This is a genomic window from Streptomyces sp. M41(2017) (genome assembly GCF_002078175.1).
Lineage (GTDB): Bacteria > Actinomycetota > Actinomycetes > Streptomycetales > Streptomycetaceae > Streptomyces.
Map to the genome: position 1 here is coordinate 400,996 of NZ_MWFK01000001.1, position 110,078 is coordinate 511,073.

At 71.8% G+C, this 110,078-nt stretch carries 130 protein-coding genes, 1 pseudogene and 1 riboswitch (2 of these 132 only partly in view); of the genes and pseudogenes, 103 read left to right on the forward strand and 28 right to left on the reverse strand.

Annotated features, from left to right (window positions below; all coding sequences use genetic code 11):
- The 4 genes from B0675_RS01770 to B0675_RS01785 form a co-directional block, all read left to right on the forward strand.
- Positions 1-621: the 3' portion of a class I SAM-dependent methyltransferase gene (locus B0675_RS01770; protein ID WP_081216962.1), read on the forward strand. Its footprint begins 30 nt before the window's first position; 621 of the gene's 651 nt are visible here — the last part of the coding sequence; its start codon lies off the left edge, out of view; it ends in the stop codon at positions 619-621.
- 106 nt (positions 622-727) lie between these two features.
- Entirely contained in the window at positions 728-1,711 is a 984-nt protein-coding gene (locus B0675_RS01775) for an N-acetylmuramoyl-L-alanine amidase (RefSeq protein ID WP_081216963.1), read from the forward strand.
- 173 nt (positions 1,712-1,884) lie between these two features.
- Complete coding sequence (locus tag B0675_RS01780) at positions 1,885-2,742, forward strand: DUF5336 domain-containing protein (protein ID WP_081216964.1); 858 nt, start codon at positions 1,885-1,887, stop codon at positions 2,740-2,742.
- Between the two features lie 114 nt (positions 2,743-2,856).
- Complete coding sequence (locus B0675_RS01785; RefSeq protein WP_081216965.1) at positions 2,857-3,867, forward strand: LLM class F420-dependent oxidoreductase; 1,011 nt, start codon at positions 2,857-2,859, stop codon at positions 3,865-3,867.
- A gap of 30 nt (positions 3,868-3,897) precedes the next feature.
- Here the strand turns inward: B0675_RS01785 and B0675_RS01790 are convergent, their stop codons facing one another.
- Positions 3,898-4,470: a hypothetical protein gene (locus tag B0675_RS01790; protein WP_081221532.1), complete on the reverse strand. Its 573-nt coding sequence runs from the start codon at positions 4,468-4,470 to the stop codon at positions 3,898-3,900.
- 161 nt (positions 4,471-4,631) lie between these two features.
- Here B0675_RS01790 and B0675_RS01795 point away from each other — a divergent pair, with 161 nt between their 5' ends.
- Entirely contained in the window at positions 4,632-4,925 is a 294-nt protein-coding gene (locus tag B0675_RS01795; RefSeq protein ID WP_081216966.1) for a hypothetical protein, read from the forward strand.
- Positions 4,926-4,983: 58 nt separating this feature from the next.
- Here B0675_RS01795 and B0675_RS01800 read toward each other — a convergent pair whose 3' ends face one another.
- From B0675_RS01800 to B0675_RS01810, 3 genes are read right to left on the reverse strand one after another with little or no spacing between them, the layout of a single operon-like run.
- A complete protein-coding gene (locus tag B0675_RS01800) occupies positions 4,984-6,060 on the reverse strand; it encodes a prenyltransferase (RefSeq protein ID WP_081216967.1) in 1,077 nt (358 codons plus the stop codon).
- Positions 6,057-6,830, reverse strand: a complete 774-nt coding sequence (locus B0675_RS01805) for a class I SAM-dependent methyltransferase (protein WP_081216968.1) — start codon at positions 6,828-6,830, stop codon at positions 6,057-6,059. Before B0675_RS01805 ends, B0675_RS01800 begins: the two co-directional genes overlap by 4 nt.
- Entirely contained in the window at positions 6,824-8,305 is a 1,482-nt protein-coding gene (locus tag B0675_RS01810; protein WP_081216969.1) for a glycosyltransferase family 4 protein, read from the reverse strand. The genes B0675_RS01805 and B0675_RS01810 overlap by 7 nt, the downstream gene beginning before the upstream one ends.
- A 238-nt stretch (positions 8,306-8,543) precedes the next feature.
- On the opposite strand from B0675_RS01810, the gene B0675_RS01815 reads away from it, so the two are divergent.
- Positions 8,544-9,257 (forward strand): TetR family transcriptional regulator, encoded by a 714-nt coding sequence (locus B0675_RS01815; protein WP_203659883.1) that lies wholly within the window; start codon positions 8,544-8,546, stop codon positions 9,255-9,257.
- 32 nt (positions 9,258-9,289) lie between these two features.
- Here the strand turns inward: B0675_RS01815 and B0675_RS01820 are convergent, their stop codons facing one another.
- The 3 genes from B0675_RS01820 to B0675_RS01830 form a co-directional block, all read right to left on the reverse strand.
- Positions 9,290-10,183 (reverse strand): tetratricopeptide repeat protein, encoded by an 894-nt coding sequence (locus B0675_RS01820; protein WP_081216970.1) that lies wholly within the window; start codon positions 10,181-10,183, stop codon positions 9,290-9,292.
- Between the two features lie 80 nt (positions 10,184-10,263).
- Positions 10,264-10,497 carry a ferredoxin gene (locus B0675_RS01825; protein WP_081216971.1) on the reverse strand — a complete coding sequence of 78 codons (234 nt, stop codon included), beginning with the start codon at positions 10,495-10,497 and terminating at the stop codon, positions 10,264-10,266.
- 2 nt (positions 10,498-10,499) lie between these two features.
- A complete protein-coding gene (locus B0675_RS01830) occupies positions 10,500-11,957 on the reverse strand; it encodes an aldehyde dehydrogenase (RefSeq protein WP_081216972.1) in 1,458 nt (485 codons plus the stop codon).
- A gap of 198 nt (positions 11,958-12,155) precedes the next feature.
- Between B0675_RS01830 and B0675_RS01835 the strand changes: the two genes are divergently transcribed.
- Complete coding sequence (locus B0675_RS01835) at positions 12,156-13,235, forward strand: MBL fold metallo-hydrolase (protein ID WP_081216973.1); 1,080 nt, start codon at positions 12,156-12,158, stop codon at positions 13,233-13,235.
- A gap of 158 nt (positions 13,236-13,393) precedes the next feature.
- On the opposite strand, the gene B0675_RS01840 is transcribed toward B0675_RS01835, so the two are convergent.
- Positions 13,394-15,466, reverse strand: a complete 2,073-nt coding sequence (locus B0675_RS01840) for an NB-ARC domain-containing protein (RefSeq protein WP_241539673.1) — start codon at positions 15,464-15,466, stop codon at positions 13,394-13,396.
- A gap of 297 nt (positions 15,467-15,763) precedes the next feature.
- Here B0675_RS01840 and B0675_RS01845 point away from each other — a divergent pair, with 297 nt between their 5' ends.
- Positions 15,764-16,906, forward strand: coding sequence for a serine hydrolase domain-containing protein (locus tag B0675_RS01845; RefSeq protein WP_081216974.1), 1,143 nt, complete (start codon positions 15,764-15,766; stop codon positions 16,904-16,906).
- Between the two features lie 141 nt (positions 16,907-17,047).
- Here the strand turns inward: B0675_RS01845 and B0675_RS01850 are convergent, their stop codons facing one another.
- Positions 17,048-17,716 (reverse strand): phosphotransferase, encoded by a 669-nt coding sequence (locus B0675_RS01850; protein ID WP_081216975.1) that lies wholly within the window; start codon positions 17,714-17,716, stop codon positions 17,048-17,050.
- Between the two features lie 99 nt (positions 17,717-17,815).
- A riboswitch (cobalamin riboswitch) is annotated at positions 17,816-17,879 on the forward strand.
- A 134-nt stretch (positions 17,880-18,013) separates the two neighbouring features.
- Here B0675_RS01850 and B0675_RS01855 point away from each other — a divergent pair.
- The 6 genes from B0675_RS01855 to B0675_RS01880 all read left to right on the forward strand — a co-directional run bounded on the left by B0675_RS01855 (position 18,014) and on the right by B0675_RS01880 (position 24,548).
- Positions 18,014-19,249 carry a prenyltransferase/squalene oxidase repeat-containing protein gene (locus tag B0675_RS01855; RefSeq protein ID WP_081216976.1) on the forward strand — a complete coding sequence of 412 codons (1,236 nt, stop codon included), beginning with the start codon at positions 18,014-18,016 and terminating at the stop codon, positions 19,247-19,249.
- Positions 19,246-19,902, forward strand: coding sequence for an SCO2322 family protein (locus B0675_RS01860; RefSeq protein ID WP_081216977.1), 657 nt, complete (start codon positions 19,246-19,248; stop codon positions 19,900-19,902). Before B0675_RS01855 ends, B0675_RS01860 begins: the two co-directional genes overlap by 4 nt.
- An 8-nt stretch (positions 19,903-19,910) precedes the next feature.
- Positions 19,911-21,164, forward strand: coding sequence for an energy-coupling factor transporter transmembrane component T (locus B0675_RS01865; RefSeq protein ID WP_081216978.1), 1,254 nt, complete (start codon positions 19,911-19,913; stop codon positions 21,162-21,164).
- Entirely contained in the window at positions 21,161-22,909 is a 1,749-nt protein-coding gene (locus B0675_RS01870; RefSeq protein ID WP_081216979.1) for an ABC transporter ATP-binding protein, read from the forward strand. The genes B0675_RS01865 and B0675_RS01870 overlap by 4 nt, the downstream gene beginning before the upstream one ends.
- Positions 22,906-23,757: an ECF transporter S component gene (locus B0675_RS01875; RefSeq protein ID WP_081216980.1), complete on the forward strand. Its 852-nt coding sequence runs from the start codon at positions 22,906-22,908 to the stop codon at positions 23,755-23,757. The genes B0675_RS01870 and B0675_RS01875 overlap by 4 nt, the downstream gene beginning before the upstream one ends.
- Positions 23,758-24,128: 371 nt before the next feature.
- Positions 24,129-24,548, forward strand: coding sequence for a transglycosylase SLT domain-containing protein (locus tag B0675_RS01880; RefSeq protein ID WP_081216981.1), 420 nt, complete (start codon positions 24,129-24,131; stop codon positions 24,546-24,548).
- 388 nt (positions 24,549-24,936) lie between these two features.
- On the opposite strand, the gene B0675_RS01885 is transcribed toward B0675_RS01880, so the two are convergent.
- A complete protein-coding gene (locus B0675_RS01885; RefSeq protein WP_081216982.1) occupies positions 24,937-26,106 on the reverse strand; it encodes a steroid 3-ketoacyl-CoA thiolase in 1,170 nt (389 codons plus the stop codon).
- A gap of 398 nt (positions 26,107-26,504) precedes the next feature.
- Here B0675_RS01885 and B0675_RS01895 point away from each other — a divergent pair, with 398 nt between their 5' ends.
- A complete protein-coding gene (locus B0675_RS01895) occupies positions 26,505-27,749 on the forward strand; it encodes a cytochrome P450 (RefSeq protein ID WP_081216983.1) in 1,245 nt (414 codons plus the stop codon).
- Positions 27,750-27,809: 60 nt separating this feature from the next.
- Here B0675_RS01895 and B0675_RS01900 read toward each other — a convergent pair whose 3' ends face one another.
- Entirely contained in the window at positions 27,810-29,858 is a 2,049-nt protein-coding gene (locus B0675_RS01900; protein WP_081216984.1) for a bifunctional glycosyltransferase 87/phosphatase PAP2 family protein, read from the reverse strand.
- Between the two features lie 403 nt (positions 29,859-30,261).
- On the opposite strand from B0675_RS01900, the gene proP reads away from it, so the two are divergent.
- Positions 30,262-31,653: a glycine betaine/L-proline transporter ProP gene (gene proP, locus B0675_RS01905; protein WP_081216985.1), complete on the forward strand. Its 1,392-nt coding sequence runs from the start codon at positions 30,262-30,264 to the stop codon at positions 31,651-31,653.
- A gap of 214 nt (positions 31,654-31,867) precedes the next feature.
- Positions 31,868-32,539, forward strand: a complete 672-nt coding sequence (locus tag B0675_RS01910) for an O-methyltransferase (protein WP_081216986.1) — start codon at positions 31,868-31,870, stop codon at positions 32,537-32,539.
- Between the two features lie 60 nt (positions 32,540-32,599).
- On the opposite strand, the gene B0675_RS01915 is transcribed toward B0675_RS01910, so the two are convergent.
- Positions 32,600-32,995 carry a hypothetical protein gene (locus B0675_RS01915; RefSeq protein WP_081216987.1) on the reverse strand — a complete coding sequence of 132 codons (396 nt, stop codon included), beginning with the start codon at positions 32,993-32,995 and terminating at the stop codon, positions 32,600-32,602.
- A 119-nt stretch (positions 32,996-33,114) separates the two neighbouring features.
- Between B0675_RS01915 and B0675_RS01920 the strand changes: the two genes are divergently transcribed.
- Complete coding sequence (locus tag B0675_RS01920; RefSeq protein WP_081216988.1) at positions 33,115-33,528, forward strand: DUF1992 domain-containing protein; 414 nt, start codon at positions 33,115-33,117, stop codon at positions 33,526-33,528.
- A gap of 169 nt (positions 33,529-33,697) precedes the next feature.
- Here the strand turns inward: B0675_RS01920 and B0675_RS40345 are convergent, their stop codons facing one another.
- From B0675_RS40345 to B0675_RS01935, 3 genes are all read right to left on the reverse strand, one after another.
- The gene (locus B0675_RS40345) at positions 33,698-34,705 is read right to left on the reverse strand and encodes a hypothetical protein (RefSeq protein ID WP_107482539.1); all 1,008 of its coding nucleotides are present in this window, start codon (positions 34,703-34,705) and stop codon (positions 33,698-33,700) included.
- 171 nt (positions 34,706-34,876) lie between these two features.
- On the reverse strand, positions 34,877-35,563 hold the full coding sequence (locus tag B0675_RS01930; protein WP_081216989.1) for a hypothetical protein: 687 nt from the start codon (positions 35,561-35,563) through the stop codon (positions 34,877-34,879).
- Positions 35,564-35,738: 175 nt separating this feature from the next.
- On the reverse strand, positions 35,739-37,700 hold the full coding sequence (locus B0675_RS01935; protein ID WP_241539885.1) for an MFS transporter: 1,962 nt from the start codon (positions 37,698-37,700) through the stop codon (positions 35,739-35,741).
- 456 nt (positions 37,701-38,156) lie between these two features.
- Here B0675_RS01935 and B0675_RS01940 point away from each other — a divergent pair, with 456 nt between their 5' ends.
- Positions 38,157-39,368 carry a peptidoglycan-binding domain-containing protein gene (locus tag B0675_RS01940; protein WP_081216990.1) on the forward strand — a complete coding sequence of 404 codons (1,212 nt, stop codon included), beginning with the start codon at positions 38,157-38,159 and terminating at the stop codon, positions 39,366-39,368.
- Positions 39,369-39,728: 360 nt separating this feature from the next.
- Here B0675_RS01940 and B0675_RS01945 read toward each other — a convergent pair whose 3' ends face one another.
- Together B0675_RS01945 and B0675_RS01950 are read right to left on the reverse strand one after the other, a co-directional pair.
- Positions 39,729-40,394 carry an HAD-IA family hydrolase gene (locus B0675_RS01945; protein ID WP_081216991.1) on the reverse strand — a complete coding sequence of 222 codons (666 nt, stop codon included), beginning with the start codon at positions 40,392-40,394 and terminating at the stop codon, positions 39,729-39,731.
- 622 nt (positions 40,395-41,016) lie between these two features.
- A complete protein-coding gene (locus B0675_RS01950) occupies positions 41,017-41,598 on the reverse strand; it encodes a TMEM165/GDT1 family protein (RefSeq protein ID WP_081216992.1) in 582 nt (193 codons plus the stop codon).
- Positions 41,599-42,151: 553 nt separating this feature from the next.
- Here B0675_RS01950 and B0675_RS01955 point away from each other — a divergent pair.
- From B0675_RS01955 to B0675_RS01975, 5 genes are all read left to right on the forward strand, one after another.
- Positions 42,152-42,796 carry an HNH endonuclease family protein gene (locus tag B0675_RS01955; RefSeq protein WP_081216993.1) on the forward strand — a complete coding sequence of 215 codons (645 nt, stop codon included), beginning with the start codon at positions 42,152-42,154 and terminating at the stop codon, positions 42,794-42,796.
- 148 nt (positions 42,797-42,944) lie between these two features.
- Positions 42,945-44,606, forward strand: a complete 1,662-nt coding sequence (locus tag B0675_RS01960) for an alkaline phosphatase D family protein (RefSeq protein WP_081216994.1) — start codon at positions 42,945-42,947, stop codon at positions 44,604-44,606.
- Positions 44,607-44,717: 111 nt separating this feature from the next.
- On the forward strand, positions 44,718-46,736 hold the full coding sequence (locus B0675_RS01965) for an FAD/NAD(P)-binding protein (RefSeq protein ID WP_081221537.1): 2,019 nt from the start codon (positions 44,718-44,720) through the stop codon (positions 46,734-46,736).
- A gap of 85 nt (positions 46,737-46,821) precedes the next feature.
- On the forward strand, positions 46,822-47,277 hold the full coding sequence (locus B0675_RS01970) for a DoxX family protein (RefSeq protein WP_081216995.1): 456 nt from the start codon (positions 46,822-46,824) through the stop codon (positions 47,275-47,277).
- 251 nt (positions 47,278-47,528) lie between these two features.
- Positions 47,529-48,161 carry a VTT domain-containing protein gene (locus B0675_RS01975; RefSeq protein ID WP_081216996.1) on the forward strand — a complete coding sequence of 211 codons (633 nt, stop codon included), beginning with the start codon at positions 47,529-47,531 and terminating at the stop codon, positions 48,159-48,161.
- A gap of 12 nt (positions 48,162-48,173) precedes the next feature.
- Here B0675_RS01975 and B0675_RS01980 read toward each other — a convergent pair whose 3' ends face one another.
- Entirely contained in the window at positions 48,174-48,404 is a 231-nt protein-coding gene (locus B0675_RS01980) for a DUF2277 domain-containing protein (RefSeq protein ID WP_081216997.1), read from the reverse strand.
- 167 nt (positions 48,405-48,571) lie between these two features.
- Between B0675_RS01980 and B0675_RS01985 the strand changes: the two genes are divergently transcribed.
- The gene (locus B0675_RS01985) at positions 48,572-49,477 is read left to right on the forward strand and encodes a 2-dehydropantoate 2-reductase (RefSeq protein ID WP_081216998.1); all 906 of its coding nucleotides are present in this window, start codon (positions 48,572-48,574) and stop codon (positions 49,475-49,477) included.
- 85 nt (positions 49,478-49,562) lie between these two features.
- Here the strand turns inward: B0675_RS01985 and B0675_RS01990 are convergent, their stop codons facing one another.
- The 3 genes from B0675_RS01990 to B0675_RS41820 form a co-directional block, all read right to left on the reverse strand.
- Positions 49,563-50,150, reverse strand: a complete 588-nt coding sequence (locus B0675_RS01990; protein WP_081216999.1) for a hydrolase — start codon at positions 50,148-50,150, stop codon at positions 49,563-49,565.
- 2 nt (positions 50,151-50,152) lie between these two features.
- Positions 50,153-51,532, reverse strand: a complete 1,380-nt coding sequence (locus B0675_RS01995) for an MFS transporter (RefSeq protein ID WP_241539886.1) — start codon at positions 51,530-51,532, stop codon at positions 50,153-50,155.
- 80 nt (positions 51,533-51,612) lie between these two features.
- A complete protein-coding gene (locus tag B0675_RS41820; protein WP_081217000.1) occupies positions 51,613-52,077 on the reverse strand; it encodes a MarR family transcriptional regulator in 465 nt (154 codons plus the stop codon).
- A gap of 171 nt (positions 52,078-52,248) precedes the next feature.
- On the opposite strand from B0675_RS41820, the gene B0675_RS02005 reads away from it, so the two are divergent.
- The 3 genes from B0675_RS02005 (at position 52,249) to B0675_RS02015 (ending at position 54,114) form a co-directional block, all read left to right on the forward strand.
- Complete coding sequence (locus B0675_RS02005; RefSeq protein WP_081217001.1) at positions 52,249-52,587, forward strand: hypothetical protein; 339 nt, start codon at positions 52,249-52,251, stop codon at positions 52,585-52,587.
- Positions 52,588-52,940: 353 nt separating this feature from the next.
- Entirely contained in the window at positions 52,941-53,345 is a 405-nt protein-coding gene (locus B0675_RS02010) for a hypothetical protein (RefSeq protein WP_081217002.1), read from the forward strand.
- Between the two features lie 328 nt (positions 53,346-53,673).
- Entirely contained in the window at positions 53,674-54,114 is a 441-nt protein-coding gene (locus B0675_RS02015; RefSeq protein WP_081217003.1) for a VOC family protein, read from the forward strand.
- A gap of 138 nt (positions 54,115-54,252) precedes the next feature.
- Here B0675_RS02015 and B0675_RS41825 read toward each other — a convergent pair whose 3' ends face one another.
- On the reverse strand, positions 54,253-54,492 hold the full coding sequence (locus B0675_RS41825) for a hypothetical protein (RefSeq protein ID WP_241539674.1): 240 nt from the start codon (positions 54,490-54,492) through the stop codon (positions 54,253-54,255).
- Between the two features lie 538 nt (positions 54,493-55,030).
- On the opposite strand from B0675_RS41825, the gene B0675_RS02025 reads away from it, so the two are divergent.
- Positions 55,031-55,558 carry a hypothetical protein gene (locus B0675_RS02025; protein ID WP_143661045.1) on the forward strand — a complete coding sequence of 176 codons (528 nt, stop codon included), beginning with the start codon at positions 55,031-55,033 and terminating at the stop codon, positions 55,556-55,558.
- Between the two features lie 401 nt (positions 55,559-55,959).
- Here B0675_RS02025 and B0675_RS02030 read toward each other — a convergent pair whose 3' ends face one another.
- Together B0675_RS02030 and B0675_RS02040 are read right to left on the reverse strand one after the other, a co-directional pair.
- On the reverse strand, positions 55,960-57,252 hold the full coding sequence (locus B0675_RS02030; RefSeq protein WP_241539675.1) for a tyrosine-type recombinase/integrase: 1,293 nt from the start codon (positions 57,250-57,252) through the stop codon (positions 55,960-55,962).
- Positions 57,253-57,725: 473 nt separating this feature from the next.
- The gene (locus B0675_RS02040; RefSeq protein WP_081217006.1) at positions 57,726-58,091 is read right to left on the reverse strand and encodes a transcriptional regulator; all 366 of its coding nucleotides are present in this window, start codon (positions 58,089-58,091) and stop codon (positions 57,726-57,728) included.
- A 578-nt stretch (positions 58,092-58,669) separates the two neighbouring features.
- Here B0675_RS02040 and B0675_RS02050 point away from each other — a divergent pair.
- From B0675_RS02050 to B0675_RS02175, 28 genes and pseudogenes are all read left to right on the forward strand, one after another.
- The gene (locus tag B0675_RS02050; RefSeq protein ID WP_081217008.1) at positions 58,670-58,918 is read left to right on the forward strand and encodes a hypothetical protein; all 249 of its coding nucleotides are present in this window, start codon (positions 58,670-58,672) and stop codon (positions 58,916-58,918) included.
- 125 nt (positions 58,919-59,043) lie between these two features.
- Positions 59,044-59,574 (forward strand): hypothetical protein, encoded by a 531-nt coding sequence (locus tag B0675_RS02055; RefSeq protein WP_143661046.1) that lies wholly within the window; start codon positions 59,044-59,046, stop codon positions 59,572-59,574.
- Positions 59,571-60,137 carry a hypothetical protein gene (locus B0675_RS02060; protein ID WP_081217010.1) on the forward strand — a complete coding sequence of 189 codons (567 nt, stop codon included), beginning with the start codon at positions 59,571-59,573 and terminating at the stop codon, positions 60,135-60,137. Before B0675_RS02055 ends, B0675_RS02060 begins: the two co-directional genes overlap by 4 nt.
- A gap of 5 nt (positions 60,138-60,142) precedes the next feature.
- On the forward strand, positions 60,143-60,451 hold the full coding sequence (locus tag B0675_RS02065) for a hypothetical protein (protein ID WP_081217011.1): 309 nt from the start codon (positions 60,143-60,145) through the stop codon (positions 60,449-60,451).
- Positions 60,442-61,053, forward strand: a complete 612-nt coding sequence (locus B0675_RS02070) for a hypothetical protein (protein ID WP_081217012.1) — start codon at positions 60,442-60,444, stop codon at positions 61,051-61,053. The genes B0675_RS02065 and B0675_RS02070 overlap by 10 nt, the downstream gene beginning before the upstream one ends.
- Positions 61,053-61,367, forward strand: a complete 315-nt coding sequence (locus B0675_RS02075; protein WP_081217013.1) for a hypothetical protein — start codon at positions 61,053-61,055, stop codon at positions 61,365-61,367. The genes B0675_RS02070 and B0675_RS02075 overlap by 1 nt, the downstream gene beginning before the upstream one ends.
- Positions 61,364-61,894, forward strand: coding sequence for a hypothetical protein (locus B0675_RS02080; RefSeq protein WP_081217014.1), 531 nt, complete (start codon positions 61,364-61,366; stop codon positions 61,892-61,894). Before B0675_RS02075 ends, B0675_RS02080 begins: the two co-directional genes overlap by 4 nt.
- Positions 61,891-62,337, forward strand: coding sequence for a hypothetical protein (locus tag B0675_RS02085; RefSeq protein ID WP_081217015.1), 447 nt, complete (start codon positions 61,891-61,893; stop codon positions 62,335-62,337). Before B0675_RS02080 ends, B0675_RS02085 begins: the two co-directional genes overlap by 4 nt.
- Positions 62,322-62,651 (forward strand): hypothetical protein, encoded by a 330-nt coding sequence (locus B0675_RS02090; protein ID WP_143661047.1) that lies wholly within the window; start codon positions 62,322-62,324, stop codon positions 62,649-62,651. The genes B0675_RS02085 and B0675_RS02090 overlap by 16 nt, the downstream gene beginning before the upstream one ends.
- Entirely contained in the window at positions 62,648-63,106 is a 459-nt protein-coding gene (locus tag B0675_RS02095; RefSeq protein WP_081217017.1) for a hypothetical protein, read from the forward strand. The genes B0675_RS02090 and B0675_RS02095 overlap by 4 nt, the downstream gene beginning before the upstream one ends.
- A gap of 74 nt (positions 63,107-63,180) precedes the next feature.
- Positions 63,181-63,579 (forward strand): hypothetical protein, encoded by a 399-nt coding sequence (locus tag B0675_RS02100; protein ID WP_081217018.1) that lies wholly within the window; start codon positions 63,181-63,183, stop codon positions 63,577-63,579.
- A gap of 21 nt (positions 63,580-63,600) precedes the next feature.
- Complete coding sequence (locus B0675_RS02105; protein ID WP_081217019.1) at positions 63,601-65,310, forward strand: hypothetical protein; 1,710 nt, start codon at positions 63,601-63,603, stop codon at positions 65,308-65,310.
- 11 nt (positions 65,311-65,321) lie between these two features.
- Positions 65,322-65,636: a hypothetical protein gene (locus B0675_RS02110; RefSeq protein ID WP_081217020.1), complete on the forward strand. Its 315-nt coding sequence runs from the start codon at positions 65,322-65,324 to the stop codon at positions 65,634-65,636.
- On the forward strand, positions 65,633-65,899 hold the full coding sequence (locus B0675_RS02115; protein ID WP_081217021.1) for a hypothetical protein: 267 nt from the start codon (positions 65,633-65,635) through the stop codon (positions 65,897-65,899). The genes B0675_RS02110 and B0675_RS02115 overlap by 4 nt, the downstream gene beginning before the upstream one ends.
- Complete coding sequence (locus B0675_RS02120) at positions 65,889-66,752, forward strand: helix-turn-helix domain-containing protein (RefSeq protein WP_241539676.1); 864 nt, start codon at positions 65,889-65,891, stop codon at positions 66,750-66,752. The genes B0675_RS02115 and B0675_RS02120 overlap by 11 nt, the downstream gene beginning before the upstream one ends.
- Positions 66,749-66,961: pseudogene (locus B0675_RS41830) on the forward strand (WhiB family transcriptional regulator); the annotation flags it as partial. The gene B0675_RS02120 and the pseudogene B0675_RS41830, both read left to right, overlap by 4 nt.
- 114 nt (positions 66,962-67,075) lie before the next feature.
- Positions 67,076-67,489, forward strand: a complete 414-nt coding sequence (locus tag B0675_RS41835) for a histone-like nucleoid-structuring protein Lsr2 (RefSeq protein ID WP_241539887.1) — start codon at positions 67,076-67,078, stop codon at positions 67,487-67,489.
- The gene (locus tag B0675_RS41840; RefSeq protein ID WP_241539677.1) at positions 67,486-68,130 is read left to right on the forward strand and encodes a DUF4326 domain-containing protein; all 645 of its coding nucleotides are present in this window, start codon (positions 67,486-67,488) and stop codon (positions 68,128-68,130) included. The genes B0675_RS41835 and B0675_RS41840 overlap by 4 nt, the downstream gene beginning before the upstream one ends.
- Positions 68,123-68,266: a hypothetical protein gene (locus B0675_RS41235; protein ID WP_179165220.1), complete on the forward strand. Its 144-nt coding sequence runs from the start codon at positions 68,123-68,125 to the stop codon at positions 68,264-68,266. The genes B0675_RS41840 and B0675_RS41235 overlap by 8 nt, the downstream gene beginning before the upstream one ends.
- Positions 68,263-69,033 (forward strand): hypothetical protein, encoded by a 771-nt coding sequence (locus tag B0675_RS02135; RefSeq protein ID WP_081217023.1) that lies wholly within the window; start codon positions 68,263-68,265, stop codon positions 69,031-69,033. Before B0675_RS41235 ends, B0675_RS02135 begins: the two co-directional genes overlap by 4 nt.
- Positions 69,034-69,035: 2 nt before the next feature.
- A complete protein-coding gene (locus B0675_RS02140; RefSeq protein ID WP_081217024.1) occupies positions 69,036-69,545 on the forward strand; it encodes a hypothetical protein in 510 nt (169 codons plus the stop codon).
- 11 nt (positions 69,546-69,556) lie between these two features.
- Positions 69,557-69,937, forward strand: coding sequence for a hypothetical protein (locus tag B0675_RS02145; RefSeq protein ID WP_081217025.1), 381 nt, complete (start codon positions 69,557-69,559; stop codon positions 69,935-69,937).
- Entirely contained in the window at positions 69,934-70,374 is a 441-nt protein-coding gene (locus B0675_RS02150) for a hypothetical protein (RefSeq protein ID WP_081217026.1), read from the forward strand. The genes B0675_RS02145 and B0675_RS02150 overlap by 4 nt, the downstream gene beginning before the upstream one ends.
- Positions 70,374-70,781 (forward strand): hypothetical protein, encoded by a 408-nt coding sequence (locus tag B0675_RS02155; RefSeq protein WP_081217027.1) that lies wholly within the window; start codon positions 70,374-70,376, stop codon positions 70,779-70,781. The genes B0675_RS02150 and B0675_RS02155 overlap by 1 nt, the downstream gene beginning before the upstream one ends.
- The gene (locus B0675_RS02160; protein WP_081217028.1) at positions 70,778-71,203 is read left to right on the forward strand and encodes a hypothetical protein; all 426 of its coding nucleotides are present in this window, start codon (positions 70,778-70,780) and stop codon (positions 71,201-71,203) included. Before B0675_RS02155 ends, B0675_RS02160 begins: the two co-directional genes overlap by 4 nt.
- Positions 71,200-71,601: a hypothetical protein gene (locus tag B0675_RS02165; RefSeq protein ID WP_081217029.1), complete on the forward strand. Its 402-nt coding sequence runs from the start codon at positions 71,200-71,202 to the stop codon at positions 71,599-71,601. The genes B0675_RS02160 and B0675_RS02165 overlap by 4 nt, the downstream gene beginning before the upstream one ends.
- A 17-nt stretch (positions 71,602-71,618) precedes the next feature.
- Positions 71,619-72,302: a hypothetical protein gene (locus B0675_RS02170; RefSeq protein ID WP_081217030.1), complete on the forward strand. Its 684-nt coding sequence runs from the start codon at positions 71,619-71,621 to the stop codon at positions 72,300-72,302.
- On the forward strand, positions 72,299-72,487 hold the full coding sequence (locus B0675_RS02175) for a hypothetical protein (RefSeq protein ID WP_081217031.1): 189 nt from the start codon (positions 72,299-72,301) through the stop codon (positions 72,485-72,487). The genes B0675_RS02170 and B0675_RS02175 overlap by 4 nt, the downstream gene beginning before the upstream one ends.
- A 70-nt stretch (positions 72,488-72,557) precedes the next feature.
- On the opposite strand, the gene B0675_RS02180 is transcribed toward B0675_RS02175, so the two are convergent.
- Entirely contained in the window at positions 72,558-72,779 is a 222-nt protein-coding gene (locus tag B0675_RS02180) for a hypothetical protein (protein WP_143661048.1), read from the reverse strand.
- A 247-nt stretch (positions 72,780-73,026) separates the two neighbouring features.
- On the opposite strand from B0675_RS02180, the gene B0675_RS02185 reads away from it, so the two are divergent.
- The 20 genes from B0675_RS02185 (at position 73,027) to B0675_RS02265 (ending at position 85,922) form a co-directional block, all read left to right on the forward strand.
- Entirely contained in the window at positions 73,027-73,335 is a 309-nt protein-coding gene (locus B0675_RS02185) for a hypothetical protein (protein ID WP_081217033.1), read from the forward strand.
- Positions 73,332-73,592, forward strand: a complete 261-nt coding sequence (locus B0675_RS02190; RefSeq protein WP_081217034.1) for a hypothetical protein — start codon at positions 73,332-73,334, stop codon at positions 73,590-73,592. The genes B0675_RS02185 and B0675_RS02190 overlap by 4 nt, the downstream gene beginning before the upstream one ends.
- On the forward strand, positions 73,589-73,759 hold the full coding sequence (locus B0675_RS41240; protein WP_179165221.1) for a hypothetical protein: 171 nt from the start codon (positions 73,589-73,591) through the stop codon (positions 73,757-73,759). Before B0675_RS02190 ends, B0675_RS41240 begins: the two co-directional genes overlap by 4 nt.
- A 66-nt stretch (positions 73,760-73,825) precedes the next feature.
- Positions 73,826-75,442, forward strand: coding sequence for a hypothetical protein (locus tag B0675_RS02195; RefSeq protein WP_081217035.1), 1,617 nt, complete (start codon positions 73,826-73,828; stop codon positions 75,440-75,442).
- On the forward strand, positions 75,439-76,155 hold the full coding sequence (locus B0675_RS02200) for a nuclease-related domain-containing protein (protein WP_081217036.1): 717 nt from the start codon (positions 75,439-75,441) through the stop codon (positions 76,153-76,155). Before B0675_RS02195 ends, B0675_RS02200 begins: the two co-directional genes overlap by 4 nt.
- Positions 76,152-77,036: a hypothetical protein gene (locus B0675_RS02205; protein WP_081217037.1), complete on the forward strand. Its 885-nt coding sequence runs from the start codon at positions 76,152-76,154 to the stop codon at positions 77,034-77,036. Before B0675_RS02200 ends, B0675_RS02205 begins: the two co-directional genes overlap by 4 nt.
- Positions 77,033-77,434, forward strand: coding sequence for a hypothetical protein (locus tag B0675_RS02210; protein ID WP_081217038.1), 402 nt, complete (start codon positions 77,033-77,035; stop codon positions 77,432-77,434). The genes B0675_RS02205 and B0675_RS02210 overlap by 4 nt, the downstream gene beginning before the upstream one ends.
- Positions 77,431-78,153, forward strand: coding sequence for a hypothetical protein (locus B0675_RS02215; RefSeq protein ID WP_081217039.1), 723 nt, complete (start codon positions 77,431-77,433; stop codon positions 78,151-78,153). Before B0675_RS02210 ends, B0675_RS02215 begins: the two co-directional genes overlap by 4 nt.
- A gap of 97 nt (positions 78,154-78,250) precedes the next feature.
- Positions 78,251-78,499 carry a hypothetical protein gene (locus tag B0675_RS41245; RefSeq protein WP_081217040.1) on the forward strand — a complete coding sequence of 83 codons (249 nt, stop codon included), beginning with the start codon at positions 78,251-78,253 and terminating at the stop codon, positions 78,497-78,499.
- Between the two features lie 20 nt (positions 78,500-78,519).
- Complete coding sequence (locus B0675_RS41250; protein WP_179165222.1) at positions 78,520-78,675, forward strand: hypothetical protein; 156 nt, start codon at positions 78,520-78,522, stop codon at positions 78,673-78,675.
- Positions 78,676-78,770: 95 nt separating this feature from the next.
- Positions 78,771-78,944 carry a hypothetical protein gene (locus tag B0675_RS41255; protein WP_179165223.1) on the forward strand — a complete coding sequence of 58 codons (174 nt, stop codon included), beginning with the start codon at positions 78,771-78,773 and terminating at the stop codon, positions 78,942-78,944.
- A gap of 87 nt (positions 78,945-79,031) precedes the next feature.
- Positions 79,032-79,238, forward strand: coding sequence for a helix-turn-helix domain-containing protein (locus B0675_RS02225; RefSeq protein ID WP_081217041.1), 207 nt, complete (start codon positions 79,032-79,034; stop codon positions 79,236-79,238).
- A gap of 84 nt (positions 79,239-79,322) precedes the next feature.
- Complete coding sequence (locus B0675_RS02230; protein ID WP_081217042.1) at positions 79,323-79,715, forward strand: hypothetical protein; 393 nt, start codon at positions 79,323-79,325, stop codon at positions 79,713-79,715.
- A 306-nt stretch (positions 79,716-80,021) separates the two neighbouring features.
- Entirely contained in the window at positions 80,022-80,468 is a 447-nt protein-coding gene (locus B0675_RS02235) for a hypothetical protein (RefSeq protein ID WP_081217043.1), read from the forward strand.
- Positions 80,469-80,493: 25 nt separating this feature from the next.
- Positions 80,494-82,554: a hypothetical protein gene (locus tag B0675_RS41260; RefSeq protein WP_179165224.1), complete on the forward strand. Its 2,061-nt coding sequence runs from the start codon at positions 80,494-80,496 to the stop codon at positions 82,552-82,554.
- A gap of 20 nt (positions 82,555-82,574) precedes the next feature.
- On the forward strand, positions 82,575-82,847 hold the full coding sequence (locus tag B0675_RS02245; RefSeq protein WP_143661049.1) for a hypothetical protein: 273 nt from the start codon (positions 82,575-82,577) through the stop codon (positions 82,845-82,847).
- A 57-nt stretch (positions 82,848-82,904) separates the two neighbouring features.
- Positions 82,905-83,309 (forward strand): HNH endonuclease, encoded by a 405-nt coding sequence (locus B0675_RS02250; protein ID WP_081217045.1) that lies wholly within the window; start codon positions 82,905-82,907, stop codon positions 83,307-83,309.
- Entirely contained in the window at positions 83,306-83,572 is a 267-nt protein-coding gene (locus B0675_RS02255) for a hypothetical protein (RefSeq protein ID WP_081217046.1), read from the forward strand. The genes B0675_RS02250 and B0675_RS02255 overlap by 4 nt, the downstream gene beginning before the upstream one ends.
- A gap of 108 nt (positions 83,573-83,680) precedes the next feature.
- A complete protein-coding gene (locus tag B0675_RS02260) occupies positions 83,681-84,160 on the forward strand; it encodes a phage terminase small subunit P27 family (protein ID WP_081217047.1) in 480 nt (159 codons plus the stop codon).
- Positions 84,132-85,922: a terminase TerL endonuclease subunit gene (locus B0675_RS02265; protein ID WP_081217048.1), complete on the forward strand. Its 1,791-nt coding sequence runs from the start codon at positions 84,132-84,134 to the stop codon at positions 85,920-85,922. Before B0675_RS02260 ends, B0675_RS02265 begins: the two co-directional genes overlap by 29 nt.
- On the opposite strand, the gene B0675_RS02270 is transcribed toward B0675_RS02265, so the two are convergent.
- On the reverse strand, positions 85,919-86,161 hold the full coding sequence (locus tag B0675_RS02270; RefSeq protein ID WP_143661050.1) for a hypothetical protein: 243 nt from the start codon (positions 86,159-86,161) through the stop codon (positions 85,919-85,921). The genes B0675_RS02265 and B0675_RS02270 overlap by 4 nt on opposite strands.
- A gap of 37 nt (positions 86,162-86,198) precedes the next feature.
- Between B0675_RS02270 and B0675_RS02275 the strand changes: the two genes are divergently transcribed.
- From B0675_RS02275 to B0675_RS02395, 26 genes are all read left to right on the forward strand, one after another.
- Positions 86,199-86,420, forward strand: coding sequence for a hypothetical protein (locus B0675_RS02275; protein WP_081217050.1), 222 nt, complete (start codon positions 86,199-86,201; stop codon positions 86,418-86,420).
- On the forward strand, positions 86,420-88,357 hold the full coding sequence (locus tag B0675_RS02280; RefSeq protein WP_081217051.1) for a phage portal protein: 1,938 nt from the start codon (positions 86,420-86,422) through the stop codon (positions 88,355-88,357). The genes B0675_RS02275 and B0675_RS02280 overlap by 1 nt, the downstream gene beginning before the upstream one ends.
- A 13-nt stretch (positions 88,358-88,370) precedes the next feature.
- Positions 88,371-89,267, forward strand: a complete 897-nt coding sequence (locus B0675_RS02285) for an HK97 family phage prohead protease (RefSeq protein ID WP_179165373.1) — start codon at positions 88,371-88,373, stop codon at positions 89,265-89,267.
- Positions 89,268-89,273: 6 nt separating this feature from the next.
- A complete protein-coding gene (locus tag B0675_RS02290; protein ID WP_081217053.1) occupies positions 89,274-90,605 on the forward strand; it encodes a phage major capsid protein in 1,332 nt (443 codons plus the stop codon).
- A gap of 15 nt (positions 90,606-90,620) precedes the next feature.
- Positions 90,621-90,836 (forward strand): hypothetical protein, encoded by a 216-nt coding sequence (locus B0675_RS02295; RefSeq protein ID WP_081217054.1) that lies wholly within the window; start codon positions 90,621-90,623, stop codon positions 90,834-90,836.
- Between the two features lie 86 nt (positions 90,837-90,922).
- Positions 90,923-91,444, forward strand: a complete 522-nt coding sequence (locus B0675_RS40355) for a hypothetical protein (protein ID WP_107482542.1) — start codon at positions 90,923-90,925, stop codon at positions 91,442-91,444.
- On the forward strand, positions 91,434-91,994 hold the full coding sequence (locus B0675_RS02300; RefSeq protein WP_107482543.1) for a mobile element protein: 561 nt from the start codon (positions 91,434-91,436) through the stop codon (positions 91,992-91,994). The genes B0675_RS40355 and B0675_RS02300 overlap by 11 nt, the downstream gene beginning before the upstream one ends.
- Positions 91,994-92,341 (forward strand): hypothetical protein, encoded by a 348-nt coding sequence (locus B0675_RS02305; RefSeq protein ID WP_143661051.1) that lies wholly within the window; start codon positions 91,994-91,996, stop codon positions 92,339-92,341. The genes B0675_RS02300 and B0675_RS02305 overlap by 1 nt, the downstream gene beginning before the upstream one ends.
- A gap of 10 nt (positions 92,342-92,351) precedes the next feature.
- Positions 92,352-92,633, forward strand: a complete 282-nt coding sequence (locus B0675_RS02310) for a hypothetical protein (protein ID WP_081217056.1) — start codon at positions 92,352-92,354, stop codon at positions 92,631-92,633.
- Positions 92,621-93,052 carry a hypothetical protein gene (locus B0675_RS02315; protein WP_241539678.1) on the forward strand — a complete coding sequence of 144 codons (432 nt, stop codon included), beginning with the start codon at positions 92,621-92,623 and terminating at the stop codon, positions 93,050-93,052. Before B0675_RS02310 ends, B0675_RS02315 begins: the two co-directional genes overlap by 13 nt.
- A gap of 52 nt (positions 93,053-93,104) precedes the next feature.
- Positions 93,105-93,872: an Ig-like domain-containing protein gene (locus tag B0675_RS02320; protein ID WP_081217057.1), complete on the forward strand. Its 768-nt coding sequence runs from the start codon at positions 93,105-93,107 to the stop codon at positions 93,870-93,872.
- A gap of 91 nt (positions 93,873-93,963) precedes the next feature.
- Positions 93,964-94,320, forward strand: coding sequence for a hypothetical protein (locus tag B0675_RS02325; RefSeq protein WP_081217058.1), 357 nt, complete (start codon positions 93,964-93,966; stop codon positions 94,318-94,320).
- A 4-nt stretch (positions 94,321-94,324) separates the two neighbouring features.
- On the forward strand, positions 94,325-94,687 hold the full coding sequence (locus B0675_RS02330) for a hypothetical protein (RefSeq protein ID WP_081217059.1): 363 nt from the start codon (positions 94,325-94,327) through the stop codon (positions 94,685-94,687).
- 179 nt (positions 94,688-94,866) lie between these two features.
- Entirely contained in the window at positions 94,867-95,109 is a 243-nt protein-coding gene (locus B0675_RS02335; RefSeq protein WP_241539679.1) for a hypothetical protein, read from the forward strand.
- A gap of 26 nt (positions 95,110-95,135) precedes the next feature.
- The gene (locus B0675_RS02340; protein WP_081217060.1) at positions 95,136-99,635 is read left to right on the forward strand and encodes a phage tail tape measure protein; all 4,500 of its coding nucleotides are present in this window, start codon (positions 95,136-95,138) and stop codon (positions 99,633-99,635) included.
- Positions 99,636-99,652: 17 nt separating this feature from the next.
- Entirely contained in the window at positions 99,653-100,531 is an 879-nt protein-coding gene (locus B0675_RS02345) for a hypothetical protein (protein WP_081217061.1), read from the forward strand.
- Positions 100,531-101,688 carry a phage tail protein gene (locus B0675_RS02350; protein WP_081217062.1) on the forward strand — a complete coding sequence of 386 codons (1,158 nt, stop codon included), beginning with the start codon at positions 100,531-100,533 and terminating at the stop codon, positions 101,686-101,688. The genes B0675_RS02345 and B0675_RS02350 overlap by 1 nt, the downstream gene beginning before the upstream one ends.
- Positions 101,688-102,614 (forward strand): hypothetical protein, encoded by a 927-nt coding sequence (locus B0675_RS02355; RefSeq protein ID WP_081217063.1) that lies wholly within the window; start codon positions 101,688-101,690, stop codon positions 102,612-102,614. The genes B0675_RS02350 and B0675_RS02355 overlap by 1 nt, the downstream gene beginning before the upstream one ends.
- 11 nt (positions 102,615-102,625) lie before the next feature.
- Positions 102,626-103,243: a hypothetical protein gene (locus B0675_RS02360; RefSeq protein WP_081217064.1), complete on the forward strand. Its 618-nt coding sequence runs from the start codon at positions 102,626-102,628 to the stop codon at positions 103,241-103,243.
- Between the two features lie 12 nt (positions 103,244-103,255).
- Entirely contained in the window at positions 103,256-105,730 is a 2,475-nt protein-coding gene (locus B0675_RS02365) for a right-handed parallel beta-helix repeat-containing protein (RefSeq protein ID WP_081217065.1), read from the forward strand.
- Positions 105,731-105,796: 66 nt separating this feature from the next.
- Entirely contained in the window at positions 105,797-106,693 is an 897-nt protein-coding gene (locus tag B0675_RS02370) for a hypothetical protein (protein ID WP_179165225.1), read from the forward strand.
- A 106-nt stretch (positions 106,694-106,799) separates the two neighbouring features.
- Positions 106,800-107,114, forward strand: coding sequence for a hypothetical protein (locus B0675_RS02375; RefSeq protein WP_179165226.1), 315 nt, complete (start codon positions 106,800-106,802; stop codon positions 107,112-107,114).
- Positions 107,115-107,141: 27 nt separating this feature from the next.
- On the forward strand, positions 107,142-107,489 hold the full coding sequence (locus tag B0675_RS02380) for a hypothetical protein (RefSeq protein ID WP_081217066.1): 348 nt from the start codon (positions 107,142-107,144) through the stop codon (positions 107,487-107,489).
- 195 nt (positions 107,490-107,684) lie between these two features.
- Positions 107,685-107,996 carry a hypothetical protein gene (locus B0675_RS02385; RefSeq protein ID WP_081217067.1) on the forward strand — a complete coding sequence of 104 codons (312 nt, stop codon included), beginning with the start codon at positions 107,685-107,687 and terminating at the stop codon, positions 107,994-107,996.
- A 230-nt stretch (positions 107,997-108,226) separates the two neighbouring features.
- Complete coding sequence (locus tag B0675_RS02390) at positions 108,227-108,841, forward strand: DUF433 domain-containing protein (RefSeq protein WP_107482544.1); 615 nt, start codon at positions 108,227-108,229, stop codon at positions 108,839-108,841.
- Positions 108,838-109,257, forward strand: coding sequence for a hypothetical protein (locus B0675_RS02395; RefSeq protein ID WP_081217068.1), 420 nt, complete (start codon positions 108,838-108,840; stop codon positions 109,255-109,257). The genes B0675_RS02390 and B0675_RS02395 overlap by 4 nt, the downstream gene beginning before the upstream one ends.
- 6 nt (positions 109,258-109,263) lie before the next feature.
- On the opposite strand, the gene B0675_RS02400 is transcribed toward B0675_RS02395, so the two are convergent.
- Positions 109,264-109,446, reverse strand: a complete 183-nt coding sequence (locus B0675_RS02400) for a hypothetical protein (RefSeq protein WP_081217069.1) — start codon at positions 109,444-109,446, stop codon at positions 109,264-109,266.
- Positions 109,447-109,489: 43 nt separating this feature from the next.
- Positions 109,490-110,078: the 3' portion of a helix-turn-helix transcriptional regulator gene (locus B0675_RS02405; protein ID WP_081217070.1), read on the reverse strand. 266 nt of this gene lie beyond the right edge of the window; only the last 589 of its 855 coding nucleotides appear in the window; its start codon lies off the right edge, out of view; its stop codon occupies positions 109,490-109,492.

Consider the following 110,078-nt stretch of genomic DNA (forward strand, 5'->3'; position numbering starts at 1 on the left):
GCCGCCTTCGAAGCGGCCAAGGGGTTCATGCCGACGGCCGAGGGGCTGGCGCTGTACGAGGCCGCCGTCGAGGCCGGGCGGCTGGGGCTGCCGCTCCTGGAGGTCGGCACCTACTGCGGCCGCTCGACGATCCTGCTGGCCGACGCCGCACGCGAGGCGGGCGTGACCGCCGTCACGGTGGACCACCACCGGGGCAGCGAGGAGCAGCAGCCGGGCTGGGACTACCACGACCCGTCGACGGTCGACCCGGAGATCGGGCGCATGGACACGCTGCCCACGTTCCGCCGGACCCTGCACCGGGCGGGCCTGGAGGACCACGTCGTCGCGCTGGTCGGCCGCTCGCCGCAGATCGCCGCGTTCTGGCGCACGCCCCTCGGCCTCGTCTTCGTCGACGGCGGCCACACCGACGAGCACGCGAGCGGGGACTACGAGGGCTGGGCGCCCCATGTCGCCGAGGGTGGCCTCCTCGTCATCCACGACGTCTTCCCGGACCCCGTCGACGAGTTCACCGGCCAGGCCCCGTACCGCGTCTACCTCCGGGCCCTGGAATCGGGCGCGTTCACCGAGATCGGGGTCACGGACTCCCTGCGGGTGCTGCGCCGGACCGGGGCGGGGATCTGAGCGGCATCGGCGGGGAAAGGGCCCGCGCCCGGCGGGCCTCCCTCGAACCGTCCCGGCATCGGTGCGGACCCCGTGGACACGGTGGACGCCCGCTAGGGTGGCTGACGTGTCGTACGTAGGCCCTGACTTCGATCCGCCCCAGCCGCGCCGTTTCCGGCGCGGGCCCCTCACCGTCGCGGTCGCCGCGCTCGTCCCGGGCGCACTGGCCGGCTGGCTGGTGTGGCTGGCCGTCGGGAACGACTCGGGAGGCGGGTCCGACCGGGCCGCCCCCGCCACGTCGTCCTCGGCGCCCGGCTCCGGCGCCCCCTCCGCGGCGGGTTCCGCCTCCGCGACCGCGCGGGACGACGGCAAGCCGGGGAAGTCTCCGAAGGCTTCCCCGTCGGGCTCCGCGACCGGTGCGAAGCCGGCCGGTTCCGGCCCCCTCAAGGGCAAGGTCGTGGTGATCGACCCGGGGCACAACCCCGGCAACTTCCAGCACACGTCCGAGATCAACCGCAAGGTGGACATCGGCACGAACCGCAAGGAGTGCGACACGACGGGGACGTCGACCAACGCGGGGTACGCGGAGGCCATCTTCACCCTCGACGTGGCGAACCGGATGCGGACGATCCTCGAACACGAGGGCGCCACCGTGAAGTTGACCCACGACGGCGACCGTTCCTGGGGCCCCTGCGTCGACGAGCGGGCCCGGATCGGCAACAAGGCGCACGCGGACGCGGTCGTCTCCGTCCACGCCGACGGCTCCGCGTCCGGCAACCGCGGGTTCCACGTGATCCTGCCGGGGTCCGTGCACGCGGGCGGCGCCGACACCCGCCCGATCGTCGCGTCCTCGCGGGAACTGGGCGAGCGCGTCGCCGGCCTCTTCGTCCGCGAGACGGGCAGCGCCCCCTCCAACTACATCGGCGACGGCACCGGTCTTGACGTGCGGACGGACCTCGGCGGTCTCAATCTGTCAACGGTTCCGAAGGTGTTCATCGAGTGCGGCAACATGCGCGACAGCAAGGACGCCGCGCTGCTCACCAGCGGCGCCTGGCGGCAGAAGGCGGCACGGGGGATCTCTGAGGGAATCGTGAGCTTCCTGCACGGGTAGTGATCGACGCGTCCAACCCGGCGGACACCCTCCTAGGACGGGCGATAGTGTCGTCCGTACGATGAGGGGCCGCCCCCGCGCTGCACACCGGAACCCGACGGCGACACCATGACGGCGACACGGCGGACAGCGATGCCTCCACCGATGACGAGACGACTGACGAAGGACCTGAAGTGAATATCCGCTCCCTCACTCGAGGCGACGGCGTGGTGATCGGAGCAGCGGTATTGCTGTTCATCGCGTCGTTCCTCGACATCTACTCCGTCGACGGTGTCTCGGGCGCCGATTTCCCGAACGCCTGGGGCAACGCGCAACTCCTGATGGGTGTGTTCCTCGCCGGCATCATCGGCGCGGCGCTCATCGTCGTGACGCGCGGCATGCCGCAGCCCCTGAAGGTCGCCGGCCTCGACATGGGCCAGTTCGGCGTCGCCTTCACGGTGTTCGCCGCCTGGAGCGCCCTCGGCAACATCTTCGACCCGGCCGCCGGCTTCGACAACGGCGGATCGGGCGCGGGCAGCAACATCGACTCCGGCATCGGAGCCATCCTCGGCCTCATCGCCGCCCTCGTCCTCGCGGCCGCAGCGGTGGCCACCCCGCTCGTCCCCGCTCTCCAGGCCGCCCTCCTCGGCGCCCCCAAGCCCCCGACCCCCCAGCCCTACGGCGGCCAGCCGCAGGGTGGTTACGGGTACCCGGGTGCCGGGCAGCCGGGGCAGCCCGGACAGCCCGGACAGCCCTACGGTGCTCAGCCCGCGCAGCAGGGACAGCCGTTCGGCGGGCAGCCGAACCAGCCGCAGCCGCAGTCGTCGACCCCGCCGCCGCAGCAGCCCTCGCAGGACTTCTCGCCGTTCTGGTTCGCGGTGCCGGTCGCGCGGCCGCTGTTCTCGGAGGACGGCGCGCAGTCGCCGATCGCCGAACTGGCGCCGGGCACCTGGTACCTGGCCGTCGAGCAGCGCGGTGCGGCCCTGGTGGCGCAGACGCAGGACGGCCGTCGTGGTGTCCTCCAGGACACGTCGGGGATCCAGCGCGGCTGACCCCCGCTTCACCCTCGCACCGGCCCCTCGCCCTTTCCGGCGGGGGGCCGTTGTCGTACAGTCGCAGCATCCCGTGACCTGACGGACCGTCAGAATACTGGCTCTGGAGGCGACATGCGGCTCGGTCTCGCGCTCGGCTACTGGGGGCGCGGCCCCTCGGCGGACCAGGTGCCGCTCGCTCAGGAGGCGGAGCGGCTCGGCTACCACTCGGTGTGGACCGCGGAGTCGTGGGGCTCGGACGCGTTCACGCCGCTCACCTGGATCGCGGCGCGGACCTCACGCATCCGGCTGGGCACCGCCGTCGCGCAGATGGCCGCCCGCTCCCCCACGACCACCGCGATGCACGCGCTCACCCTGGACCATCTGTCCGGCGGGCGCATGACGCTCGGGCTCGGACTGTCGGGTCCGCAGGTCGTCGAGGGCTGGTACGGGCGACCGTTCCCGAAGTCGCCGCTGACCGCGACCAGGGAGTACGTCGACGTCGTACGCCAAGTCCTGCGGCGGGAGGGCCCGGTGGAGCTGGACGGGCGCTTCCACTCGCATCCGTACCGGGGGGCGGACGGTACGGGGCTCGGCAGGGCGCTGAAGCCGATCACGCATCCGCTCCGGGCCGACCTGCCCGTCCTGCTCGGCGCGGAGGGCCCGAAGAACGTGGCGCAGACCACCCGGATCGCGGACGGGTGGCTGCCGCTGTACTGGGCGCCGAACCGGCCGCAGGCGTACGGGGCGGCGCTCGACGACCTGCCCGGGGGCTTCCTGGTGGCGCCGATGGCCCGCGCGCAGGTCTGCGACGACGTGGCCGAGGGGCTGCTGCCGGTCAAGGCGATGCTCGGCTTCTACATCGGCGGGATGGGGCACGCCGCCCGCAACTTCCACGCCGACCTGATGGGCCGCATGGGGTTCGAGGAGGAGGCCCGCAGGATCCAGCGGTTGTTCCTCGAGGGGCGACGCGCGGAGGCCGTGGCGGCCGTGCCGGACGCCTTCGCCGACGAGATCTCGCTCGTCGGACCGCGTGAACGCATCGCCGAGCGGCTGGAGTCGTGGCGCAAGGGCCCGGTGACCGACCTGCTGGTCCTGTCCCCGGACCCCCGCACCCTGCGCGTGCTCGCGGAGCTCAACTCCTAGAGCGGCGGCGGGAGATCGGGCCCGCGACGGTCAGCCGCCGCTGAGCTGCGAGGCAGACGGCACCTTGTCCTTGACCTCGGCGCCCGCGCTCTTGCCCGCTTCCTTCACCTTGTTGATGACGTCGTCGAAGGAGTTCGCGACGGAATCGGTGGAGTCGCCCTTGCGGAGTTTGGCCGGCAGGTCCTTGAGGGCGTCGATGCCCGCGGTGAGCGGGGCGACGGCCTTGGCGAGCGTCGGGTCGCCCTTGGCGTTGTTCGAGGCGGCCTTGAGGCGGTTGTAGGCGAAGGCGCCCGCGAGTCCGGCCTTGACCAGGGCGAGCTTGCGCCCCTTGGCGCCCTTCTTGAACTTGCCCGCCTTGTAGGGCTTGACGATCCACTGGTAGGTCGCGCCGGCAGCGAGCCCCGCGTTCGCCACGAAGCGGGTCTTGGCGAACTTCTGCTTCTCGGCGGAGGTCGTCGGCGTGGGGGTGCCCTTCGCGGGGACGACGGCGGCGGTGTCCTGCTGCGAGGAACTGGAACTGTCGCTGCCGCAGGCGGTGGCGCCGCCGATCAGGGCACAGCAGAGGGTCAGCGCCACGAACAGGCGCCGTACGGGTACGGGCACGGGATCCTCCGGATGGGGGAACGGTTCTCCCTGGTCCGCCGGTCCTCCCCGGTCCCGGGGCGACACGGCTCTCCCCGGCAGCCTCACCCGGTTCGCACACGTGCGCCACTTGACCGAACCCGTTCGGGTTTCATTCGGCAAGGTCGGGCAACACGCTGGTCATGTCCCCTCGATATCGCAACGGCTCGAATTCTGCGGGGACGGTCATCGCGATCGTCGCGGATGTTATGGCCGTCATCCTCGGTCTCTGGATTCTGATGTATCTGCTCGATGCCAATCGCGGCAACGACCTCGTGCAGTTCATCCACGACGCGGCAAGCTGGCTGGCCGGCTGGTCGCGTGACCTGTTCACCTTCGACGAGCAGTGGGCGCGTGTCGTCGCCGGCTACGGTCTCGCCGCCGTCGTCTACCTGTTCGTGGGCCACGCGGTCGCGAACCGCATGCACCGGCACTGACGACCGGGAACATCCGGAGGGTCCGGATGTCCAGTGGGTCCCGGGCCTGATCCGCCGGTCAGGTCCGGGCGCAGCAGTCGGGGTCCAGCCCCGTCGGCAGGCGCTCACCGCTGAAGACGGCGCAGGTGGCCTCGTCGCCGCCGAGTGCGGCGACGGCGAGCAGCACGGAGCCCGCCGTCCAGGTGGTGAGTTCCTCGGGCCAGACGGCCCGGTCCTCGTACACGTACCCCGTCCAGTAGAGGCCGGTCTCCGGATCGCGCAGGTGCTGGATGGACTGAAGGATCTCCAAGGCACGGTCGGACTCGCCCACCGCCCACAGGGCGAGGGCGAGTTCGGCCGATTCGCCGCCGGTCACCCACGGGTTGGGGACCACGCAGCGCACCCCGAAGCCGGGCACCACGAAGCGGTCCCAGCCCTCCTCGATGCGTGACGTGGCCTCGGCGCCGGTCATCGCGCCGCCGAGCACCGGGTAGTACCAGTCCATGGAGTAGCGGTCCTTGTCGAGGAACCGCTCCGGGTGGCACCGGATCGCGTGGCGCAGTGCGCCGGCCGCCAACTCCCAGTCGGGTTGCGGCTCTTCGCGCTGTTCCGCGATGGCCAGGGCGCAGCGCAGCGCGTGGTGGATCGACGAACTCCCGGTCAGCAGCGCGTCGTCGACGGCCGTCCCGTCGTCCTCGCGCTTCCAGCCGATCTGTCCGCCGGGCTGCTGGAGGCGCAGCACGAACTCGACGGCCGCGTAGACGGCGGGCCACATGCGGTCCAGGAACGCGTCGTCGCCGGTGGCGAGGTAGTGGTGCCAGACGCCGACCGCGATGTACGCGCAGAAGTTGGTCTCCCGGCCGCGGTCGGTGACCTCGTCGAACTGCCCGTCGGCGTAGGCCGCGTACCAGGATCCGTCGGCGTTCTGGTGCCGGGCCAGCCACGCGTAGGCGCGTTCGGCGGCCTCGTGCTCCCCGGCCGCGTCGAGCGCCATGGCCGCCTCGGTGTGGTCCCACGGGTCGAGGTGGTGGCCGCGGAACCACGGGAGGGCTCCGTCGGGGCGCTGCACCGCGAGGATGCCGCGCACGGTGACGGCGGCCTCCTCCGCGGTGAGGACCCCGGGCAGGACGAGGTGTTCTGTCCGGGGAGTGGTCACGTGGCGTCCGCCTCGGGGGTGCTCGCGCCGGAGTCCGTCGCGCCGGCGAGGCGCGGCAGGTGGGGCTTGGTCGCGTACGCCACGAAGCTCTTGCCGATCAGCGGGTTCAGCGCCTGCTCGGCGACCCGGGTGGCCAGCGGTTTCTTCATGATGTCCCAGACCAGGAGCTTGTGGTACGCCCGCACGGGCAGCGCCTTGTCGTTGTCGACGCCGAACGCGCACTTGAGCCACCAGTAGGGCGAGTGCAGGGCGTGCGCGTGGTGGGAGCCGTAGGGGCGCAGTCCGGCCTCGCGGATCTTGGCGAGCAGTTCGTCCGCCTTGTAGATGCGGATGTGGCCGCCCTCGACCTCGTGGTAGGCGTCGGACAGGGACCAGCAGACCTTCTCCGGGCCGTAGCGCGGGACGGTGATCGCGATCCGGCCGCCCGGCCTGAGCACGCGGACCATCTCGGCGAGGACGCCCTTGTCGTCGGGGATGTGCTCCATGACCTCGGAGATGATGACGACGTCGAAGGACTCGTCGGGGAAGGGCAGATGGAGCGCGTCGCCCTCCATCGCGGTGGCGGTCGCCCCGGCGGGCGCCTCACCGGCCTCCTTCATCGCGGCGAACCACTTCGCGACCTCGCGGATCTCCTCGCCGTTCTGGTCCAGCGCCACGACCTGGGCGCCGCGCCGGTAGCACTCGAACGCGTGCCGGCCGGCCCCGCATCCGAGGTCCAGGACACGGTCGCCCGGGGCGAGCGGGAACCGGGAGAAGTCGACGGTCAGCACGTGGCCCTGCTTTCGCGGTTGGCTGCAACGGGTTCGGTGGCGGGAGTCTGTGCCGCGGCGTCGGCGGGTCCGGCGTCCGCTGCGGCCGGCTGTTCGGTGTCCGGGGCGACGGGCGGGACAAGGGCCGCGGCCGGCGTCACCGCGGGGGTCGCCCGGCGAGCCGGCGGCCGGGGTGCGGAGAGGGCGATGGCCGCGCGGTAGTGGGCCACCGTGCCCTCGGCCGCCCGTGCCCAGGTGAAGCGCTCCAGGACCCGCGCGCGGCCGGCGGCGCCGAGCCGCGTGCGCAGCGGCGCGTCGCCGAGGAGCCGGGTCAGGGCGGTGGCCAGGGCGCCCGAGTCGCCGGGCGGGACCGCGAGGCACGTCTCGCCGTCGGCGCCCGCCACCTCCGGGATGGCGCCGCCGGTGGTGGCCACCAGGGGCGTGCCGGTGGCCATCGCCTCGGCGGCGGGCAGCGAGAAGCCCTCGTACAGGGAGGGCACGCAGGCGACTTCGGCCGAGCGGACGAGGTCGACGAGTTCGGCGTCGGAGATGCCCTTGACGAACTCGACGGCGCCGTCGAGGCCGTAGCGCTCGATGGCCTGGGCGACCGGTCCGTCCTCGGCCCGGCGGCCGACGACGACGAGGTGGGCGCCGGGGTGTTCGGCGCGTACCTTCGCGAGCGCCTCGACGAGGAAGACCAGGCCCTTGAGCGGCACATCGGCGCTGGAGGTGGTGACGATGCGTCCGGGCACCTGGGGCACGGACGGATCCGGCGAGAAAAGGTCGGTGTCCGCGCCGATGTGGACGACGTGGATACGGTCCCGCTCGACGCGCAGATGCTCCACGATCTCCTGGCGGGAGGTTCCTGAGACGGTGAGCACCGACGGGAGGCGGCGCGCGACGCGCTTCTGCATCCGGGTGAAGGCGTACCAGCGGCGGACGGACGCGCGGCGCTTCCAGCCCTCGGCGGCGTCCAGTTCCAGCTGCCGGTCGACGGTGATGGGGTGGTGGATCGTCGTCACCAGCGGGGCACCGACATCGCCCAACAGGCCGTAGCCGAGCGTCTGGTTGTCGTGGACGACGTCGAACTCGCCCTGCCGGGAGCGCAGATGACGGCGGGCGCGCAGCGAGAAGGTCAGCGGCTCGGGGAAGCCGCCGGTCCACATGGTGCCGACCTCCAGGGCGTCGACCCAGTCCCGGTACTCGTCGCGCGCCGGGGTGCGGAAGGGGTCGGGCTGGCGGTACAGGTCGAGGCTGGGGAGCTCGGTGAGGCTCAGGCCGGGCAGGCCCTCGTCGAGGACGGGGTAGGGCTGCGAGCCGATGACCTCGACCCGGTGCCCGAGGCGGGCGAGTTCGCGCGAGAGGTGCCGTACGTACACACCCTGGCCGCCGCAGAACGGGTTTCCCTTGTACGTGAGGAGCGCGATCCTCAGGGGTGGTTCCCCGTCGGCTGCCGCACCCTCCCCGGGGCCCGCCTCCATGGCCTCAGCGGTCACTTCCGGCCCCCTTCTCCCTGCACTTTCCCGCGAGATTACGCCGGGACGCTAATCTAGAACAAGTTTCAGACTTGATCGTTCAAGGAGCATTGAATCTACCGGCAGGTAGCGCCAGTGTGAGCGGTGGATCAGGTGATTCACGCCACGACCGCGCGGCGTGGTCGGCTGGTCCGCGGCGCGGCGGACGGCCCTGCCGCGCGGACTCCTCGCTCGCTCGCCGACGTCACGGAACGGAACCATGTCTGCGGAAGCCAAGGCGGACTCGAAGAACGCGCGACCGGCGCCGGGGGCGGGCAGGCCTGCCGCGTCCTCCGGCGCGGGGCACGCGTCGGCGCACTCCACCCCGCACATCACCTCCCGCCCCGCGTCCCCGCCGCTCACCGAGCGGCAGGAGGCGCGTCGCCGCCGCATCCTGCACGCGAGCGCGCAACTGGCCAGCAGGGGCGGCTTCGACGCCGTGCAGATGCGCGAGGTCGCGGAGTCCTCGCAGGTCGCGCTCGGCACGCTGTACCGGTACTTCCCCTCGAAGGTGCATCTGCTGGTCGCCACGATGCAGGACCAGCTGGAGCACATGCACGGAACGCTGCGCAAGCGGCCGCCGGCCGGGGAGAGCGCCGCGGAGCGGGTGGCGGAGACCCTGATGCGGGCGTTCCGCGCCCTCCAGCGCGAGCCGCACCTCGCGGACGCGATGGTCCGCGCGCTCACCTTCGCCGACCGCAGCGTCAGCCCCGAGGTCGACCAGGTGTCCCGGCAGACGACGGTGATCATCCTGGACGCGATGGGCCTCGACGACCCGACCCCGGCGCAGCTCTCCGCGGTCCGCGTCATCGAGCACACCTGGCACTCGGCCCTGATCACCTGGCTCTCGGGCCGCGCCTCGATCGCCCAGGTGAAGATAGACATCGAGACGGTCTGCCGCCTGATCGACCTGACGGCCCCGGGGGAACCGTAGGAACGGGCCGTCCGCACACGGGACCGTGCGGCTCACGGGCCGCCCGGCGAGCCCGGACGGGCCAGGCCCGGCCGCGCCAGCCCGCTCCAACTGCGACCGATCGCCTTCTCTCCGGCCCAGCGGTCCAGGAGGCGGCGCGCCTCCTGCTCGGGAGCCGCCAGGGACACCGCCTGGGCTCCGGCCCGCACCTCGCGGTCCACTTGATGGGTGCCCTCGCTGCAACACGCGCAGAGCATCCGCACCGCGCTCGCGGGTTCGGCGCCGAGACCGTGCTCGGCGAACAGGGCCAGCAGGGCCTCCAGGTCCGCCGCGTCGCCCGCGCCGACCGTCACCTCCCACGTCGGCAGCTCGGACGGCTCGAAGAGCTCGAGCTCGTCGAAGACGGGACAGGTCGTGCCGCGGAAGACGCGCTCGCCCGTGGGCTCGCCGTCGTGCACGACGATCTCGCCGTACCGCCGGCCGCCCGTCACGGGCACGTTCACCACGCGCCCCCGGGTCGGGCACAACCGCTCGATCCACACGACCTCCCGTTGTCCGTCCGTGTCCAGCCGTACACAGGCGACCCCGAAACGGCCGTCGATCTCGCCCTCGCCCTCGGGGAGTTCGATGCCGAAGCCGGCCCAGGCCGCGCGGGCCGTGGTCCAGTCGCGCCGGATCGTGGCGGCGATGCCGAGGTTCCAGTAGGCGGGATCGCCCTCCCCGCGCGGGGCGCGGGCAGCCGCCTCCCGGCCGAGGTCGAGGGCCTTGTCCCAGTTCCGGAGGAACTTGTGGGCGAGCGCGGCGTCGTACCACCACACCGCGCTCGGCCGCTCGTCGGGGAAGTGCTCCAGGACCCGCTCGTAGAGGTCGGCGGACCGCAGCCACTCCTCGGCCTCCCACGCCGCCCTCGCCTGCTTCAGCAGCTCCTTGGCCTCGGTCTTGCGCACGCTTGCCCACCCCGGTCGATCGGTCGAAACCGGTGGAGCGTAACCGAGGGCCGTGCAGCCCCCACCCGGCGCCCCGCCCCCTATTCCTCGGGCGGGAACACCGGCTCCCCGCTGCCCAGGAGGGTGATCATGACGGCTTCCACCGGGCAGCCCTCGGCGGCTTCCAGGATCTGTTCGGTGGCGTCCGTCTCCGGAGTGGTGGGGTGGGACTGGCGTGCGGTGTCGAGATGGAAGGCGTCCGGGGCGTGGTGGACGCACTGGGCGGAGCCGATGCAGACGGAGCGGTCGACCTCGACCTGCCAGCGGTCGCCCATCCTCACGCCTCCCAGCCGGCCGGCAGGTGGATCATCTTGTGCTCCAGGAACTCGCCGAACCCCTCGGGTCCGAACTCCCGCCCCAGGCCCGAGTTCTTGTAGCCGCCGAACGGGCCGAGCATGTCGAGGCTGAAGGTGTTGACGGAGTAGGTGCCGGTGCGGACCAGGCGGGCGATCTCGATGCCGTGGGCGACGTCCGCGGTCCAGACGCTGCCGCTGAGCCCGTAGTCGGAGTCGTTCGCGATCTTCACGGCCTCGGCCTCGTCGCCGTACGGGAGCAGGCAGATGACGGGGCCGAAGATCTCCTCGCGGGCGATGCGCATCGAGTTGTCGACGTCGCCGAAGAGGGTCGGCTCGACGTACCAGCCGCGGTCGAGGCCCGCCGGGCGCCCGCCGCCCGCCAGGATCTTGGCGCCCTCCTCCTGGCCGATGCGGATGTAGTCGAGATTGCGGCGTCGCTGGCGTTCGGCGACGAGCGGGCCGACCTGGGTGGCCGGGTCCAGCGGGTCGCCCACGACCAGGGCGTTCGCCGCGTCGGCGAAGGCGTCCGCGAACTCGTCGTAGCGGGAGCGCGGGACGAGGATGCGGGTCTGGGCCACGCAGGCCTGGCCGTTGTTCATCCAGGCCGCCGACACGATCCCCGGCACCGCCGTGCCGAGATCCGCGTCCGGCAGCACCACGGCCGCCGATTTGCCGCCCAGCTCCAGTGTCACGCGGGTGAGATGACGGGAGGCGACCTCCATCACGCGCCGCCCGGCCGCGACCGATCCGGTGAAGGAGACCTTGTCGACGCCGGGGTGTCCGACCAGATACTCGCTGACCTCGCGGTCCGCCGGAAGGATCGACAGCACCCCGTCGGGCAGTCCGGCCTCCCGCGCGATCTCCCCGAGCAGATAGGCGTCCAGGGGCGATTCGGGCGACGGCTTGAGGACGACGGCGCAGCCGGTCAGCAGCGCGGGAGCGAGCTTGGCCGCCGCCACGAACTGCGGGACGTTCCACGGCACGACCGCCGCCACCACCCCCACCGGCTCGCGCCGCACGAGCAGCTTGCCGAGGACGCCGTCGCGCGCCTCCTCGTAGGTATAGCCGCGCGCGACCGTGATCGCCGCGTCCCAGACCATCATCGCGCCGAGTGCCTGCGCGAGGACGCTCCACGAGTAGGGGGAGCCGTTCTCGGAGGAGATGACACGGGCGATCTCCTCGTGCCGTACAGCGATCGCGTCCTTGATGCGGGTGACGACCGCGATCCGCTCGTCGAGGCTCATGCGTGGCCAGGGCCCCTCGTCGAACGCCTGGCGCGCCGCGGCGACGGCCCGGTCGACGTCCGCCGTCGACGCGTGCGGCACCCGCCCGATGACCTCCTCGGTGTGCGGCGAGATCACCTCGATGACGTCCTCGCCCAGGGGGTCGGTCAACGCCCCGCCGATGAACAGCTGTCCGTGTTCCACGAGCTCGGTCATGGCCGACTGCCTCCCAGGGACGCTCACTGCCAGCACTTCTGACGCTTCATCAGATACGAGAACTGATACCAGTTCCGGTCACATGAGTCCACGGCGCGGACCCGACCGGTGAACACCGCCGACCGGACAGTCGACTTGGGCTCCCATTGGAACCCGTTCTAGTTATAGTGTCCGCAACTCGGCGAGGGGTGGGAGCGCATGGCGCAGGTGAGCGATCACGGCGGGGGCGTACGGTCGATCCGCGTCCCCATCCCCGACAACCCCCTCGGTCACACCCTGGTCTATCTGCTCGACTCCGACGCGGGGCCGGTGCTCGTCGACACGGGCTGGGACGACCCCGCCTCGTGGGACACCCTCGCCGAGGGGCTCACGGACTGCGGCACCTCCGTCGAGGAGATCCACGGCGTCGTCATCACACACCACCACCCCGACCACCACGGCCTGTCCGGCCGCGTCCGCGAGGCGTCCGGCGCCTGGATCGCGATGCACGCGGCCGACACCGCCATCGTGCGGCGCACCCGGGAGAACCGCCCCGAGCGCTGGTTCGCCTACATGGTGGCCAAACTGGAGGCGTCCGGCGCCCCGGAGGACCACATCGCCCCGCTGCGCGGCGCGGGCACCTCCCCGCGCCGCCCCAGCACCCTGCCGGGCTTCTCCCCCGCACTGCCGGACCGCGACATCGTCCCCGGCGAGTTCCTCCCGCTGCCCGGCCGCCGGCTGCGCGCGGTCTGGACCCCCGGCCACACCCCGGGCCACGTCTGCCTCCACCTGGAGGAGGAGCACCCCGCCCGGCTGGCGGGCAACGGACGCCTGTTCTCCGGCGACCACCTGCTCCCGAGGATCACCCCGCACATCGGCCTGTACGAGGACCCGGACACCCACGGCCGCCCTCCGTACGCGGACGGGGACGAGGGCCTGGCCGAGATCGCCGACCCGCTCGGCGACTACCTCGACTCCCTGGAGCGCGTCGGCCGGATCGCCCCCGCCGAGGTCCTCCCGGCCCATCAGCACGTGTTCACCGACGCGCCCGCCCGCGTCACCGAACTGCTCGCCCACCACGAGGACCGCCTCACCGGCCTGCTCACCCTCCTCGCCACCCCGCTCACCCCCTGGCAGATCGCCGAGCGCATGGAGTGGAACCGCCCCTGGGCCGACATCCCGTACGGGTCACGGAACATCGCCGTGTCGGAGGCCGAGGCGCACGTACGGCGCCTGGTGAAACTGGGCCGGGCCGAGGCGGTGGCGGGCACCGACCCGGTGACGTACGTGGCGGTCTGACGCTCCGGCGTCCGGCCCCCGTACGGCCCCGTCCACGTGCCGGCCATCTGTCGTCCGGCCTCGACTCCCCACACCCCGGCCGTACGCGGCCCCTGTCGACGTCCCGGGCCACGCAGGTCGGCCGTCCTCGGCCGAGCGGTCCTCGGTGGGCGCGGTCCTCAGCCCCTCTGTGCCGCGAAGTCCAGGCCCTCCTCGTACGGCATGGCCCGCCCTCGCGCGTACGCCTGCTCGTAGGCCCGGTCGCCGATCTCGCCGCGGACACGGAGTTCGTGCGAGCGGCGGGTGGCGATCAGGTCCGGCGAGTCCATCTGGGCGCGTCCGGTCAGTTCCCACACGCGTTCGCCGATGCCGAGGAGGCGGGCCGCGCGCGTTCCGTCGCCCGCCGCGACGGTCCCGGCGGCGAGCACGTCCAGGGCCATGGCGGCGCCCACCGTGTTGTGCAGCAGGGCGTGCCCGGCCAGCGCGGTGCGGGCGTTGGCGACGGCGGCGACGACATCGCCGCGGACGAGGTCGGCCTGGGCCACGATGCCGTCGGCGAAGGCTCCCGCCCACGACTCCCCGCAGGCCCGGCTCGCCGCCCGTACCTCCTCGGCGACCGTCCGTGCCCGCTCGTCGTCGCCACGCAGCAGATGTGCGAAGGCGAGCGCGACGCGCACCTGGAGCTGCGCGGCGCCGAGCGCGTCCCGGCGCACCGGCAGCCGGGGCGCCGCGTCCAGGACCTCGATCGCCTCGGACAACCGCCCGCTCAGCGCGAGTTGGCCTCCCCTGAGGTACACGGCGGCCACCACCGCCACCGGGTCGCCCTGCGCCTTCGCCGCGTCGGCGCAGCGCACCGCCCAGTTGGCGGCGGCCTCCAGGTCGCCCTGGAGCAGCGCGACCGCTCCCCGCGTCCACGCGGCTCGGGTCCGGTCGGGTCCAGGAGGCGCGTCGGTGCCCAGCACGAGGTCGAGGCAGTGCCGGGCCTCGCGGAGCGCGCCGCAGTGCCGCCACAGGAAGGCGACGTCGGCCACCGTCTGCAGGGCGAGGGGCCCGTCGGGCTCGGTCAGCGCGCAGTCCACGGCCGCGCGGAGGTTGGCGTGTTCGGTGAGGGTCCGCTCGCACCAGGCAGCCTGGCGACCGGTGTTCCACTCGGCGCAGCCCGCGCGGGCCAGCCGCCGGTAGTGGTCACGGTGCCGCAGTCGTACGGTGTGCTCCTCGCCCAGCGCGCGCAGCCAGTCGGCGCCGAACTCCCGCACGGTGTCGAGGAGTCGGTAGCGGGAGGGGTCGTCGCGCCGGCGGCGCACGACGGACTGCTCGACGAGCCGGGCGAGCAGTCCGGGGATCCGTCCCGCGGGCAGCGGGCCGCCCGCGCAGACGTCCTGCGCGGCCCGCTCGCAGAAGCCGCCGGCGAACACCGACAGCCGGGCCCAGAGCAGCCGTTCCAGCGGTGCGCACAGTTCGTGGCTCCAGCCGATGGCCGTGCGCAGCGTCTGGTGGCGGGGCGGTCCGTCGCCGTCCCGGGCGGCGAGCAGGTCGAGCCGGGACGGCAGCCGCTCGCCGAGCAGCGCGGACAACTGGTCCAGGGTGAGGTCCGCGAGCCGGGCGGCGGCGAGTTCGAGGGCGAGCGGGATGCCGTCGAGGCGCCGGCAGACGGCCTCCGCGACGGGGCGGTCGGCTGGGTCCAGGGTGAAGCCGGCCTCGGCCGCGCGGTCGGCGAAGAGGGTCACCGCGTCGTCGGCGACCGGCAAGGGGTCGAGCGGCAGCACTCGTTCGCCGGGCAGGCCGAGCGGCTCCCGGCTGGTGACGAGGACGCGCAGGCCCGGCAGCGCGGGCAGCGTCGCCTCGACGAAGGCGACGCAGTCCGCGAGGACGTGCTCGCAGGAGTCCAGGACGAGCAACAGCCTTTTGCCCGCGGCCCATTCGGCGACGACCTCGGTGACCGGCCGGGTGGACCGGTCGGAGAGACCCAGCGCCTCCACGACCGCGAGGCCGACCAGACCCGCGGTGTGCAGCGGCGACAGCTCCACCAGCCAGACACCGTCCGGATAGTGGGGCTCGGCCCGGGCCGCCGCCCGCAGCGCGAGCCCGGTCTTGCCGACCCCGCCGGCACCGACCACGCCGACCAGCCGGGCGATCCCGGTCCCCGGGTCCAACTCCTGCCCCAGCCGGTCGAGTTCCTCGCCCCGGCCGATGAAGCTCCGCGTCTGCGGGGTCAGGTTGCCGGGCCGCCCGCCGGTCGTCTTCTCGCACACGCGCACCAGTGTGACCACAGCACGCCCACCCGGTGTCGCGCTCGGCGTACTCGGACAGAAAGGCCGCACGCCGACGCCACTTCCGGGCACCTTCGGGCGCGATGTGGTCGGCTCCCCGCCGCAGTGACGCCGTCACCGGAACGGGACCCCGAGGCGCGCCGCGGACCGTCCCCGACCGATCCCGGCTCTCCGTCCTCCTCCCCGGCGCCGCGTGCCGGACCGATGATTCCGCCGCACTGCGGGAGTCTCAGTACCGACAGAGGACGGAACCGGGGTCCGGTACGGAAGGTGCGACCGATGAACAGCCTGCGCGACCTGCTCCAGGGATACGTCGACGACGGCACGGTGCCGGGGGCGGTGGCCCTGGTGGCCCGCGGCGACCGGGTCGTCGTCGAGGCCGTCGGATCGCTGGACGTCGAGGGCGGCGCCCCGATGGCCCGGGACTCGATCTTCCGTATCGCCTCCATCGGCAAGCCGGTGGTCGCCGCCGCCGTGATGATGCTGGTCGACGACGGCGCGATCGGCCTCGACGACCCGGTCGACCGGTGGCTGCCCGAGCTGGCGAAACCGACCGTCGTCCGGACGCCCGCCTCCCCGGTGGACGACGTGGTCCCGGCGCGGCGGCCGATCACCGTCGCCGACCTGCTCTCCTCCCGGGCCGGCTGGGGCTTCCCCTCCGACTTCACGCTGCCGCAGGTGCAGGCACTGTTCACGGTCCAGCCGGACGGCCGCAGGCCCGACGCCCTCCCCTCCCCGGACACGTGGCTGGCCGACCTCGCACGCGTTCCGCTGCTCTACCAGCCGGGCGAGGCCTGGCTGTACAACACCTGCTCCGACCTGCAGGGCGTGCTGATCTCCCGGGTCGCGGACCGTCCGCTGCCGGAGTTCCTCGCGGAGCGCGTCCTGGAGCCGCTCGGCATGAAGGACACCGCGTTCACGGTGCCGGCGTCCGAGCGCGGCCGCTTCGCCCGCTACTACCGGCCCGACGACGAGGGCGGTCTGACCCTGGCGGACGGCCCCGACGGGGAGTGGAGCGCCATGCCGGCCTTCCCGTCCGGCGCCGGCGGGCTGGCCTCCACCGCCGACGACTGGCTGGCCTTCGCCCGGATGCTGCTCGCCGACGGCACGGTGGCCGGCCGCTCCCTGCTGTCCGCCGACTCCGTACGCCGGATGACCACCAACCACCTCACCCCGGCCCAGCGCGACATCGGCGCGCTGTTCCTGGAAGGCCAGGGCTGGGGTTACGGCGCCCAGGTCGACATCGCCCCGACCGACCCGTGGAACGTCCCCGGCCGCTACGGCTGGACCGGCGGCACCGGCACGACCGGCCACCTCGTGCCGTCCACCGGAACGGTCGCCCTGCTGCTCACCCAGACCGGCATGACGGGTCCGACGCCCACCCCCCTGATGCGCGACTTCTGGCGCGCGACAGCGGGATGAGTCCGGACTCGACGCCCCCTCCGGCGGTCGAGGAGCGGGGTCCCGGGCGGAGCCCCCGCCTCGGGTGAACGGGCGTCGGGCAGGACGGAGGGGTCCAGGGAAGCTGTCGGGCGGCCACGGCCCGGTGGGACGGGCACCGTCTCACCGCCGGCCGAGCACCACCCGGATCAGGTCCTCCGCGTCCCCGAGCAGCTCGACCTCGCGGCCGCTCATCGTCGGGTTGGCCGCCCGGCGTCGCAGCGCCTCGGCCAGCGCGCTCTCCGTCACCTGGTCCTCGTTCGCGTCGAGCAGCGCCTCCAGCGTCTCGCCCGCCACGTCGCCGATCGGTCCGCCGCCCACGGCGACCTGGGCGAGGATCACCGCGGACGTGGCCCAGTCGAGGCCGGGCGGCCCCTCCTCGGCGTTGGCCCAGTCGATGACCTTCGGTCCGTGCGGGGTGAGCATCACGTTGTCGGGGTGCAGGTCCAGGTGCAGGACGCGGACCGCGGGATCGGCGGACAACCGCGCGGGCACGGCGTGCAGCCGGCGCAGCAGCCGGGCCAGGACGAGGCCCGCCTCCGGCGGGGACAGCAGTCCCTGCCCGAACGCCTCCAGCATGGTCGGCCCCGACAGCCGCTCCATGACCAGGTCGGCGCGGGTCGCGGCCCGCACGCCCGGCACCGGATAGCCGTGCTCGTGGACGTGCCGCATGACGACGGCCTCGGCCGTCGCGTCACCCCAGCCGCCACGGTCCCGCCGCAGCACCCACGCCTCGTCGATCTCGTAGACGTCCGCCGAACGCCCCGAACCGAGCAGTCTCCCCGTCCGCATGGCCCGAACCTAACCCCGTCCCCGGCGGGCGCACAGGCGGCACGAAAGTTCTTTCGTACGGCCGGTAGAGTGAGCCCGTCGTCATCACACCCGTACGAGGAGAAGCCGGTGCAAATCCGGCGCTGACCCGCAACCGTGAGCCGCTTCGGCGGTGAGCCGGATCGCCTCGCCCGGGATGTGACCGGCTCGCGCCCTCGGCAGTCCGCCGACGGCCGGCACCGTCGAGGGATACGGAGCCGGAGCCGCCCGGGATGCCTCGTCGTACCCGGTGCTGCCCGGCTCCCCACTGGGAGAGTCATGTTCGTTCGCCGCACCGCCGCGGTACTGGCCGCCACCACCGTGATCGGAGCGGTGCTCGCACCGGCCGCCCTCGCGGCGGACTCCTCCCCCTCGCCGTCGACGGCGATCCCCTCCGGCCTCTACGGCTCCACCGACCCGACGTACGACGGTGTGTGGCGGCAGTCCCTCGCCCTGCTCGCCCAGGACACCGCCGGGGTGCGTCCCGCCGCGAAGGCCGTGGACTGGCTGACCGGGCAGCAGTGCGCGAACGGCGCGTTCGCCGCGTTCCGCGCCGACGCCTCCGCCGCGTGCGACGCCAAGACGCAGGTCGACACCAACAGCACCGCTGCCGCCGTGCAGGCGCTGGCCGCGCTCGGCGGGCACGACGACGCCACCGGCCGGGCCGTGACCTGGCTGAAGTCCGCGCAGAACAAGGACGGCGGCTGGGGCTACATGTCCGGCGGGCCCAGCGACACCAACTCGACGTCCGTCGTGGTCGGCGCGCTGCACGCGGTCGGCAAGAAGCCCCAGAGCGTCTCCAAGGACGGCAAGTCCCCCTACGACGCACTGCTGACGCTGTCGATGCCCTGCAAGGGAGACGGTGGCGGCGCCTTCGCCTACCAGCCCGACAAGAAGGGCAGGCTCGCGGCGAACGCGGACGCGACCGCCGCGGGCGTGACGGCCGGCATGGGCCAGGGCTTCGTCGCGCAGCGGGGAAACACGAACGCCCTCACGGGATGCGTCGCCCCCGAGACCCCCAACCGGGCGGACGCGGCGGGCAACGGCGCCAACTACCTCGCCGGGGCGCTGGCGAAGACCTCGTACCTGAAGTCCTCGCTCCCCGGTGCCGATGACCAGCCCGACTACGGCAACACGGCGGACGCGGTGGTGGCCCTGTCGTCCATCGGTGCGACGGAGGAGGCGAAGAAGCCGCTCGCCTGGCTGGAGAAGAACTCCGCCGCCTGGGCCGCCAAGTCCGGCCCCGCCGCGTACGCGCAGCTGATCTTCGCCGCGCACAGCACCGGCACCGACCCGCGTGACTTCGGCGGCCAGGACCTGGTCGCGAAGCTGAACGCGACGGGCCCGGCGCCGAGCACCGCGGGCGCCTCGGCCACGCCGGGCGAGAAGAAGGACGACGAGAAGAAGGACGACGGCGGCGGGCTCGGCGTGTGGTGGATCGTCGGTGTCGGCCTCGTCGCCGGTGTCGGCATCGGCTTCCTGATCAGCGGCCGCAACAAGAACCGACAGCTGTGACCGTCCGGCGGACGACCGCGCCGGCCCTGGCGCTCGCCCTCGCCCTCCTGCTCCTCGTCCTCGGCGGCGCGGGGCAGGCCCGGGCGGTCGGCTACCGCTACTGGTCCTTCTGGGACCTGGCCGGCGGGAAGTGGACGTACGCGACCCAGGGCCCGTCGACCGCGCGGCCGTCCGACGGTGACGTCGAGGGCTTCCGCTTCGCCGTGAGCGAGGACTCCCGGCACGCCGTACAGCCGCGCGGGAAGCGGGACTTCGCCGCGATCTGTGCCGGCACGGCCGCCGAGCGGGGCATGAAGCGCGTGGCGCTGGTCATCGACTCCGGCACGGCCGCGGACGCGCCGTCCGGCGAGCGACCTCCCGCCCCGCGCACCGCCTGTGCCCGCGTCGCCCCGGACGCGAGCACCGCGGAGGCGCTGGCGGCGGTCGCCAAACCGCTGCGCTACGACACCAACGCCCTGCTGTGCGCGATCTCCGGCTACCCGCGCACGGGCTGCGGCGACCAGGTCGCGGCGTCCGAGCCCACCGCGTCCGCCCGCCCGGGCGCGGCCGAGCCGGCCGGTCACGGTCCTTCGGTGGGCCTGTGGGCGGGCGTCGCCGCGGTGGCGGCGCTCGGCGCGGCGGCCGTCCGGCAGGCCCGCCGCCGCAGGGGCTGAGCGCGACCATGAACACCGGCGACCGTGCACATCCCACCGCCGCGGCCACGGACCGGAGCCGCCTGCGCCGCCCCCCGGGACGGCCGGACCCCGCCCTGCCGGGACCGGGCCGCCGGGAGACCGGGGACGGACCGGCCGAGCCGCCCGGTTCCCCGGTCCGGCCGCCGTGGTCGGCCCGCGCGGGCGCCCTGCATCCGGGAGCCTGGTGGATCTGGGCCCTGGGCCTCGGCACCGCGGCCTCGCGCACCACGAACCCCCTGATCCTGGCCCTCCTCATCGGAGTCGCGGGATACGTGGTGGCCACCCACCGCGGTGACGCGCCCTGGGCCCGCTCCTACACCGCCTTCGTGAAACTGGCCGCCGCGGTCCTGATCGTCCGGCTGGCCTTCGCGGTGCTCCTCGGCTCCCCCGTCCCGGGCACGCACGTGATCGTCACCCTCCCCGAACTCCCGCTGCCGCACTGGGCGCAGGGCATCCGCATCGGCGGCCGGGTCACCGCCGAGGGCGTGGTCTTCGCGCTGTACGACGGTCTGAAGCTGGCCACCCTCCTCGTCTGCGTCGGCGCGGCGAACGCCCTCGCGAACCCGGCGCGGCTGCTCAAGTCGCTGCCGGGGGCGCTGTACGAGGCGGGTGTCGCCGTGGTCGTCGCGCTGACCTTCGCACCGCATCTGATCGCCGACGCCCAGCGGCTGCGCGCCGCGCGCCGGCTCCGGGGCCGTCCCGACCGGGGGCTGCGCGGGCTGCTGCACGTCGGACTGCCGGTCCTCGAAGGCGCGTTGGAGCGCTCGGTCGCGCTGGCCGCCGCGATGGACGCGCGCGGATACGGGCGCACGGCCCAGGTTCCGGCCGCCGTCCGCCGCACGACCGGCGCCCTCACCCTGGGCGGGCTGCTCGGCGTGTGCGCGGGCACCTACGGGCTGTTGACGGCCGAGGGCGGCACGTACGGGCTGCCGGTGCTGCTGGCCGGACTCGCCGCGGCGCTCGGCGGCCTGTGGCTGGGCGGCCGGCGCTCCCTGCGGACCCGCTACCGGCCCGACGTGTGGGGCGTGCGGGCCTGGCTGGTCGCCGGATCCGGCGCGGCCGTGGCGGCCCTGATGATCCTGGCCGCGTCCGGCGACCCCGCCGCCCTGCGCCCCGGTGTCGTCCCCCTCGTCGCTCCCACCCTGCCGCTCGGGCCCGCGGCCGCCGTCCTGCTGGGCCTGCTCCCCGCCTTCGTGGCCCCGACCCCTCTGCGAACCCCGGCCCCCGAGGAGCCCTCATGATCCGCTTCGAGGACGTCTCCGTGACGTACACCGGCGCGGCCGGACCCGCCGTCCAGGGGGTGGACCTCGACGTCCCGGAGGGTGAACTCGTGCTGCTCGTCGGCCCGTCCGGGGTCGGCAAGTCGACGGTGCTCGGCGCGGTGAGCGGACTGGTCCCGCACTTCACGGGCGGAACCCTGCGCGGCCGGGTCACCGTGGCGGGACGGGACACCCGCACGCACCGGCCGCGGGACCTCGCCGACGTGGTGGGCACGGTGGGCCAGGACCCGCTGTCGCACTTCGTGACGGACACGGTGGAGGACGAACTCGCCTACGGGATGGAGTCGCTCGGCCTCGCCCCGTCGGTGATGCGGCGCCGTGTCGAGGAGACCCTCGACCTGCTCTCCCTCACGGACCTGCGGGACCGTCCGATCGCCACCCTGTCCGGCGGCCAGCGCCAGCGCGTCGCGATCGGTTCCGTCCTGACCCCGCACCCCCGGGCGCTGGTCCTCGACGAGCCCACCTCGGCCCTGGACCCCGCCGCCGCGGAGGAGGTCCTCGCCGTCCTCCAGCGCCTCGTCCACGACCTCGGCACGACGGTCCTGATGGCGGAGCACCGCCTGGAGCGCGTCGTCCAGTACGCCGACCGGCTCGCCCTCCTCCCCGCGCCCGGAGCGCCGCTGACGCTGGGCAGCCCGGCGGAGATCATGGCCGTCTCACCGGTCCGCCCGCCCGTGGTGGAGCTGGGCCGCCTGGCCGGCTGGTCCCCGCTTCCCCTGACCGTCCGCGACGCCCGCCGCCGGGCGGAACCCCTGCGCGAGCGCCTCGCCGGAATCCACCGCGAAACCCAGGGGTCCCCCGAGGCAGGAGCCCCCACGGGAGTCGCGGCACCGCACGGCCCGACGGGACACCCGGCGGCCGTCGCACCGGCCGCCCCCTCCCGCCCCCTCCTCGCCCGCCTCCTCGGCAGGCCCGCCCCCGTCTCCCCCGGCGCTCCCGCGTCGTCCGCCCCGGCCGAGGTGGCCGTCGTCCGCTCGCTGGCCGTGCGGCGCGGACGGGTGGAGGCGCTGCGCCGGGTGGACCTCACCGCGGGCCCCGGCGAGACGATCGCGCTGATGGGCCGCAACGGTGCCGGGAAGTCGACGCTGCTCGGGGCGCTGGTCGGGCTCGTCGAACCGGCTGCGGGCTCCGTACGGGTCGGCGGCGCGGTTCCCCACCGCACGGCGCCGCGCGATCTCGTGCGCCGGGTCGGACTCGTACCGCAGGAGCCCAGGGATCTGCTGTACGCGGACACGGTGGCCGCCGAGTGCACGGCGGCCGACGAGGACGCCGGGACGGCGGCCGGGACCTGCCGGGCGCTCGTGTCGGAGCTGCTGCCGGACATCGGCGACGACACGCATCCCCGTGACCTGTCGGAGGGGCAGCGGCTGGCGCTGGCGCTGGCCGTGGTCCTGACGGCCCGGCCCCCGCTGCTGCTGCTCGACGAGCCGACCCGCGGCCTGGACTACGCGGCGAAGGCCCGGCTGGTGACCGTGCTGCGCGGGCTGGCCGCCGAGGGGCACGCCATCGTGCTCGCCACCCACGACGTGGAGCTCGCGGCGGACCTGGCCCATCGCGTGGTGATCCTCGCGGACGGCGAGGTCGTCGCCGACGGGCCGACGGCCGAGGTGGTCGTGGCGTCGCCGTCCTTCGCCCCGCAGGTCGCCAAGATCCTCGCCCCCGAGCCGTGGCTCACCGTCGCCCAGGTCGGAAAGGCCCTCGCATGAGCGCCCCGGAATCGGCCGGGCGCACCGCCCGGTCCGTGCAGCCGCAGGCCAGGGCCGTCCGCCTCGGCCCGCGGTCCGTCGCCGCCCTGGCCCTGGTCAGCGCGACCGGTGTCGCCGGGTTCGGCTGGCCGCTCCTCGCGGGCCCCGGTTCGCAGGTCGGCGCGCACGCCCAGGACGCCCCGTGGCTGTTCGCGGGGCTGCTGGTCCTGCTGGTCGCCGTCGTCGCGGCGACGATCTCCGAGTCGGGGCTCGGCCCCAAGGCGGTCGCCATGCTCGGGGTGCTGGCGGCGACCGGCGCGGCGCTGCGCCCGGTCGGGGCGGGGACCGCGGGCATCGAGCCGATGTTCTTCCTGATGGTGCTCAGCGGGCGGGTGCTCGGGCCGGGGTTCGGGTTCGTGCTCGGCTCCGTGACGATGTTCGCCTCGGCCCTGCTCACGGGCGGGGTGGGGCCCTGGATGCCGTTCCAGATGCTGGCCATGGGGTGGTTCACGATGGGGGCGGGGCTGCTGCCGGGGCCGGACCGGCTGCGCGGTCGCGGGGAACTGCTGATGCTCGCCGGGTACGGGTTCCTCGCCGCCTTCGCGTACGGCACCGTCATGAACCTGTCCGGCTGGCCCTTCATGGACGCGCTGGCCTCGAACGTCGCCTTCGACCCGGACGCCGCGCTGCCCACGAACCTCGCGCGGTTCCTCGCGTACTGCCTGGCCACGTCCCTCGGCTGGGACCTGGGACGCGCGGTCGTCACCGTCGTCCTCACCCTGACGCTCGGCGCGACGCTGCTGAAGGCGCTGCGCCGGGCCACCCGCCGGGCCGCCTTCGAGAGCCCCGTCACGTTCGACCCCCGCTGACCGGCGACCCACGTCACACCGGCGGACGACACCCCGTGGCGACGCGCGCACCCTCCGTCGGACCGGGAGTGAGGCGGCCCACAGGACTTAGGTCACCTACGAAGCGGCTTCGTAGCCCCACCCCATGACATGAACGCATCGAAACCCCCTCCGACCAGGGGTTTGAGACCCAGGTCACACAGGGGACTTTCATCGCGAATGCGACCACCACTAGTAAAAAGGGTCATTGCGGACAGCCGCTGAGCCTGTTTCTCTGGAGCAGTCGCCAGGCGCCGACGGCCCACCCGGGTCGCGGCGCCGACGTACGCCCCACCGCTTCACGTGGTCACGGCATGCGAGCGACCTCATGTCCCCGAAGAAAAAGGTTCTCCGTGTCCGTCTCTGTCATCCGTCGCGCCGTCTCCTCCCCGAAGAAGGCCCTCGCCGGTGCCGCCGTGGCCGCCGCCACCGCCGGCATGGTCCTGGCCGCGGCGCCCGCCCAGGCCGCCACGCCGACCAGCGCCTCCTCCGCGAAGACGATCGCGCACAAGATGATCCCGGACTCCGGCCAGTTCAACGCCTTCAGCAAGATCGTGGAGCACGAGAGCGGCTGGAACCCCAGCGCGACCAACTCCTCCTCCGGTGCGTACGGCCTGGTCCAGGCCCTGCCCGGCTCGAAGATGGCGTCCGCCGGCTCCGACTGGAAGACCAACCCCAAGACCCAGATCAAGTGGGGTCTCGACTACATGAACTCCCGCTACGGCAGCCCGGCCGGCGCGTGGAACTTCTGGCAGGCCAACGGCTGGTACTGAGCCGGCCCACAAGCAGGCGGCGACCCCCGATCCCCGGGGCCGCCGCCTTTCGCGTACCCGGGGCCGGCCGCACCCCTCGGGCCTCGAGCCCGTGGCCCCGCCCTCCGCCAGGGCCACAAGCGTTTCTCGCCCCCGCCGCCCCTACCCTTCCCACCCCGGGGCTCCGCCCCGGACCCCGCTCCTCAAACGCCGGAGGGGCTGAAATTCCCGCCCGCACCCGGCATCCGGCGTGAGGGGCCGTGCCGGTACATCAGATGCCCGTCGCTTACGCCCGGATCGAGCAGCCCCCACCTCTCGACCCACGTCTGATCCAACGCCGACGGGCGGATGTACCGGCACGGCCCCGACCCACCCACCAGCCGCACCCGGGAAACGGGACCGAAGGCGCCTACAGCCGCTGGAGGATCGTCCCCGTCGCCAGTCCCCCACCCGCGCACATCGTCACCAGCGCGAACTCCTTGTCCTGACGCTCCAGCTCGTGCAGCGCCGTGGCGATGAGCCGGGCCCCCGTGGCCCCCACGGGATGCCCCAGCGCGATCCCGCCCCCGTTGACGTTCACCCTGGACAGGTCCTGCTCGAAGACCTGCGCCCAGCTCAGCACCACGGAGGCGAACGCCTCGTTGATCTCGACGAGGTCGATGTCCTTCAGCGACATCCCCGCCTTGCCCAGCACGGCCCGCGTCGCGTCGATCGGCCCGTCCAGGTGGAAGTGCGGATCGGACCCCACCAGCGCCTGCGCCACGATCCGCGCGCGGGGCCGCAGCTTCAGCGCCCGCGCCATCCGCTTGGACGCCCACAGGATCGCCGCCGCACCGTCGGAGATCTGCGAGGAGTTGCCGGCCGTGTGCACGGCGGTCGGCATGACCGGCTTCAGCCGCCCCAGCGCCTCCATCGACGTGTCCCGCAGCCCCTCGTCCCGGTCGACGAGCCGCCACATGCCCTGCCCGGCCGCCTGCTCCTCCTCGGTCGTCGGCACCTGCACGGCGAACGTCTCCCGCTTGAACCGCTCCTCCGACCACGCGATCGCGGCCCGCTCCTGCGAGATGAGCCCGAGGGAGTCGACGTTCTCGCGCGTCAGCCCGCGATGCCGCGCGATCCGCTCGGCCGCCTCGAACTGGTTCGGCAGATCGACGTTCCACTCGTCGGGGAACGGCTTGCCCGGCCCGTGCTTGGAGCCGGACCCGAGCGGCACCCGGGACATCGCCTCCACGCCGCAGGAGATGCCGACGTCGATGACCCCGGCCGCGATCATGTTGGCGGCCATGTGCGAGGCCTGCTGCGAGGAACCGCACTGACAGTCGACGGTCGTCGCGGCGGTCTCGTAGGGCAGTCCCATGGCCAGCCAGGCCGTGCGCGCGGGGTTCATGGACTGCTCGCCGGCGTGGGTCACCGTGCCGCCGACGATCTGCTCGACGCAGTCGGCGTGGATGCCGGTGCGGCCGAGGAGTTCACGGTAGGTCTCGCCCAGGAGATAGGCGGGATGCAGATTGGCGAGCGCGCCACCGCGCTTGCCGATGGGCGTCCGTACGGCTTCGACGATCACGGGTTCCGCGGCCATGGGGGCTCGTCCTCTCCTCAGGCCTGCCCGGCGGCCAGGCCCAGCTCACCCGCGCAGCGCGGGGCGTCCCGGCCCACCCACCGCGCAGAACTAGAACGCGTACCAGTTCTGCGTGCAGTTTGCTGAGCGGACCCCCCGCGCCGCAAGGGTCGTGCAGCTCCCGAAGTCGTGATCTGCACGAATCCCGCACGGAATTGGGGGCCCCGCGCCTCTTGCCACTTGTAGAACCCGTTACTACCTTCACGGCGATTCCCTGTTCCTGATGGACCGTCAGAACCGCCGTCAGAACCGCCGTCGGAAACGCCGCCGGAACCACCGTCAGAACTGCCCTCAGAACCACCGGAGCCGCCCGAAGCAGCGGGCCGTCACCACCGTAGGCGCGAGACCTGGAGTTGCCGATGCCCTGTCCAGCGCTGCCCGACGGGTTCGATTTCACCGACCCCGACGTCCTGCACCACCGCGTGCCCCTCCCGGAGTTCGCCGAGCTGCGCCGGGCCGAAGCGGTCCACTGGATCCCGCAGCAGCACGGCGTCGCGGGCTTCGGGGACGACGGCTACTGGGCCGTCACCCGGCACGCCGACGTCAAGTACGTCTCGACGCACCCCGAACTCTTCTCCTCGTTCCTCAACACGGCCGTCATCCGCTTCAACGAGCACATCCAGCGGGAGCAGATCGAGGTCCAGCGCCTCATCATGCTCAACATGGACCCGCCGGAGCACACCCGGGTCCGCCAGATCGTGCAGCGCGGCTTCACCCCGCGCGCCATCCGCTCGCTGGAGGACGCGCTGCGCGCCCGGGCCGGCTCCATCGTGGCGAACGCGCTCGACCGGGCCGGCCCGGACGGAGCGTTCGACTTCGTCACCCAGGTGGCCTGCGAGCTGCCGCTGCAGGCGATCGCCGAGCTGATCGGCGTCCCGCAGGAGGACCGCGTCAAGATCTTCGACTGGTCCAACAAGATGGTGGCGTACGACGATCCGGAGTACGCGATCACGGAGGAGATCGGCGCCGACTCGGCGACCGAACTCATCTCGTACGCGATGAACATGGCCGCCGACCGCAAGCAGTGCCCGGCGAAGGACATCGTCAGCACGCTGGTGGCGGCGGAGGACGAGGGCAACCTCGCCTCCGACGAGTTCGGCTTCTTCGTCCTGCTGCTGGCCGTCGCCGGCAACGAGACCACCCGTAACGCCATCACGCACGGCATGCACGCCCTGCTCACCCACCCCGACCAGTGGGAGCTCTACAAGCGGGAGCGCCCGAGGACCACCGCCGAGGAGATCGTCCGCTGGGCGACCCCCGTCGTCGCCTTCCAGCGCACCGCGACCCAGGACACCGAGCTCGGCGGGCAGCGGATCGCGAAGGGCGACCGGGTCGGCATCTTCTACTCCTCCGCCAACCACGACCCCGAGGTGTTCGAGAACCCCGAGGTCTTCGACATCACCCGCGACCCGAACCCGCACCTCGGATTCGGCGGCGGCGGCCCGCACTTCTGTCTCGGCAAGTCGCTGGCCACCCTGGAGATCGACCTGATCTTCAACGCGATCGCCGACGCGATGCCCGGCCTGCGGCTCTCCGGCGACCCGCGCCGGCTGCGCTCCGCCTGGCTGAACGGCGTCAAGGAACTCCAGGTCCGGCAGGCGTAGCGGGAGCCCCATCGCTCGGGCCGGCGGCCTCCCGGCATCCGCCGGCCCGTCCCGCGGGGGTCAGCTCCGGATACGGCCGGTGGCCGGAACCGGCACCTCGGCTCCGGCCTCGACCGTCTTCCCCGGCCTCCGGGGCCGGGGGCCCTGGAGGAGGTAGGTCAGTCCGAAGCCCGCGGCGACCACGGCGGCGCCGCCGAAGGCGTCCAGGGTCCAGTGGTTGCCGGTCGCGACGATCGCGGAGACGGTGAACAAGGGGTGCAGCAGGCCCAGCGCCTTCATCCACCCCTTCGGCGCCAGGATCGCGATGACGAGGCCGCACCACAGGGACCAGCCGAAGTGCAGCGAGGGCATCGCCGCGTACTGGTTGGTGAGCGAGGTCAGCGTGCCGTAGTCCGGCTTGGAGAAGTCCTGCACCCCGTGCACGGTGTCGATGACGCCGAGACCCGGCATCAGGCGGGGCGGGGCGAGCGGGTAGAGCCAGAAGCCGACGAGGGCGAACAGGGTCGCGAAGCCGAGGGCCGAGCGGGCCCAGCGGTAGTCGGCGGGGCGTCGGACGTAGAGCACCGCGAGGACGCCCAGCGGGACGAAGAAGTGGAACGACTCGTAGTAGAAGTCGAAGAAGTCGCGCAGGAACCCGATCTTGAACACGGCGTGGTTGACCCAGTGCTCGATGTCGATGCGCAGGAACCGTTCGACGGCGAGTATCTGGTCGCCGTGGTGTTCGGCGGTGGCCCGGCCCCCCGCGTTGGTGCCGCCGGTCGCGGCGAGCCTGACCTGCTGGTAGGCGGAGTAGCCGACGCGGATCAGGAGCAGTTCGAGCAGCAGGTTCGGGCGGGCGAGGACGCGGCCGGGCACGGGCAGCAGCGGTACCCGCTTCCACCGGGTGGGCACGGGCTCCGCGTAGTCGGTGGGGACCGGCGCCCGGTAGTACGCGGAGGTGCGGGACAGGAACGGGACGAGGGTGGCGGCGGCCAGCGCGGCGATCAGCACGACGTTGTCGCGCACCGGGTGCAGCACCGCCATGTTCGGCAGCATCATCTTCCCGGGCAGAGTCATGACGAGGACGACGGCGACGGGCCACATGAAGCGGTCCGAGGTCTTCCTGCCCACCCGTCCGACGACCGCGAGCAGCACCCACAGCAGCTGGTACTGCCAGGTGGTGGGCGAGACGGCGACGGCGACGCAGCCGGTGATGGCGACGGCGAGGAGGAGCTGCCCGTCGCGGGCGTAGAACACCGCGCGGCGCAGTCCGAGGACGGCGACCGCCGCGCCGAGGGCCAGGAACAGCCCGATCTCCAGGGGGCCACTGAGGCCGAAGCGCAGCAGCGCACCGTGCAGGGACTGGTTGGCGAGGTCGTCGGCGGCCCGGCCGAGGCCGACGCCCGCGAGGTGGTGCACCCAGTAGGTGTTCGAGTCGTGGGGCATCGCCGCCCAGGCGAGCGCGGTGAGAGCGGCGAACGTGACGCCCGTGGAGACGGCGGCCCGGCGGCGGCCGGTGAACCAGAGCAGCGGGGCGAAGAGCAGCACGGTGGGCTGGAGGGCCGCGGCGAGACCGATCAGGACGCCGCAGGCGCGCTCCCCGCGCACGGCGAAGCAGCCGAGGAGGACGAGGAGGACCGGGATGATGCTGGTCTGCCCGAGGTAGAGGGCGTTGCGCACGGGCAGGGACAGCATCAGCAGGCTGATGGCGACGGGTGCGGCGAGCAGCGCCGTACGGCGGCTGACGGGCTGCGGCAGGGCGCGTGCGGCGACCAGGCCGAGCGCGACGACCAGCAGCAGGGTGCCGAAGGTCCAGCCCCAGCCGAGTGCCTGTTCGGCCGCCCGGGTGAGGGGTTTGAGGACGAGTCCCCCGAACGGGGTCCCGGTGAACTGCGTGGAGTCGTACAGCGAGCCCTTCACGTGCAGGACGCCGTCGGATCCGACCCAGGTCTCCAGGTCCGTCAGCCGGTCCGCCTTGGGGGTGCCGAGGACGGCGGCGACCTGCCGTGCGGCGAGGAGGGCGGCGATCACCCAGAGCCCGACGCGGAGCGCGCGCAGCCGGACTCTCGCGGTCTGCGCTCCTGCCGCGAAGGCATTTCCCGCTCGTCCGCCGTGCTCCGCGTTCGCCACGCCTCGTCGACCCTCCCGCCCCCGTTGTTCCGTTATGTCTCGTACACCCTGTACGTCAGCCCTCGTCACGACCCTACGAGGCTCGCGCCGCCCCGTCGAAAGACGCGGGCAACCCTCGCTCCACCTGACATCGGCATCCCTTTTGCCCGGATGACGATAGTCGTCCGGGACGTCGGTTCCGTCCGGGGGCCGCGACATACCTCACAGACGGGACGCCCGCGGGGCGTCCCGAAGCGCCGCGTCCTGCCTGCATATGCCGCCTTTAGGCGCATACCGCGAGGGCGCGCTCACTCCACGTCATCCGGACGAGTGGCTCTAAGGTCGCTTTTCGGCCTGCCTCCGGGCAGGCCTCGGTTCCGCCTCCGGGCGGGCCGCGTCCCTGTCCCCTGCGGAAGGAAGGCCCTTGCCCACCGCGACCCCGGTAGCCCCCGCGACATCCGTCCCGGCCCCCGCCCGCCCGGCATCCCCAGAGGTCACCGTCACCGACCCCGCGCTCGTCAAGCGCGCTGTGAAGGCGGCAGCGCTCGGCAACGCGATGGAATGGTTCGACTTCGGTGTCTACAGCTACATCGCGGTGACCCTGGGCAAGGTCTTCTTCCCCTCGGGCAATCCGACCGCCCAGCTCCTGTCGACCTTCGGCGCCTTCGCCGCGGCCTTCCTGGTCCGCCCCCTCGGCGGCATGGTCTTCGGCCCGCTCGGCGACCGCATCGGCCGCCAGAAGGTCCTCGCCCTCACGATGATCATGATGGCGGCGGGCACGTTCGCGATCGGCCTGATCCCGTCGTACGCCTCGATCGGCGTCGGCGCCCCGATCCTGCTCCTCGCGGCCCGCCTGGTGCAGGGCTTCTCCACCGGCGGCGAGTACGCGGGCGCCTCGACGTTCATCGCCGAGTACGCGCCCGACAAGAAGCGCGGCTTCTTCGGCAGCTGGCTGGAGTTCGGCACGCTCGCCGGATACATCGGCGGCGCGGGTCTGGTCACCCTGATGACCGCGCTGCTCTCCTCCGACGACCTGCTCTCCTGGGGCTGGCGCATCCCGTTCCTGATCGCCGGCCCGATGGGCATCATCGGCCTCTACCTGCGGATGCGCCTGGAGGAGACCCCGGCGTTCACCGCAGAACTGGACAAGGCCGAGGCCGACCGCCCCAAGGTGCCGCTGCGCGAGATGATCACCGGCCAGTGGCGCGCCCTGCTGCTGTGCGTCGGCCTGGTCCTCGTCTTCAACGTCACCGACTACATGCTGCTGTCCTACATGCCGAGCTACCTGACCAGCGAGCTGAAGTACGACGAGACGCACGGTCTGCTCGTGGTCCTCGGCGTGATGGCGCTGATGATGATCGTGCAGCCCTTCGCCGGCGCGCTGACCGACCGGATCGGCCGTCGCCCGGTGATCGCCGCGGGCTGCGCGGGCTTCCTCGCCCTGTCCGTCCCGGCGCTGCTGCTGATCCGCCAGGGCAGCCTGGTCGCGATCGCCCTCGGCATGGGGGCCCTCGGTCTGCTGCTGGTCTGCTTCACCGCCGCGATGCCGGCCGCGCTCCCGGCGCTCTTCCCGACCCGGGTCCGCTACGGCTCGCTGTCCATCGGCTTCAACATCTCCGTCTCGCTCTTCGGCGGCACCACCCCGCTGGTGGTCACCGCCCTCATCGGAGCGACCGGGAACATGATGATGCCCGCCTACTACATGATGGCCGCGGCCGTCATCGGCGGTGTGGCCGTCTGGTTCATGTCGGAGTCGGCGGGCCGCCCGCTGCCGGGTTCCGCGCCCGCCGTGGAGCCCGTGCCCGCGCGCGACTGACACCGCGTCCACCGGCCGGACCTCGAAGGGCCGCGGTCGCGGGGCACCATGCCCCGCGACCGCGGCCCTTCGCCGTACCGTGCGCCGGCCCGCCCCCGGCCGGCCGGCACCGGAGCGCCGGGCCCGGAACCGGCTGGCAGGCACCGGCGCGGACGACTAGGTTTCCCCCTGAGATACTTAGCGCATCTAACTAGGCATACGAAAGGCCCGGTGCATGAGCGAGTCGCAGGTCTGGACCGACGTCGACGACCACTTCACCACCCTCCTGGCCCCCGCCGACGAGACGCTGGCCGCCGCGCTGCGCGACAGCGACGCGGCCGGACTGCCCCCCATCAACGTCGCCCCGAACCAGGGCAAGCTGCTCCGGCTCCTCGCCGAGATCCAGGGCGCCCGCCGCATCCTGGAGATCGGCACCCTCGGCGGCTACAGCACGATCTGGCTCGGCCGCGCCCTGCCCGCCGACGGCCGGCTGGTCACCCTGGAGTACGACCCCCGGCACGCCGAGGTCGCCCGCGGCAACCTCGCCCGGGCCGGCCTGGCCGAGGTCGCCGAGGTGCGGGTCGGCCCCGCCCTGGAGTCCCTGCCGAAACTGGCGGACGAGAACCCCGAGCCCTTCGACTTCGTCTTCATCGACGCGGACAAGGTGAACAACGCCCACTACCTGGACTGGGCGGTCCGGCTCACCCGGCCCGGCAGCGTGATCGTCCTCGACAACGTCGTCCGCGGCGGCGCGGTCACCGACGCGACGAGCACCGACCCGAGCGTGCGGGGCACCCGGGCCGCGCTCGAACTCATCGCCTCGCACCCCCGGCTGGACGGCACGGCGGTCCAGACGGTGGGCAGCAAGGGCTACGACGGCTTCGCGCTGGCCCGCGTACACGCCTGAGCCGCCCGTCGGCCCACTCCCGCCGACCCGCCGGCCCCGCACCCCTCGGTCGTGTCCGGCCTAGGGCTCGTGGTAGAAGCCCACGTTCACGGTGCGGGGGCCCGTGCGGTCCTGGATGACGAGTTCGCCCGAGCCGCCCGCGGGCAGCCGGGCCGTGCCCCCGTACGGCAGCGGCTGCGGCTGGAGGCCCGCCAGGGCCAGCCGGACCTCGGAGGACGGCTCCGGGTGGGAGCCCTGCAGCCAGGTGACCTGCCAGGAGCCGTCCGGTCCGCACAGGAACTCCAGATGGACCCGGGACACGAACAGCCAGTCGTCGGGGGTCGCGAGCCGGCACACGGCCCGGTCCCGGCCCACCCGCAGCATGGCCCCGGGGTCGCTCGGCGCGTCGGCCATCAGCATCCCGGCCGTCGCGCCGGCGTCCCCGCCGGACATCGTGGCCATGGTGAGTTCGAGCACGCGTGCTCCTTCGTGAAGGGTGCTGGTCCCAGTGTCCTGACGCGGCGTGATTCCCACGCCGCCGCCGCATGATAATTCGACCATTCCCGTCCTGGTGCGGCCTCGGGCACAATGGACCCATGACGGAGCGCAAGCCACCCGGTGTCAGCTTCGAGTCCTGGGTCGACCGGCAGATCCGCGAGGCGGAGTCCCGCGGCGAGTTCGACGAACTCCCGGGCGCGGGGAAGCCGTTGCCTGCGGTAACCGACACGCCGTACGACGAACTCTGGTGGATCAAGCGGAAGATGGTCCGTGAGGGCCTGTCGGTACTACCGCCCACGCTGGCCCTGCGCAAGGAGGCGGAGGACGCCCTCGTCGCGGCGGCCGCGGCGCCCTCGGAGCGGGCCGTGCGGCGGATCGTCGAGGACATCAACGCCAAGATCCGTGAGGTCATGTTCAAGCCGCCGCCGGGTCCGCCCCTCGGGCTGAAGCCCTACGACGTGGAGAAGATCGTCCAGGAGTGGCGCGCGGCCCGCGAAGGCCGGACCGCCTGAGCCCGCGGAGTCGGAGCCGCGCAAAAGCAGGCCGGGCGTCCGGGCGCCCGCCGGCGGCCCGGACGGCAGGAGCGGCGCGGTCGTCCCGACCGCGCGAACGCCGTGAGGCCGCGTCCCGGAACATGGTCCGGGACGCGGCCTCACGGTGCCTGCGGTGTCCGAGGGCGGCTCAGATGTGCAGCAGCCGTTCGGTCATCTCGCGGTAGTCCTGCAGGGCGAGCCGCAGCTTCTCGGTGTCGGAGGCCGACGCCTTGCCCTCACCGCCGGACTGCCAGGAGGTGCGCAGGGAACGACGGCGCTGGGACACGGCTTCCGTGAACCGGCTCGCGAGTTCCTCGAGGACGTGGTCCGCCTCCTCGACGGACGCCTCCGGCCCGTCGACGAACCCGCCGACCGCCTGCCGCATCCGCTGCGAGAACTTGTCGTACTCGTCGCCGGGGAGCAGCCGCTCCCCGTGCTTCCCGGATTCCTTGGCCGAGTCCTTGGCGGCACCCTGGCCGTAGGCCTTGCCGTCCGTACGGGTCCCGCCGTCCGCGGAGCCGCTCGTGGGGAGCGCTCCCGCGGTGTCACGACGCACGCCACCGGCGTCGCGCGACGCGGAACCGGGCTCGGCGTTGTCCGTGTCGAGGTCCGTGTCACGCGAGGTGACCGACCGGCCCGTACCGGTGCGGCTCGTCCGGTCCTCGTGCGAGGCGGCGCGCTCACCGCTGCGGACGTCCGCGCTCTCGCGGGCCGGCGTGCCGGTCCCGGTCGTCCGGGCGGCGGTGTCGTCGCCGGTCCGGGCCGCGCGGGCCGCCTTCGCCTCGTCACCGATGCCGGTGCTCGCGCCGGTGGTACGACCGGTGCCGGTGCGGGACTTCGCCTCGTCACCGATGCCGGTGCTCGTGCTCGTACTCGTGCCGGTGGTGCCGGTGCGTGACGTCGTGTCGTCGCCCGTCGTGGCCGACCGGACCGCGGCGGTGTCGCCGGCCCTCGACCGGTCGCCCGGGGTGTGCTCGTCGGGCGTGGGGTCCAGGTGGCCCTTCAGTGCCTCACGGCGCGACACGTCCTCGTCGGAGGCGCTGTCGGCCGCCTTCGCCCGGTCGTCCTCGGGACGCTCGGGGGGCACCGGGGTGACACGGCCCTTCATGGCCGCGTCGCCGGACGGGTTGCGCTCAGGGTCCTGCTCGGGCTTCATCGCGTTCACCTTCCTCGACTCCCCTTCTCCTGGAGCCTGGTGAACGACCAGGGCAGGTGGGAGCGAGTGTCGTGGTTGGAAGTCTGTGGGACGTCTCGGTGCTGTCGGGTGCTCGGCGTCCGCCGTGCTCCCGGTGCGCCGCGTGTTGCCGCTCGCGTCGTTGTCGGCGGGCTAGGCGGGTTCGGTGTGCCGGTCGTTCTTGGTCATGCCGAACCGCCGGGTGCGCGGGGAGCGGTCGTCCTCGGACTCGCTCACGTCGTCCGCGCCGTCCGTGTCCCGCACGTGAGCGCTGGACCTGTCCTCGCGGTCCGAGCTCATCAGGTCCTCGAACAGGGCGCGGGCCTGCAGCATCGCCTCGCGCATCTGCTCGGTGTCGACGGTGCCGTTCTTGTCCGTACGGGCGAGCGCGGCCCGGTGCACCGTGCGGTAGCCGTGGACGTGGTGTCCGTGGTGCACGGACAGTGCGGAGACCTGCTCCTCGTACTGCTCCACGCCGGGGAACCCGCGTGCTCCGGCCAGGTCGCCGAGCAGCCGGTCGGCCTCGGCCACCGCCTCGCCCGGGGAGTCGACGAAGCGCTCCTGCGCGGCGGTCCAACCAGCCGTGAACCGCTCCCGGTCCGCGGGGTCGAGGGCCTTCTCGCGCAGTCCGCCGTGCAGCTTCACCCGCTCGGCGAGGTCGGCCTCGGCGGCCTTGGTGTCACCGTCGTGCCGGGCGACGGCACGGTCGTACTCCGGGCCGAAGCGCCGCCGAAGGGTACGGCCGCCGGGCGGCCGTCGGTTGAGGAGGGTCAGGGCGGCCGCGACGACGGCAACGGCCACCACGATCACGATCAGAGCGATGATCACGCCTGTGGACATGGATGCCTTCCGGGGTTCTCGACCCAACGGGCCGGTTCTTCACCCGGGTTGCCCGGAAGTCGCTCCTCAAACGGCGGCGGTCACGGCGCGTAGGGCCGAGGCCCCACCTCCGCTCCCCCGCCTCTCCGTCACCACGCGGGCCGGGGTCGTCTCCCGCCACGACCGGGCCGACGTCTCAGGCAGGCTCCCCCAGGCGCCTGACCGCTGACGGCCCGCCCTCGTGCGGGCGTTCCGCGTCCGAGCCGCACATCTCCTCGTTCAGCTCCACCACCAGCTGGGTGAGGTCGGTCGGCCGGTCCGGGCTCCACCAGTCGCCGAGGAGCGCGGCGAGCGACTCCTCGCGGGCCAGCGACAGCTTCCGGGCGGCGGCACGTCCCTCGTCCGTCAGCACGAGGTCCAGGCCCTCGCGCCGGGCGAGCCCGCGCTCCTCGATCTGGCGGGTGCCGGCCAGCACGACGCCCAGCGGGACCGTGCTCTTCTCGGCGAGCAGGGCGGGCTCCGCCCACCCGTACTTCCTGATCCGCAGCAGCAGCCAGCTCGCCGCCGGCTGCAGGTCGTAACCCGCCCGTTCGGTGATCTCCTCGTAGATCTGGCGCCGCCCCTCCCGTGTGCCGAGCACGGACAGCGCCCGGCACACCTCGTCGTACGACGACCGCTCGACGGGATTGCTGGCGAGCGTCTCCGTGACGTCGGGGGCCGTGACCGACCCGCGCAGTCTGTCCTCCCGCAGGAACCAGGCCAGCGCGAAGCCGAGCACGGCGACAGGGGCCGCGTACAGGAAGACGTCGGTGATCGACGTGGCGAACGCGTGCAGGACCGGTGGCTGCAGATCGGGGGGCAGCGCGCCGATCCCCTTCGGATCGGCCTTGAGCGAGTCCGTCGTGATGCCCGGCGGCAGGTTCTGCCCCGCCAGGGCCTTCGTCAGGCTGTCGCCGAGACGGCTCGCGAAGACCGTGCCGAAGATCGCGACGCCGAACGAGGCGCCGATGGACCGGAAGAACGTCGCGCCGGAGGTGGCGACGCCCAGGTCCTCGTACGAGACCGCGTTCTGCACGATCAGCACCAGGACCTGCATGACCAGGCCGAGGCCCAGGCCGAAGACGAAGAAGTACGCGCTCATCTCGGCGGTGCTGCTGTTCTCGTCCATCTGGTGCAGCAGGAGCAGGCCGATGGCGGTGATGCCGGTGCCCGCCACCGGAAACACCTTCCAGCGGCCGGTCCGGCTGACGATCTGCCCGGAGACCGTGGACGACAGCAGCAGTCCGAAGACCATCGGGAGCATGTGCACACCCGACAGCGTGGGTGTCACACCCTGTACGACCTGGAGGAACGTCGGCAGATAGGTCAGCGCGCCGAACATCGCGAAGCCGACGATGAAGCTGATGATCGCCGACAGGGTGAAGGTGTGGACGCGGAAGAGCTTGAGCGGAAGGACGGGTTCGGCCGCCCGCCGCTCCACCGAGACGAACGCGAAGCCGAGCAGCACGCCGAGCACCGCGAGACCGATGATCTGCGGCGAGTTCCAGTCCCAGGTGGTGCCGCCCAGCGAGGCCACCAGGACCAGACAGGTGGCGACCGCGGCGATCAGGAACGTACCGAGGTAGTCGATGACGTGGCGGGCCGACTTCTTCGGGATGTGCAGCACCGCCGCGATGACGACGAGCGCGACGACGCCGACGGGCAGGTTGATGTAGAAGACCCAGCGCCAGCTCAGGTGCTGGGTGAACACCCCGCCGAGCAGCGGCCCGAGCACACTCGTCGCGCCGAAGACCGCCCCGAACAGGCCCTGGTACTTGCCTCGTTCGCGCGGCGGGACGAGGTCGCCGACGATCGCCATCGACAGCACCATCAGGCCGCCGCCGCCGAGCCCCTGCAACGCCCGGAACCCGATCAGCTCGCCCATGTTCTGCGACATGCCGCACAGCGCCGACCCGATCAGGAAGATCACGATCGCCGTCTGGAACAGCCGCTTGCGGCCGTACTGGTCACCCAGCTTGCCCCACAGCGGCGTGGCCGCCGTCGACGCGAGCAGATAGGCCGTGACCACCCAGGACAGGTGTTCCAGGCCGCCGAGGTCGCTGACGATGGTGGGCAGCGCGGTCGACACGATCGTCTGGTCCAGCGCGGCGAGCAGCATGCCGAGCAGCAGCGCGCCGATGGAGACGATGACGCTGCCGTGCACGCTGTCGCGGGCATCGGTGGCCGCCGCCGTACGGCGGCGCACGGCGGACTCGCTGACCGCGACGGACTCGTGCGGGTCGATCGGACCGGCGAGGCCGGTCCCGCTGTCCCGTCCGTCGCCTCCGTGGCCGCCGTCGCCGCCGCCCGCGCCACCGGCACCCGGGCCCGGGCCCGCTCCGGTCGGCGCGTCCGGCCCGTCCGTGCCGCGGCCGGCGGGCGTCTGCGAACCGTGCGCGTCCCCGGTCATTCGGCCTCCCTGCGCCCCGAGCGTCTCGATCACCCTCCATCCTGATCGGTGTGTCCGGTTATGGCCTGTCGAGGCGTCCGGAATCCGGGATTCCGGGGGGCTCGTTGAAGGTTGTGTGAAGGCGGTCCGGATAATCTCTGGAGTTCTCTGGGGAGGGACCCACTCGTGACTGAACAGACCGGGCATGTCTGCCCCCGGTGTGCCGCCCGTCGCGCACCGGACGGCACCCCGTCCTGCACCTGCACCCGCCGCGCGTCCGACGCCCTCCGGGACGCCCGCACGGCGGAGGCCGCGGCGGCCGAGGACTTCGACCCACTGCGCATACGCCCTTACGTGGAGCTGAGCCGGGACGGCGCGGCCCCAGGTGTGCCGGGGGGCGCGCCGGGGCCCGAGCCGACCGGAATGCCGGCCGCGGGTGCCACGACGGCGGGAACCGGGGGGCCGGTCGCCGGCGGGGGCACCGGCCCGGTGAACGGTGCCGGCGCGCGGCCCGGGCCGATGGACGCCTCAGGCACGGCCGCCGCCGGGCCGGTCGGGCAGCCCGGTGAACCCGGTGAACCCGGGATCGTGCCGCCGCCGGCCGGGGAGGCCCCCTCGGCCTCCACGATGCGGCTGGCCGCCGTACCGGCGGACGCGGCCCTTCCGGCCGACGCGACCATGCGGCTGCAGGCGCTCCCTTCGGAGCCGCGGGCCGCCGACGTCCGGCTGTTCCAGGAACGTCCCTCGCACCCCGGGACGGCGGCCGCCCCCGGGGCCGGACGGCCGGGGCGCAGACGGCGCAACGGGGTCCTGGCCGCGGCCGGAGTCGTGGTGACGTTGGTGGCCGCCGCGGGGTTCGCGGGCGGTCTGCTCTCGTACGACACTCCCGCGCGGGACGGGGCCCTGCCCGAGGACGTACGGGCGAGCGTGCCGGACGTGTCGCCGAAGGCGGCGTCGGTGGCCCCGTCGGCGAGCACCTCGCCCACGGTGTCGGCACCGGCGGCACCGGCGTCCTCCCTGAGCGCGAGCCCCTCGCCTTCGGCGTCCGGGGCGAGCACGTCGGCGTCGCCGTCACCGTCGGCCTCGTCGTCCTCCTCGTCCGCTCCGCCGAGCGCGACGGCCACCGCGACGGGGTCGGCGCAGGACACGGGGGGCCAGCAGGGGCTGGGACCCGCGCCGACCCTGCAACGCGGCGACGACGGCCCCGAGGTCACCGAACTCCAGCTGCGCATGCGCCAGTTGAGGATGTACATGGGCGACGCGGACGGCCACTTCGACCGCCACCTCGAAGACGCCGTGCGCTGGTACCAGTGGGCGCGCGGCATCACGTCGGACCCGTCGGGCGTCTATGGAGCCGCCACGCGCACGAGCCTGGAGTCGGAGACGTCCCAACCGTGAACCGGGGTTACGCCTCGGCGCCGGCCGGGTTCCGGTCCGGTGGGTGGGGCGGGGCCGTGCCGGTACATCCGCCCGTCGCCGTTGGATCAGACGTGAGTGGAGAAGCGGAACGCTGCTCGATCCGGGCGTAAGCGACGGGCATCTGATGTACCGGCACGGCCCCTCGCGTCGGACGCCGTGTGCGGGCCGTGCGTGGCCGGGGCGCGGCCCTTTCGTCGGGTGCCGGGTGCGGGCGTGAATTTCAGCCCCTCCGGCGTTTGAGGAGCGGGGTCCGGGGCGGAGCCCCGGGGTGGGAAGGGTAGGGGCGGAGGGGGCGAAAAACCCGGCCCCGGCCAACACGCACCCTCCCCAAGGACCTTCTCAGCCGATGTGAAGGCGAAGGGTCCCGTCTCCGAGGGACTCGACCCGCACCTGGGTGAGGTCACGTACGAGCACGTCCGGCGCGTGGAACCCGGCGCGGGGTCCGACCCCGACGACCCGCATCCCGGCGGCACGCCCCGCGGCGATCCCCGCCCCGGAGTCCTCGAACACGATGCAGTCCTCGGGCGCGACCCCCAGCTCGGCCGCCCCCTTGAGGAACCCCTCGGGATCCGGCTTGCTGGCCCCGACCGACTCGGCGGTGACCCGTACATCGGGGAGTTCGAGACCGGCGGCGGCCATCCGGCCGTTGGAGAGGGCCACGTCCGCGGAGGTGACGAGGGCGTGGGGGACTCCGGCGAGGGAGGCGAGGAACTCGGTGGCACCCGGGATCTCGACGACGCCGTCCATGTCGGCGGTCTCCTCGGCCAGCATCCGCGTGTTGTCCGCGTAGTTCTGTTCCATGGGCCGGTTCGGCAGGAGAACGGCCATCGAGGCGTAGCCCTGGCGACCGTGGACGACCTTCATGACCTCGTCCCCGTCCAGCCCGTGCCGCTCGGCCCAGCGGCGCCAGCAGCGCTCGACGACGACGTCCGAGTTGACGAGGGTGCCGTCCATGTCGAGCAGGAGGGCGCGGGCGGTCAGAACGGTCGTGGCCGTCATCGGCATGCTCCAAAGTGCGGGGTGGGGGTTCAAGAATCCCCCGGGAACAAGGCGGCCCCGCCCACCGGTCAGGGAGGTGCGGGCGGGAGCCACTTTGTTCCTTCACGATACAAAACAAGCGCCCCTCGGCGCCACCACCCCTGACCTGCCCTTATGACATCCGACCCACAGGGTCAACCCCAGACCCCCGCAATAGACACCCCTCGGCCACCCTCCGGACAGAGCCCTCCGACCCAACGCGGCTCCACCCCTGGCCCCCAGAGGCCGACGAGCGCCGAACACCCCAGGACCTGCGTCTCGACCCCCGTCGACCCGCACCCGGCATGCGGCGTGAGGGGCCGTGCCGGTACATCAGATGCCCGTCGCTTACGCCCGGATCGAGCAGCGTTCCGCTTCTCCACTCACGTCTGATCCAACGGCGACGGGCGGATGTACCGGCACGGCCCCGCCCCACCCACCGGACCGAGCCGAAGCCGGAACCGGAGCCAAAGCCGGTTCCGGACCGAACCGGAACGGAACGGAACGGAACGGAACGGAACGGAAGCCTGAGGCACCGGTACCGCCCGACGCGCAGCCGAAGGCACCCGTACCGCCCGGCGCGCAGCCGAACCTCAGCCGACCCCGGGCCTCAGCCCGCGACCGCCTCGTACAGGCTCCAGACCCCCAGCCCCACCATCAGCAACGCGGCCACCTTCGTGATCAGCGACAGCGGCACCCGCTTCATCAGTGCCTTGCCGCCCACGATGCCCAGCCCCGCGACCGCCCAGAGCGCCAGCACCGCGCCGACGCCCACCGAGACGGGGTCGTCGTAGCGTGCCGCGAGGTTCGCGGTCATGATCTGGGTGAGGTCGCCGAACTCGGCGACGAGAATGAGCATGAAGCCCGCCCCGGAGACCTTCCAGAAGCTCTGGTTCTCCGGGTCGCGGACCTCCTCCTCGTCCTCGCCCTTCTTCATCAGCAGCACGGCCGCGCCACCGAGGAACAGCACACCGGTGACCGCGTGCACGATCTGCTGCGGCAGCAGGGTCAGCACACTGCCCGCCGCGACGGCGAGGGCCACGTGGACGGCGAAGGCGGCGGCGACGCCGGCGAAGACGTAGGAGGCGCGGTAGCGCGTGCCGAGGACGAGGCCGGCGAGCGCGGTCTTGTCCGGCAGCTCGGCAAGGAAGACGACACCGAAGACGAGCGCCATCACGCTGAAGCTGATCAAAATTCCTCAATCGGTCGGGCTGCCCCGCCGAGAGTTGCGACTGCGCGTTCTGTGACTGCGCGACACCTCGGCACGGCAGCACACAGCGGCGCCCGCACCGAGAGGCGCGAGCGGAAGAACCCTTGCCGGTGGGCCCGGCACGGGCATGTGCACTGCTTGCCGAAGGTCTCGCTGGCCGGCCTCGTGGACGAGGTCTGCCTCCGGGCGCCGGCTCAGACGAGCTGAGCAGTATGTCGACGGTCCGGCGAAGAGCTACTCCCCTTCTGCGCCGTTCATAGTACGCGACCGGCGGACGGGCTCCGCAGGGCCGAAGGTCCCCGCACCCCGGGAGCACCCCGGGCCACCCGCAGAAATGCCCCCAAGCACCGCACACCCGCAGAAAGACGTGAGCGCCCGCACGCTCTCCGACGAAACTTGCGCCCCGCACCTTGTCATGTCATGTACGCGTCACTAACTTCTAACCGCGTACTCACCTCCCGGCAACACACCCCCGCGAGCATTCCTTCGCCCGCTCGCTCGCACTCCAACACCCCCACACCCCAAGGGAGTTCGCATGCCAAAGGTCTACGCGCGTCGACGGCTGAGCATACTCGCGGCCGCCACCGGACTGATAGCCCTGGCCGGTGTCTTCAACGGCCCGACCGCCTCCGCCGCCCTCCCCACCCCGGTCAGCGCGGCCACCGCGCGCACCTACCTCGCGTCCCTCACCGTCGCCGCGGAGAACCGCACCGGCTACAACCGCGACCTGTTCCCGACCTGGATCACCATCAGCGGCACCTGCGACACCCGTGAGTACGTCCTCAAGCGCGACGGCACGAACGTCGTCACCACCTCGGCCTGCACCGCCACCAGCGGGTCGTGGCACTCCGTCTACGACGGCGCCAACTGGACGGCCGCGTCCGACCTCGACATCGACCACCTCGTGCCGCTCGCCGAGGCCTGGGACTCGGGCGCCGGCGCCTGGACCACCGCGCAGCGCCAGGGCTTCGCCAACGACGTCACCCGCCCGCAGCTGCTGGCCGTCACGGACAACGTGAACCAGTCGAAGGGCGACAAGGACCCGGCCGAGTGGATGCCCCCGCTCAGCTCGTACGCCTGCACGTACGTCCGCGCCTGGGTGCAGGTGAAGTACTACTACAACCTCAAGGTCGACTCCGCCGAGAAGTCCAAGCTGAGCTCGGTCCTGAGCGGCTGCTGACCCGTACCGACAGGGCCGCCCTCGGGCGCCCGACTCCCCGTGAATTCCGGGCACCGCTCCCCCCACGGCATGGCCGCGGTGTCCGGAACCTCGCCACCGGCCTCCGTCGTTCCGTACCGTACGGGGCGACGGAGGAGGGTGATCATTCATGGCCGAGCTGCGCCTGGGGCCGCTGCTGAGGTATGTCGACGGTTCGTCCGCGACCTTCTGGGTCGAGGCGAGCCGCCCGTGCACCGCCGAGGTGCGCTGCGCGGACGGGACGTCGGGATCGGCCCCGACGTTCCAGGTCGCGGGCCACCACTACGCGCTGGTGCCGGTGAGCGGGCTGACACCCGGCACCGTGACGGCGTACGAGGTGCTGCTCGACGACGTGACGGTGTGGCCCCTTCCCGGGTCCGCCTTCCCTCCCTCGGTGGTCCGCACCTCGGCGGGTGACGAGGCGGCGGTCCGCGTCACCTTCGGCTCCTGCCGCTGGGCGGCGCCGCCCGCGGACGAGAAGGACCCGGTCGGGCCCGACGCGCTGGACACCCTCGCGGCCCGCGTCGCGGCGGACCCGGACGGCGAACGCCCGGACGTGCTGCTGCTGTTGGGCGACCAGGTGTACGCGGACGAGGTCTCGGACGCGACCCGCGCGTGGATAGCGTCCCGCCGGGATCTGGCCGACCCCCCGGGCCATCAGGTCGCGGACTACGAGGAGTACACCCGGCTCTACTACGAGTCCTGGCTGGACCCCGAGATCCGCTGGCTGCTGTCCACCGTGCCCAGCTGCATGATCTTCGACGACCACGACGTCATCGACGACTGGAACACCAGCGACGCCTGGCTCGAGGACATCCGCGCGACCCCGTGGTGGCGCGAACGGATCCTGAGCGGCCTGATGTCGTACTGGGTCCACCAGCACCTCGGCAACCTCTCCCCCGACGAGCTCACGGACAACCCGCTGTACGCGGCGGTGCGCGAGACGCCCGACGGCACGGACGTGCTGCGGGCCTTCGCCGCACAGGCCGACTCCGATCCGGCCTCGGTCCGCTGGAGCTACCGCCGCGACTTCGGCCGGACCCGGGTCCTGATGGTCGACAGCCGTGCGGCCCGCGTCCTGGACGAGCAGAACCGGGCGATGCTCGACCCCGGCGAGTCGGCGTGGGTGCGCGAACAGGCCCTGGACGCGCCGGAGACCCGCGACCACCTGCTGATCGGCACGTCGCTGCCCTGGCTGCTGCCGCCGCTGATCCACCAGGCGGAGGCATGGGACGCCGCGCTGTGCCGAGGGGAGCGGGGCGCGCGCTGGGCACGGTTCGGCGAGAAACTGCGGCGCACGGCGGACCTGGAGCACTGGGCGGCGTTCCCGCGGTCCTTCGAGGAGTTGGCGGACCTCATCGCCGACGTGGGATCCGGCGAGCACGCGCCCGCGACCGTGTGCGTGCTGTCGGGGGACGTGCACCACGCCTATGTCGCCGAGCCCGTCTGGGCCGAGCCCGCCCGGCAGCCGGCGGCCCATGTGGTCCAGCTGACGTGCTCCCCCGTCCACAACTCCGTCCCGCCGCAGATCCGGCTCGGTTTCCGCTTCGGCTGGAGCCGCCTCGCGCGGGGGCTCGGCAACCGCCTTGCCCGGCACGGCCGCTGCCCGCGCCCGTCGGTCGACTGGAACCGGTCGGGCGGCCCCTGGTTCGGCAATCAGCTGATGACGCTGACCCTTCAGGGGCGTTCGGCCTCCCTGCGCCTCGAGAAGGTGGTGCGGGGTCGCGACGACCGGGCGGGCGGAGCCGTCCGGCTGCGGACGGTGCGGGAGTCCGCACTCGCCCCGCAATAGGGCCTTTTCGCCTGGTTGTTGGGCTGTTTGTCCCCGATGATCGTGACGCATCCCACACCGGGTGCCGATCCTTCGCTCCGGGGCTCGGTTCGCACAGCGCCCGGCGGCATGATGAGGCGGACCGTCCGCTTCCAGTGGGCGGTCCGCCGTCCTGCGCCCCCACGCCCGGGAGTCACACCCTTGTCTGCAGAGCCCTCCCCCCAGTGCTCCGCCGCGCCCGTCGCGGCGGGGTTCCCGGCGACCGCCGGGTCCCCGCGGATCTCCGTGGCCGTCGTCGGCGCGGGCCCGCGCGGCACGAGCGTCCTGGAGCGCCTCTGCGCGTCCGCCCCCGAGCTGCTCGCGCCGGGTGCGCGGCTGACGGTCCATGTCGTCGACCCGTCACCCCCCGGCCCCGGCCGGGTCTGGCGCACCGCCCAGTCGCCGCATCTGCTGATGAACACCGTGGCCTCGCAGGTGACCCTGTTCACCGACGAGAGCGTGGACTGCTCGGGGCCGATCCGGCCGGGGCCGAGCCTGCACACGTGGGCGGACGGCGAACTGGGGCCGGACGCGTATCCGACCCGCACCCAGTACGGGCGCTATCTGGAATGGGTGTTCGGCGAGGTGGTGCGCGGGGCGCCGCCCGAGGTGCGGGTCGAGGTGCACGCGGCCCGGGCGCTGGGGCTCACCGACGGCCCGGGCGGCCGTCAGACGCTGACCCTGTCCGGCGGCCGCACACTCACGGGCCTGGCCGCCGTGGTGCTCGCCCAGGGGCATCTGCCGGTACGCCCGGACGCGGCGCAGCAGCGACTCTCCGCGTACGCGGTGCGGCACGGCCTGGTGCACGTCCCCCCGGCCAATCCCGCCGACGTCGACCTCTCGTCCCTCGCGCCGGGCGAGCCGGTCCTGCTGCGGGGGCTCGGACTCAACTTTTTCGATCACATGGCCCTGTTGACCGAGGGCCGCGGCGGGCGCTTCGTGGGGGCGGGCGCGAGGCTGCGCTATGTGCGGTCGGGCGACGAACCGCGGGTGTACGCCGGTTCGCGGCGCGGCGTCCCCTACCAGGCGCGCGGGGACAACGCGAAGGGCCCGTACGGGCGGCACGTTCCGCTCGTCCTGACGGACGAGGTGATCGGGGGGTTCCGCAAGCGGGCGGACTCCGGTGACGCTCCGGACTTCCTGCGGGAGATATGGCCGTTGGTCGCCAAGGAGGTCGAGACGGTCTACTACGAGCGGCTGCTGGCGCCCTCGGGGCGGGCCGGCACCTTCCGGGAGCGCTTCCTGGCCGTCGCCCATCGCACGGACGAAGAGGCCGCCGTGCTCGGCGCGTTCGGGATCGGGGAGGCGGAGCGCTGGTCCTGGGACCGTGTCGCGCGCCCGCACACGGGACGGGAGTTCGCCGGGCGCGCGGACTGGCGGGAGTGGCTGCTGGACCATCTGCGCGAGGACGCCGCGCAGGCCGCGCTCGGCAACGTGGCCGGCCCGCTCAAGGCGGCGCTGGACGTGCTGCGGGACCTGCGCAACGAGCTGCGGCGGATCGTGGACCACCGCGGTCTGCCGGGAGAGTCGCGCCGGTCCCATCTGGACCGCTGGTACACGCCGTTGAACGCGTTCCTCTCCATCGGTCCGCCCCGCCGCCGGGTCGAGGAGCTGGCCGCGCTGATCGAGGCGGGTGTCGTGGAGGTGCTCGGTCCGCGGCTCGACGTCCGGGCGGAGGACGGAGCGTGGGTGGCGCACTCACCCGACGTGCCGGGCTCGGGTGTCCGCGTGACGGCGCTGGTGGAGGCGCGGCTACCGGAACCGGATGTGCGCCGGACCGGCGACGAACTTCTGGCCCGGCTGCTGAAGACGGGAGCGTGCCGCCCGCACACGGTGGACGGCTACGAGACCGGCGGTCTGGACGTGACCGAGCGGCCGTATCGCCTGATGGATCGTCAGGGCCGGTCGCATGCACGGCGGTTCGCGTTCGGCGTGCCCACGGAAGGGGTGCACTGGGTGACCGCGGCGGGCGCGAGACCCGGAGTGGATTCGGTCACGCTCTCGGACGCCGACGCGGTGGCGCGAGCCGCGCTACGTGCGGCGACGGCCGAAGCGGAACCGGAAACGGAGGCCGCGCCGTGGCCGAATGTTGAACTTGCAAGCATAGATTAGGCTCACCTAACGTAGGTGGCTCACTCGGTTCCGTCCCCACGGTCCGGCCCGCTGCGGCCCGGATCAGACCGAAGGAGTTCCCCACATGACCGGACGCCTCAACAGCGCCCAGCCGTACGCCATAGCCCTGTTCCGCATCGTCGTCGGCCTGCTCTTCGCCGTGCACGGCACCGCCTCGCTCTTCGGCGTGCTCGGCGGCGCGGCGGGCACCGACGGAGGCACCGTCGACGCGGGCACCTGGCCCGGCTGGTACGCCGCCGTCATCCAGCTCGTCGCCGGCGCTCTCGTCCTCCTCGGACTCGGCACCCGCGCCGCCGCCTTCGTCGCCTCGGGCTCGATGGCGTTCGCCTACTTCGACGTGCACCAGTCGGCCGCCCTGTGGCCGATCCAGAACGGGGGCGAACTCTCCGCCCTGTTCTGCTGGGCCATGCTCCTGCTCGTCTTCACCGGCTCCGGCGCGCTCGGCCTCGACCGGCTGCTCACCGCCCGTACCCCCGCAGCCGCCGAGGAGCAGCGGGCCGCGGAGCCCGTCACCGCCTGACCGACCCACGAGCATCGCTCCCGCACCGCACGACAGCGCCCGCCCCCGGTCACGGGAGGCGGGCGCCGCCGCGTCCGGACGTGACCGGAGCGTGCGGGACCGTGAACGTGATGTGACCGACACATGCGGCCCCCGTGGATCTCCGGCCCCGCCCGCGGCGTACGCTGTATGGCTGTACTGGCCGCCCCTGCCGCTCCCCGCGACGTCGCGGCACGGTCCGTGCCTACGGGGGATTCCGGGGGAGTGTTTCGGTGCTGGAGAGTGTGGGGTCGCTGACGGGCAGCCCATGGATCTACGCGGCGGTCGCCGTGTCCGTCGTCCTTGATGTGTTCCTGCCGGTGCTGCCGAGCGGGGTGCTGGTGATCACCGCGGCAACGGCCGCGGCGGGCTCCGCCACCGGCGCCGTCCCGCACGCCGTCCCCGACCTGCTGGTGCTGACCCTCTGCGCGGCCACGGCGTCGGTGCTCGGCGACCTGGTGGCGTTCCGCCTCGCCTGGCGCGGCGGCGAGCGCCTGGACCGCGCGATCGCCCGCTCGCGCCGCCTCACACAGGCGCAGGAACGTCTCGGCGACGTCCTGGCGCGCGGCGGCGGGGCACGCGGGGTGCTCGTGGTCGTCGCCCGTTTCGCACCGGCCGGGCGCTCGGTCGTCTCGCTCGGCGCCGGCGCGGCGCACCGCCGGGTCCGCGAGTTCCTGCCCTGGTCGGTGCTCGCCGGCGTCGCGTGGGCGGGCTACAGCGTGGGGCTCGGCTACTTCGGCGGCCAGTGGCTGGGCGCCACCTGGCTCGCGACGGGCGTGTCCTTCGGAGCGCTGTTCATCGCCGGGGCGGGCGCCGCCTACCTCGTGCGCAAGCCGGCCGTACGCGAGCAGGGCACCGGCGCCTGAGCGTCCGGCACGCTATCCGGCGCGCCGGGCCGGCACGCCCCGTACCTCCAGGGTTTCGAGGAGGTCGGCGGTCGCGGCGGCGACGGCCTCGACGGCCCGGTCGAAGGCCTCCTGGTTGTGGGCGGCCGGGGCGCGGAACCCGGAGACCTTGCGCACGTACTGCAGAGCGGCGGCGCGGATCTCCTCGTCGGTCGCTTCCTCGGGGATCGACGGCGGACGGAGTGTCTTGATGCTGCGGCACATGAGTCCAGTGTCGCGCGGCCGGCGCGATCGCGGGGCCCTCTGCGTAAACCCGCAGGCCCGGGGAGTGCGGGACCCGCGGAGCCGGGAATAGGGCCGCCGGTCGCGCGGATTGTGCTGATCATGGCCCGACGGCTTTCGGCGGGTCCCGTTCGGAGGATCGAGGACGTATGGCGAACGACCGGCTGACCGTGGCGGTACTGGGTCCGGGAGGGGTCGGCGGGCTCCTCGCGGCGGTGCTGGCCCGCGCGGGCCACCGGGTGGTCTGCCTGGCCGGGGAGGACACCGCGCGCGCCCTGGCCGCCGACGGCATCGAGGTGCGGAGCGGCCTGTTCGGGGACTTCACGGCCCGGGTGTCCGCGGACACCGGGCTGCGGGAGCCTGTCGACGCGCTGCTCATCGCGGTCAAGGCGACTTCCCTGGACGCCGCCCTGGAGCGGGTCCCGGCGAAGGTGCTGGGCGAGGACGCCCTGATCGTGCCGTTCCTGAACGGCGTCGAGCACCCCGCCCTGCTCCGCGAGCGCTACCGCCCCGAGCAGGTGGCCCCCGCGGTGATCCGGGTGGAGTCGACGCGGACCGCGCCGGGCGTGATCGAGCACGGCAGTCCGTTCGCCGACGTCGATCTGACCGCCGAGACGGCGTCCCGCCCCCGGGTCGACGCGCTCGCCGCCGCGCTGGCGGAGGCCGGGGTGGGCGTCCGGGGCGAGGACCAGGAGGCGGCGACGCTGTGGGCGAAGATGTCGTTCCTCGCGCCGTTCGCGCTGCTGACGACGCGGTACGGCCTCCCGCTGGGTGACGTACGCACCCAGCACCGCGACGAGTTGACCGCGCTGGTCGAGGAGACCGCGGCGGTCAGCCGGGCGTCCGGCGCCCCGGTCGATCCGGCGGCCGCGCTGGCCCGCTACGACGCGTTCCCGCCGGGCGCCAAGTCGTCGATGCAGCGTGACGCGGAGACCGGCCGCACCCTCGAACTCGACGCCATCGGCGGCGCGTTGCTGCGGGCGGCGGACCGCGCCGGGGTGCCGGTGCCGGTGGCTTCCGCTCTCGTGCGGGACCTGACGCCCTCCTCCGGCTGAACCGCACGCCCTCCCCCACCTACCCGTGCCGTGGCTGGAGTTCGCGAACTCCGGTCACGGCCCGGGTGGTTGGGGTTTTCCCCGCTCAGACGCGGGACTTGTCGAGGACCTCGAGGATCTCGTCGGTGGTGCCGGTCTCGCCGAGGCGCGGGAAGATCCGCTCGACGCTGTTGCGGTGCGTCTCCGCGTCGAGGTCGGTCATCGCGTCGGTGGCCAGGGTGACGTGGTAGCCGTGCTCGTGCGCGGCACGGGCGGAGGACTCCACGCCGATGCTGGTGGCGATGCCGGTCAGCACGATCTGGGTGATCCCGCGGCGGCGCAGCTGCAGGTCGAGGTCGGTGCCGTAGAACGCGCCCCAGTTCCGCTTGGTGACGGTGATGTCCTCGGGGTGCCCCGCCAGGTCGTCGACGATGACGTCCCAGCCCTCGGGGAAGCTGCGACCCCGGCTCGCTCCGTCGGTGCGTCCGCTCACCGCGTCCGCGCCGTCGGCTGCGGCGGTGACCCGGACGAGGACGACCGGCAGGCCGTGGCCGCGGAAGGCGTCCGCGAGACGCACGGACCGCTCGACGACGTCGGCGGCGGGGTGCGGGCCGACGCCCGGGTTGCCGACGATGCCGTTCTGCAGGTCGATGACGACGAGCGCGGTGCGGGGGTCGATGGTGGTGACTGCCATGGTCAGGCCTTTCGGGGGGTGAGGGTGCCAAGTGACCGGTCGATCACGGTGACCGCCAGGAGCAGCACTGCTCCGGCGAGCATGAAAAGGGACAGGTGGTGCAGGCCGCCGGTGTCGGCGCCGTGCCGGAAGAAGGCCGCGTCGGCCGCGGAGGCGGCCATCGCGCCGAGGTACATGAAGGTGCGCAGCAGGCCCGCGGCGGAGCCGATCCGGGCGGGGTCGGCCTGCCGGTAGAGGGCGTTCTGGTTGGCCAGGCCATTGAGGCCCTGCGGGACGCCCATGAGGGCACCGACCGCCGCCAGCAGCCACATCGCGCTGCCCGCCTGGAGGGTCAGCATCGCCGCGCATCCGGCGATCTGGACGAGACTGCCGACCACCAGCTTGCCGCGCACGGCCTCCCGTCGTCCGGTGACCGCGGAGACGAGCAGTCCGGTCAGCGACAGCGGCAGCAGGACGAGTCCGGCGGCCGCCGCGTGCAGTCCGTGCCCCTCCTCCAGCCACTGGGTGAACCCGTACAGGAAGGCGTACGCGGTGGTGTAGCTGAGGAACTGGCGCAGGAAGGTGGCCAGCAGGGGTCCGTTGCCGCCGAGGACCCGCAGGTCGATGAAGGGTTCGGGGACCCGGAGTTCCCGGCGCGCGAAGGCGGCGCCGGCGAGGAGGGCGAGGACCGGCAGGTACCAGTCCTCGGCCCGCGGTTTCATCAGGAACACCATGAGCGCGACGAGCAGGGCGGCGAAGAGGGCCATGCCGGGAAGGTCGATGCCGCGCGCGGCGGGAACGGGCACGCCCTCCGCGTCCGCCGCACGGTCGGCACCCCTGGCACCCTTGGCGATCTTGGTGGCCTTGGGCAGCCGGAGGGCGCCGAGGACCAGACAGGCCAGCGACAGCGGCACGTTGACGAGGAAGATGGTGCGCCAGCCGCCCAGGCCGATGAGCAGCCCGCCGAGGGTGGGGCCGATCACGGAGACGGTCTGCGCGGAGACCGCGAGCGCCGTGAGCACGCCGGCCGGACTGTCCCGTCCGGTGCGTTCGGCCTCGCTGCGGGTGAGGTGCATCGCGGCGGGATACGCGGCCGACGTGCCGAATCCGAGGAGGACCCGGGCGGCGACCAGCGCGCCGAGGTCCGGGGCGACGGAGCCGAGCAGCCCGGCGACGCCCACCATGGCCGTACCGATGAGATACAGGCGGCGCGGCCCGAACATGTCGACGAGCCGTCCGATGACCGGTTGCCCGACGGCGGTGGCGAGGTAGAGGCCGGAGACCAGCCACGCGGTCTGCGAGGGCGGAGCGCCGAGCGCGCTGCCGATCGGCACCAACGCCACCGCGATCATGGAGGAGTTGACCGGGTTCAGTACGGAGCCGAGGACCATCGGCGCGATCAGCCGGCGGTCGAACCGGTCGGGCGGCCCGCCGTCGCCGGCCGGGGTGAAGCGCTGCTGGAACCGCGCGCGGAGCGTGGGTATCACGTGCGGGTCAGCCGTTCCAGCAGGGCCATCGCCGCGATGACCGTCTGCCGCTCCTCCTCCGTGCAGCGCTCCTCGAAGGCATGGGCGAGCCAGGCGGAGCGGGCCTCCCGGGTGCCTTCGACGCGCTCGCGCCCCGCCTCGGTGAGGGTGATCAGCTGCCGCCGGCCGTCGCCGGGGTCCGGGTTGCGCTGGATGAGGCCGTACTGGTCGAGGGCGGCGAGGGTCGCGGCCATCGACTGGGGCCGGACTCCCTCCGTCGCCGCGAGCGCGCTGGCGGTGGCGGCACCGCTCTTGCTCACGAGGGTGAGCGCGGAGACCTGGGAGGGCGTGAGATCCTGCTTCTCGGAGACCTCCCGGATCCGCCGCCGGAGAAGGCTGAACGCGACCCGCAGATCCTGCGCGGCGCGGGCGGCGGAGTCCGAGACGCCCGGGTCGTACGGAGGAGTGCTGTCCTGAGCCATTCCGCCACCGTAAATTAATCAGTCCAGACTGTCCAGTTCCACCTGCGCAGCCTGCCTGCATACTCACCCGCTTCCCGCTTTCCCCCAGGTCAGCGAGATACGGAACACCCGTTCGCGTGAACTCCCGTAAGAAACTCGCCCCATAAAATCGAACAGACGTATCATTGGCGCGTGGCTGAGACCTACGACTTTCCGAGTGACCTCCTGGCCGGTCAGGAGGAGCTGCATCAGGTCCGGGCCGAGCTGCTGGCCCTGCTGAAACGACTCCCCTGGTCGGTCGAACCGCTGGACGGCTTCAGCGACACCGGCGGCTGGCGCAAGGTGGAACGCCCCGCCTCCCCCGGCTGGAGCCCCGACGAACAGGCCGAGGTCGAGAAGCTCCGCCAGCGCGAACTCGAACTCGCCGTGTTCGTCTCCGGACACCGCTACTGGTCGGAGGTCGCGCCACCGGCGAAGGTGGAGGCGCGGATGAGCCTGAAGCGCGCGGGGGACGGGGTGGCGCCGGTCTGACCCGGCCCCGCCTCGTCACCGCACGGGCCCGGATCCCCGCCGTACACCCGGCAGGTCCGGGCCTCGCGCGTCTCCGGGGGCGAGGTGGGCGGGCTGCGGGGCTCGCGGGTCACCGCCGTCCCGCCGGCGGCCGGAGGGCAGACGTCTGCGGCGGCCTCCACGCGCGCGGTGCGGCAGTTGGGCGAACTCGCCTCGACGCGCGACCAGTTGGGGCCGAGCTCCACGGCCGACACGACCCGGCCAGGCGAGGCGGGGCCTCGACGCGCTCGACCTGTGTCCATGGCTGATGTACTCGGGCGGAGCTGAGTATCTGCGCTCTGGCCGGTGAACCGATGATCGGAAACTCTGGGGCCATGCCTCAAAGATCACTGAAACCTGTTCCCCAGCTCGTGTCGATGCTCCTGCTGGCCGCGCTGTCGGTCGCGTTGTGGGCAGCCTGGCTGGGCTGGGACCAGCACCGCGACGTGCACCCCGACGGCTCGACGACGGGCCCGTACGAGGCGTGGCAGGTGATCGGCCTGGTGCTGACGCTGCTGCCACCCGTGTTCTGGGCAGTGTCCCGGCACTACGTCGCGGGCGCCGTGGCCGGCACCACGGCCGGCCTCACCCTTGCCGCCGGTTACGACTGGTCGGACGACTCCAGCGGCCTCTTCATGGTCGGCGTGGTGCTGGTGATGATGGGAAGCCTCGCCGTGACCGCCGCCGTCTCCGCGGTCGTCCCGGCGCTACGACGCCGCGACCGGCCCGCGGAACACTGACGTCCGGCACGCCCTGGGACACCTCGCTACGACCTGACCCACACCTCGCACAGCCCGGCGCAACGCACCGCAGCGTGGCGTGGCGTGGCACGGTACGGCGTGGCGCGGCAAAGGTACGGCGTGGCGTGGCGCCCATGGTGCGGGCCCTCGCGGGAACCCTTTCCACCGTCCCGACGGTGGGTTGGTACACCCGGATGCCCCTGGCCTGAGGCACGATCCGAATTCTTCGGAACTCGGCAGTCTGCGGATGTCGAGAACGTGCCACCGGCTCCGTCCCAGGGACATCAGCAGCCACCACCGGCCGCAGCAGGAAGAAGGAGAGACCAGCATGGCGATTCAGCGGATGGACAACGTCGGCATCGTCGTCGAGGACCTGGACGCCGCCGTCGCGTTCTTCGTGGAACTCGGTATGGAGCTGGAGGGCAGGGCGACGGTCGAGGGCCTCGTCGCCGACCAGTGCACCGGACTCGACGGCGTCCGCTGCGACATCGCGATGGTCCGGACCCCGGACGGACACAGCCGCCTCGAACTGGCGAAGTACCGCAGCCCGCTGGCAACCAGTGCCGGACCGCGCAACCCACCGCACAACATCCTGGGCACGCACCGCGTCATGTTCGCCGTCGACGACATCGAGGACACCGTCGCCCGCCTGCGCCCCCACGGCGCCGAACTCGTCGGCGAGATCGCCCGCTTCGAGAACAGCTACCTGCTCTGCTACGTCCGCGGCCCGGAGGGCATCATCGTCGGCTTGGCGGAGCAACTGAACTGAACCGGGGCGACGGCCCGTCCAGCACCAGCCGCTCTGCACACGAGGCCATTGCCATCCAGGCGCGAGACGGCCACGCACACGACTCGACTGACGACGCGGCACCTGCACAGCGACGGGATCGGGGACGGAGACATGCCGCTACCACTTTCGCCACTGATCCGTGATCTCGTACCGCCCGAGTCCGTGAGGGGTGGTCAGTGCGACGACGTCAACGCCGTGCTCGGTGAGTGAGTGGTCGATGTAGTGGCAAAGTTGCTCGCGCTCGTCGGTTTCGAAGGCGGCTCCGCCGTGGACTTCGTTCACGGCATTCAGGGCCAGGACGACGCGTTCCACCGCGGCGAAGACCGTCTCGTCACAAGCTCCGTCCAGGTCGGGCAACTCGCGCTCGAAGGTGTCGAGGACCTCATCTGTCGCAAGTCAGAAGTGTCTCGGGGAACAGCCCAGCCATGGAGGCACACTCGGGATCCAGGGTGCCGGCGGCAAGCGCCTCGGCTTCCTCGGCCATGCCGTGACGCCAGCTCGTAGTCGGTCTCTCAGCCATGGGGCGGGACCGTACAGGTCGGGACTGACAACGAAGACTGCGTCACGCTGACCGGGGAAGCGACGGGCGGCAGGCAGCCCGCGCGATCCCTGCGACGTCGGGAAGTTCGGACGGTCGGACAGGCGACTCACTTCCACCAGACGTGTTGGTTGGAGCAGCCCCAGACCAAACGGCAGGTTCGACGGTCGTCCTCCTCGCAGTGGCAATGCGCCATCGCGCCAACTTTCAACGGGCCACCGCGTCGGGGACAGGTTGGCACGGACTCGGACGGCATGCCTGCAACGTACCGTTTACTCCGGTCACGCCTCGGAACTGCGTACCTTTGCTCGCACAAATTCTCGGCAGGCGACGTGATCGTTCTGGCACGATCTCTCCATGGGAAACACCTGTGCGTGGCCGGTGTTGCGCACCGCAGATCTGACAGATGCGCTGACGCTTGCGGAGAAGTTGCTTGCGATTGCGTTCTGGTACAGGCCGGAAGCCTGCTTTCTTGACGCCCAGGCACACGATGACGACGTGCTCCGCCGTCTGACAGAGACTCTTCCTGGAGCAAATGTCAGTTTTTACGGGGAAGAACGTACGGCCCTGCCCGCGAACGTGAGCCTACGCGTGTCGGATCTGGCGCAGGCAGGCCACGCCTTCACTGCGTGGGCACGCATCACCAGGTGCTACGTCCTGTGGCACGACCTGAAGTGGCCGGCGATTCCGGAGCTCGGGCTGGACGAGGAGTACAAGTACGCCGAATTGCAGATCGCGAGCAACAGCCACACGATCCACTGCGAAGAATGGGCAGTCGAGCACACCGTCTTCGTTCATGCCCGACCCGGCCACGACGCGCGAGCTGCTTGGCTGGCAGCGCAGGTTGGTGCCCGAGTTGTCGGGCCCGCCGAGGATGGGTGGTAGGTGTTCGCCCGCCGGATCGCCAGGCATCGGCCGTCCTCACCGATCACCACCCCCGGCTACGGACACTGAAGTGGCCCCCGCGCGACTCATCTGGCACGCAAGGGGCACCCCAGCCCCGGCAACCCCGGCAACCGAAAAAGATCAAGGCCCAGGCATCCGGCTTCACACCGGCTGACCTGGGCCTTGTTCGTGTCCTGGGACTGGTGGGCGCGGACGGTTTCGAACCGCCGACATCCGCCTTGTAAGGGCTTCAGTCCTGGGCGCCTGTGGTTCCGAGTGGTTCCGATCTGCACCGAGTGGAGCGAGCCCCTTTCCAGGCTCCGAAATCTGGTGGCTCCGAGTGGTGTCGAGAGGCTTCGAGGGGACCATGTGGACTCTGCGTGGACTCCGGCCCTCAACGGTCACTCCACGGCCCGGAGTCCACTAACCGGCGGCTCGCCCCTGGTCAGGGCGTCCCGCACGTTCTCTCGCGCACCCTCGCTCTCGTGCGTGTAGATCCACGTCACTTTGCCCCCGCGCTTCTGGCCGAGGAAGCGCTGAGCGTCGACTTCTTTGACGCCCGCGTGGTGCAGGCGGCTGGTGACGTCGTGCCGGTACTCGTACGGCCTTGGCCACCACTCCGGCCGCCCCGTCTCCGGATCCGTCACCATTCGCGCGACACCGGCCTGCACGCAGGCACGTCGCCAGGGGCGACGAATGTTGTTGATGTTCAACGCTGCGCCGCGAGGCCCGCGGAAGATGAGCTCCTTCACCTGGACGTCAGTGCCGTCGCCGATGGCGGAGCGCGTCTTCACCGGCTTCCACCGCTCGACCATCCATTGCACCGCGTCCCACGCGGTCGGCGTGAGCGGCACCGCGCGGTACCCGGCCTCGGTCTTCGGCTTGGCCTGACGGACCAGGCGGCCGCCGTCGCTGATGAGGATTTCCTTGATGTACAGGACGCGTTCGTCCTCGTCGAGGCAGTGCAGCCGTGCGCCGGCCACCTCGCCGGGGCGCATGGCCGTCTCGTAGGCGAAGTCCCGGAAGATGCGCTGGTAGTACTCCGGCAACGCGGCGTGGATCAGGTCGTACTGCGCAGCCGTCGGCGGCTTCACGTCGTCGGGATGCTTCACCGGCTTGGTCGCCGTCATCGTCAGGTGTGTCGCCGGGTTGGTGGTGATCCGCTCGCCGTCTTTGATGGCCGCGTCGAGCAGTGCGAAGAGCAGCTCCTTCGTCTTCTTCTGCGTCTCCCAGCCCTTCACGCTGGCGGTCAGCCACTTCTGCAGTGCCATGTACTCGAGTTTGTTGAGGGGGTAGTCCCCCCACTGGGGCTTGATGTGCTTGCGCCAGAGGCCGAGCTTGCGGTTCCGGGTGGTGGTGGTGACCTTCTTCTGCTCAACCTCCCAGAACTCTTCCCACCACGCGGCGAGCGTGATCTTGCCGCGCTCCGGGTTCCGGTACGTCCGCTCGCGGACCTCTGTCCGGACCTTGTCGAGGAAAGCTTCGGCCGCCTTCTTCCCGCCGTCCTCAATGGCGTAGTTCCTCGCCTTCTGCTTCCCGGCGGGGTCCCGGTAGCGGGCCTGCCAGGACCCGATGCAGTCGCGGCGCCCGCGCCGCTCGCCGTACTCCGCCGGCGGGAACTCGGCCAGGCAGAGGGCGCATCCGCAGAGCTTGCTGCGGATCTGTCGAGGGTTGTTCTGTGCCCTACGCGGCATCTTGCGCCTCCGCGATGGACGTTGGGGCGTTGGGGCTACGCTCCATGCTTGATCACCTGCTCGTTACGTCGCTGTTGGGGTACGCGAGGGAGCAGGTTCACCGGCTCCCCGCACCAGCAGACTGCACCCAATTCGGGCTGCACCACGGCGAGTTGAGCAAGAACGGCCCGAACGGCTGTGACCGTATGTACGCGGCTGACAGAGGCGGGCAGCGTAATGGTGCGCGTCGAAGGATCGAACAGGCGGGGCGTAGCACGCGAAGAGAATCGGACGCGGACGCACATAGATACCCCCGGGATCGCAGGTAGATCGGGACCTGGAGCCGAAGGGGGAGGGCATCGGCCGTGCGATCGACCGTACCCCCAAGTGGTGGATTTTTCGACCAGTGGGAAGCGTGTTGTTGATCGGATCTAACGGTGAGTGACGGGATCCGTTTTACGGAGACCTACGAGCCAGCCAGATGGTTGTACGGCTCAGCGATTTGAGCGATTCGAGTCTCGCACCGCGCGCATCTGGATCTCGAAGCTCTCCTGTTGATCCTCGGTGAGCCCCCTCATGACCTCGAGGAGGCGCTCTTCCCGATCAGGGCTCAGCGGGCCGGGCACTTTCCGGCCGGCGGCGTCAGACAGGCGCTTGGCCGAGTACTTAGGGAAGGCTTGCGCGAGGCGAGCGATGGCCTCGTCGCGAGGCACGCGCTTGCGGTGCACCCAGGTGTTGACGGTAGCTGGGGAGACGTTAATCCTTCGCGCGATCTCGCTGTCGCTGACCTGGTACTCAGCCTTGAGTGCTGCGAGAGCCTGCGCGAAGTCCTCGACGGGGGGATTGTCCTCGGTCTCCACGCGCCCAAGATTGCCCTGTCGCTTCTACTTTAGGCAAGCGAAAGTAGAAGCGTGGCGCAAAGCCGTGCAGCGCGCGACCTCCCCGTCACGCGCCGTATTACCTAGTCATATGTCGAAGGCTCAACCACCCTAGAACACGCTTTCGATCAATGCACCCCACTGCGACGTCTCGGCATTTCTCGGCACCGCTCGTTGACAGGCTTCAACTTCAACTGTAGAAATGGCGCATCATCCCGGAAGCGGGGAGAACTCAGACACCACCTGGCACGGGGTACACATGCCGAAACTCCACCGCAAGGGCGAAGGCAGGCCACTCAGAGAGGCCATGGAGCGGGCGGGACTCACAGGTCCGGAGCTCGCCGAGGCCACGAAGGAAGTGGATCCGACCGGCAAGGGCATCAGCCCAGCGACGGTCGGCCGCCTCGCCGGACGCGGGAAAACCGCTCGCGATCGCTGCGAGTTGGACACCGCCTGGTTCGTCGCCGAAGCGCTACACCGGAGGACGAACGCCCCCCTCCAGGACCTTTTTGCTATGCCCCCACATTCAACATCAACTGTAGAAAGGTCAAGGTCCTCCGATGCCGAAGAAGGCTGAACGTCGCGTCCCCCTCCCGGCCGGCCTCATCCCCCTGCTGAGCCAGAAGGAACTGGAGACCTACTACGGCGTCTCCGACTGGACGGTCCTCCGGTGGATCGAGGCGGGAATGCCCGTCGAGCCGATGCGCGTCACCGGCGGCCAGAAGGCTGCACGCCGTTTCGACTTGACCGAGGTCAAGGCCTGGATGGCCGAGCACGAGCGCTCCACCCAGCTCGTGGCCACCGCCTGACCTTCCCCCGCCGTCGCGCCGCTCGACACCGGCCGCAACGAAAACGGGGCCGCATACAGACCCTGGCCGGTCCGCTGCAGCCCCGCTCGAAATCGCTCACCTCACCACTCAGGAATGAGGTTCACGTGCAAGAGAGTATCCGGACCCTGCACCCCGCGCCCAGCGCGCCGGATGACCCGAGAGTGCCGGCCCCGCCCGTCGATCCGGCGCGCGTCGCGTACCAGCGGGCGTCGGCCCTGGCCACGCGCATCGTCGCCCGGACGACCGTGCTGCCCCGCGCCATAGAGCAGTTCGAGGAGCTCGTCGGCGTCTACAGCATCCGCTTCCACTTCGGCAGCAATCTCGAAGGCGGCCGCGGAGTCCTCGAGATCGCTGCCCTCGCTGACACGCCCGTGCTGCAGGAGCAGTCGGACCCGACCGGCCTGCACGGCGTGTTCGTCGAGACGCGAGCCGCGCTCGGCGGAGTCAACATCATCGCCCGGGCGCTGCTGTCGGTCGACGATGCCGCCCGGCTGCACGGCGACCCTGCCCCGGCCACCTCTGACGAGCGGCCCGCCGCTTCCTCGCCGCCGATGCCGGCGGCCGAGCCCGTACCGCTGGGCGCCAGCGTGATCGCGGTCGTCCCCGTCGTCGCGGCCGCGGACGGCGCGCAGTGAGCCGGGGCCTGCAGCAGCAGCTGCTTGCCCGGCTCGACTCCGCGGCCGCCGCTCTCGACCTGCCGCTGACTCGCGAGCACCTCGAGCGCCTGGCCGTCGAACTCACCCCCGACGTCGCCGCGATGCTCGGCAAGAACGGTGCGACGGTCAGCCGTTTCACGGTCGCTACGAACGCGCTGGCCGAAGACAGCGACGGAGGCGAGCGCCACGTCCGCGAGTTCGCGGGCTGCACGCTGAGCATCCGGTCGGACGTCGCCGAGGACGCTCCCGCCGCGCTCCTGGGTCTCGAGCTGCAGCGCCAGCAGCGCGACGTCCTGGCGCTGGACGTGCCCACGGCGACGAGCCTGGTCGTCACCGTCCGCCCCCGATCGCCGCAGGCCTGGGGCTGGTGGCTCGACAAGTTCGAGGCCACCACCTGCTCGCCGGAGCAGCCGTGCGGCACGACGACCACCGGGCACTACGGCGACATCGCGGTCGAGCTGCGCGGCGAGGGCGTCCCCGACCTCCTCGCCACCAAGAGCGCAGCACGGCTGGGCCCTTTCATGGCCGGCCACCCGTGGTGAGCACCGTGACGAGCACGGCCGAGTGGATCGGCTCCGGCGTCCTCGGCGTCAGCGCACTCGCGCTGGTCGCCGTGGCCGCCCGACTCGGTGCTTCGTCCGCGCACGCCGGTGCTGACCTCGAGCAGGCCGCGTACGTCGCCCGCCGTGACGCCGCGACGCCGCCGCCCGCTCCGGCCCCCGTCCCCTTCGAGATCCCGCCCATGCCCGACCGTCCGCCGGCCGACACCGCCAACGACCAGACCCTCAGCCTCCGCGAGGACGAGGTGAAGGCGTATCGCGCCCGCCACGCAAAGGGACAGCCCGTATGCACCTGATCGAAGACCTGTACCTCGGATGGCAGCCGCTGTCCCACACCGTCGACTGTCCGCGCCCCACTTGGGACGTCGTCGAGGAACGCCGTGACGAGGGCGCCCGCATCGTCTCGACCGGCGCCGAGCAGCACGCCTGCCCCAATGACGTGTGCTCCCACTCCGACACGTTTCGCCGCGTCCAGTTGCGGCTGCTGTGCCGCGACTGCGGAACCGTCCGGACCGTCACCGGCGAGAGCCTCACCCACGTGGTCAGCAGCGTCACGGACAGCGGCTGGGGCCAGGCGCCGACCGAACGGGCTGGCCTGTGGCTGTGGCCCGGACAGCCCGTCATCCAGGGCGGCGAGGCACGCGACTACCTCGTCACCCGCGAGCACGCCGAGACCGTCAGCACCGAGAACCTGCTCGGGATCATCACCCGCTACCGCGACGCCAGCGGCGCACCGCAGTGGATCGCTGGCGCCCTTCCGGACGCGGCCGGCGCGCACCAGGTCCACAGCCTCCGCTGGCGCTACAGCAGCAACGGCCTCGACGACCTGGACGCGGCCGCCGCCTGGATCGCGGCCGCCGAGACTCGCACGCACCGCCCGCTGGTGGTGGCCGTCTGATGCGTGAGCGATCGCAGCGTCCTCGACTGCCCGAGACCAGCGCCCGGCAGCGCCAGACTGCGAAGGCCTGGAACGGCGGGCTCGTCGGTGAGAGCCGCGCGCCTGAGCAGACCGGCGTCGTCCAGACGTGCACGGTCGACGGTTGCGGCAGTCCGGCCACCCGGCGCAGCACCCGGTCCAGCATGGTGAAGGTCCACGGTTCCGCCGACGGCGCGGCGGCGCACTGGTACTGCGTTGACCGCTGTGCCGCGCTCGCCCGGGCCCGGGCCGACCTCCGGGCCATCCCTATGCGCCGCGGCGGTGAGAGCCGATGATCTCCCGCGCCCAGCGCATCGCCGCGGTACTGCGCGACCCGAAGGCCGTACGCGAGCCGCTCGCGGTCGAGTTGCGCGGCACGGTCGTGCAGATGGTCGGCCCTAGTACGTCCCACCCGACGTGGACGGCGACCCCGGAGGTTCTGGCGGCCGCGATCGACAGCGCCCTGCAGAAGGACACCCCGACCGGCACGAGCACCACGCCGCGAGGGACGGAGTTCACTGCCCGCGCCGAGATCCTCGCCGTCCTCGAAGACGCCGGCTACAACGCGGCGGCCGCCGCCGAGCTCCTCGGCCGCGCCCACCGCGAGCCTCGTACCGACCCGCCCGACACCGAGTTCGTCGAGACCCTCGCGGGCGGCCACGCGCTGACGGTCGAGTTCGGCGACTGCGAGTTCATCGGCACCTGCCAGTGCGGCCGCCTCCTCGGCCGCATCACCCAGGCCGGATCCGTCGACCAACTCGCCGGCCTGTGGGAGCGCCACACCACCACCGAACTCCAGGCCCGCCCGAACGGAGCGTCATGACCAATCGCACCCTGCCCCACGACCCCTACATCACCGCCGTCGTCGATGCGCTCATCGCGGCGGGCCTCGAGCCCACTACGGCCGAGACGCGCGACACCGAGGAGAACCGGTTCCACCCGGAGGGCGGCACCGAGCTGGACGCGCTGCTCGAGTGGGGTGCGGACACTTCCAGCAGCCTCAACGTAGACGTCTACGAGCACGGCATCGCACTGCTGTGGGAGCACCCGGCCGAACAGTGGCAGTGGGCGCCCCAGAAACAGCACGGCGAGCTGGTGCACGAGCCCGAGTTCCTGCCATTGCACCGGTGGGCCGACCCGGCCGCGGTGGTCGACGTCGTCCGTGTACTCCTCGCCGGCCTGCCCGTTCCTGGCGGCGAGGACCCTCGGCTGTGGTCCGGATTCGTCGGCGCGAGCGAGGCGGTCACGGCGTGGGCCGAGGAGTGAAGGACGACCCGCAGCGTCCGGAGTGCCGTCACTGGATCGGAGCCGAGCGCCGCCACTGCCGGTCCGGCGAGAACATCCGCGCCTACCTCACCGGCCCCCGCTGCCCCATCCACACGCCCAGCGCCCTCCTCGGGAAGCCCGAGCCGCAACCCGGCCCCGGCCTCCCCACCGGCGCCTGGACGACGCCGAGCCCCATCAGCGATTCCCGTGTCCACGACGCGCAGGCCATCGCCTCCGGCAAACGCCGCTCCCACCCCGGCCAGTACCGCGCCGCGCAGGCCGCCGTCGACCACAGATCGGAACTGAACCTGTGACCACCACCCCGAGCCCCGCAGACCTTGCCCGCCGCGCCCGCCCGGCCGAGGTGAAGCAGACAGCGCCGGCCAACCCGCTCGCCCCGGCGCGCATGAAGTCGGGCGAGCGCTTCAAAGCCCTGTACCAGAGGGGTCTGCAGATGAGCGGCATGCTCCCCGAGGCCCGGCTGGTCGCGCACACGCTGCTCATGTACGCCAACCACCGCACCGGCCGGATCTCCCCCAACTTCCAGCCCAGCCGCGAACAGCTCGCCGAGGACACCGGCCTCGACCCGGCGCGCATCGGCGTGCAGATCGAAGTCCTCCGCCAGCGCGGATGGCTCGCGCTCACGACCATCGCCGAGGGCCCCAGGACCGGTCAGTCGCGGTTCGACATGACGATCCCCTCCCTCTACATCGAGCGCATCCGCGGCCCACGTCACACGGAACGCGCCTCGCTCGGCCAGCCCCGCTGACCTCCCCCAACGTCCGGGCGGGCGCTGTCCACCCGCGCCCGCCCGGCGCCCAACCACCCGAAGAGGGAACGCCCATGGAACTCCGCTTCATCCCACCCGAATCCCCCTTCCGCGCCACGAGGGCGGGCGCCGGCATCGGCACAGGGGAGCTCTGCTCTCACGGCGCCCCGCTGCTGGCACTCCAGTTCTTCAACAACGAGAACGAGAAGGAGGACAGCACCGCCGTTGTCCTGCCCGCGTGCGTCGCCCCTCAGCTGTTCGGCGCAGCGATCGGCCTGATCGGGGCGTCCGGAGGCGTCGAGGCTGCGGAGTCCTTCGTCAGGGAGATGCTCACCGCCGCCAACAAGACGGTCAGCACCGTCGCCGCCCGCGAGGCCGAGCAGGCCGAAGCCGCCACGCACTGCTGCGAGGCCAGCTACCGCACCGGCGGCCGCGAACACACGTGCCGCAGCACCACCGACTCCCCCTCCTGACACCCCACACCGAGGAATCCGATGCCCGCCTCCGCGCACGCAGCCGCTCTGGCTGCCGAGCACCCCGAGCCGCACTCCGCGGCTGCCGGGGCGCTCCCGCGCGGCGGCGGGCAGACCATCAAGGTCCCCCTGCGCCTGGTCGTAGGTGCTCAGTACGCCGATGCGGCCCTGAGCGTCTACGTCAAGATCGCAGCACTGTCCCAGCGCTCCGAAGGCTGCACCGCCAAGGTCGCCGTCATCGCCGAGTACCTCGGCATGAGCAAGTCCGCCGCCGAGCGCGGCCTCGGCCAGCTCGTACGGCCCGACGTCATCGACGGCCTGGTCGAGATCCCCACCGTCCGGCGCACCCTGCCCGGCGGCCGGGGCCAGTCCGCCCACCGCGTCACCCGCGAACTCACCGCCGACGAGCTGTGGGTGCGGATCCCGGTCCGGGCCGCCGAGGCCCTGAGCCCGCGGCTCCTGCGCCTGTACGCGCTCCTCGCCTACGCCACCGCCCGCCGCATCCCGGTGACCGCCGCCGAGCTCGGCGAGCAGCTGTTCCACCACACCGGGCAGCGCGCCGGCGAACACCTCGGCGAGCGCCAGGCCCGCCGTCTCGTCGACGAGCTCGAGGCCACCGGCTGGCTCGCCGTCCACCGCCGCGAGGGCCAGCACGGCCGCCACGCGTACGAGACCCGCCGCCACCCGCTCCGCTCCGTCCCGGCCCCCGCGGCCGCCGCTCCGGCGGTCGACGAGCAGCTCGCGCTGTGGGGTTCGGAGTCACCGGTCATTCATGACGGATCCGGTGCGGGCGATCATGACGGATCCCTCGCGTCTGAGGAAGACCTGCAGACTGACCGACGCATTAAGACGCAGGTGGTGGGGGTTATCCGCCGTAGGCGATCTGACCGTGAGTGGGTCGCGACTCCTGTGGATAACCGCGTGCCGGACTCCTTCGGCCGAGGCAATCGCGTGCTGCGCACGGATGACGAGACCTCGTCCTCGAACCCGGCCACCGGCCGCGCCCCGTACACCGGCCCCGCCCTGCAGCTGTCCCCCCGAATCTGGCGAGTCCTCGAGCCCGTACGGCACGAACTCCCGCAGCTGCGCACCTTCGTGCTCCGACAGGTCGCCCGATCTATCGGCGCCCAGCTCGACACCGGGAGTGCCGAGGACGGCCTCGAGGAACGCCTACGCGACCGGATCACCCGCCGCTACGCAAAGACCACGACGATCCGGGACATGGGCCGCTGGCTCCTCGGCGCGGCCCTGGTCCGCCACGGGTGCGGCCTCGCCTCCTGCGAGTCCGGCACCGTCTGGGAGACCGGCGAGCCGTGCGAGACGTGCATGACCAACGCCGCGATCCGGCGGGCCCGCGCTCAGCGAGAGGCCGAACTCACCGCGAGCGAGCAGCAGCTGGCCGCCGCGCGAGCCCGGCGCCTCGAGCACGACCAGGCCGTCGCCGAGGAGCAGCGGGGCGTGCGGGCGGCCGCCCGGGCGCGCCAGCAGCTGCTCGACGAGCTCGGCCCCGACAACGTTCTGCCCCGCCGTTCGACGGCTCCGGTGGTGGAGCTCCCGCCGCCGGTCCCGTGGCCCGCCCGCGCGACGGCCGCCGAGCGCGCCGCCGCGACCCCCGACGACATCCGTACGGCCATCGCCCGCCACGGGCAGGCCGCCGCCATCCACCTGTACGGCCACGCCCTGGTGCTCCCGCACCTTCCGGCGCTGGACCTGCCCGAGACCGGTAGCTGACCGGAGGACCTATGAAGCTTTCCGATCACAACGTCGCCCAGTGCCCGCAGTGCCAGGCCGATATCCGGTGGGCCATCACCGAGCACGGCCGCCGGCAGCCCATCAACGCCCAGCCGGACGAGGCGGGCAACCTCGCCGCCCACACGAACGGCACGGGCACCCTCAAGGTCCGTGTCCTGACGAAGGAACGCGACCGCCTCGAGGGCACGGAGTGGCGGGCGATGCCGCACGTCGCGACGTGCAGGGGCCCGCGGCCGCCGCGCCCCGTGCACAGGGCGCCTCGGCGTGCAGCGGTCCGCCCGGGCGCCTGGCGGTGGACGCGATGACCGCCCCCGTCGAGTGCATCGACGGCCAGGACGTGCAGCAGGCGGCCGTCCCCGACGAGGACCACTCCACCGGCACGGCCTGGCACGCGCCACGGCTCCACTCGGCCGTCGCGCTGCCGGAGCACATCACGCCCTGCCCGCCGGCGGAGCAGGCCCAGCACCGGGCCGAGCTCGCGGAAGCGATCTCCGGCTTCGCGGTCGGCGTCGCCATCAGCCAGCACCGCGACCGCACTGCATCTCAGGGAGGCACCGATGGGAAGTGACCAGCTCCGCGCTCTCCTCGAGGAGGGCCTGAACAACCGGGCGATCGCCCGCCAGACCGGATGCTCGCTGCGGAAGGTCGCCCAGGCCCGCAAGGACGCGGGCATCCCGCCGGCGCCCCGCAGCTCCTGGGAGCGCCGCCCGCACCCCAAGCAGGACGACATCCGGGCGCTCCTGACCGAGGGACACACCGACACGGCCGTCCGCGAAGCCACCGGCGCAGACGTCAGCACCATCGCCCGCATGCGCCGCGAGGGCGGCTTCGGCCCGGCCACCATCACCCGCAACGGGACCCGGCCGCACCCCCAGCACGCCGCCATCCTCAGGCTGCTCGAACAGCGCAAGTCGACAGCCGCGGTCGCGCGGGAGCTCGGCGTCGATCGTGCCGCCGTCCGCCGCATCCGCCGCGAGGCCGGACTGCCCACCGTCCCCATGCAGCCGCTGACGTTGGAAGAGGCCTGGGCGACGCACACCAAGCCGGTCGACGGAGGCCACATCGAGTGGACAGGGTCACGCGCATCGGGCAGCGGGACACCGGTCATGCGCTACAAGGACGCCGTCTACACGGCGGCCGCGATCGCCTTCCGGCAGCACACCGGCCGGGACCCCGTCGGCCACGCAAAGGCCGAGTGCGGCATGGCGCAGTGCGTCGAGCCGTCCCACATCGAAGACGAGCCCGGCCGCGCCCACATCAGGGAGCAGCTGCGCAACGTCCTCGGCAAGGGGGCGCGCCAACCCTTCTGCCGGCGCGACCACGACCAGGCGGTGCACGGCCGGTACGGACCGAACGGCACCGCGTACTGCCAGGCCTGCCAGGACGTGAAGCGCGGCCGCGTCCCGGAGCCCGCCGGATGAGCGGCGGCGGCCTCGGCTACCGGGAGGACTGGTGGGTCGGCGCGGTCTGCGCGGGCGACCTGGAGCGGTTCTTCCGGTCCTCCACGGTCGCGGCCGCCGCGATCTGCCGGACCTGCCCCGTGCGCGCCGAGTGCCTGTACGACGCGCTCGACGCCGACGCCCCCAACGGCGTCTGGGGCGGCCTCATCCGCTCCGAACGCCGGGCGCTCCCCGAGCTCCCGCCCGAGCGGTCCACGGCAATCCCCCTGCTCCGCGACCTCCTCGCCGACATGGAGCTGGACCCCGCCGAGGACGAACCCGAACCCACCGAGAGGACACCCGAGATGGACAACCCCATCCCCGCCCCGCGCCCGGCCGAGCCCAGCAAGGAGCCGCAGCTCACCATCCCCGCTCTCCTGGTCTGGGCCGCCGACCACGATGACCCCAAGATCCGCAAGGCGGGCGAGCAGGCTCAGACCGCTCTGGACATCCTTCGGGCCCGGCACCGGGCGGACGAGCAGCTGGCGTCCATCGATGAGGAGTCCGCTCGCCTCGAGAAGCGGCTCGCCGAACTCCAGAAGCGCAAGGCCGACATCGCCCCCAAGGCCAAGACGAAGGCGCCGCCCCGGGACTACGACCCCGCCGACGTCCGCGCCTGGGCCGCCACCCAGGGCACCGACGTCCCGCCGCGCGGCCGCGTGCCCAAGAAGGTCCTCGACGACTGGCGCGCGGCCGGCGCACCGGTCCGCGAGCCGTGAGCGCTGAGGTGGAGTGCCAGCTGTGCCACCAGCCCGTGCGCTCCACAGTGGCCCGGGCCCGCCGGATCGGCTCCCGCTGCTGGCGGAAACTCCGCCCCGACCAGCGCGCATCGATCACCGCCCTCACGCGCCGCGGCTGGTCCCTCGGCCCCAACGAAGCCCGCGCCGCCCTCAACCGACCCGCACCCGCCGCCCCCGACCAACTCGCCCTGAACGGAGAGGGGACTCGCATGGCCCGCAGGACTGACCGACAGATCGCTCTCGGCGCCCCGACTCGGATCCAGCGCTCCCGCACCAAGGGCTGGCGCGCGCCGGCTGGTGCCCTCTACGTCGGCCGCGGGAGCCGCTGGGGCAACCCGTACGTCGTCACCCAGCTCGGCCAGGAGCACGCCGTCATCGACAGCCGCACCACCGGCGTCATCTTCAGCAGCGACAGCGAGCCCAAGGCCCGTCGCGTGGCGTGCACCTGGTACCGGGCGTGGCTCTCCAGCCAGCCCGGCCTCCTCGCCGCGGTCCGCCGCCAGCTCGGCGGCCACGACCTCATGTGCTGGTGCCCACTCCCTGAGCCCGGCGACCCAGACCACTGCCACGCTGCCGTGCTCCTCGAGCACGCCAACGACCAGGAGAAGACCCGTGCCTGAACTCCCGCAGCCCGCCCCGCGCACAGCGGAGGAAGCCGCCCACCTCCTCGCCCGCGAAGGCCACCACGTGCACCTCGTCGCCGACGACACGGTGTGCCTCGCCGGACGCTGCGCACTGGACGTGACGCAGCGATGAGCAACCGCGACTGGGGCGACCTTGAGGACTTCGCCCGCCATGAGCGCGCTCTGTCGCGGGACATCGTGTCCGCGCTGAGCCGCAAGGCCGCCGCGTCGGCCGGACAGTGGCCGCCCACCGACGAGATCCAGCCCGAGGAGAAGCACGTGCCCGACCGCGCCGAGTCCCCCACCGAACAGACAGGCCTCCGCCAACGCGTGGCCGATGCCATCCACCACGATCTGAACGCCCGCAGGGTGAGGCGCGACCAGGGCCTCCTCGGCATCGTGCCGCGCCTCACCGACGCGGTGATGGCTGTGCTCGCGTCAGCCCCAGCGACCGAAGCGACCGAGCCTGCGAGCCCCTCTGCCGCGATGACGGGCGCCGGAGTCGTGGTGCGCAGTGAACTGGCAGCGGGCGTGCAGCGCTGCGACGAGGCCGCCGACGTGGTGCGCGACGCCCGGACTCTGCGCGAGCAGATCGCCGGCGCCATCTACGAGAAATGCAACCCCGGCCACCACTGGGCGTCGGCCCACCCCGATGACGTCCTGGCCTACGGGTCAGATGCCGACGCCGCACTCACCGTCGGCCTCCCGCACGGAAAGTTCATGGGCGACCAGCTCCGGCACAGCGAGGCCGTGATCGAGCGCGTCATCCAGCTCAACGAGCAGTGGGTGAAGGCCGGGCCGCCCCCGCTCGGCGCGTCAATGGCCCGCTGGTGGGACGCCCGACTCGTCGAGCTCCACAACGCGATCGTCCCGCCCGGCGACCAGTCCCAGGAGAAGTGAAGATGACGCAGCAACCCCACCAGGAACCGGAGCTGACCGGCCCGGCCGGCAGCGCGTTCCGTGTCCCGGACATCGCCGAGAACCCCGCCGTACTGGAGCAGTGGATCATCACCGCCCGGGACTGGCACCCGATCTGGTACCAGTACCTCCTCGCGCTCATCTCCCTCGCCGACATGCCTGACATGCCGCCCGCCAACCGGCACCGCAAAGGCGTCACTCACGAGCTGGTCGTATTCGCCCTCGACCCGGAGGACGGCCCCCTCCGGCCGGAGACGTTCGTTGACCGCCGGCCCACCGAGTTCGTGCTCACCCCGGCCAACGTCGTCGAGCAGGTCACAACAACCGACGACCAGGCCCGCCACCTCACCCGGCTGTGCGCCAACGCCGTCGTCCACGGCCGGCTCATCCCCGAGACCGGAGACTCACCCGACCACATCCGGGCCATGTGGCGCACGAGCATCAGCCAGACCCTCGACCACTCCCGCGACCCCCATCACGGCCGAGCGAACTGAAAGGGCCACCAGTGACCAGACTTGAGTTCGCGTACAACGCGGGCGCCGTAGCCCTGGCAGGTCTCGGACTCGCGGCCACCATGCAGAACCTGGTGCTCACGGCCGGTGCGCTCTTTCTCGGCGCGGCGGGCTGCATCGGCGGATCCAACCGGGAGCGTCGCGCCCGACAGCCGCGGGCCTGCTGCCAGTTCGGGGCGAGCAGCAGCGGTGTTGCTCACAGCCCCGGCTGCAGGCGAGGGCCGGCGGCGTCGGCCGAGACCGGTTGGGAGCAGCGCCTCGCCCGCACGCGGCCCGTGGTCGAGTGCCCGCCGTCCAGCACCGGCCGGTGCATCGCCTGGGACAAGTGCGTGACCGCCGAAGGTGAATGCGTCGAGGACCGGGGCAGCGCATGAGCGAGCTGACCGTCTACCGGTACGTCTGCCCGTGGTGCACGAAGGGCGACATGGGGCCCAGCACCGGCCGCTGCCTCCACTGCACCGGCACTGGCCTCACCAACGACGTCGCCGGCTGGCCGGCCGCCGAGCTCGTCGAGGCGCCGATCCCGCCCGGAGTGATGCGTAAGGCCTGCCGCGACTGCGCGTTCCGGACCGGCTCCCCCGAGCTCGAGGACGGCGGCCGCCAACTCCCCGACGGCGAACCGTTCTGGTGCCACCACGGCGCCGCGGACGGCTACGCGGGCAGCCACCAGCCCATCGGCTCCTGGCGCCCGCCCGGCCACCCCCGCGACATCCCGCTCGGCGAACTCATCTGCGCCGGCTGGTGGGCGAAAGCCTCCGGGCGCCCCCTGCCCGCCGAGCCCTTCCGCGACCTCGACACGAAGGAGAGCTGATGCCCGACCAGCCTGGCGGCCACAAGCCGACGCGGACACCGCGGCGTACGCCAGCCAACCCGCCGCCACCGCCCCCACCCCAGAAGGCGATCGCGGAACCGGTCCGTATCGAGGACCTGGACGACGACGCACGCCGGCCCTTCCACGGCCTGACCAACGTCGTGGTTATGGACGAGCTCGAGGTCGCCTCCGTCGCGGTGGCGATCCGGGAGCTCCACACGGCTGTGACCGAGTACATGCGGATGGCCGCTCGCGCCATCCGGCCGTTCATGGAGCAGGTCAAGCACACCCACCAGGCCCTCGTGGAAGCCGACTTGATCGATGACAAGGGCAAGGCGACCCGGCCACCGGACCGGCCAGCCTGGCAGTCCAAGTACGGCCCGCCTGCTCGCAGGAGGTCGAGGTGATCCCTCCCGAAGCCACTGCAGGCGAGTCCCTGGCGTACGTCTCCGGTCCTGGTGGCCAGTGGCACGAGGTCGGCTACGCGACGGTCGAGCTCGTACCAGACCTCTCCCTCGGCGGCGAGCAGCATGCAGAGGACGAGCGCGCGTTCCAGGGCTGGCCTCCCAGAGGTCTGCGCCAGTCGCTGACGGCCGTGCTGTCCGACGGCGCGCGCCGGATGTTCCGGGACTTGGCGGAGGAGCTCCACCGTTGCCAGCGGCGCCGGGTCCGACGACTGGCCTACGAGCTGCACATCCCGATCGACGAAGCCTCCCGCTCCTTCGACGCCGTGCAGCGCGTCCTCGAGGCGAACGGAGTGGGCGACGGCTACGGCTGCCTCACCATCGCCCAACCTGTGCGCCCGCCGATCGTCTGGGAGGGACTGTGAGGTTCCTGCTCTCTCGTACGGATCCGGTCCAGCAGATCGCAGCCCACCCCACGACGCTCGCCGAGCTGACCGACCTCCTACGGCAGCACGCCGCTGAACCGGACCGGATCCCCGCCCTGAGTGGCCTCGGTCTGGGCCTGCCTCTCGTACCGGACGACACGCTCGCCCAGGGCGTCGTCCGCCTCCGCCCCACCCCACGACACCGCCTGTTCAGACTGCACCTGCCCCACAAGGTGCTGGACGGGTGGGTGGAAGAGAACGGCCAGGCCGTCGCCGTCGAGGACGTCACGGACTGGATCACCACCCGCGCGCCGAGCACGGACGACCTCGTCCGCGGCTACGGCGACGCACGCATCGAATGGCTCGACGAGGGCCTGCCAGCACAGCACGACCAGTAGGAAGGGACGACGCGCACATGCTCTGCACCCTGTGCAAGGAACACGTCCTGCAGTACGGCACCATCTGCCCCGCCTGCACCCGCGACCTTCAAGACCGCCTCGCCAGCCTGCCCCGCCTCTGGGCATCGCTCGAGCCCTGGCTCATCCCGGCCGGACGCGGCCTCTCCCAGTACGGCGGCCGCACCGCCATGGTCGAGGCCCCGCTCCCCCTCGCCGGAGAGGTCCTCGACCTCCGCTCCGCCGGCGGAATCGTCGGCATCCTCGAGGACTGGCACGACGCCGTACGCATCAGCCGCGACCTCGACACCCAGCCCCGCACCGGCGCCCTCGCTCACCGCGTCACCACCGCGGCGTGGGGCCTGATCCACCACATCTACTACATCGCCCTCTGGGACCAGGCCCCCGTCCTCGGCGCGGAGATCCGCGACCTGATCGACCGCATCCGCCGCGTCGCCGAACCCGAGGAAGAGCGGCCGGAGCGGACGTTGCTGGGCCGGTGCATCGCCGTCGACTTGCTCGGCACCGTGTGCGGATCGGTCCTGTACGCGGACATGAGCAAGCCGGTGCAGTGCGGCTGGTGCCTGTGCGTGTACCCGCCGGACAGCTGGCTGGCGCTGCGAGCTTTCCAGCCCGGCCGGCGCGCGGCCGACGAGGACCCGAACGAGCTCACCGACCACGGCGGGGAGATGATCGCGGCGTGACCCGGGCTCAGTGGCAGGTCACGCGGCTCGTTGCGTCCGCCAGCTCGGCGACAGCCACGGCGGTGAGCATGCTGTGGCTGCGTGAGCAGGGCGAGTTGGGGCGCTCCCTGGTCGCGCTGTTCGGGCTCGTCGCCTGCGTCACGTTCGTGGTCTGGTTCGTACGGCGCAGGAGAGGCGCGGCGTAGCGTGGTCGCGACACGTCGGAGCCCCGCCACCCCACGTCGACTGGGGTGGCGGGGCTCTGGTGCGTCTTGGCTACTCGGCGTCGTCCTTCTTTGCGCCGCGCCGGCGGGTGAGGACGAATCGAACGGCGAGCTCGTACGGCAGGGTTCTGGCGTTCGAGGACTTGCCGTACATGTCCTCTCGGACGGTCCAGTCGGGGTGAGTGCGTGCCGCCTTCCGCAGTCCCTCCGCCGTCATCCTGCGGACATGGCCGTCGGCGACAAGCCGGGCTGCGGCCTGCTCAAACGTCAGCATCGTGTACCTCCCGTCTGGCTCCGCCTGCTCCTCTGGCATGCCCCCATCCTCTCCAAAAGTTGCGAGTCTCGCAACTTTCCTCTACGTTGGACAACGCACAAAGCCCCGGCCGCTTGGTGACACACGCGGTCGGGGCTGCACGAGGACGGGGCCCGGTGGTGACACACCGAGCCCCGCCTCACCCCCGATCCGGTGGTGACACACCAGGCCGGGACAGCCATCCACCTGCTTCACCAGGAGGACGACCTTGCCGAACCTTACCCACCCGGCACTACAGACGGCAGTCACGCCGCCTGCAGCCCTCGACCCGCCCTACGCCGCGCAGATCCTCACCGTCACGGCCTGGGCCCTCGAGCTCGCACCCACGAACCAGCTCACCGAGGCCGGCCTCGACGACGCATTCCGTACCGCGGTCGCCGGCATCGTCGGCCACCTGCCGGCCGTCGTCGCCGAGACCGCCACGCTGAACGCCCGCGCCTACCTCGAGCCGCTCACCGACATCACCCGCGCCGAGTACGCCCTGCGCCTGCGCTCCACCGGCAGGGAGCTGGGATGAGCGAGCGATACGGCCTCCCGGCGTCCCACAACCGGGAGTTACTCCACCGCATGCTCGACGAGATCGCGGACCGCCTCGAGGCGAACAGGCCCGACAACCCGTTCACCGCCACGAGCCGGATCGCGATCATCCAGGCGACGACCATGGACCCGCGGCTCGGCCGTGCCCTGCGCGAGCAGGCGCCCGACGTCACCCGCGAGATGACCCGTCGCCAGTACGCCGCCCAGCTCCGCGAAATCACCGGCGGTGCGGCATGAGCGACAGCGCCAAGCAGTCCGTACCCGTCGCCCTGCAGCCCGCCACGCCCGAGGCCTGCGCCGCCGACTACGCGGCGCGCGACCAGTCCGGTCAGGCCGCTACCCAGCAGGGCTGCGTATCCGCTTCAGCGCAGGACGGCGTTCCCCGCACCGCCGGCGGACGCTGACCCACCCCTGATCGCAGGGCCCCACGCCCGCCCCCGCGCGGGGCCCTGCCTGTCTTTGGAGCCCACGTGTCCTTGGACCAGCCCCTGTCGTGGGCGGTCAGCCACCCCTGGCCGGCCGCTGCCACCATCGGCGTCCTCGTCATCACCCTCGCCGCCCTGTGCACCATCGTCGTCCACAAGACGAGCGGGGCCGTCCTCACCGCGGGCATCGGCGCCCTCGTCTGCACCGCGTACGGCGGCGACACCAGCTGGGCCTTCGCCGAGCACCGCCTCCACATGACCGACACCAGCGAACGCGCCGTCATGTTCGCCGCGGGCGAGGTTGCGCTCATCGCCTGCGCCATCATGGCCCGCGCCAACAAACAGGCCACGGCCGCCGACGACAAGGCCGGCACGCCCGGCGTGCCCGGCGTCCTCGTCTGGATCATCACCGGCGTCCAGGTGATCCCCGCCTTCGCCGAGTCCGGATTCTGGGCGGGTATCGTCCGCGCCACGATCGGCCCCGTCATGGGCGGCCTGCTCTGGCACCTCGCCATGGGCCTCGAGATCCGCGTCGCCAAGCCCGAGGCACTGTCCACCGGGCTGCCCGCACAGATCGGCGCCGAGCTCCGCCAGCGGCTCCTCTCCTACCTCGGCCTCGCCGACCGCGGCCGCACCGCCATCGACATCAGCCGCGACCGCGCCATGGCCCGCGCCGTACGCCTCGCCGCACGCCGGCACCGCGGCTGGTGGGGACGCGCCGCCCTCAAAGCCAGCGTCGCCCGCTCTGGTGCCGCAATCGACGGCAGCCGTCGCCACGCACTCCTGCAGCAAGTCGCCGCCCGGCGCACCGCCGGCGAGCTCGCGACCGTACCCGTCACCTCGCCCTGGGTCCTGCAGCCCGCGCTGGAGCCGCACCCCGCCACCGCACTCGGCGTCACCGGAGCCGAGCTGCGCCGGATGCACCCGATGGATGCGATCCAGGCCGTCCACGATGCGCACCCGGAGGTAACCCCGGCGGAGCTCGCCGCACTCACGACCGAGTACGGCGTGTCCGTCACCGAGGGCCTGGTCCGTATCGCCCTGCACCCCTCGGCTGCGGCTGCAGCGGCGGATGCGCAGCCACCCATCCTCGCCGTGCAGCCGGAGCCGCCCACGGCTGCACTCGAGCCCGCCCCGCCCGTCGTGCAACCCGGCACGGACGAGGCCGCGTTCGATTCCGCAGCCGCATCCGCAATCGCCCTGACCAAGTCCGTCGACACCGCTGCGCAGCCGCAGCCGGATGCGGGCGGAGAAACCGACAGTGCGGATGCGGCAGCGCAGTCCGGCCGCGTCCTCATCCTGGACCTGGCCCCGACGCAGCAGCCACACCCGGACGTGTGCGCGCCCGCCGACCCGGCTGCGCAACCGACTGCACCGCAGGCCACCCCGGCTGCACCGCCCGTGCAGCCGCCCGCACCTGAGCCCGTTGCGCAGCCGCCCGTGCAGCTGCGCGTCCCGGCTGCGGATGCGCAACTCCTCGAACACGCCCTCGCCCTGAACGAGAAGTCCCTTGCCGAGGACCGCAGACGTGCGCCGCTGCGCCTGCTGCAGACCGAACTCGGGATCGGCCAGCGCCGCGCCCAGCGCATCCAGGCGCAGCTCCCCGACACCCTCCCGGATGCGGCTGCGCAGCCGCCCGCAGCGAAGGAAGCCCACCGATGACCGGCCTCGTCCACACCCTGCTGCTCGCCGCCCTACTCGCGTTCCTCGCCTCCCGCCTTGGCGTGTGGGTGCGCATCCGCAGCTGGCTGCGCACCCGCCACACCGGCGCGGGCGCATCCGCAGCCGCCCGCGCCCGCCAGTTGCGCACCCCCGCCGTACGGATCGCGGGCCTGCTCAACATCCCCACCCAGCGCGGCCGCCAGGCCCAACGCTGGGAGGCCGGCGCTGCAGGGGAGCGCCGCACCGCCGAACGGCTGCGCACCCTCGAGCGCGAAGGCTGGACCGTCCTCCACGACCGAGCCCTGCCCCGCAGCCGCGCGAACCTCGACCACCTCGTCATCAGCCCCACCGGCCGCGTCTACCTGCCCGACACCAAGCGGTACTCGTCCCAGTGGCCGCTCACCGTGGCCAACGGCCGCCTGTACCACGGCGACCGCGACGTCACCCAGCGCCTGGACGGTCTCTACTACGAGACCCGGGAGACGGCCAGCATCCTGGGCGTCCCCGTCATGCCGTTGGTCGTGATGGACGGACCGCCGATGCCCGAGAACGGCCTCTCGCTCGACGGGCTGCGCATCATCCCGGCCCACCGGCTGCGCGAGGAGCTCCGCGCCGTCGACCGCGCGTGCAGCCTCCCGCACCGGTCGCCTTCCGCTCTCGCCCACACTGCCCGCCGCGAGCTGCCCGCGTACACGCAAGGAGCACGCCGATGACGACCCCAGATCAGGATGAGATGCGCATCCGCAGCATCCTCCACACGATCGCTGGCGGCCCCGACGCTGCAGTCGCACCCACGGATCCGGTCACGGCTGCAGCTGCTGCAGCCGTCGCGCAGCCGCAGCACAACCCCGCGCCCGCAGCCGACTGGTGGGACGACCTCTACGCGGACGACGCGCAGCCCGCAGCCCGTGCGCAGGATGCGCAGCCTGCAGCCGACGCAGGGGATGCGCAGCCGCGCGGCCGCCGACGGATGCGCATCCCGCCGTGGTGGTCCGGTCAGTCCGCCGACCTCAGCGCACCCACCCCCGAGCCCGGCGAGGACGACGACGGCAGCGAACTCCCCGAGGACGCCGAGGCCGACGACGAGGACCAGGACCAGGACGAGGCGGCTGCGCAGCCCGACGGACCAGACGCGGATGCGGATGCGCAGCCCGTCAGGAAGCCGGGGCCGGCGCGGCCCAAGCGGCGGCGCCCGGCTGCGCGCTCGCGCACTCGCAGCCGGAGGCAGAGCGCGGATGCGCCGCGCGCACTCGTCGACTCACCGCCGACGCGCCGCTCGCTCCTCGACGCATACGACGCCATCCCGCCGCGCATCCGTTGGCTGGCCGTCCACCTCAGTGCAGCCGCAGCCGGATACGCACTCGGCTGGGTCAACTGGGCCACCCGCAGCACCGCGTGGATCGCCGACCACGGCGCACTCACGCCGACCGCCCTGTTCCTGTACGGCGTGGCTGTCCTCTGCGAGTGCCTGCGCTACCGCACCCGCAGCTGGCGCCTACTCGCCCGTTGGTGCTGCGCGGTCCCTATCGCCTCGATCGTCATCGGCGCCGCTTTGTACGGCACGGACTGGATGGAACTGGAGCTCCCGCTGTGAACGTGTTCGGCAACCTGGGCACGGCCGGCGTGGCCGCAGCCCTCACCGCCCTGATGCTGTTCGGCATCCCGGGCGGCGGCAAGCTCAAGCCGCTCGGCTGGTGGACCACGGTCCTCGTCGCCATGATCGCGGGCAGCGCCTACAAGGCCGCGGGCGGCATGTGGAAGATCGTTCCAGACTTCATCGGCAGCCTGATCGACTTCACACAGGGGTTCGTCAAGGGCATCACCATGCCCGCCATCGCACTGTGCCTCCTGATCTTCATGCTGTTCAAGAAGCTGTCGACCAAGCAGGTCGGCGTGACCGCGCTGATCTTCTTCTACGTCGCCTCAGGGGCCGGCGGGAACTGGTCCATCATCGCGGACGCCATCGAGAATGCCCGGACGAACCTCCAGTGAGCCACTTCAGCCTGCGCAAGCAGACCACCGACCCGGAGCCCGCGGCCACCGAGGAGCTCGAGGACACCGAGGCCGTCGAGGAGGAGCCCGTAGACGAGCCGGCTGCGGGCAAGAGCGGCAAGAAGACAGCCGAAATCCCTTCGCTGCCACGCGCCGTGTTCATCGCGGTCCGCGACTGGCTGACCTGGTGCAGCAGCCTCATCGGCACCACAGCCACCTACGTCGGGCACGTCGTCGCCGTCTGGGCCTGCGCCTACTACGACAGCCTCTGGATCCTCTACGGCGTGACGATCGGCCTGACCTTCGCCGTCGGCGCGTTCCTCCCCGCCGCCTCCGTCGACCGGACGGTCACCCGCCTGGAGCAGCTCCGCAACCGCCCGGCCAAGGCTCCGGCACAACCCACTAGGACCCCGGCGCAACCGGCTGCCGCGCCCCCCGACACGGCTCCCGTCGACCCCCTGATCGACCTCCTGTGGAGGCTCATCGGGGATGCCCCCGGAGTGCACCTCAAGACCCTCACGGAGACCCTCGCCGCCACCCAGCAGGGGAGCGGTGAAGCGCCCTCCCGGGCGGCCGTCGAGGCCGCCCTCAGCGCCCGCCACATCACCCTGCGCCCGTCCGTCCGGGACACCCGGGACAAGGTCAACCGCGGGGTCCACCGGGACGACCTGAAAGCCGCTCTCCTACCCCCTGCTCCGGCCGCGCCCCCGGGCCCGTAGCAAACCCCGTAGCAACGCCCTGAGCTGCGTTGTAGCAGCCACCGCTACAGCCGTAGCAACCCGTAGTAGCAGCCCCCCGACCCCCTCGGAGCCCCCGATGCCGCACCGCTACACCTGCCACCAGTGCCGCACCGTCGCCCCCCGCAGACGTGCCCACATCGAGGACGCCGAGGACGACCAGCAGGCCCACCGCGACGCCGCCCACGGCGGCCACGCACCCATCGACGGCGACGGCATCCGCCGCGTCCACAGCGACCGCCGCGGCGACAGCATCCTGCCCCGCCACACCCTCGCCGCCGCCCTCGTACTCCTCGCCCTGGTCCTCGCCAACTGCTGGGGCCGCTGACCACCAGAACGGAGACCGCCGTGGACTTCATCCGCTACCGCGTCGAGGACGAGGACGGCACCTTCCTCGACGAGTTCAGGACCAACGCGCCGGACTTCGCCGAGTGGCGGATCGGCCGCATCCGCAAGCACCGGCCGAACCTCACCGTCACCGAGACGCTGGCGAACGACGACTGACCACACAAGCCCCGGGGCGGGCCGCCCCGACTGCCAAGAAGACGCGGCCCGCCCCGGCCCACCCATCCCGAACACGAGACAGGAGCACCCTCATCATGGGCGTCTTCAGCCGATCGACACAGCCCGAGACCAGCAAGCTGCAGGAGGTCGTCGCCGCACTTCCGGCGAAGGTCGCGGACTGGACCCCCGACCAGCGAGCCCAGTTCGCCACCCAGTCCGACCGCGCCGCCTACGAACAGGTCTCCGACACTCCCAAGAAGCGGCGCTGATCCCACGGCTACAACACGAGGCCCCGCCGCACGCCGCGGCGGGGCCTCCACGTGCGCCCCACCCACCCCATGACGCACCATGGGCCCATGGAGTACGCATCCCTGCCCCCCGGCCAACTCACCACCAAGCAGGCCGCCATGGCCTGCGGCGTGAAGCCGGACACCATCCGCGACTGGGTACGCCGCGGCATCCTCGAACGGTGCGGCGGCTCACCGCGGCGCCCCATCTTCCGCGTCGAGGACGTCATGGCCGCCAAGGTCGCCCCCAAGCCCCGCCAGCGCGACACCGCCTGACCCCCGCCCCACGCGTTCCCCCTCCAACTCGCCTGCTGCTGCGCCACCATGGGACGGAACCGCGACACAGGAGGGGGCCGGCACATGTTCGGCAGCAAGAAGACGCCCGAGGAGAAAGCCGCTGCAGCACGGCAGCGCCAGATCGCCGCTGCAGCTGCAGGAGCAGGAGTTGCGATCCTGGGAGGCACGGTCCGCGTGCCCAACCAGCCGCGCATCCCCATCGAGGGCGCCCGGGTCACCATCGAGGCCGGCGAGACCGCCCGCAAGCGGATCACGGCCACCCGCGTCGCCCTGATCGGGATCTTCGCCATCTGGGCCAAGAAGGACATGAGCCAGCTGTTCATCACCATCGAGCACGACGACGGCATCGTCCTGGTCCCGGTCCCCGCGAAGAAGGAAGCGCAGGCCCGGATCTTCGCCACCATGGTCAACGGCGCGCCCACCGAGGTCATCAAGACCGACCCGCCCGCCGCGTAGCCCGTAGCGCCGAAGGCCCCGCCGCGTGCGGGGCCTTCGCCATGGTCGCCGCGCCAGGGTCAACAACGGCTTGACGTGCAGCGATAGATGGGCCACGATCTTCCCGCACACCCATGTCCGAAAACGGACTCAGATACTGGCATTGATCAAGGCCCCAGAGACCTGACTCCCGGGCCTTTTTTGATGCCCTGGCACCCGCCCGCGCGTAGGCCAGGACCTGGGGAGGTCTGCGGCCGAGCTTGGGGCGAGCCGCAGGCCTGCGCCGCGGCGGGTGCCGCCCAACACCCCTGCTGCGAGGAGTCCGCCGTGAGTTTCGTGTTCAACGTCGCCCTCGGCCGAGTCGGCTACTACGCCGGCCTGCCCGCCGCGAATGACGGCCTGGTCGCCATCGCCCTCGAGGCGTCCGGCCTCGAGACCGACGCCGTCCTCCGGGACAAGGCGACTTTCGCGGCCGTCGTCGCCGGCACGACCAACGAACAGACCACGCTGCCCCGGAAGCCGCTCACGAACGTCACGGCCACGGTCGACAACGCCAATGACCGGCTGAACCTGGACTGCGACGACGTCACCTGGGCAGGCCCGGGCGGCAACGCGGTCGGCGCGATCGTCCTGGCCTACGACCCCGACACCACCACGGGCACAGACGCGGACCTGATCCCGCTCTCCCTGCACACCGTCACGTGGAGCCCAGGCGACGGCATCGACACCACCTGGACGATCGCGGATTTCCTGCGCTCGAGCTCCACCACCTGACCCGTCCCCCGGGGAGGCCCACGCCATGGCGCGGATGTACACGTGCGGATTCGAACTCGCCAGCGCGGCCGCCCTCATGGAGTGGCAGGACTCCAACGGCTCCCCGGCCATCTCCCAGACGATCCACCGCGCCGGCACCGCCTCGCTGCGCATCACCCCGGCCGCCGCCACCCAGTACATCGAGCACCAGCTCACCAGCGGCGTGGTCCAGCGGACCTTCCACCGGTTCTACCTGTACATCACGGCGCTGCCCGCCGCGGACTGCAATCTGTACGGCATCGGCCAGTCCGGGTACTTCCCCGGCGTCCTCCGGCTCACCAGCACCGGCCAACTGCAGCTCCGCGACAACCAGGCCGCCGTCAACCTCGGCTCCCCGACCGCCGCCCTGTCCCTGAACCGCTGGTACCGCGTCGAGCTCGACTTCACCGACGTCGCCGGCACCCTCACCGCCGGAGTCAGCGCCTTCCGCGGCTACCTCGACGGCGTCCAGTTCGCCGACACCCTGTGCACGAACATCAACGGCTTCAGCCGCTTCAGGGTCGGCGCGATCCAGTCGGCGACCGCGATGGACATCTGCATCGACGACATCGCCGTCAACGACAACACCGGCACCGCCCAGAACGGCCTCCCCGGCCCCGGCTCGGTCGTCCACCTCCACCCGGCAGGCGCCGGCGACAACAACACCTGGACCGGCACAGGCGGCACCGCCGGAGCAGCGAACAACTGGACCCGCGTCAACGACACCCCGCCCGACGACGCCACGACGTACAACGAGCTGACCGCGACCGGCACCACCTCCGCCGACGACTTCACCCTCTCCTCGGCGGCCGCGGCCGGCATCGGCGCCAGCGACCCCATCACCCTCGTCGCCGTCGGCGCCCGCATCGGCTCCACCGCCACCACCACAGCGAGCATCGTGACCCGCCTCAAGGGCCAGGCGGGCGGCACGCTCCTCGAGTCGGCGTCCACCAGCGTCGCCGTCACCGGCTGGCAGACCCACAAAGCCGCCGTACCGCGCCTCTACGGGCTCACCGCCTACACCAACCCCCAGACGAGCGCGGCCTGGACGAGGACAGCGCTCGGGACCGCCCAGATCGGCTACCGCGGCAACGTCTCCCAGTCCACCTCCCGCCGCGTCTCCAACCTCTGGGCGCTGGTCGAGTTCATCCCCACGGAGAGCCAGACCCTCGCGCTCCCCACCGTCGCCGAGACCTCCGCCGCGCAGCTCCTGGCCGGCCACAAGGCCAACACACCGCCTGCGGCCGCCGAGACGACCACCGCGCGCCCGCTGACCGGTCACAAGACGATGGCGCTGCCCACGGTCGTCGAGACGACCTCCGCGAGGCCTCCCGGAGCCCGGAAACAGCGCTCTCTCAGCCCTGCGGGCGAGTTGACGGCCGTCCAGAGCCTCGGACGGTCGAAAAACGGGTCCCTCCAGACCCTCAGCGAGGCCAACACCGCCCAACCGCTCACCGGACACCGCTACGGAGCCCTCCCGAGAGCCCAAGAGACCTCCGCAGCACTCGACTTGGCCCCCCGCAAGGCCCGGGCGCTCCCGCAGGCCTCCGAAACGACCTCCACGAGCCTCCCGAGCGTCTCCAAGGCCTCCCCGCTGCCCACCGTGGCCTCCCAGGACGCCGTACAGGCCCTCACCGCCCTCAAGGCCTCCCCGCTGCCCCGTACGGGCGAGACCACCACCCCCCAGGCCTTCATCCCGTCCGGCGGACTCCCCACCGCCTACGAGACGACCACCGCACGCCCCCTCACCGGGCACAAGACCCTCGTCCTGCCCATCGCCTACGAGACCAGCACCGCACGGCCGCTCAGCAGCACCAAGACGGCCCTCCTGGCCCCCGTGGACGAGACCGCGACCGCCCAGGACCTCGTACCGCTCAAGACCGGCCCCCTACCCGTCGTCCACGAGGCCACCACCGCCCTACCCCTCACCCAGGGCACGCCCACCGAGCCCGACGAGGCCGAGTACGAGGTAGGCCAGCCCTTCACCACCTGGACGGCAGGCCAGCCCTACCCGGGTAGGACAGCAGGCCAGCCCTACACCACCTGGGAGACCGGACAGCCATGGTGACCACACGCACGCCCCTCGTCATGGCACGCACTACCCGCGAGTACGTCCACATCCCCGTACCAGGCAGCCCAGACCTCACCACACCCCCCGAGATCGCCTTCAAGGCCACCCAGGGGCCACCAGAGGACGAGGACTGGCACCAGGCCGAGTGGCACCAGGGCAGCGCACGCATCCTCATCGGGCCAGGAGGAGACGTCACAGACCTCGACGAGGGCCAGTACCGCATGTGGATCCGCTTCACAGCAGGCCTCGAACGCCCAGAGATCAACGCTGGGCTGCTCCACCTCACCTGACCAGAGGGGGGCAGGGGGCACCCGGGGGCATCCCCTGCTCGACGAGGAGAGCACACCATGCCGTACGCCCCACCATCACGCTGCACCGATCCCGAGTGCCATGAGATCGCGACCAAGGGATCACGCTGCGACGAGCACCAGCGCATCCCCTGGACAGGACGAGACAACAAGGCCGAGCGCTACGGCATCAGCTCAGGCGAGTGGCGCACACTCAAGCGCAGGGTCACCAAGCGGGACAACGGCTGCTGCTACATCTGCGGAGCCGAGGCCCCCGACCCTGAGCTGTACGACGAGGACGACCGCTCGACCCATCCCCACGAGCTCGACCACGTCATCCCCATCAGCGAGGGCGGAGCACGCCGCTCCCTCGACAACCTCGGCTTGGCCTGCACGTCGTGCCACGACGCCAAGAGCAAGCGCGAGACCACGCGCGCCAACGCGCGACGACGGAGGACCCCATGACCCTCTCATCCGACTACGACGACTATCGCCCCCGTGAGGCAGTGCAGCACGCCCGCCGCTTCGTCAGCCGCCGCCCCGGGCGGCCCGACCTTCATGGCGTCGCGTTCCCCTCCGGCCGCGTCCTGGCCGACGACCCGCGCACCGGCCTGGTCGCCGCCACGTCTGTGGAGCACCTGGATCCCGAGAACGACGGCCGCGCGACGGTCTTTTGGGCCGAGGAGACGCCCTCGGAGGGGGTAGGGGAGTCAAAATCACCAGGATGATTCCCACGGGGCCCGGCGCGGTCAACTCGGAACACGCCGTCTCAGAATAAATTTCGGGCGATGGGCTCCCAGGCCGTCACCCAGCGTGACTGAGGGAGGTGATCGCCGGTGGGACGAACCCCGCAGCCCGCCCCCCTCAAGCTCATCGGCGGCCGCGGCAACGGCACCGACTCCGGCGGCCGCAAGGTCAACCCCGGGCCGGCCTTCCGCCGCATCGCCCCGAACCCGCCGACCTGGATGAGCGTCGAGGCCAAGGCCGAATGGCGCCGCGTGGCCCCCGGCCTGCAGCGCCTGGACCTCCTCAAGGAAGAGGACCGCGCCACCCTCGCCGCCTACTGCGAGACCTGGTCGCAGTTCGTCACCGCGACCCGCATGGTCACGCAGGAGGGCATCACCGCCGAGGTCACCACCGTCAGCGCATCCGGGAGCGAGACGACGCGCACCGTCCCGCACCCGGCGGTGGCGATCGCCCGGTCCGCCGGCCGCGAGCTGCGGGCGTACGCCAGCCAGTTCGGCCTGACGCCCAGCAGTGAGCAGGCCCTCGCGAGAGGGGCCGACGATGGCGAGGACGACAACCCCTTCGCGTAGCTCGCGAAAGCCCGGCCGTGCGAAGGCCGCGCCGCGCACCGACACGGTGGAGGTGCCGGACCAGGAGACCCTGAACCGGCTGAAGCTCTCGCCCGAGGTCGGCTGGTACCTGGCCTCGCGCGGGATCCCGCTGCCGGACTGCCCGCCGCTGCACAAGACGCCCGAGCCGCGCGACGAGCCGGGCGCGCTGTTCGACCCAGCACGCGTCGACAAGGTCATCACCGCGTTCTCCAAGCTCCGGCACACCAAGGGCCAGTGGGCAGGCCAGCCGCTGAAGCCGGACCCGTGGCAGGTCGCTTACGTGATCGCCCCGGTCTTCGGGTGGGTGCAGTGGGACGACGACGCCGACAGCTACGTCCGGATCATCTCCGAGCTGTACGTAGACGTCCCGCGCAAGAACGGCAAGAGCACGCTGTGCGGCGGCATCGCGATCTACATGACGTGCGCGGACGACGAGCCGGGCGCCGAGGTCCTCGCCGCGGCCACCACGAAGGATCAGGCGCGATTCGTCTTCGACCCGATCCGCCAGCTCTGCGACAAGGCACCCGCGCTCAAGGGCCACGTCAAGCCGCTCAGAGACAAGATCGTCCACCCCAAGAGCGGCTCCTACTTCCAGGTCATCTCGAACGTCGCCGACGCCCAGCACGGCGCGAACCTGCACTGCTACATCTGCGACGAGCTCCACATCCACAAGACGCCGGACATGCTCGAGACCCTCGAGACCGGCACCGGCTCCCGCCGTCAGCCGCTCGGCGTGGTCATCACCACCGCCGACACCGGCCGCCGAGAGACCCCGTACGACAACAAGCGCCGGCGCATCGAGCAGCTGGCGCGCGGAGTCCTGCACGACCCGTCCGTCTACGGCGTCATCTTCGCGGCGCCCGAGGGCGCGGACCCGCACGCCGAGGAGACCTGGCGTGCAGCGAACCCCGGGTTCGGCGTCTCCCCCACCCGGGCCTTCCTGGTGAAGGCCTCGCGCAAGGCGGAATCCTCGCCGACCGAGCTGGCCTCCTACCTGCGGCTGAACCTCGGTATCCGCACCCGGCCGGACGGCAAGTACCTGAAGATCGAGGACTGGGACCGCAACGCCGGCCTGGTCGACGAGACCGCACTGCACGGCCGGGAGACCTGGGGCGGCCTGGACCTCGCCGCGACGTCCGACCTGTGCGCGCTCGCGTGGCTGTTCCCGAACGACGAGGACGGCACGCTCGACGCCGTCTGGCGGTTCTGGACCCCGGAGGACAACCTCCCGGCCCTGGACAAGCGGACCGCCAAGGCCGCCAGCCGCTGGGTCAAAGAAGGGTGGCTGACCAAGACCCCCGGCAACGTCGCCGACTACGACTGGATCAAAGACCAGATCAAGAAGGACCGCGACGTCTTCCGCGTCCGGTCTATCGGCTACGACCCGTGGAACGCCAGCCAGTTGACCAACGACCTGGTCTCCGAGCGCGCGCCCATGGTCAAGGTGCGGCAGGGCTTCCAGACCATGAGCCCGGTCCTCAAAGAGACGCAGCGGCTGATCAAGCGCGGCACCCCGGAGAAGACCGTGCTGCGCCACGGCGGTAACCCCGTCGTCCGGTGGTGCGTCGACAACATGGCCGTCGCCATGGACCCGGCGGGCAACGTCAAGCCCGACAAGAAGAACAGCGGCGACAAGATCGACGGCGTGTCCGCGCTGCTCACCGCCATGTCCGAGGTCCTCGCCAGGCCCCCGCGCCGCAAAAGCCGGTACGCGGACGAAGACGAAATCATGGTCGTTTAGCGGAAGCCGAACGCAGCGCCGCTTTGCTGCCCGCGGCTTCCTGTCGGCAGATCGATATCCACATCCAGCGTGAGCTCAACGGAGCGACCGTCGTCGGCGACCTCGGCCTTGAGCAGGCGGCCCGTCGTCGAGTCGCGCCCCTCCACTCGCACGGGGATGTCCTGGCCTACCTGACGGTCGAACGCGCCCTGCTCGAAACGGTCGCCCTCGGGGGCCGGCTGCTCGTAGCTCATCTTCATGCCGCAACGGTAGCGGCCCGACTTTTGGGAGGCCGCTGTGTTCGCGTGGCGCCGTACAGCCGTACGCAGACGAGTCGTCGTCAACCTCGCCGACAAGGCGTTCCGCGGGATCCTCTGGGCCAAGCGCGGCCCGCTCCTGGTCCTCCGCGACGCGGAGCTCCTCGAGGCCGGCCGCGCTCCCCAGGCGGTGGACGGCGAGGTCGTCATCGAGCGGGCGCGCGTCGAGTTCACCCAGGTCCTCGCGGGCGGTGGCGGCTGATGGCGTTCGTGGTCAGCTCCGGCGCGCTCTCGACGACCGGGGCGGGAGTCCTTCCCTCGTACGCGGCGATGTCCCTGCGGGCGGCGCCGTGGGAGTACGAGACGATCTGGCGCACCCAGCCTCAGGTCCGAACGGTCATCGCGTTCCTGGCCCGGAACATCGCCCAACTCGGCGTGCACGTCTACCGCCGCGTGAGCGACACCGACCGCGAGCGGCTCACACAGCACCCGCTCGCGCAGCTGCTCGGCAACCCACTGCTCGGCATGACGACGTACCGGTTCATCGAGCGGCTCGTCTCAGACGTCGCCCTGTACGACAACTGGTACGGGATCAAGCTGAAGCTCAACGGCCAGCTGCGGATCCTGCCGGTGCCGCCCACGTTGATCCGTCCGTACGGCGGGAACTGGATCCGGCCCGAGAAGTACCAGACCGCCGGCGGCCGGGACTTCCAGCCGGACGAGGTCATCCACATCCACGGGTACTCGCCCACGGACCTCACGTACGGCGAGTCACCCATCGAGTCCCTGCGGGACCTGCTGCTCGAGTCGACCGAGGCCTCCAAGCAGCGGCGCCAGATGTGGAAGTCCGGTGCGCGGCTCACAGGCGTCCTCGTCCGGCCGGCCGACGCGCCGGACTGGGAGGAAAAAGACAAGAGGCGCTTCCGCGAGATGTGGCGCAGCTTCGCCGACGGCGGCGGTGCGGAAGGCGGGACGCCGATCCTCGAGGACGGCATGACCTACGACAAGGTCGGCTTCAACCCCGAGCAGGCGCAGTACATCGAGGCCCGCAAGCTGACGCGCGAGGAGGTCAGCGCGGCGTACTTCATCCCGCCGCCGCTCATCGGGATCCTCGACCACGCCACGTACTCCAACATCAAGGAGCAGCACGCCCACCTGTACCAGGACACCCTGGGCCCGTGGACCGTGATGATCCAGCAGGAGTTCGCCGCTCAGGTCCTCCCGGATCTGCCGGACAACAAGGACGTCTACTGCGAGTTCAACATCGCGGAGAAGATGCGCGGCTCCTTCGAGGAGCAGGCCGCCGCCATGTCGACGATGGTCGGCGGTCCGGTCATGACGCGCAACGAGGGTCGGGCCCGGATCAACCTGCCGAGCGTCGAGGGTGGCGACGAGCTGATCGTCCCCATGAACGTCACCGAGGGCGGCCTCGCCAGCCCCCGGGACACCGCCCCGGACGCTCCCCCAAAAGCGCGCGGCCTGCCGCGTAGCAAGGCCAGCGGCAGGCCTTCCACGATCGGCACCTTCGCGTCCGAGCGGGACGCGCTCGAGAAGACGCTGACCGCGTTCACCGAGCGCCAGGCGAACGCGCTCCTGACGGCCGCCGGCGCCAAGGCCGACGGCGCGGACGGGATGCCGGACCTGCTTGCGCTGTGGGCCGCCGGATCCGAAGACCGGCTCGCCCAGCTGCAGGCGCTCCTCGCACACCACGGCTACCGACTCGCTCAGGTCGGCGCGTGGGACGTGCTCGACGTCTGGAACCCGGAGGCCGAGAACTGGTCTGCGGACGTGATGCTCGCCTGGATCCTCGCCGCCGCACAGACACACGCGGCGCAGCACGAGGAGTCAGGCCGGGGAGCCGTCGCCGCGGTGCAGGAGGAAGGCGGCGACGGCTGGCGGGAGGCCCTGCAGACGGCCGCGGTCGCGTGGGGCACCGCGGCCTCTGCACGGGCCAAGACCGCCGCCACCGAGACCCGGTCGTTCGGCGGCCACGACGCCGCCGGCGCGAGCGGCCTCACCCAGAAGATCTGGGTCACCGGCGGCACCAACCCGCGCGCCAGCCACAAGGCGCAGAACGGCGAGGCCGTGAGCCTCGACGACGTGTTCTCCAACGGCCTGCGCTGGCCGGGCGACGCCGGGGGCGAGACCAAGGAGCTCGTCAACTGCAACTGCTCTCTCGACTACGCGAAGGAGGAATGACGCCGTGCGCACGATGGAAGTCACCGTCAAGGTGAAGGCGGCGGGCGTCGCCGACGGCCTGGCCGAGGGACAGTTCCGCGCCCTCGTCTCGGTGTTCGACAACGAGGACAGCTACGGCGACGTCGTCCGCCCGGGCGCGTTCGCCCAGACCCTCATGGACTGGGCGGCCAAGGGCGACAACATCCCCGTCATCTGGTCCCACCAGTGGTCCGATCCGTTCTCCCACGTCGGCCACGTCGTCGAGGCCAAGGAGACGACCGACGGCCTCGAGGTCCTCGGCCAGATCGACGACCTCTCCGGTGACGACGAGAACCCCACCGCCAAGCAGGTCTACCGCCTGCTCAAGGGCCGCAGGGTCACACAGTTCAGCTTCGCCTACGACGTGCCCAACGGGGGCGGCGCCTGGGTGAAGGACGACAACCACCGCTGGGGCGGCTACTACGAGCTGCGCCAGGTCGACCTCCACGAGGTCGGCCCGTGCCTGCTCGGCGTGAACCGCGAGACGGAGCTCCTGGCCGCGAAGGCGGCCCAGGTCGCCGCCGGAGCCAAGGCCGGACGCGTCCTGTCCCAGAGCAACTACGACATCCTCACCGCGGCGTACGAGTCGATCGGTGAGGTCCTGGCGGCCGCCAGCCCGGAGCCTGCGAAGGCCCGGCGCCCGGAGGCCCCGAAGAACGACGAACCGACCCCGGATGAGTCCGGCCAGCCCGGCTCTGCGGCGGCCAGCGGTGACGAGCCGCCCGCCCAGCCCTCAGAGCCCGCGCCCGCCCAGGACGCCACCGAGGACACCAGCAAGAGCAGCGAGACCAACACGGTTCCCCGCGAAACGCCCAAGGGCGTCGCCAGGCCCGCTGTCGTCTCCGTCCACCTGGCCGCCGAGCTCGCGCTCGCCGGCATCAACACGGATTGAGGAGACATGCCGCAGAGCATCAAGGAACTCGCCGAGGAGATGAAGGATCACCTCCTCAAGGCCCAGGCGATCGCCAAGGCAGCGGAGGACGCGAACCGCGACTTCACCGCAGAGGAGGCCGCAGACCTCCGCGAGCACATGTCCAAGGCGACCGCCGCGAAGGCCGCCATCGAGGAGCGCAAGGGCAACGACGAGCTCAAGGCGACGCTCGCCCAGCTCGGCGACGACATCGCCCTGAACGCCAAGACGGACAAGGACGGCACCCGGCAGACCGCCAGCGGCTTCCACCTGCCCGACGCCAAGAAGAGCCTCGGTGAGCAGTTCACCGAGTCCAAGGAGTACAAGGGCCTCCTCGACCAGGCCAAGAACAGCGGCGGCCAGTTCGCGAAGAACCAGCGCGTCCAGAGTGAGATGGTCGGCTTCAAGTCGCTGGTCACCGGTGGCTCCGACACCTCGGCCGGTTCCCTCGTCCAGAACGACTACCGCGGCCTGGCCGTCGGCATCGACGTCTTCCAGCGGCCGCTGCGCCTGCGCGACGTCGTCACCCCGGGCACCACCACCTCGGACACGGTCGAGTACGTGCGCGTCACGTCCGTGACGAACAACGCCGCCCCGGTCGCCGAGGCGACGTCCTCGGCGGCACCGACCGCCCCGGGCGGCGCGGGCGCGCTCGTGAACAACGCGGGCGGCGGCTACAAGCCGGAGTCCGGCGTGGCCCTGGCGAAGATCACAGCGGCGGTCAAGACGATCGCGCACTGGATGCCGGCCACCAAGCGCTCCCTCTCCGACGCCGCCCAGATCAGGACGCTCATCGACGCGTTCCTGATGTACGGCCTCGAGGAGGAGCTCGAGGACCAGATGGTCACGGGCGACGGCACCGGCGAGAACTTCGAGGGCGTCGCCAACGTCTCCGGCACGCAGTCGCAGGCCTGGGACACCGACCTCCTCACCACGACCCGCAAGGCCAAGACGAAGGTCCGCACCGTCGGCCGCTCGGTCGCCAACGCGTACCTGCTCAACCCGGCGGACACCGAGGCGCTGGACCTCCTGCAGGACAACGAGGCCCGCTTCTACTTCGGCGGCCCGGCCGGCTCCGGCACGGCCCAGGTCCTGTGGGGCGTCCCGGTCATCGAGACCGAGGCCGTCCCGGCGGGCACCGGCTACGTCGGCGACTGGCGCAAGGCGATCCTGTGGGACCGCGAGCAGGCCACCATCCAGGTCACCGACTCGCATCTGGACTTTTTCGTCCGCAACCTCGTCGCGATCCTCGCCGAGATGCGCGCCGCGTTCGGCGTCATCCAGCCGTCCGCGTTCGTCGAGATGGACCTGACCGCCTGATCGGAGGCATGACCCATGGCTTACCTGGATCCCGCCGCGGGCCGCGCCCGCGAGGGCAGGCAGGGCGCCGCGCAGGCGGACGTGGGCGCACTGACGTCCGCGGCCGCCGCCGGCGCCAACCCCACGAAGGCGGAGTACGACAAGACCGTCACCGACCTGGCCACGCTTCGGACGGCGCACAACGCGCTGCTCGCCAAGCTGCGAGCGGCCGGCGTCATCGCGTCGTCGTGACGCTGTTCGTCCACCGCAACGCCGGAGGGCGGTGCCCGTGCGGAGCAGCTGACGCTGCGTGCGGCCCGCCCTCCGACGTCGTACCGGTGGACCTCAACATCGAGGAGGTGGCCGCGGTGAGCGGTCCGCTCAAGAAGTACCGCGTCCGTACAGCGAACGGTGTCGACACCGTGCTGAAGCTGTCCGAGGCCGACGCGGCGAAGCTGGGCAATGGCCCGTACGAGGTCTCGGACGCCGTATCGACGATCGAGCCGGTACAGCCCGTGGACGTCGTCACCGTCGTCTCGACCGACCCGGTGGCGGTCGCGACGGTCGCGGAGCCCGTACAGCCGCCGCCGGCCGACAACGGCCCGATCGTGGCGGACCCGGCGGCGCCGGTCGTCGGCCCGGGCGACGAACCCACCGAGGCACAGCCCGTCGGCGACGGCCCGGTCCCGACCACCGAGCAGACGCCGGCCTCCGTCCCGACACCGGAACCCGTACCGGCCCCGGTCCCGACACCGGAGCCCGTACCGGCCAAGGCCTCCCCTGCGCGGAAGCGCGCGGCGGCCGGCGAGAACAAGGCCCGCCGCGGGGCAGCGAACAAGGCCGCTGGCAGTGGCAGCTGAGGAGTTCCTCGCGGATCCGGTCGAGCTCGCTGTGAAGCTCGGCCGTTCCGAGGACGACCCCAAGCTGCTGTACGCCCTGCGGGCGGCCAGCCGTCGTTTCCGCGGGCAGGTCGGCCACCGCGTCAACCTGGTGCAGAACGATGTGGTGGTCCTCGACGGGAACGGGCGCGAGTCGCTGCTCCTGCCGGTGTGGCCCACCAGGTCCGTGGCGGAGGTTCTGCTCGACGACCAGGAGCTCACCGAGGGCACCGACTACAGCTGGTCCGACGCGGGCATCCTGCGCCGCCTCGGCTGCAGGTACTGGCCCGACCGGCTCCGCTGCCTGCAGGTGACGTACACGCACGGCTGGCCCTGGGACGAGATGCCCGAGGACATCCAAGAGGCCGTACTCGAACGGGCGGAGGCCGCCTTCACCATCCCCGTCGGCGTTCAGTCCAAAGCTGTCGGCGGGCAGTCGGTGACCTTCGGGGCGCAGGCCGCGTCCGGGGCCACCGAGTCCTGGATCGCCGCGGTGAACCGGCACAAGGTCCGCTCCTCGGGGTGGGTCTGATGTTCTTCTACGACAGCCTGGTCCGCATACGCGCGGGCACGCGCACGGACCGCGGCGGCAACCAGATCACCGACTGGTCACCGGGCGCGGTGCAGCTGCTCGAGGTGGGCGGGCTGAACATCCAGCCTGCCAGCCAGACCGAGCAGACGGATTCGACGCGTACGGCCGTTGTCACCGGCTGGCGCGTCCAGTCCGACGAGGGTGACCGCCCGGACATCACCGCGCTCGACCGTCTCGAGTGGCGCGGCATGACGCTCGAGGTCGAGGGCGAGGTCGCCGAGTGGCCCGACCCGCTCACCGGCGCGGTGCATCACATCGAGTTCACCATGACCCGGGTCACCGGATAGGAGGCCTACCGTGCTGCAGTCCTTCCGACTCGACACCGCCGGCGTCCGCGAGATCCTCAAGGGCCCGGAAGTCCGCCGCGTGGTCGACGACCTGGCGGGCGAGATCGCCACGCACGTCCGGGCTGCCGTGCCCGGCGGGACGCCCGTCACGGTCCGCGGCTACACCACCGACCGAGGCGCCGCCACCATCACGGTGCAGGACGTACGGGCGATGGCGTGGCAGGCCCGCGACGGGATCCTGACGCGCGCGGCCGGAGCGGCCGGCGTCGAGGTCAGGGCGTGGCAGCGGTGACGAAGACCCTGACCGTGTTCGGCGACGCGCAGTCCGCCGGCGCCGCGGTCCTGCGCACGGCACTCGCCGGGCGCGCCGAGGAGTTCGCGGCGGGGGCGACGATCGGAACGAAGGTCCCGACGGACCGCTCTCCGGAGCTGTCCAAGCTGCCGTACGTCATGGTCCGCAAGGACAGCGACAACCCGCACTCTTCGATGGCGAACAGCCGCGTAACGCTGCGGGTGACCGTCTGGCACGCGGACGCGGACCAGGCGCACGACCTGGCGATGCTCTGCCAGGGCCTGCTCATCGTCCACTCCGGCCCGGTCATCCGCGGCGTACGCCCGGGCACCGGCCCCCTCCCTGCAGTCGACGACCCGTCGGGTGTCGACCTGAGCACGTTCACCGTGCTCGCCAACGTCAAGCCCCAACGGGCCTGACACCGCACTGAACCGCGGCTCCCACCACCCTGATCTGAGAGGAGGGCGCCGCATGTCCGGCGACCCGACAAAGGCAAATCTCTGGACCGACGCCGACGTGTACGTGTCCTGGAACCTGAACGCCACGCTCCCCGCTGACGCGGAGACGCCGTTCGGCGGGGACTGGCACCTCGTCGGACTGCTCGACGGCGACGAGGGATTCCCCGAGACCCGCGACGAAGACACGGACGACAAGTTCGCCTGGGGCGGCGTGCTCGTCCGTACGAGCCGTCAGCACTTCAAGCTGACGAAGAGCTTCACCGCGCTCGAGGACAACGACACCACCAGGAAGCTGGTGTGGCCCGGCTCGACCGCGACCCGCATCAAGGTCCCGCGCCCCGAGCAGGTCCTCGTCGCATTCGAGACCCGCGAGGGAGAGAAGGTGCGCCGGCTCATCACGAGCCAGTACGCCGAGTGCTCCCTCGACGGCGACCACGGCGAGAACGAAACCGACCTCGAGTCGGCCACCATCGCCGCGACGATCTACCCGACGGCGGACGGCTGGCTCTTCGAGCGTCAGGACACCCCGGTCCTCGAGACCATCGAGGTCACCCCGGCGACGAAGAACCTGGCGGTCGCGGCGATCGGCGCCCTGGTGGCCACCGCCACCTACTCGGACGCCACCACCGCGGACGTCACGGCCGAGGCCACCTGGACGAGCTCCGCCCCGACCAAGGCCACCGTCTCCGCCGGGTTCGTCACCGGCATCGCCACCGGAACCGCGACCGTCACGGCCACCTACCAGGGACAGTCCGACACCTGCGCCGTCACCGTCGCCTGACAGCCGCCGGGGCGCGGGCAGTTCGTCGCGGTTCGGACCGCGCCCCGGTGCACCACCCCACCCGAACCGCGACGGAAGGAACCGCGACGCCATGCCCCTGCAGCAGTTCCCCGATGCCGAGCTCGAGGCCAAGGCCGTACAGCTCGGCATCATCAAGAGCGGCGAGAGCCTGCCGCGCAACGCGCGCTCCCGTGTGGCCGCCGCGCTCCTCGAGGAGCGCCGCGCCACCGCCAAGCCGGAGAAGCCGGCCGAGCCCGAGATGGCGAAGGACATCACCGTCCGAGGCAGCGAGATCGCCGTGGACGGCAAGCCGTTCCCGTGGCTCGTGGCCCGGGCGCCGATGGACATCACCCTCGCCACCGACGGCTCCGGCACCGTCCGCCTGACCCTGATGGCCGAGTCCGTCCAGGTCCTCAAGCCCCAGCCCGACAGCACCGAAAGCGAGTAGCACCATGGCCACCCGAACCGCGACCAGCAAGAGCCCGGCCGCCCAGGCGCCGGACGACAAGCCGTTCGACTTCAACCTCGACGCCGTCAAGGCCGAGGTCGAGTCCACCCCGTTCCGCGTCCACTGGAACGGCCGGCGCTTCACCTTCAAGCACATGCAGGACCTCGACTCCTGGGAGCTCCTGGCGGCCGCCGACTCCGGCGAGGCCAACGCCGTCATGGGCTCCCTGCGCCTGGCGCTGGGCGACGAGTGGGAAGAGTTCCGCAAGGTGCCCATGCCGCAGTACAAGCTGATGCCGCTGTTCAAGGCGTACCAGGCGCACTGCGGTATGGACTCGGGGGAATCCTCGGCCTCGTCCGACTCCTGAGCGAGCACGGCGAGGCTATCCAGGCCGACCTCCGCGACACGTACGGGATCCGCCTCGGCGACCTGTTCGCACGCGATCCCTCCGGCCGGCCGCTGCTGACGTGGCGGGAACTCGGCGGCTACATCCGCCAGCTCCCCCCGCGGGCGCGCCTGCGCCTGGCGCTCGGCGACTCGGACGGGATGTGGGGCCTGCAGGAGCACCTGCAGGCGCTGACCATCGACGAGCTGCGGATCGCGAACTGGCAGCGCGCGAATGACGGCATCAAACCGTCCAAGCAGAGCAAGCCGCCCAAGCCGATGGACCGGCCCGGTCCCGGGCGCAGCCGCGGCAAGAACTCCCCCGAGCGGATCGCCAAACGCAAGGCCGCGCTCGAGCGGGCTGCCGACCGGCGCCGCGCGCTGGCACGCGGGGAGATCACCTGACCGACAAGTGAATACGGGGGTGCCCTATGCCGTCTGTCGGCTACGCCACGCTGCAGGTCATCCCCTCCGTACGGGGCATCTCCGACGAGCTGCGCCGCCAGCTCGTCGGCCCGGCGGGGGCCGCCGGTGACCAGGCGGGCGAGGACGCCGGCGGCGGCTTCCGCGACGCCTTCACCGGCGCCCTCGCCGCCATCGGTGTCACGGAGATCGCGGGCAAGATCGGCGAGCAGTTCGTTGACGCCTTCGAGCAGGCGATGGAGCAGTCCAACGTCACCGGCCAGCTCAAGGCCCAGCTCGGCGCCTCGAGCAAGGACGCGGCGCGGTACGGCAAGGTCGCCGGGCAGCTGTACGCGAAAGGCATCACGGAGGACATCGAGTCGGCGGCCGAGTCGGTCCGCGCGACCGTGCAGGGCGGCCTCGTCCCGAAGAACGCGACGAAGCAACTGCGCGTGATCTCCGGGGAGATGTCGGACTTCGCGACGTCGTTCGGGACCGACCTGAGCCTGCAGTCGCAGGCCGTGTCCGCGCAGCTCAAGAACGGGCTCGCGCCGAATGCAGAGGCCGCGCTCGACGTGATGACGGTCGGGTTCCAGAAGCTGGGCCCGAACGCGGAGGACATCCTCGAGACGTTCCAGGAGTACCCGGTCCAGCTCAAGAAGCTGGGGCTCGACTCCAAGACCGCGCTCGGCCTGTTCTCCCAGGGCCTCAAGGGCGGCGCCCGCGACACGGACATCGTCGCGGACGCGCTCAAGGAATTCAGCATCCGGTCGATCGACATGTCCGCGGGCAGCCAGGCCGCGTACAAGGCGATCGGACTGGACGCGGGGAAGATGTCCAGCCAGATCGCCAAGGGCGGCAAGGGCGCGACCGCCGGCCTGCAGACCGTCCTCGACAAACTCCGGTCGATCAAGGACCCGGTCAAGAGGGAGGCCGCGGCCGTCGGGCTGTTCGGCACCCAGGCCGAGGAGCTCGGCACGAGCCTGTTCAAGCTGGACCCGTCCAAGGCCGTCAAGGCGATCGGCGACACCGGCGGCGCCGCGAAGCAGCTCGGCAAGGACCTGCACTCGGGTCCGGCGTACGAGCTCACGGTGTTCCAGCGGAGCCTCAAGCAGGCCCTCGTCAACGTCCTCGGCGGGCAGGTCCTGCCGATCCTCGCGCGCGGCGGACGGATCGCCAACACGGTCCTGCTGCCCCCGCTCAAGACCCTCGCGACGACCACCGCCTCTCTCCTGCTTCCCGCGCTCAAGGGCTTGTGGAAGGGCGGGACGGCGGTCGTCAACTGGCTCCGGGACATGGGCACCTGGCTCATCCCCATCGGGATCGCCGTCGTCGGGTTCACCACCGCGCTCCTGGCCCAGCAGATCGCGACCGCCGGCGTCGCCGCCGTGTTCGCGGTCTACCGCGGGGCGATCCTCGCGTGGACCCTTGTGCAGCGCGGCGCGACGATCGCGCAGGCGGCGTTCAACCTGGTGATGGAAGCGAACCCCGTGATCCTCGTGATCACGGCGATCCTCGCCCTGGGCGCCGCGCTCGTCGTCGCGTACCAGCGCAGCGAGACCTTCCGGAAGATCGTCCAGGGTGCGTGGGCTGGCATCCAGACCGCCGCCATGTACGTGTGGAACCAGGTCCTCAAGCCTGCGTTCGCGGACCTGATGGTCGCCATCAAGGCCATCGGCGCCGTGTTCGTGTGGCTGTGGAGCTCGGTGATCCAGCCCGTGATCGGGTTCATCGTCGCCGCGTTCAAGATCTGGTGGACCGCCGTCAAGATCTACCTCACGGTGATGGGCGTCATCTTCTACGCCCTGGGCGCCATCGCGGTCTGGCTCTGGAAGAACGCCATCTCCCCGGTGATCAACTGGATCATCGCCGGGTTCAAGCTGTGGTGGGCCGCCGTACAGATCTACTTCGGCCTGGTCATGGGCGCGTTCCGGGCGGTGGCCTCGGTCGCCGTGTGGTTCTGGACCACCGTGATCTCACCCGTGATCGGGTGGATCGTCGCCGGATTCCAGCTCATGTGGGCGGGCGTGAAGGCCGTGTTCGGCTACTTCATGCTCGGCATCAAGACCACCGCCGGGTGGGCGAGATGGCTGTGGACAGCCGCGATCTCCCCCGTCGTCGGGTGGATCGTCGCCGGGTTCAAGCTGCTGTGGTCCGGCGTGAAGATCGTGTTCGGCTGGTTCGTCGGCGGAATCAAGACGACCGCCGGGTGGGTCAAGTGGCTGTGGACCAACGCCGTCACGCCCGCGCTGAACGGCATCAAGTCGGTGATCTCCACCGTCTACAACGTCGGCATCAAGCCGGTGTTCAACGCGCTCAAGGCCGCGGTCGGCCAGGTCGGCAAGGCGTTCGGCACGGCCAAGGACGCCATCGCCCTGGCGTGGAACAAGGTCAAGGCGATCGCCAAGGCCCCGGTGTCGTTCATGGTGAACACCGTCTACAACAAGGGCATCGTCGGCATGTGGAACAAGGTGGCCTCGGCGTTCGGCGCGCCGAAGCTGTCCACCTTCAAGTTCGCCCGGGGCGGCCCGGTGTTCGGCGCGGGCACCGAGACGAGCGACGACGTCCCCGCCTGGCTGTCTCGCAACGAGCACGTCTGGACGGCCAAGGAGGTCAAGGGCGCGGGCGGGCACGGCGCGGTCATGGCCATGCGTAAGTGGGCTGCGGCCGGCGGGAAGGGCACGCCCGGGTTTAAGGACGGCGGCGGTCTGTTCGGCTGGATCGGAAAGGCCGGATCCACGGCGGCGGGCTGGGGCTCGAAGGCCTGGGACAAGATCAAGTCTGGTGCGGGCTGGCTCAAGGACACCCTCGCGGGCTCCGCGCGGGCGGGCGTCAACGCGGTGGTCAATCCGCTCCTGTCGAGGATCCCTGGGCTCGGCTCCGGGATCGGCGACATGATCGCGAAGATCCCCGACAAGATGATCGACGCCATGTTCGGCTACGCCAAGGAGGCCGACAAGAAGGGTGCGTCCAGCAGCTTCGGCGGCGGGAAGATCCCGTCCGGCCAGCACGCGGCGATCATCAAGGCGGCCCTGTTGGCGGCCGGTGTGCCGCCGCCCGGCACGCTCGCGCAGTGGCTGTCCGGCCTGAACACGCTCATCACGCGCGAGTCCGGCTGGAACGCGTCCGCGGTCAACCGCACCGACAGCAACGCGAAGGCCGGCCACCCCTCGCAGGGGCTGGCGCAGACGATCCCCGGGACGTGGAGCGCGTACGTCCCGAGCTCGCTGCGCAGCCGCGGCATCCTCGACCCAGTCGCCAACGTCGCGGCCGCCATCCGGTACATCGTCTCCCGGTACGGCAACATCACCAGCGTTCAGCAGGCCAACGCGTCCAAGAGCCCCAAGGGCTACGCGGGTGGCGGCCGGCCGCGCGCCGGTGAGACGTTCTGGGTCGGCGAGAACGGCCCCGAGCTCATGCGCCTGGGCGCGGGCGGGGCCACCGTGTGGGACTCGGCGACGTCGATGGCGATGGCCTCCCAGCTCGGCGCGATGCGCGGCTTCGCGAAGGGCACCAGCGGGGCCAAGGCCCGGGCGGCGGCTCGCAAGCAGGTACCCGGCGATCTCACGTCGGTGCACAAGGTCCTGACGGCGAGCGCGGCGGACATCAAGAAGGCGTTCAACGAGCTCACCAAGGACCTCAAGGCAGCGGGCGGCGCGAGCAAGGCGCTCGCCGCCTCGACCGCGAAGGCCTCCACCAAGCTGCAGGCCCTGGCCAAGCAGCGGGACTCGGTGGACTCGAAGCTCGAGGCGGCCAAGTCCGCGGCCGCCGACCAGAAGAAGTCCGCTGCAGACTTCTTCGGCCTCGGCCAGGTCGGCGACGTCACCACGTTCTCCGACCTGCTCGGCGGCCTCAAGTCCCGCCAGGCGCAAGCCAAGGAGTTCCAGGCGCAGATCGCTGGCCTGTCCAAGAAGGGGGTCTCCAAGAGCATCATCAGTCAGCTCGTCGGGCAGGGCCCCGGCGGACCGCTGATCGACCTCATCTCCGGCGCGTCCAAGGGCCAGCTCGCCCAGCTCAACGCCCTCGCCAAGTCCGGTAGCAAGCTGTCGACGAGCTACGGCAACACGATGGCCGACGCGATGTTCGACGCCGGTACGAACGCGTCCAAGGGGTTCCTGCTCGGGCTGCAGAGCCAGGAGAAGGAACTGCAGGCCGAGATGAACAAGCTCGGCGCGTCGCTGGTCAAGGGCATCGAGCACAAGCTCGGCATCCACAGCCCGGCCAAGGCCCTGGTCCCCGTCGGCGCGAACACGGCGCGCGGCGTGGTGGTGGGCCTGGACAACACCGCGGCCGAGGTCGCGGCGGCCGCGGCCCGGACGGCGGACGCCATGGTGCCCGCGGTCCCGTCCGTGTCCCCCGCGTCGTACAGCGCGGCCTCCTCGAGTCCTCAGGGCCTCACCCCGGGGACGCCGATCCGGCTGGTCGTCGAGGACGGCCGGGAGCTGCGGGCGTACGTGGACGACCGGGCAGACACCCGGGTCAACGCGGGATTCCGTCGCTTCCGGTCGGGTGCCCGCAACGGCAAGTAGAGAAGGAGGCACACACGATGCCGATGATCGTGGATCCCGATGCGCCTCCGGTGGAGCCGCCGGCCACCGTCGCCAGTCCGGACGGCTGGCTCCGGGCGGCCGTGGACGCGTCCTGGGCAGGGGTCGTGCTCGCGGTGGACTACACCGCGGGCACGCCCCTCGCCGGGGCGGCGAACGTCCGCAAAGTCCGCATCACGCGGCAGGACCCGGGCGCGCCTGCGGGCGTGCCCGTGCGCGGGGCGGACACCGCCTGGGCGGTGGAGGGCGTGGGGCAGGCGTACGACCATGAGGCGCCGCTCGGCGTCGGGGTGACGTACACGTGCCGCCCGCAGTACGCGGACGGCACGTGGGGCCCCGAGTCCTCCCTCGGTATCGAGGTCGGCGCGCCCGCTCCGGTGGCCGACGTGTGGATCAAGTCCTTGGACGAGCCGGGGGTTTCGGCCCGGGTCACGGTCACGTCCTGGCCGCAGCTCGCCTGGGAGTCGCGCATCGATCAGGCGCCGGTCGCAGGGTCGCCGTTCCCTGTCGCGTCGCAGGACGTGTACGGGGCGGCCTCCTCTGACATCACGCTGGACGCGGCGGGCGGATCGATCGAGACCGTGCGGACGCTCCTGACCGAGCCGGGCGTACGGCTCGTGCAGACGCGGCCTGGCTACCGGCGGCCGGACATGTTCGTCCTGTTCGGCCAACCGTCCGAGTCGCTGGACGCGGGCCCGGACGGCTCGCGCACGTTCACCGCGACCGTGCTGCAGGTCGCCCGGCCGGATACGCAGGGGCAGAGGATGCGGATGCCCGGCTGGTCGTACGACGCGCTCGCCGAGCTGTTCGCGACCTACGACGCGGTGGCCGCCAGCTACCCGACGTATCAGTCCCTCGCGGTGCGGGGGTTGCTGTAGTGCTGCCCATCAGCGCCGCGGCCCTGGCCTCGCTGGGGGGTGCGGTCCGCCGGCCGTACCGGGCCGACTGGTCCAACGACGGCGGCCGCACCTGGACGGCGTGCGGGCTGCAGGCCGGAGCCGCTCAGGTCAACGCGAGCCGCACCAACGAGACCCGCTACACCGGCTCGGCCACGCTCACCGATGTGGACGGCGGGGCGTCCGGGATCAATCCGGTCTCCACCAACGTCCGCCTGTGGCAGGGCCTGCAGCTGCCGAGGTCCGAGCCCGTCTGGTTCCCCGCCGGCCGGTACACGGTCGGCCGCCCGCAAGCCACCAAGACTGGTCTCGCGGTGGAGCTCACCGGCATCGAGGACGAGATCCGCGACGCCGGTCTGCCGACCCCCCGCACGGTCGGCCCGGGCGCCGCCCGCGGCCTGGTCGAGGACCTCGTGGGCGAGGCCCTGCCGGGCGTTCCCGTCGCGTGGCGGCCCGGCGTCGATCCGGACACGCTCGTCCCGCAGGTCCTCGCCGAGGACACCCGCTGGGCCGTCCTGTCGTCCGGCACCGACTCGTCCGGCACCTCCACCGGCATCGTCGAGGCCCTGGCCGCCGAACTGTTCGCGGACGCCCGCGGCATCATCACCGTCGCCCCCGTGCCGACCCTCGCGGACCAGGTCGTCTGGCGCATCGGCCGCGGCGCCGGCGGCGTGCTCATCGAGCCGCAGGCCCAGCAGACCAGCGAAGGCCTCGCCAACGTGTGGGCCGTCACCGGCGACGCCGGGAGCGGCGAGGCGGTCATCGGGCCGGCCTACGCCTGGGACGACGACCCGGCCAGCCTCACCTACGCGGGACCCGACCCCATCACCGACCCGCTCGCCCCGCAGCGTCTCGGCCTGTGGCACGTGCGGCTGCACGTCCAGCGGTACACCAGCGCGGTCGTCACCAGCCTCGCGCAGGCCGCCCAGATCGCCCGCGCCAAACTGGCCGACAGCCTGGGCGTGCAGTACTCGCTGTCGCTTACCGCCGCCTGCAATCCCGCCCTCGAGCCGGGGGACGTCATCGAGGTCGAGACCCTGCCCGGCGTGTGGGAGCGGCATCTCGTCGACTCCCTGTCGTACACGCTCGGCGCGGCCTCCATGTCACTCACCACCAGGACGACGGCGAGGAGGCTGTAGTGGACGAGGCCGAAGCGCTCGGCGCGGAAATCGCCCAGCAGGCCCGGGCGAAGGGCCCCCGGCAGGCGACGGCGAAGGTCATAGACGTCACCGCCGACGGCCGCGTCAACCTCGACCTCCTCGGCACGCTCGTCCCCGACGTGCCATGCACCGACTCCTACCGCAATCGATCGGCCGGCGACGTGGTGGCCGTGCAGCTCGGCGCGCGCCCGGTCGTGCTGTGGCGGCTCGGCGACGACCCGGCGGAGAAGGACGCGAAGACGGTCGAGGAGATCGCTGCGGACGCGGCGCAGGACCTGATCGCCATCTCCGCGTACACGTGGGGCACCGGGGCGCCAGGTGCGGGCTGGCAGGCCGTCACCCAGCTGTGGACCCGCAAGGACCCCAACGGGGTAGGGCAGTTGTACGCGCAGATCGGCGGCGCCGACACGTCGCCGGCCGATACGCCGACGCGGCCGCCGAAGACGACCGTCGTCACGCCCACCGACTCCGGCTCCTGGCGCTCGGGGAGGCCCGACGAGTACGCCTCCGTCCCGACGCAGGGCGACTGGACCGGGCGCGGGAATCGCAGGGGGGCGTGGTTCTACGGGACGAAGATCGCGACCGCCTGCGCCGGGAAGACCGTCTCGAAGATGACGGTCAGCTTCACCCGGAAGCGGAACACCGGCAGGAACTCGAAGGTGCCGCTGCACCTGTACCTGCACAACTACACCAGCGCTCCCGGCGGTCAGCTCAACCTCGGCGACGGCCCCGAGGAGCTCCTCAAGCTGTCCGTCGGCGCGAAGGGCACCGCCACCCTGCCCGCGTCCTGGCGGGCCGCCCTGGCCTCCGGCAGCGCCCGGGGACTGGCCATCTACGCCTCCGGCAGCAGCGACTACGCGGGCGTCACCGGCGGCAACATCACCATCTCGTTCTCCGCCAGCTAGGAGTCCTCACCTTGGCCACCATCGGTCTCGCAGAACTGCCCATCCCCGCCGGCGGCGACAGCCCCACCGTGCCCGCGGACATCGCCGAGCTCGCCGAGGCCCTGGACCCGCACCTCATCCAGCACGCCGCGAACCAGGCCGACCGCGACAGCACGTACGCGACCGCGCCCGCGATGACCCTGGTGATCGCAGCGAACGGCACCGCCTGGATCAAGACAAGCAGCGGGCCCACCTGGGTCACCGTGTACGAGCCGCTGCAGGCGTGGCAGAGCCTGATCACCCTCAACACCGGCCTGGAAGAAGGGGCGGTGGAGCTGGGGATCCGCCGCAAAGACGGCCTGCACGTCTACCTCAAGGGCCGCATCGAGCGGACCGACGCCCAGAACCTGCAGGACGCCAACGCCGTCAACCTCGGCTCCGTACCCTCCGAGCTCATCCCGGCCGCGCTGCGGACGTGGGCCGGTACCTGCTCGATGGCCGGCACCACCACCGACGGCGCGGGCCGCCTCGAGGTCCTCGGCGCCAACACGGCGTCCGCGTACGGCGATCCGGGCGACATCCTCTGGTGGTACCAGGGCACGGACGGCACCCCGTGGGTGGACATCAGCGGCGACTACTGGCTCGACTGAGAGGAGCTCGCAATGCCGCTCTACACCTTCGGCGGGAACCCCTCCGCCGTCCTGACTACACCGACCGGCGACATCGTCCCCAACTACGCCGTCACCGTTCGCGTGGCCGGCTCCGGCGCGCTCGTCTCCGCGCTGTACGAGATGGACGGCACCACGCCCATCGCGCAGCTCCGCACGAACAGCGCGGACTCCGACACCCCGGGCGCGATCCGGGCGTTCAAGGCCGCGGACGTGCTGGCGATCGAGTACGAGTACAACGGCCCCTCCGGCGACCCGGTGCTCTGGTACGAGCCGAGCCGCGAGGCCGTGACCGCCGCGCTGGTGGGCCTGAACTCCAAGCTCGACACCGCCGGCGGAACGGTCGCCGGCGACCTCGACGTCACCGGCACGCTCGACGTCGGCGAGCTCCTGGTGGGCGGCCAGCCGCTGGACGTCGGCGCCGACTGGACCCAGGCCGGCATGCACGTCCCGACCGCGGTCACCGGCGCCGCCATCCAGGCCGCCCTCACCGCCGCCAAGCTGGCCGGCGGCGGCTGGGTCATCGTGCCGCCCGGCGTCTACAACGTCAGCAGCCTGCCGCTGCGCATCTACGCCAACACCAGGCTGACGCTGTGCGATGGGGCGATCATTCGGCGGGCCGGAGCAGGAACGATGCTCCTCAACGGCGACGCCTCGCAGAACCTCGGCGGCTACACCGGGCAGGGCAACATCCTGATCGAGGGCGGGGTCTGGGACTCGAGGGCTGTCTCCTACCCGACGTCCGCGATGTGCATCAGCATCGGGCACGCCGAGGACGTCACGATCCGCGACACCACCATCAAGGACGTCTGCGGCTTCCACGGCATCGAGATGAACTCGACCAAGCGCGGCCGGATCATCAACGTGACCGCGCTCGGCTACCTCGACCCCGACGGCACCAGGACGTTCTCCGAGGCATTCCAGATCGACCTGGCCAAGGGCTCTTCGTATTTCGGCGGGTTCGGTCCGTACGACGACACCCCGTGCACGGACATCCTCGTCGAGGGCTGCAGCGTCGGCCCCTCCGGCACGTCCGGCACCACGTCCTGGCCGCGCGGCTTCGGCTCGCACTCCGCGTCCCCGTCCAAGCCCCACACGGACATCCGCGTGCGGGACTTCCGGTGCGAGGGACTCACCCAGTTCGCGGTCGGCGGCTACACGTGGCAGGACACCATCGTCTCCGGCCTGCAGCTCCGCAACTGCGGCGCGGGCGTACGCATGAGGACACTGGACTCCTCGAGCACCACGCACCGCACACCGGCCGGTGCGGGCTCGCCGTCCATCGCGGGCAGCCAGCCCCTGACGAGCATCGTTATCGACGACGTCACCATGACCGGCGGCGGCAGCTACGACGCCGCCGTGCGCGTCGAGGGCGAGGACACCGGCTACGTCGGCGGAGTCGTCATCTCGAACATCATCACGCGCGGGATCGGACAGCAGGCGCTGCGCCTGATCGACGTCGAGGACTACCTCGTCTCGAAGGTTGACGCCTACAACAGCGGGGCCACAGCGGTCAGTCAGCTCGGCACCCGCCGCGGGCTCCTCTCCCAGGTCCACGTCAACACGACCGCGGGCGCCGGCATCACGGTCGACTCGCGCTCCACCCTCGCCTCGACCGCGACGGACGTGGCGATCCGGCACTGCTCGGTCACCGCCGCGGCCGCCAACGGGTACCACATCTGGGACGGCACGGACGTCGTCGTCGAGGACTGCGACGCCTACGCGCTGACCGGTTTCGGAGTGCAGGTCTCCACCAGCACCGTGCGCCCGATCGTCCGCAACGTCCGCGTCAGGGACACCACCAGCACGGGCATCAACATCACGAACACCATCACCCAGCTGCGCCGCTCCGGAAACACCCCGGGCGCCGTGGTGGACGCGTCCGCGAACCCGATCACCAGCCCGTTCGACTCCGGGTACGGGTCCGTCGAGGACGCGCTCCGGCCGCCGGGCCGGTACGAGACGACCTCCCGGCTCCGCGTCGGGACGAGCAGCACGCCGACGTCGGGCACGCTGTACCTGACGCCGGTCTGGCTGCCCAAGGGCGCGGTCGTCAGCAACCTCGGGTTCGTGTCGGCCGGCACCGCCGCCGCGACGCCGACGAACTGGTGGTTCTCGCTGCACGACAGCAGCAAGAAGATGCTCGCCCGAACGGCCGACCAGACGACGACCGCGTGGGCGGCGAACACCGCCAAGAGCGTGGCGATCGCGCAGACCACGGCCGGAGCGGGCAGCAGCTACACCGCCACGTACACCGGGCTGCACTACATCGGCGTCATGATCAAGGCCACCACCGTGCCCTCCCTCGTCTCCGAGGGCTCCGTCGCCGACATCCTCGCCTCGGTCGCCCAGGGCTGGGGCGGCACCGACTCCGGCCTCTCCACCCCGCCCACCGTCTCCGGCACCGGCTTCACCGCCGGAGCCTTCGGCACCGGCAGCGGCATCTTGCTGTACGGCTACGCCACCTGACCCACCCCCCACACCCAGTCCCTGCCCCGCGCCCCAGGCCGGGGCCTTCCGCATGTCTGGAGCCCCATGACGAGAACAGGTCCACAGAAGATCCCCGGCGCCTCACAGGCGCACTTCTACGGCACCGGCCGCTACAGCGGGTCGGACATGGAAGTGAACTGCGGCGTGGCCCACACCACCGAGGGCCGCGACCTCCCCAGCTACAACGGCGGAGCCGAGGCCCCCACCGTGACCGGCCTGCCGGACTGCAAGGCGCGCAAGATCCGCTGGTACCAGCACTACGACGTGGACGAGTCCGCCCGCGCCCTGGTCAACAAGCTCGGCGGAGTCGAGACCAACACGGCGAACACGTTCCAGGTCGAGCTCGTCGGCACGTGCGACCCCAAGACCCGGGACGCCTGGGTCAAGGCCGGCCACCGCCAGGACGTGGACTTCATCTTCTGGCCGGAGGCGCCGGACTGGGCGCTCGCCGAGGTGGCCTGGCTGGTGCGCTGGCTGCACGACTACCACGCCGTCCCGCTCACATGCGTCAAGGACTGGCTCGCCTACGGCAAGGACAGCCGCCGCCCGGGCATCACCCCCGCCTCGTACGGCGCCAGCCCGGCCCGCATGACGATGACCGCCTGGCGCTCCTTCACCGGCTGGTGCGGACACCAGCACGTCCCGGAGAACGACCACGGCGACCCCGGGTCCATGAACTTCACGAGGGTCATCACCCTCGCCAAGGACACCACCGCACCGGCAGCACAGACGAGTGAGGAGCTCGACATGGACAAGACCCAGGTATTCGACGCGGTCTGGGACCAGGACAAGGCACCCGCCCCGGCGACGTCCCCGACCGTCAAGACCAACAAGTTCTGGAAGCCGCTCTCCTACCTGCAGGAGATCTACAACGGCATCACCGGCCTGCGGGCCGACCTCGCCGCACTCTCCAAGAAGGTCGACGCCCTCGGCAAGAAGTGAGGGCCGAGCCGAGGCCTTAGCTTTCGGCGCGATTTTATTCCGGGCTCTATGACACCCCAGGTCAGAGATGGTCTCCGGCCTGCCCAGCAGAAAGGGGGGCTGGCCCATGCCTGCCTCGCTGTTCCCGTCCGTGATGCGGACCGTCATCCCGCTCATAGCCGGATGGCTGCTCAGCCTCGCCGTCCAGGCCGGCGTCACCATCGACTCCGAGAGCGTCACCACGGCGGTCACGGTCGCCCTGGTCCTGGCCTACTACCTGGTGTTCAGGCTCCTCGAGGTCATCGGCACCAAGCTCCGCGGCACCGCGCTGCAGAAGGCCGCCGGGTTCCTCCTCGGGTGGGCGCGGCCGCCGGCCTACCCCGACACCGGCGGCGCGCTGCCGCCCGCTCCGGCAACCGGTGACGCGACCTTCATTCACTGACCTCAGCCGAACAGGAGGGGAGGGCCGTTGGCCGCAGACCTGCTGGGATTCAGACCTACCGACATCGGGGCCGCGGCCCTCGTCGGGCTCATCGTCCTCCTGGTCCTGCGGGGCCAACTCGTCCCGCGCCGCCAGCTCGAGGACCTCCGCGCCGACAAGGACCGCCAGATCGAGGACCTGCGCGGCGAGCGGGACACCTGGCGTGACGCGCACGCCGTCTCCGAGGAGGCACGCCGCGACGCGCAGGACCAGGCGGGCGAGCTCCTCGAGATGAGCAAGACCGCCGGGGCGTTCCTCGCCGCCCTGCCACGAGCGAGCCGGGGGGTGAGCACGAGTGCTGACCTGGATCAGACACCTGCTGCGCCGCCGCCATGACGAGGGAGCGGACCGCCCGGTGACCGAGGGACAGCGTGCAGCGAATGCGGCACTGGGCAGGGCGGAAGATGCGCGCGCCCGGATGCGCGCCCAGCGAGGAGAGGTACGCGCCGAAGCCGCCGGATGGCGGGCCCAGCGCGCACAGAACCACCTCGCTGAGCGGATCCGGGCAACCGTACTGGGAGGTGAGCTCAGGTGACCTTGGCCGAGGTCATGAACGCCTCCGTCTCGGGGCTGGTCGCCGTGTTCGCGGCGACCTTCCTGACGACCTACACCCGCCGCGCGCGCTGGGAAGACACCAGCATCGGGCGCTACTTCGTGGCCGCGGTGGCCACGGTGGGCCTGCTCGCTCTCTACACGGTGGTCATCATGCTCGTCGGACTCGACGGCACCGCGGCCACCGTGCTGCGAGTCTGCCGGTCAGTCCTGCTCCTGGGCATCGCCGGTCTGCTGCTGCAGGCCACCCGCGCCGTACGCAAGGCGTACCCGCGGCGCCGGAAACGGTAGCCAGCGATCACCGCACAAAGACGGCCCCCGTCCTCCGCCAGGAGGACGGGGGCCATTTCGTGCGTTACCCCGTCAGAGTTTCTTCGGTTCTATCCGCTGACTCCTGATCGGCAAGCCGCTAGCGTTCCTGCATTCGGACCACGGGTGGGGGGCACAAATAGCGTGTGGGATGCTCGCGATGCTGATGAGCGCTTCAATTTGATAGACGGGCTCTCGAGAGGGGGTGAATCATGAGCTTTCCAGTCGACCTCACAGCAGCTCTCAGCGGCGCCTCCGTCGCCCAGCTGCACAGCTGGAGACGAACCGACCTGCTCGTACCAGAGCTGCAGCAGAACCCCGTTCGTTACTCCTTCCGTGACGTCGTGGCCCTTCGGACATTCGTCTACCTGCGGAGCAAGCTGCCCCTGCAGCGCATCCGCAAGGCCATGGACCAACTGCGCAAGTGGGACCTGACGGAACACCCTGCGGCCTACGTCCTCGTCACCGAGGGTGACTCAGTCTTCCTCGTGCAGGAGGAGCGGACCATCGACCTCGTCCGTCACCCAGGACAAGAGACGATCTTCAGTCTCGCCAACGTCTTCGCTCCCTTCGAGAACATGCAGGGGCGAAGCGTCGCGGACTTCCGGCGCCCCCGCCCGAACCTCGAAGTAAAGGAAAACCGGCTCGGCGGCTGGCCCACCATCCAGGGAACACGCGTGCCGTACGACTCCGTAGCCAAACTGGTGGCCGGCGGCATCGAGCCGGCCGAGGTCAAGCGCTTCTACCCGACCGTCGAGGTCTCCGGAGCCGCAGACGCAGCCGACTTCCACCGTGAGGTCGTGCAGATCGGTGGTCGCGCTGCATGAGGTTCTTCCTGGACGAGAACGAGACCCCAGCCATCCTTCCACCGCTACGCACCGTCTTCTTCCACCACGAGTTCCTCACCGCGTTCGATGAGGGTCTCTCCGGCGTGCTCGACACGGAGTTGATCCACGAGGTCAGCAGCCGCGGGTTCGACGCGATCATGACCCAGGACCGGAACCAGCTGTCCAACCGCGAGGAACGGGATGCGCTGATAGAGACCGGACTCCACTGGATTGGGCACCGACAGCCCGACGCCGAAGGCCTTCTCTACATCGTCAACTCGACAGCCGCGTACTTGGCAGCCATGCCCCACATCCTGGATGAGATGAGCAACGTCACGGGCGCCCACGCCTTCCACGTGCGAAATCTGCCTCTGCAGAAGGGACAGCGGGTCACAGTAAGCCGCCTCAAGCTGTAGATCGAGTCAGGCGGCGGTCACGAGCTGACCTCGCATCGCCGCCGCCCACAGTACGAGCAGCTGCTCGTACTCCCTGCGCTGCTCGGCCGTCAGCCGTCCGCCGGCGCGCGTCCAGAGGTCGCGGATCTGCTCGTTGAGGATCTCGGCTGCAGACCGCGCGGAACCAGGGACGGTGACGTCGGGGGACATGCGACAAGAGTACGGTCCGCGACTGACAGCGGCGGGCGGCGCGTCAGCGCGGACCGACGACGGCCCGGCGGGCACGGTTGATCACGTTCTGCGCGTCGACCCCATACAGGGCGGACTCGCGAAGCGTGGCCCAGGTCCGGAGGTACGTATCCACGCTGCTCGAGTCGTCGACCCACAACTCCGCGTGCCAGTTCTCGACGATGACCTGCCGGTCGTCGTAGACCCAGAATGCCCCGGCCGGTGGGATCTTGATCGACGCCGACAGCGGGACGATGCCGAGCTCCACCGTGTCGAGGCCGACCGTTCCGGAGAGACGGTCCAGCTGGGCGGCTAGGACAGCGGGCGGGCACACGAGCGCGTGCAGCGCGGGCTCCCACAGGAGCAGGTGGAACCTCTTCGAGGAGTCGTAGAGGGCGTCCTGCCGGCGCATCCGGGAGCGGACAGCGTCCTCGGTGTCCCGGGGCGAGCGCTGCAGCTCGGCGTACCGGGTGAAGATGTGGCGCGCGTAGTCCGGGGTCTGCAGGATCCCGAAGATCATGGACGTCTCCCAGCCGCGGAACACGCTGGCGTCCGTGTGCGCGCCCAGGTGGGTGTCCTGCACGGCCCGGTGACCCGAGGCCAGCTGTCGCCGC

Coding starts and splice junctions, on each gene's coding strand:
- B0675_RS01785 (WP_081216965.1), top strand. CDS start 2,857: ATGCGGCTCGGTCTCGCGCTCGGCTACTGGGGGCGCGGCCCCTCGGCG.
- B0675_RS01795 (WP_081216966.1), top strand. CDS start 4,632: ATGTCCCCTCGATATCGCAACGGCTCGAATTCTGCGGGGACGGTCATC.
- B0675_RS01815 (WP_203659883.1), top strand. CDS start 8,544: ATGTCTGCGGAAGCCAAGGCGGACTCGAAGAACGCGCGACCGGCGCCG.
- B0675_RS01825 (WP_081216971.1), bottom strand. CDS start 10,497: ATGGGCGACCGCTGGCAGGTCGAGGTCGACCGCTCCGTCTGCATCGGC.
- B0675_RS01830 (WP_081216972.1), bottom strand. CDS start 11,957: ATGACCGAGCTCGTGGAACACGGACAGCTGTTCATCGGCGGGGCGTTG.
- B0675_RS01835 (WP_081216973.1), top strand. CDS start 12,156: ATGGCGCAGGTGAGCGATCACGGCGGGGGCGTACGGTCGATCCGCGTC.
- B0675_RS01845 (WP_081216974.1), top strand. CDS start 15,764: ATGAACAGCCTGCGCGACCTGCTCCAGGGATACGTCGACGACGGCACG.
- B0675_RS01850 (WP_081216975.1), bottom strand. CDS start 17,716: ATGCGGACGGGGAGACTGCTCGGTTCGGGGCGTTCGGCGGACGTCTAC.
- B0675_RS01855 (WP_081216976.1), top strand. CDS start 18,014: ATGTTCGTTCGCCGCACCGCCGCGGTACTGGCCGCCACCACCGTGATC.
- B0675_RS01865 (WP_081216978.1), top strand. CDS start 19,911: ATGAACACCGGCGACCGTGCACATCCCACCGCCGCGGCCACGGACCGG.
- B0675_RS01870 (WP_081216979.1), top strand. CDS start 21,161: ATGATCCGCTTCGAGGACGTCTCCGTGACGTACACCGGCGCGGCCGGA.
- B0675_RS01875 (WP_081216980.1), top strand. CDS start 22,906: ATGAGCGCCCCGGAATCGGCCGGGCGCACCGCCCGGTCCGTGCAGCCG.
- B0675_RS01885 (WP_081216982.1), bottom strand. CDS start 26,106: ATGGCCGCGGAACCCGTGATCGTCGAAGCCGTACGGACGCCCATCGGC.
- B0675_RS01895 (WP_081216983.1), top strand. CDS start 26,505: ATGCCCTGTCCAGCGCTGCCCGACGGGTTCGATTTCACCGACCCCGAC.
- B0675_RS01910 (WP_081216986.1), top strand. CDS start 31,868: ATGAGCGAGTCGCAGGTCTGGACCGACGTCGACGACCACTTCACCACC.
- B0675_RS01920 (WP_081216988.1), top strand. CDS start 33,115: ATGACGGAGCGCAAGCCACCCGGTGTCAGCTTCGAGTCCTGGGTCGAC.
- B0675_RS40345 (WP_107482539.1), bottom strand. CDS start 34,705: ATGAAGCCCGAGCAGGACCCTGAGCGCAACCCGTCCGGCGACGCGGCC.
- B0675_RS01930 (WP_081216989.1), bottom strand. CDS start 35,563: ATGTCCACAGGCGTGATCATCGCTCTGATCGTGATCGTGGTGGCCGTT.
- B0675_RS01935 (WP_241539885.1), bottom strand. CDS start 37,700: ATGCTGCTCGCCGCGCTGGACCAGACGATCGTGTCGACCGCGCTGCCC.
- B0675_RS01945 (WP_081216991.1), bottom strand. CDS start 40,394: ATGCCGATGACGGCCACGACCGTTCTGACCGCCCGCGCCCTCCTGCTC.
- B0675_RS01955 (WP_081216993.1), top strand. CDS start 42,152: ATGCCAAAGGTCTACGCGCGTCGACGGCTGAGCATACTCGCGGCCGCC.
- B0675_RS01960 (WP_081216994.1), top strand. CDS start 42,945: ATGGCCGAGCTGCGCCTGGGGCCGCTGCTGAGGTATGTCGACGGTTCG.
- B0675_RS01965 (WP_081221537.1), top strand. CDS start 44,718: ATGAGGCGGACCGTCCGCTTCCAGTGGGCGGTCCGCCGTCCTGCGCCC.
- B0675_RS01970 (WP_081216995.1), top strand. CDS start 46,822: ATGACCGGACGCCTCAACAGCGCCCAGCCGTACGCCATAGCCCTGTTC.
- B0675_RS01980 (WP_081216997.1), bottom strand. CDS start 48,404: ATGTGCCGCAGCATCAAGACACTCCGTCCGCCGTCGATCCCCGAGGAA.
- B0675_RS01985 (WP_081216998.1), top strand. CDS start 48,572: ATGGCGAACGACCGGCTGACCGTGGCGGTACTGGGTCCGGGAGGGGTC.
- B0675_RS01990 (WP_081216999.1), bottom strand. CDS start 50,150: ATGGCAGTCACCACCATCGACCCCCGCACCGCGCTCGTCGTCATCGAC.
- B0675_RS41820 (WP_081217000.1), bottom strand. CDS start 52,077: ATGGCTCAGGACAGCACTCCTCCGTACGACCCGGGCGTCTCGGACTCC.
- B0675_RS02010 (WP_081217002.1), top strand. CDS start 52,941: ATGCCTCAAAGATCACTGAAACCTGTTCCCCAGCTCGTGTCGATGCTC.
- B0675_RS02015 (WP_081217003.1), top strand. CDS start 53,674: ATGGCGATTCAGCGGATGGACAACGTCGGCATCGTCGTCGAGGACCTG.
- B0675_RS02025 (WP_143661045.1), top strand. CDS start 55,031: ATGGGAAACACCTGTGCGTGGCCGGTGTTGCGCACCGCAGATCTGACA.
- B0675_RS02030 (WP_241539675.1), bottom strand. CDS start 57,252: ATGCCGCGTAGGGCACAGAACAACCCTCGACAGATCCGCAGCAAGCTC.
- B0675_RS02050 (WP_081217008.1), top strand. CDS start 58,670: ATGCCGAAGAAGGCTGAACGTCGCGTCCCCCTCCCGGCCGGCCTCATC.
- B0675_RS02070 (WP_081217012.1), top strand. CDS start 60,442: ATGCACCTGATCGAAGACCTGTACCTCGGATGGCAGCCGCTGTCCCAC.
- B0675_RS02075 (WP_081217013.1), top strand. CDS start 61,053: ATGCGTGAGCGATCGCAGCGTCCTCGACTGCCCGAGACCAGCGCCCGG.
- B0675_RS02080 (WP_081217014.1), top strand. CDS start 61,364: ATGATCTCCCGCGCCCAGCGCATCGCCGCGGTACTGCGCGACCCGAAG.
- B0675_RS02085 (WP_081217015.1), top strand. CDS start 61,891: ATGACCAATCGCACCCTGCCCCACGACCCCTACATCACCGCCGTCGTC.
- B0675_RS02100 (WP_081217018.1), top strand. CDS start 63,181: ATGGAACTCCGCTTCATCCCACCCGAATCCCCCTTCCGCGCCACGAGG.
- B0675_RS02105 (WP_081217019.1), top strand. CDS start 63,601: ATGCCCGCCTCCGCGCACGCAGCCGCTCTGGCTGCCGAGCACCCCGAG.
- B0675_RS02110 (WP_081217020.1), top strand. CDS start 65,322: ATGAAGCTTTCCGATCACAACGTCGCCCAGTGCCCGCAGTGCCAGGCC.
- B0675_RS02115 (WP_081217021.1), top strand. CDS start 65,633: ATGACCGCCCCCGTCGAGTGCATCGACGGCCAGGACGTGCAGCAGGCG.
- B0675_RS02120 (WP_241539676.1), top strand. CDS start 65,889: ATGGGAAGTGACCAGCTCCGCGCTCTCCTCGAGGAGGGCCTGAACAAC.
- B0675_RS41835 (WP_241539887.1), top strand. CDS start 67,076: ATGGACAACCCCATCCCCGCCCCGCGCCCGGCCGAGCCCAGCAAGGAG.
- B0675_RS02135 (WP_081217023.1), top strand. CDS start 68,263: ATGAGCAACCGCGACTGGGGCGACCTTGAGGACTTCGCCCGCCATGAG.
- B0675_RS02140 (WP_081217024.1), top strand. CDS start 69,036: ATGACGCAGCAACCCCACCAGGAACCGGAGCTGACCGGCCCGGCCGGC.
- B0675_RS02150 (WP_081217026.1), top strand. CDS start 69,934: ATGAGCGAGCTGACCGTCTACCGGTACGTCTGCCCGTGGTGCACGAAG.
- B0675_RS02155 (WP_081217027.1), top strand. CDS start 70,374: ATGCCCGACCAGCCTGGCGGCCACAAGCCGACGCGGACACCGCGGCGT.
- B0675_RS02170 (WP_081217030.1), top strand. CDS start 71,619: ATGCTCTGCACCCTGTGCAAGGAACACGTCCTGCAGTACGGCACCATC.
- B0675_RS02180 (WP_143661048.1), bottom strand. CDS start 72,779: ATGCTGACGTTTGAGCAGGCCGCAGCCCGGCTTGTCGCCGACGGCCAT.
- B0675_RS02190 (WP_081217034.1), top strand. CDS start 73,332: ATGAGCGAGCGATACGGCCTCCCGGCGTCCCACAACCGGGAGTTACTC.
- B0675_RS41240 (WP_179165221.1), top strand. CDS start 73,589: ATGAGCGACAGCGCCAAGCAGTCCGTACCCGTCGCCCTGCAGCCCGCC.
- B0675_RS02200 (WP_081217036.1), top strand. CDS start 75,439: ATGACCGGCCTCGTCCACACCCTGCTGCTCGCCGCCCTACTCGCGTTC.
- B0675_RS02205 (WP_081217037.1), top strand. CDS start 76,152: ATGACGACCCCAGATCAGGATGAGATGCGCATCCGCAGCATCCTCCAC.
- B0675_RS41245 (WP_081217040.1), top strand. CDS start 78,251: ATGCCGCACCGCTACACCTGCCACCAGTGCCGCACCGTCGCCCCCCGC.
- B0675_RS41255 (WP_179165223.1), top strand. CDS start 78,771: ATGGGCGTCTTCAGCCGATCGACACAGCCCGAGACCAGCAAGCTGCAG.
- B0675_RS02225 (WP_081217041.1), top strand. CDS start 79,032: ATGGAGTACGCATCCCTGCCCCCCGGCCAACTCACCACCAAGCAGGCC.
- B0675_RS02230 (WP_081217042.1), top strand. CDS start 79,323: ATGTTCGGCAGCAAGAAGACGCCCGAGGAGAAAGCCGCTGCAGCACGG.
- B0675_RS41260 (WP_179165224.1), top strand. CDS start 80,494: ATGGCGCGGATGTACACGTGCGGATTCGAACTCGCCAGCGCGGCCGCC.
- B0675_RS02245 (WP_143661049.1), top strand. CDS start 82,575: ATGGCACGCACTACCCGCGAGTACGTCCACATCCCCGTACCAGGCAGC.
- B0675_RS02250 (WP_081217045.1), top strand. CDS start 82,905: ATGCCGTACGCCCCACCATCACGCTGCACCGATCCCGAGTGCCATGAG.
- B0675_RS02255 (WP_081217046.1), top strand. CDS start 83,306: ATGACCCTCTCATCCGACTACGACGACTATCGCCCCCGTGAGGCAGTG.
- B0675_RS02265 (WP_081217048.1), top strand. CDS start 84,132: ATGGCGAGGACGACAACCCCTTCGCGTAGCTCGCGAAAGCCCGGCCGT.
- B0675_RS02270 (WP_143661050.1), bottom strand. CDS start 86,161: ATGAAGATGAGCTACGAGCAGCCGGCCCCCGAGGGCGACCGTTTCGAG.
- B0675_RS02280 (WP_081217051.1), top strand. CDS start 86,420: ATGGCGTTCGTGGTCAGCTCCGGCGCGCTCTCGACGACCGGGGCGGGA.
- B0675_RS02285 (WP_179165373.1), top strand. CDS start 88,371: ATGGAAGTCACCGTCAAGGTGAAGGCGGCGGGCGTCGCCGACGGCCTG.
- B0675_RS02290 (WP_081217053.1), top strand. CDS start 89,274: ATGCCGCAGAGCATCAAGGAACTCGCCGAGGAGATGAAGGATCACCTC.
- B0675_RS02295 (WP_081217054.1), top strand. CDS start 90,621: ATGGCTTACCTGGATCCCGCCGCGGGCCGCGCCCGCGAGGGCAGGCAG.
- B0675_RS02305 (WP_143661051.1), top strand. CDS start 91,994: ATGTTCTTCTACGACAGCCTGGTCCGCATACGCGCGGGCACGCGCACG.
- B0675_RS02320 (WP_081217057.1), top strand. CDS start 93,105: ATGTCCGGCGACCCGACAAAGGCAAATCTCTGGACCGACGCCGACGTG.
- B0675_RS02325 (WP_081217058.1), top strand. CDS start 93,964: ATGCCCCTGCAGCAGTTCCCCGATGCCGAGCTCGAGGCCAAGGCCGTA.
- B0675_RS02330 (WP_081217059.1), top strand. CDS start 94,325: ATGGCCACCCGAACCGCGACCAGCAAGAGCCCGGCCGCCCAGGCGCCG.
- B0675_RS02335 (WP_241539679.1), top strand. CDS start 94,867: ATGTGGGGCCTGCAGGAGCACCTGCAGGCGCTGACCATCGACGAGCTG.
- B0675_RS02340 (WP_081217060.1), top strand. CDS start 95,136: ATGCCGTCTGTCGGCTACGCCACGCTGCAGGTCATCCCCTCCGTACGG.
- B0675_RS02345 (WP_081217061.1), top strand. CDS start 99,653: ATGCCGATGATCGTGGATCCCGATGCGCCTCCGGTGGAGCCGCCGGCC.
- B0675_RS02365 (WP_081217065.1), top strand. CDS start 103,256: ATGCCGCTCTACACCTTCGGCGGGAACCCCTCCGCCGTCCTGACTACA.
- B0675_RS02370 (WP_179165225.1), top strand. CDS start 105,797: ATGACGAGAACAGGTCCACAGAAGATCCCCGGCGCCTCACAGGCGCAC.
- B0675_RS02375 (WP_179165226.1), top strand. CDS start 106,800: ATGCCTGCCTCGCTGTTCCCGTCCGTGATGCGGACCGTCATCCCGCTC.
- B0675_RS02390 (WP_107482544.1), top strand. CDS start 108,227: ATGAGCTTTCCAGTCGACCTCACAGCAGCTCTCAGCGGCGCCTCCGTC.
- B0675_RS02395 (WP_081217068.1), top strand. CDS start 108,838: ATGAGGTTCTTCCTGGACGAGAACGAGACCCCAGCCATCCTTCCACCG.
- B0675_RS02400 (WP_081217069.1), bottom strand. CDS start 109,446: ATGTCCCCCGACGTCACCGTCCCTGGTTCCGCGCGGTCTGCAGCCGAG.